The sequence below is a fragment of the Pararhizobium gei genome, from assembly GCF_029223885.1.
GTDB classification, from domain to species: domain Bacteria; phylum Pseudomonadota; class Alphaproteobacteria; order Rhizobiales; family Rhizobiaceae; genus Pararhizobium; species Pararhizobium gei.
Genome location: NZ_CP119409.1, coordinates 57,672 through 145,000 on the forward strand (window position 1 = coordinate 57,672; position 87,329 = coordinate 145,000).

General features: G+C 59.0%; 81 protein-coding genes (2 of these 81 cut by a window edge). 44 read left to right on the forward strand and 37 right to left on the reverse strand.

Annotation, left to right across the window (positions count from 1 at the left end):
- The 3 genes in view from leuS to holA are tightly spaced (at most 10 nt apart) and all read left to right on the forward strand, a layout consistent with a single transcriptional unit that may run on beyond the window.
- Positions 1 to 1,427, forward strand: partial view of a leucine--tRNA ligase gene (gene leuS / locus PY308_RS00265; RefSeq protein WP_275786703.1) — the 3' portion only. Its footprint begins 1,198 nt before the window's first position; 1,427 of the gene's 2,625 nt are visible here — the last part of the coding sequence; its start codon lies off the left edge, out of view; it ends in the stop codon at positions 1,425 to 1,427.
- Positions 1,414 to 1,932, forward strand: a complete 519-nt coding sequence (locus tag PY308_RS00270; protein WP_275786706.1) for an LPS assembly lipoprotein LptE — start codon at positions 1,414 to 1,416, stop codon at positions 1,930 to 1,932. Before leuS ends, PY308_RS00270 begins: the two co-directional genes overlap by 14 nt.
- A gap of 10 nt (positions 1,933 to 1,942) precedes the next feature.
- Positions 1,943 to 2,977 (forward strand): DNA polymerase III subunit delta, encoded by a 1,035-nt coding sequence (holA, locus tag PY308_RS00275; RefSeq protein WP_275786708.1) that lies wholly within the window; start codon positions 1,943 to 1,945, stop codon positions 2,975 to 2,977.
- Positions 2,978 to 2,996: 19 nt separating this feature from the next.
- Here the strand turns inward: holA and PY308_RS00280 are convergent, their stop codons facing one another.
- From PY308_RS00280 to hemE, 8 genes are all read right to left on the reverse strand, one after another.
- Positions 2,997 to 3,884: a ParB/RepB/Spo0J family partition protein gene (locus PY308_RS00280; protein WP_275786710.1), complete on the reverse strand. Its 888-nt coding sequence runs from the start codon at positions 3,882 to 3,884 to the stop codon at positions 2,997 to 2,999.
- Positions 3,885 to 3,923: 39 nt separating this feature from the next.
- Positions 3,924 to 4,727 carry a ParA family protein gene (locus PY308_RS00285; RefSeq protein ID WP_275786713.1) on the reverse strand — a complete coding sequence of 268 codons (804 nt, stop codon included), beginning with the start codon at positions 4,725 to 4,727 and terminating at the stop codon, positions 3,924 to 3,926.
- Positions 4,724 to 5,368 (reverse strand): 16S rRNA (guanine(527)-N(7))-methyltransferase RsmG, encoded by a 645-nt coding sequence (gene rsmG / locus PY308_RS00290; RefSeq protein WP_275786716.1) that lies wholly within the window; start codon positions 5,366 to 5,368, stop codon positions 4,724 to 4,726. Before rsmG ends, PY308_RS00285 begins: the two co-directional genes overlap by 4 nt.
- Positions 5,365 to 7,239 (reverse strand): tRNA uridine-5-carboxymethylaminomethyl(34) synthesis enzyme MnmG, encoded by a 1,875-nt coding sequence (mnmG, locus tag PY308_RS00295; RefSeq protein ID WP_275786719.1) that lies wholly within the window; start codon positions 7,237 to 7,239, stop codon positions 5,365 to 5,367. The genes rsmG and mnmG overlap by 4 nt, the downstream gene beginning before the upstream one ends.
- 71 nt (positions 7,240 to 7,310) lie before the next feature.
- Positions 7,311 to 8,642 (reverse strand): tRNA uridine-5-carboxymethylaminomethyl(34) synthesis GTPase MnmE, encoded by a 1,332-nt coding sequence (gene mnmE, locus PY308_RS00300; RefSeq protein ID WP_275786722.1) that lies wholly within the window; start codon positions 8,640 to 8,642, stop codon positions 7,311 to 7,313.
- A 127-nt stretch (positions 8,643 to 8,769) separates the two neighbouring features.
- Entirely contained in the window at positions 8,770 to 10,035 is a 1,266-nt protein-coding gene (gene rho, locus PY308_RS00305) for a transcription termination factor Rho (RefSeq protein ID WP_275786725.1), read from the reverse strand.
- A 186-nt stretch (positions 10,036 to 10,221) separates the two neighbouring features.
- Entirely contained in the window at positions 10,222 to 10,761 is a 540-nt protein-coding gene (gene hemJ / locus PY308_RS00310; RefSeq protein WP_275786727.1) for a protoporphyrinogen oxidase HemJ, read from the reverse strand.
- Positions 10,758 to 11,792, reverse strand: coding sequence for a uroporphyrinogen decarboxylase (gene hemE / locus PY308_RS00315; protein ID WP_275786729.1), 1,035 nt, complete (start codon positions 11,790 to 11,792; stop codon positions 10,758 to 10,760). Before hemE ends, hemJ begins: the two co-directional genes overlap by 4 nt.
- A 351-nt stretch (positions 11,793 to 12,143) precedes the next feature.
- Here hemE and PY308_RS00320 point away from each other — a divergent pair, with 351 nt between their 5' ends.
- From PY308_RS00320 to dnaQ, 5 genes are read left to right on the forward strand one after another with little or no spacing between them, the layout of a single operon-like run.
- Entirely contained in the window at positions 12,144 to 13,022 is an 879-nt protein-coding gene (locus tag PY308_RS00320) for a pyruvate, water dikinase regulatory protein (protein ID WP_434064181.1), read from the forward strand.
- A 32-nt stretch (positions 13,023 to 13,054) separates the two neighbouring features.
- Complete coding sequence (locus PY308_RS00325) at positions 13,055 to 13,654, forward strand: Maf-like protein (protein WP_275786735.1); 600 nt, start codon at positions 13,055 to 13,057, stop codon at positions 13,652 to 13,654.
- On the forward strand, positions 13,647 to 14,507 hold the full coding sequence (locus PY308_RS00330) for a shikimate dehydrogenase (protein ID WP_275786737.1): 861 nt from the start codon (positions 13,647 to 13,649) through the stop codon (positions 14,505 to 14,507). Before PY308_RS00325 ends, PY308_RS00330 begins: the two co-directional genes overlap by 8 nt.
- Entirely contained in the window at positions 14,504 to 15,097 is a 594-nt protein-coding gene (gene coaE, locus PY308_RS00335; protein ID WP_275786740.1) for a dephospho-CoA kinase, read from the forward strand. Before PY308_RS00330 ends, coaE begins: the two co-directional genes overlap by 4 nt.
- Positions 15,097 to 15,795 carry a DNA polymerase III subunit epsilon gene (dnaQ, locus tag PY308_RS00340; RefSeq protein WP_275786742.1) on the forward strand — a complete coding sequence of 233 codons (699 nt, stop codon included), beginning with the start codon at positions 15,097 to 15,099 and terminating at the stop codon, positions 15,793 to 15,795. The genes coaE and dnaQ overlap by 1 nt, the downstream gene beginning before the upstream one ends.
- 60 nt (positions 15,796 to 15,855) lie before the next feature.
- Here the strand turns inward: dnaQ and secB are convergent, their stop codons facing one another.
- Together secB and PY308_RS00350 are read right to left on the reverse strand one after the other, a co-directional pair.
- A complete protein-coding gene (gene secB / locus PY308_RS00345; protein WP_275786745.1) occupies positions 15,856 to 16,341 on the reverse strand; it encodes a protein-export chaperone SecB in 486 nt (161 codons plus the stop codon).
- Positions 16,342 to 16,417: 76 nt separating this feature from the next.
- Positions 16,418 to 16,930, reverse strand: coding sequence for an FxsA family protein (locus tag PY308_RS00350; RefSeq protein ID WP_275786747.1), 513 nt, complete (start codon positions 16,928 to 16,930; stop codon positions 16,418 to 16,420).
- A 134-nt stretch (positions 16,931 to 17,064) separates the two neighbouring features.
- Between PY308_RS00350 and PY308_RS00355 the strand changes: the two genes are divergently transcribed.
- The 5 genes from PY308_RS00355 (at position 17,065) to gyrB (ending at position 22,388) form a co-directional block, all read left to right on the forward strand.
- Entirely contained in the window at positions 17,065 to 17,763 is a 699-nt protein-coding gene (locus tag PY308_RS00355) for a Tim44/TimA family putative adaptor protein (RefSeq protein WP_275786750.1), read from the forward strand.
- Positions 17,764 to 17,776: 13 nt separating this feature from the next.
- Positions 17,777 to 18,889, forward strand: coding sequence for a murein transglycosylase A (gene mltA, locus PY308_RS00360; protein ID WP_275786751.1), 1,113 nt, complete (start codon positions 17,777 to 17,779; stop codon positions 18,887 to 18,889).
- Positions 18,876 to 19,433 (forward strand): Smr/MutS family protein, encoded by a 558-nt coding sequence (locus PY308_RS00365; RefSeq protein WP_275786754.1) that lies wholly within the window; start codon positions 18,876 to 18,878, stop codon positions 19,431 to 19,433. The genes mltA and PY308_RS00365 overlap by 14 nt, the downstream gene beginning before the upstream one ends.
- Entirely contained in the window at positions 19,430 to 19,804 is a 375-nt protein-coding gene (locus PY308_RS00370; RefSeq protein ID WP_275786756.1) for a helix-turn-helix domain-containing protein, read from the forward strand. The genes PY308_RS00365 and PY308_RS00370 overlap by 4 nt, the downstream gene beginning before the upstream one ends.
- Before the next feature lie 115 nt (positions 19,805 to 19,919).
- Positions 19,920 to 22,388, forward strand: a complete 2,469-nt coding sequence (gene gyrB, locus PY308_RS00375; protein ID WP_434064182.1) for a DNA topoisomerase (ATP-hydrolyzing) subunit B — start codon at positions 19,920 to 19,922, stop codon at positions 22,386 to 22,388.
- A gap of 76 nt (positions 22,389 to 22,464) precedes the next feature.
- Here the strand turns inward: gyrB and PY308_RS00380 are convergent, their stop codons facing one another.
- Positions 22,465 to 23,067: a nitroreductase family protein gene (locus PY308_RS00380; protein ID WP_275786761.1), complete on the reverse strand. Its 603-nt coding sequence runs from the start codon at positions 23,065 to 23,067 to the stop codon at positions 22,465 to 22,467.
- A 287-nt stretch (positions 23,068 to 23,354) separates the two neighbouring features.
- On the opposite strand from PY308_RS00380, the gene gabD reads away from it, so the two are divergent.
- Positions 23,355 to 24,809, forward strand: a complete 1,455-nt coding sequence (gene gabD, locus PY308_RS00385; RefSeq protein ID WP_275791238.1) for an NADP-dependent succinate-semialdehyde dehydrogenase — start codon at positions 23,355 to 23,357, stop codon at positions 24,807 to 24,809.
- Between the two features lie 84 nt (positions 24,810 to 24,893).
- Positions 24,894 to 25,697, forward strand: coding sequence for a 4-hydroxy-2-oxoheptanedioate aldolase (gene hpaI, locus PY308_RS00390; protein ID WP_275786763.1), 804 nt, complete (start codon positions 24,894 to 24,896; stop codon positions 25,695 to 25,697).
- A 24-nt stretch (positions 25,698 to 25,721) separates the two neighbouring features.
- On the opposite strand, the gene PY308_RS00395 is transcribed toward hpaI, so the two are convergent.
- Positions 25,722 to 26,600, reverse strand: a complete 879-nt coding sequence (locus PY308_RS00395; protein ID WP_275786766.1) for a GntR family transcriptional regulator — start codon at positions 26,598 to 26,600, stop codon at positions 25,722 to 25,724.
- A gap of 196 nt (positions 26,601 to 26,796) precedes the next feature.
- Between PY308_RS00395 and PY308_RS00400 the strand changes: the two genes are divergently transcribed.
- From PY308_RS00400 to PY308_RS00465, 14 genes are all read left to right on the forward strand, one after another.
- Positions 26,797 to 28,302, forward strand: coding sequence for a UxaA family hydrolase (locus PY308_RS00400; protein ID WP_275786768.1), 1,506 nt, complete (start codon positions 26,797 to 26,799; stop codon positions 28,300 to 28,302).
- A 28-nt stretch (positions 28,303 to 28,330) separates the two neighbouring features.
- Positions 28,331 to 29,350 carry an aldo/keto reductase gene (locus PY308_RS00405; RefSeq protein ID WP_275786771.1) on the forward strand — a complete coding sequence of 340 codons (1,020 nt, stop codon included), beginning with the start codon at positions 28,331 to 28,333 and terminating at the stop codon, positions 29,348 to 29,350.
- A gap of 254 nt (positions 29,351 to 29,604) precedes the next feature.
- On the forward strand, positions 29,605 to 30,594 hold the full coding sequence (locus tag PY308_RS00410; RefSeq protein WP_275786774.1) for an ABC transporter substrate-binding protein: 990 nt from the start codon (positions 29,605 to 29,607) through the stop codon (positions 30,592 to 30,594).
- Between the two features lie 113 nt (positions 30,595 to 30,707).
- Positions 30,708 to 32,264: a sugar ABC transporter ATP-binding protein gene (locus tag PY308_RS00415; protein WP_275786776.1), complete on the forward strand. Its 1,557-nt coding sequence runs from the start codon at positions 30,708 to 30,710 to the stop codon at positions 32,262 to 32,264.
- Between the two features lie 36 nt (positions 32,265 to 32,300).
- Positions 32,301 to 33,275: an ABC transporter permease gene (locus tag PY308_RS00420; protein ID WP_275786780.1), complete on the forward strand. Its 975-nt coding sequence runs from the start codon at positions 32,301 to 32,303 to the stop codon at positions 33,273 to 33,275.
- A gap of 78 nt (positions 33,276 to 33,353) precedes the next feature.
- Positions 33,354 to 34,385, forward strand: a complete 1,032-nt coding sequence (locus PY308_RS00425) for a zinc-binding alcohol dehydrogenase family protein (RefSeq protein WP_275786783.1) — start codon at positions 33,354 to 33,356, stop codon at positions 34,383 to 34,385.
- A 201-nt stretch (positions 34,386 to 34,586) separates the two neighbouring features.
- Positions 34,587 to 35,861, forward strand: coding sequence for a polyhydroxyalkanoate depolymerase (phaZ, locus tag PY308_RS00430; protein ID WP_275786785.1), 1,275 nt, complete (start codon positions 34,587 to 34,589; stop codon positions 35,859 to 35,861).
- A 148-nt stretch (positions 35,862 to 36,009) separates the two neighbouring features.
- Positions 36,010 to 36,432 carry a DUF2852 domain-containing protein gene (locus PY308_RS00435; RefSeq protein WP_275786787.1) on the forward strand — a complete coding sequence of 141 codons (423 nt, stop codon included), beginning with the start codon at positions 36,010 to 36,012 and terminating at the stop codon, positions 36,430 to 36,432.
- A 115-nt stretch (positions 36,433 to 36,547) separates the two neighbouring features.
- Positions 36,548 to 37,306, forward strand: coding sequence for a M48 family metallopeptidase (locus PY308_RS00440; protein ID WP_275786789.1), 759 nt, complete (start codon positions 36,548 to 36,550; stop codon positions 37,304 to 37,306).
- A gap of 102 nt (positions 37,307 to 37,408) precedes the next feature.
- Positions 37,409 to 38,095 (forward strand): phosphoribosylanthranilate isomerase, encoded by a 687-nt coding sequence (locus PY308_RS00445; RefSeq protein ID WP_275786792.1) that lies wholly within the window; start codon positions 37,409 to 37,411, stop codon positions 38,093 to 38,095.
- Positions 38,092 to 39,312: a tryptophan synthase subunit beta gene (gene trpB / locus PY308_RS00450; protein ID WP_275786795.1), complete on the forward strand. Its 1,221-nt coding sequence runs from the start codon at positions 38,092 to 38,094 to the stop codon at positions 39,310 to 39,312. The genes PY308_RS00445 and trpB overlap by 4 nt, the downstream gene beginning before the upstream one ends.
- 4 nt (positions 39,313 to 39,316) lie before the next feature.
- Positions 39,317 to 40,156, forward strand: coding sequence for a tryptophan synthase subunit alpha (gene trpA / locus PY308_RS00455; RefSeq protein WP_275786799.1), 840 nt, complete (start codon positions 39,317 to 39,319; stop codon positions 40,154 to 40,156).
- 94 nt (positions 40,157 to 40,250) lie between these two features.
- Positions 40,251 to 41,171, forward strand: coding sequence for an acetyl-CoA carboxylase, carboxyltransferase subunit beta (gene accD / locus PY308_RS00460; RefSeq protein WP_275786802.1), 921 nt, complete (start codon positions 40,251 to 40,253; stop codon positions 41,169 to 41,171).
- Between the two features lie 107 nt (positions 41,172 to 41,278).
- Positions 41,279 to 42,622: a bifunctional folylpolyglutamate synthase/dihydrofolate synthase gene (locus PY308_RS00465; protein ID WP_275786805.1), complete on the forward strand. Its 1,344-nt coding sequence runs from the start codon at positions 41,279 to 41,281 to the stop codon at positions 42,620 to 42,622.
- A 56-nt stretch (positions 42,623 to 42,678) separates the two neighbouring features.
- Here PY308_RS00465 and trxA read toward each other — a convergent pair whose 3' ends face one another.
- From trxA to PY308_RS00525, 12 genes are all read right to left on the reverse strand, one after another.
- A complete protein-coding gene (trxA, locus tag PY308_RS00470; protein ID WP_275786809.1) occupies positions 42,679 to 43,002 on the reverse strand; it encodes a thioredoxin in 324 nt (107 codons plus the stop codon).
- Positions 43,003 to 43,089: 87 nt separating this feature from the next.
- The gene (gene addA, locus PY308_RS00475) at positions 43,090 to 46,653 is read right to left on the reverse strand and encodes a double-strand break repair helicase AddA (protein WP_434064271.1); all 3,564 of its coding nucleotides are present in this window, start codon (positions 46,651 to 46,653) and stop codon (positions 43,090 to 43,092) included.
- On the reverse strand, positions 46,643 to 49,834 hold the full coding sequence (gene addB / locus PY308_RS00480) for a double-strand break repair protein AddB (RefSeq protein WP_275786811.1): 3,192 nt from the start codon (positions 49,832 to 49,834) through the stop codon (positions 46,643 to 46,645). The genes addA and addB overlap by 11 nt, the downstream gene beginning before the upstream one ends.
- A 2-nt stretch (positions 49,835 to 49,836) precedes the next feature.
- The gene (locus PY308_RS00485; protein WP_275786814.1) at positions 49,837 to 50,583 is read right to left on the reverse strand and encodes a nucleotidyltransferase family protein; all 747 of its coding nucleotides are present in this window, start codon (positions 50,581 to 50,583) and stop codon (positions 49,837 to 49,839) included.
- 69 nt (positions 50,584 to 50,652) lie between these two features.
- Positions 50,653 to 52,164, reverse strand: a complete 1,512-nt coding sequence (gene tsaE / locus PY308_RS00490; protein WP_275791240.1) for a tRNA (adenosine(37)-N6)-threonylcarbamoyltransferase complex ATPase subunit type 1 TsaE — start codon at positions 52,162 to 52,164, stop codon at positions 50,653 to 50,655.
- Positions 52,164 to 54,644, reverse strand: coding sequence for a sensor histidine kinase (locus PY308_RS00495; RefSeq protein WP_434064183.1), 2,481 nt, complete (start codon positions 54,642 to 54,644; stop codon positions 52,164 to 52,166). The genes tsaE and PY308_RS00495 overlap by 1 nt, the downstream gene beginning before the upstream one ends.
- Before the next feature lie 393 nt (positions 54,645 to 55,037).
- On the reverse strand, positions 55,038 to 56,438 hold the full coding sequence (gene ahcY, locus PY308_RS00500) for an adenosylhomocysteinase (protein ID WP_275786818.1): 1,401 nt from the start codon (positions 56,436 to 56,438) through the stop codon (positions 55,038 to 55,040).
- Between the two features lie 156 nt (positions 56,439 to 56,594).
- Positions 56,595 to 56,912, reverse strand: a complete 318-nt coding sequence (locus tag PY308_RS00505; RefSeq protein WP_275786822.1) for an HPr family phosphocarrier protein — start codon at positions 56,910 to 56,912, stop codon at positions 56,595 to 56,597.
- The gene (locus PY308_RS00510) at positions 56,881 to 57,282 is read right to left on the reverse strand and encodes a PTS sugar transporter subunit IIA (protein ID WP_275786824.1); all 402 of its coding nucleotides are present in this window, start codon (positions 57,280 to 57,282) and stop codon (positions 56,881 to 56,883) included. Before PY308_RS00510 ends, PY308_RS00505 begins: the two co-directional genes overlap by 32 nt.
- Before the next feature lie 143 nt (positions 57,283 to 57,425).
- The gene (locus PY308_RS00515; protein ID WP_275786827.1) at positions 57,426 to 57,893 is read right to left on the reverse strand and encodes an HPr kinase/phosphorylase; all 468 of its coding nucleotides are present in this window, start codon (positions 57,891 to 57,893) and stop codon (positions 57,426 to 57,428) included.
- Positions 57,890 to 59,644: a sensor histidine kinase gene (locus PY308_RS00520; protein ID WP_434064184.1), complete on the reverse strand. Its 1,755-nt coding sequence runs from the start codon at positions 59,642 to 59,644 to the stop codon at positions 57,890 to 57,892. Before PY308_RS00520 ends, PY308_RS00515 begins: the two co-directional genes overlap by 4 nt.
- Before the next feature lie 160 nt (positions 59,645 to 59,804).
- Positions 59,805 to 60,539: a response regulator transcription factor gene (locus PY308_RS00525; RefSeq protein ID WP_275786829.1), complete on the reverse strand. Its 735-nt coding sequence runs from the start codon at positions 60,537 to 60,539 to the stop codon at positions 59,805 to 59,807.
- Positions 60,540 to 60,860: 321 nt separating this feature from the next.
- On the opposite strand from PY308_RS00525, the gene PY308_RS00530 reads away from it, so the two are divergent.
- From PY308_RS00530 to PY308_RS00550, 5 genes are all read left to right on the forward strand, one after another.
- A complete protein-coding gene (locus PY308_RS00530; protein ID WP_275786831.1) occupies positions 60,861 to 62,471 on the forward strand; it encodes a phosphoenolpyruvate carboxykinase in 1,611 nt (536 codons plus the stop codon).
- A 123-nt stretch (positions 62,472 to 62,594) separates the two neighbouring features.
- Positions 62,595 to 63,029: an alternative ribosome rescue aminoacyl-tRNA hydrolase ArfB gene (gene arfB / locus PY308_RS00535; protein WP_275786834.1), complete on the forward strand. Its 435-nt coding sequence runs from the start codon at positions 62,595 to 62,597 to the stop codon at positions 63,027 to 63,029.
- A gap of 75 nt (positions 63,030 to 63,104) precedes the next feature.
- Positions 63,105 to 63,578, forward strand: a complete 474-nt coding sequence (gene lysM, locus PY308_RS00540; protein ID WP_275786838.1) for a peptidoglycan-binding protein LysM — start codon at positions 63,105 to 63,107, stop codon at positions 63,576 to 63,578.
- A complete protein-coding gene (locus tag PY308_RS00545) occupies positions 63,579 to 64,016 on the forward strand; it encodes a hypothetical protein (protein WP_275786840.1) in 438 nt (145 codons plus the stop codon).
- Positions 64,017 to 64,023: 7 nt separating this feature from the next.
- Positions 64,024 to 64,635: an alpha-ketoglutarate-dependent dioxygenase AlkB family protein gene (locus PY308_RS00550; protein WP_275786843.1), complete on the forward strand. Its 612-nt coding sequence runs from the start codon at positions 64,024 to 64,026 to the stop codon at positions 64,633 to 64,635.
- Between the two features lie 3 nt (positions 64,636 to 64,638).
- Here PY308_RS00550 and coaA read toward each other — a convergent pair whose 3' ends face one another.
- The 3 genes from coaA to hisF are packed head-to-tail and all read right to left on the reverse strand — an operon-like array spanning position 64,639 to position 66,750.
- Positions 64,639 to 65,634, reverse strand: coding sequence for a type I pantothenate kinase (gene coaA, locus PY308_RS00555; protein WP_275786845.1), 996 nt, complete (start codon positions 65,632 to 65,634; stop codon positions 64,639 to 64,641).
- 5 nt (positions 65,635 to 65,639) lie between these two features.
- Entirely contained in the window at positions 65,640 to 65,954 is a 315-nt protein-coding gene (locus PY308_RS00560; RefSeq protein WP_275786848.1) for a phosphoribosyl-ATP diphosphatase, read from the reverse strand.
- Positions 65,955 to 65,973: 19 nt separating this feature from the next.
- Positions 65,974 to 66,750, reverse strand: coding sequence for an imidazole glycerol phosphate synthase subunit HisF (gene hisF / locus PY308_RS00565; RefSeq protein ID WP_275786849.1), 777 nt, complete (start codon positions 66,748 to 66,750; stop codon positions 65,974 to 65,976).
- 53 nt (positions 66,751 to 66,803) lie between these two features.
- Between hisF and PY308_RS00570 the strand changes: the two genes are divergently transcribed.
- The gene (locus PY308_RS00570) at positions 66,804 to 67,565 is read left to right on the forward strand and encodes a DUF3800 domain-containing protein (protein WP_275786852.1); all 762 of its coding nucleotides are present in this window, start codon (positions 66,804 to 66,806) and stop codon (positions 67,563 to 67,565) included.
- Between the two features lie 124 nt (positions 67,566 to 67,689).
- On the opposite strand, the gene hisA is transcribed toward PY308_RS00570, so the two are convergent.
- Positions 67,690 to 68,418, reverse strand: a complete 729-nt coding sequence (gene hisA, locus PY308_RS00575) for a 1-(5-phosphoribosyl)-5-[(5-phosphoribosylamino)methylideneamino]imidazole-4-carboxamide isomerase (protein WP_275786854.1) — start codon at positions 68,416 to 68,418, stop codon at positions 67,690 to 67,692.
- Between the two features lie 280 nt (positions 68,419 to 68,698).
- Here hisA and PY308_RS00580 point away from each other — a divergent pair, with 280 nt between their 5' ends.
- Entirely contained in the window at positions 68,699 to 68,977 is a 279-nt protein-coding gene (locus tag PY308_RS00580) for a hypothetical protein (RefSeq protein ID WP_275786857.1), read from the forward strand.
- On the opposite strand, the gene hisH is transcribed toward PY308_RS00580, so the two are convergent.
- Genes hisH through hisB form a run of 3 tightly spaced genes read right to left on the reverse strand, consistent with a single transcriptional unit; the run spans position 68,974 to position 70,735 of the window.
- Positions 68,974 to 69,624 (reverse strand): imidazole glycerol phosphate synthase subunit HisH, encoded by a 651-nt coding sequence (gene hisH / locus PY308_RS00585; protein ID WP_275786860.1) that lies wholly within the window; start codon positions 69,622 to 69,624, stop codon positions 68,974 to 68,976. The two genes, PY308_RS00580 and hisH, sit on opposite strands and share 4 nt — an antisense overlap.
- On the reverse strand, positions 69,624 to 70,100 hold the full coding sequence (locus PY308_RS00590) for a DUF2628 domain-containing protein (RefSeq protein ID WP_275786862.1): 477 nt from the start codon (positions 70,098 to 70,100) through the stop codon (positions 69,624 to 69,626). The genes hisH and PY308_RS00590 overlap by 1 nt, the downstream gene beginning before the upstream one ends.
- Before the next feature lie 26 nt (positions 70,101 to 70,126).
- Positions 70,127 to 70,735, reverse strand: coding sequence for an imidazoleglycerol-phosphate dehydratase HisB (hisB, locus tag PY308_RS00595; protein WP_275786865.1), 609 nt, complete (start codon positions 70,733 to 70,735; stop codon positions 70,127 to 70,129).
- A gap of 223 nt (positions 70,736 to 70,958) precedes the next feature.
- On the opposite strand from hisB, the gene hslV reads away from it, so the two are divergent.
- From hslV to PY308_RS00620, 5 genes are all read left to right on the forward strand, one after another.
- On the forward strand, positions 70,959 to 71,483 hold the full coding sequence (gene hslV / locus PY308_RS00600) for an ATP-dependent protease subunit HslV (RefSeq protein WP_275786868.1): 525 nt from the start codon (positions 70,959 to 70,961) through the stop codon (positions 71,481 to 71,483).
- On the forward strand, positions 71,473 to 71,988 hold the full coding sequence (locus tag PY308_RS00605; RefSeq protein ID WP_275786871.1) for a GNAT family N-acetyltransferase: 516 nt from the start codon (positions 71,473 to 71,475) through the stop codon (positions 71,986 to 71,988). Before hslV ends, PY308_RS00605 begins: the two co-directional genes overlap by 11 nt.
- Positions 71,985 to 73,292 (forward strand): ATP-dependent protease ATPase subunit HslU, encoded by a 1,308-nt coding sequence (hslU, locus tag PY308_RS00610; protein ID WP_275786874.1) that lies wholly within the window; start codon positions 71,985 to 71,987, stop codon positions 73,290 to 73,292. Before PY308_RS00605 ends, hslU begins: the two co-directional genes overlap by 4 nt.
- A gap of 345 nt (positions 73,293 to 73,637) precedes the next feature.
- Entirely contained in the window at positions 73,638 to 74,546 is a 909-nt protein-coding gene (locus tag PY308_RS00615; protein WP_434064185.1) for a DUF1402 family protein, read from the forward strand.
- 95 nt (positions 74,547 to 74,641) lie between these two features.
- Positions 74,642 to 76,036, forward strand: coding sequence for a cytochrome P450 (locus PY308_RS00620; protein ID WP_275786877.1), 1,395 nt, complete (start codon positions 74,642 to 74,644; stop codon positions 76,034 to 76,036).
- Here PY308_RS00620 and PY308_RS00625 read toward each other — a convergent pair.
- Complete coding sequence (locus tag PY308_RS00625) at positions 75,999 to 76,616, reverse strand: hypothetical protein (protein ID WP_275786879.1); 618 nt, start codon at positions 76,614 to 76,616, stop codon at positions 75,999 to 76,001. The two genes, PY308_RS00620 and PY308_RS00625, sit on opposite strands and share 38 nt — an antisense overlap.
- A 131-nt stretch (positions 76,617 to 76,747) precedes the next feature.
- Here PY308_RS00625 and PY308_RS00630 point away from each other — a divergent pair, with 131 nt between their 5' ends.
- Both PY308_RS00630 and PY308_RS00635 read left to right on the forward strand, forming a co-directional pair.
- Entirely contained in the window at positions 76,748 to 78,754 is a 2,007-nt protein-coding gene (locus PY308_RS00630) for a hydantoinase/oxoprolinase family protein (protein ID WP_275786882.1), read from the forward strand.
- A 102-nt stretch (positions 78,755 to 78,856) separates the two neighbouring features.
- Positions 78,857 to 81,019, forward strand: a complete 2,163-nt coding sequence (locus PY308_RS00635; RefSeq protein ID WP_275786883.1) for a malate synthase G — start codon at positions 78,857 to 78,859, stop codon at positions 81,017 to 81,019.
- A gap of 168 nt (positions 81,020 to 81,187) precedes the next feature.
- On the opposite strand, the gene PY308_RS00640 is transcribed toward PY308_RS00635, so the two are convergent.
- The gene (locus PY308_RS00640; RefSeq protein ID WP_275786885.1) at positions 81,188 to 81,850 is read right to left on the reverse strand and encodes a L,D-transpeptidase; all 663 of its coding nucleotides are present in this window, start codon (positions 81,848 to 81,850) and stop codon (positions 81,188 to 81,190) included.
- Positions 81,851 to 82,031: 181 nt separating this feature from the next.
- Here PY308_RS00640 and PY308_RS00645 point away from each other — a divergent pair, with 181 nt between their 5' ends.
- A complete protein-coding gene (locus PY308_RS00645) occupies positions 82,032 to 82,565 on the forward strand; it encodes an MmcB family DNA repair protein (RefSeq protein WP_275786888.1) in 534 nt (177 codons plus the stop codon).
- A 4-nt stretch (positions 82,566 to 82,569) separates the two neighbouring features.
- Here the strand turns inward: PY308_RS00645 and PY308_RS00650 are convergent, their stop codons facing one another.
- From PY308_RS00650 to lhpI, 4 genes are all read right to left on the reverse strand, one after another.
- Complete coding sequence (locus tag PY308_RS00650; RefSeq protein ID WP_275786891.1) at positions 82,570 to 83,148, reverse strand: ActR/PrrA/RegA family redox response regulator transcription factor; 579 nt, start codon at positions 83,146 to 83,148, stop codon at positions 82,570 to 82,572.
- Positions 83,149 to 83,226: 78 nt separating this feature from the next.
- The gene (locus tag PY308_RS00655; RefSeq protein WP_275786893.1) at positions 83,227 to 84,522 is read right to left on the reverse strand and encodes an ActS/PrrB/RegB family redox-sensitive histidine kinase; all 1,296 of its coding nucleotides are present in this window, start codon (positions 84,520 to 84,522) and stop codon (positions 83,227 to 83,229) included.
- A 28-nt stretch (positions 84,523 to 84,550) separates the two neighbouring features.
- Positions 84,551 to 87,010, reverse strand: a complete 2,460-nt coding sequence (gene hrpB / locus PY308_RS00660) for an ATP-dependent helicase HrpB (protein WP_434064272.1) — start codon at positions 87,008 to 87,010, stop codon at positions 84,551 to 84,553.
- 196 nt (positions 87,011 to 87,206) lie between these two features.
- Positions 87,207 to 87,329: the end of a bifunctional Delta(1)-pyrroline-2-carboxylate/Delta(1)-piperideine-2-carboxylate reductase gene (lhpI, locus tag PY308_RS00665; protein ID WP_275786900.1), read on the reverse strand. The gene runs 822 nt beyond the window's last position; 123 of the gene's 945 nt are visible here — the last part of the coding sequence; its start codon lies beyond the right edge, outside the window; the stop codon is at positions 87,207 to 87,209.

The following is an 87,329-nucleotide window of genomic DNA, read 5'->3' on the forward strand; positions in this document are numbered from 1 at the left end:
GCGAGGCTTTCGAGAAGGTCGCATCGCTGCTGGAAGGCCGCGTACTGGGGGATGCCCCGCAAGCGGAGCGGAAGGTGAACTTTCGCCTGCGTGACTGGGGCATTTCCCGCCAGCGATATTGGGGTTGCCCGATCCCGGTCATCCACTGCGAGGACTGCGGTGTTCTGCCGGTGCCGAAGGCCGATCTGCCCGTGAAACTGCCTGACGACGTGACTTTCGACCGCCCAGGCAACCCGCTTGATCGCCACCCCAGCTGGCGGCACGTCGCCTGCCCTCGCTGTGGCAAGGATGCACGCCGCGAAACCGACACGATGGATACTTTCGTTGATTCTTCCTGGTATTTCGCGCGGTTCACGGCGCCCTGGGAGGACAACCCGACGGATCCGAAGGCAGTGAACAACTGGTTGCCGGTCGATCAATATATTGGCGGCATTGAGCATGCGATCCTGCATCTGCTTTATTCGCGGTTCTTTACCCGGGCAATGAAAGCGACAGGTCACGCTGATCTCGACGAGCCCTTCAAGGGTCTTTTCACCCAGGGCATGGTGGTTCATGAAACCTACAGCCGGGCTGATGGGCAGCAGCGCGACTGGGTTACGCCCGCTGAAGTCATGATTGTCGAGATCGACGGGAAGCGTCAGGCGAGCCTGATTGAAACAGGCGAGCCGATTATTATCGGCGCCATCGAGAAGATGTCGAAATCCAGAAAGAATGTCGTTGATCCCGACGATATCATCGCCTCCTACGGCGCGGACACAGCACGCTTTTTCGTGCTGTCGGACTCGCCGCCGGATCGGGATGTGATCTGGTCGGAAGCGGGTGTCGAGGGCGCCCATCGTTTCGTGCAACGTCTGTGGCGGCTGATCTCAGAAGCTTCGGCGACACTGAAGGAGGCGAACGCCAAGACCGGTGCGAAGGGTCCGGCGCTGGCCGTTTCGCAGGCCGCTCACAAGACATTGAAGGCCGTGCAGGCAGACTATGACAAGCTGGCTTTCAACAAGGCCGTGGCCCGGCTGTATGAGTTGGTGAACGCGCTGTCGGCTCCGCTTTCGCAGGTCGCCGACGGGACAGCCGACACGTCGCTTGTCGAGGCGGTAAAGGATGCGACCACAATTCTTGTCCATCTCGTGGCACCGATGATGCCGCATCTCGCCGAGGAGTGCTGGCGTGCCATCGGCGGGGCAGGGCTGGTGGCACAGGCGCCTTGGCCGATATATGACGAGGCCTTGGTGGCAGAAAACGAAGTCACTATGCCCGTTCAGATCAACGGCAAGAAGCGAAGCGATTTGACAATCGCCCGTGATGCGGATCAGATCACCATAGAAAATGCGGTACTTGACCTCGACGTGGTCAAGGCAGCATTGAATGGCATGCGTCCGAAGAAGATCGTCGTCGTACCTCAGAGGATTGTGAATGTTGTCGTCTGAAACACGCTATCGGTATGGCCGACTTTTGACGCTGGGTTCGGTTGTTTTTCTGGCCGCATGTCAGGTCAAGCCGCTCTATTCCGAAGGCCAGCAGGGTCGTCCGGCAGCAGCCCTGGCCTCCATCGGAATTTCTGAAGCCGACGACAGGGTAGAGCAACTTGTCCGTAACGCCCTGATTTTTGCAACCTCCGGCGGAGCCGGCGAGCCCGCAAACCCTCAGTACAATTTGGCGTTGAACGTCACCAGCGATGTTATTGGTGTTCTGTATGATCAGGAATCGGACACGGCCGGTGCCGGTCGCGTCGTCGTCATGGCCGATTACAATCTGACACGTGCCAAGACCGGGGAAACGGTCCGTTCGGGCCAGCGGTCGGCTGTTGCCCTTGTCGATTTCCCCGAGCAGGAATTCGCCAAGGTTCGTGCAACCCGGGATGCGGAGAAACGCGCGTCAAAGGAACTTGCCGAAGTCGTTCGCGCCGATCTCGCAGCGGCCCTCGGCCGCTGATGCTGCCGGCATGACCGAGATCAAGTCGCATGAGTTCGATGGTCTCCTTCAGCAGGGGCTGAGCGACAAGAAGCTGTTTCTCGTCTATGGGCCTGATCGCGGGCTCGTGTCGGAGCGGGCAGTTCAGATTGCAGGCCGGACAGGTGTTGCGCTCGATGACCCGTTTTCGCTGGTCAAGCTTGATGCTTCCGATTTGCAGCAAACGCCCAGCCGCCTGCTGGACGAGGTCAACACATTTGGTCTGTTTGGCGGGGAGAAGCTTGTCTGGATTCGAGCCGCGGGAACGGAACGGCCGCTCGTTGAAAGCTTCTCGGTTCTTTCGCAAAATCCACCCACAGGCAGCTTTGTCATCGTGGAAGCCGGCGACCTCAAAAAGGGCACTGGCGCACGAAAGATCGGCGAAACCGCACGTTCGGTCTTGTCAATTGCGTGTTATGCCGACGACGCACGGGCACTGAATGCGCTGATCGACAACGAACTTGGACAGGAAAATCTGCGCCTTTCTGCCGCAGCCAGGGAACGCCTGAATGAGGCTCTCGGCGGCGACCGCATCGCTTCCCGCAACGAGCTGCGCAAACTAGCGCTTTACTGCCGCGGTCTCGGGATAGTGGAGGAAGAGCATGTTATTGACATTATCGGGGATTCCAGCGCGATTTCTGTTGATGACGCCATCGATGCCGTCCTGAAGGGTGATGTCGATGGTCTCAACCGCTCAATCCGTAAGATTACAGCATCCAAGACAGCCGTTTTCCTCGTGCTGCAGGCCTGCTTGAAGCAGTTTCAACTGCTTGACATCATGCGTGCGGAAATGGACGAGAAACGGCAACAGCCAGCGCAGGTCATAGCGGCCATGGGGCGCCACCTCCATTTTCGCCGCAAGCCGCTTGTGGAAGCGGCCTTGAAATCCTGGACACTTCCCGCCATCCGACGCGAACTGACACGGCTTCAAGCGGCAATCTTTCAGAGTCGTATACGGCAGTCGCTTGAGGCCAGCATTGCCATGCAGACGTTGCTGGCGATAACACTCCAGTCGGTTCAACGCTAGACGTTTCGGATCCGAACCGTCAGCGGCGTTCCAAAAGGCGACATATTTCTTCCAGCTGATCAAGTGTCTTATAGGAAATCCGCAGTTGCCCACCGGTGGCCTTGTGATTGACCGTTACTTCCAGGCCAAGGCTGTCGGATAAGGTTCGCTCCAAAGCCATGGTGTCCGCATCCTTTTCATCCCTGCGGGACGTTCGCTTAAAATCAGGATCTGTCTGGGCCCGAATGTCATTCTGTGCCAAGCGCTCCGCGTCACGCACGGAAAGCCCCTTCGACACGATCGACCGCGCCAAAGCAACTGGATCGGACGTGGGTATCAATGCACGGGCATGGCCAGCGGAAAGTGTGCCCGAGGATAACATATCCCGCACGGGCTCCGGCAGCTTGAGCAGGCGCAAACTATTGGCAACATGGCTTCTGCTCTTGCCGATGATCTCGCCCAAATCATTCTGCGTATAGCCATGCTCTGCGATCAACTGATCATAGCCAAGCGCTTCCTCGAGCGGGTTTAAATCGGAGCGCTGGACATTCTCAACAATTGCAATTTCCAACGCCGTGCGATCATCCACATTGCGGACAATAACCGGAATATCCGTGAAACCCGCCAATTGCGCCGCACGCCATCTGCGTTCCCCAGCAATGATCTCATATCGGCCTTCTGTAATCGTCCGGACCACTACAGGTTGCACGATACCATGTTGACGAATCGAGCTCGCAAGATCCTGCAAATCCGCCTCGTCAAACGATCGGCGCGGGTTGCGTGGGTTTCTCGACACGAATTCAATGGGAATACGACGATCCGGGTTTATTGCAGATACGGGCTCGGAGGCCTGCACCGGCTGATCCATTTCACCGATCAACGCTGCCAGTCCGCGGCCCAAGCGCCGTCGTGAGCTATCGTCATTCATAGATCGTACTCGCACCTATCGTTTCTGTTCCGAATCGCTTCACGCTGCTTTTCGTTGGCGTTCCCGCTGGATTACCTCTGAAGCCAGTTGCAGATAAGCCTGGCTGCCGGCACATTTCAAATCATACAGAATCGCCGGCTTTCCGTAGGAGGGCGCTTCCGATACGCGAACATTTCTTGGGATAAGCGTATGGTACACCTTCTCACCCAAATGGGTGCGCACATCATTGACGACCTGCTGCGCAAGATTATTTCGCGAGTCGAACATCGTCAAAACTATCCCCTGAATATCGAGTGTCGGGTTCACAGACCGTCTTACCTGGTCAACGGTTTCCAGAAGCTGACTGAGACCCTCAAGCGCAAAAAACTCACACTGTAACGGTACCAAAACGGAATGCGCGGCGGCCATCGCATTCATTGTCAACAAATTGAATGACGGCGGGCAATCAACCAGCACATAATTATACATCAGGGCGTCGGGCGAGCTCAATGCCTTACGCAACCGGAAGACACGATCAGCGTGCTGTGAAATCTCCATTTCGACGCCGAGAAGATCCATTGTCGATGGGATAATTGACAGATTTGGGACCACAGTGTCTAAAACCACTTCGGCAATACTGTGGGATCCTACCATCAATTCATACGAGGATAGCTTACGATCGACACGCCGGATGCCCAATCCGGTGCTGGCATTTCCCTGAGGGTCCAGGTCCACGATGAGAACGCGCTCTCCAATAGCAGCCAGCGCGGTCGCGAGGTTAATAGCAGTGGTTGTCTTTCCGACACCGCCTTTTTGATTAGCGATCGTAATAATTCTGTTTCGCTCAGTTAAAAGGCTTCTCACAGTTCGCCACCACTCTTTCGTGAGAGATTCGCAATTTCCAGAACAACTGAGTCCGGCTCCACGATGCTTTGGTGTTTTATCAGATCGAATTTAAACCGGCCATCAGCTTTATCGACTTCTAACTGATAATCCCTGCCTTTGTGAAAAAAGGCGCGCGTCGGTGTTCCGTCCATCCAGGGCAGGCAATATTCCAATAATTGTGACAGATCGGCAAGCGCGCGAGCCGAGAGGGCGTCGCATTCTTTGAGAGTCAGGGGTGCGCTTTCTATGCGCATGGTGCGCACACTGCCTCGCGCGCCGGTCTCCTGTAGAGCTACGCGGAGAAAGGCAGCCTTCTTGCCATTGCTTTCAACCAGATCGACCCAGCCATCCTTTAACTCCGTCAATAGAATTGCCGTGATAATCCCAGGGAAGCCGCCGCCGCTACCCAAATCTATCCATCTTTTTGGCCCCGGAAAGCAGCTGAATATCTGTGCGCTATCCATAATATGACGCCGGTATAGATCACCGATTGTCGATGGCGCGACGAGATTTATTGTTTTGGACCATTTGATAAACAGGTGACCGAAATGTTCGAGCCGTTGCTGAGTTTCACGTGAAACACGCAGGCCGTTTATCGACTCAATCGGACTCGCATTCATTGCGCGACTCGCACATCAAACGGGAGTTCGATTTTTCGAATCGACGCCAGAATGAGGGCAATCGCTGACGGGGTCATCCCGTCGATGTTCATAGCTTGCGCCAGATTGTTGGGCCGCTTCTTTGAAAGCTTGCTCTTCAACTCGTTGGAAAGACCTGAAAGCGCGTTGAAGTCAAAATTCTCCGGGATTGTCCGGCTTTCTTCCCTTTTCACACCTATAATATCAGCCGCTTGCCTCTGCATATAGACAGCGTATTTTGCGTCTATTTCCAAGGCTTCAGCCAACTTTGGATCGACCGTGTGAAGCTCCGGCCACATCTTGGCCAGGGAGTCGACCGTATGTTCGGCATAGGAGAGTAGCTCGTATGCGCTTCGTCGTTGCCCATCCAGGTTCAATTTCAGACCAACGGCACGACCTTGAGTCGGCGTGATCGTCAGTGACCGTAGAAGCGCCTTGCCCGCTTCAAGTGCCTCGATCCAGCTATTGAACCGGTGGCCTCGGGCCGCGGACACGCAGCCGAGGGCAATGGCATCCGGGGTTAGTCGTACATCAGCATTATCGGCACGGAGGGACAACCGATATTCAGCCCGAGACGTGAACATCCGATAGGGCTCAGTGACGCCGCGACTCGTTAAATCGTCAATCATGACCCCAATATAAGAGTTTGTTCGGCTGAATATATAGGGCGTACTTCCGGCCGCCATGCGGGCAGCATTCAAACCCGCAGTCAGACCCTGAGCTGCCGCTTCCTCGTAACCCGTCGTGCCATTGATTTGGCCTGCCAAAAATAATCCGGGAATCTGTTTAACCTCAAGGGATGCGCTCAGTTCACGGGGGTCAACGTGGTCATACTCAATCGCATAGCCCGGCTGAATGATGGCTACGTCTTCAAGCCCCGGTATCGTACGCATAAAATCCTGCTGAACCTCGGCAGGCAACGACGTCGAGATTCCATTGGGATAGACCGTATCGTCATCCAGACCCTCTGGCTCCAGAAAGATCTGATGTCCGTCGCGCTCCCCGAATCTGACAATTTTATCCTCGATCGACGGGCAGTATCGTGGGCCCACACCCTCGATCTGGCCTGAATACATTGCTGATCGATGAATGTTATCCTTGATAATTCTATGGGTCGCCTCGGTTGTTCGCGTAACACCACATTCTATCTGAGCATTTGTAATGGCGTCGGTCATAAACGAAAATGGCACAGGCTGGTCATCAGCACCCTGTCGACCGACTGAGTTCCAGTTTATGGTTCTTCCGTCCAACCGAGCGGGTGTTCCTGTCTTCAACCGACCCAGCCGTAGCCCGTAGCGCGTGAGTGTTGCGGAAAGTCCGACCGAGGGCTGCTCGCCCATCCGCCCGGCGGGCAACTTCTGGCTCCCCATATGGATGAGCCCGCGGAGAAATGTCCCCGTCGTCAGGACCGCGGCGCCGCAATGGATCACTTGACCGTCAGCAAGGCTTATACCAGCGACCCTGCCGTTGCGGAGCGTCAAATCGAATGCATCGCCTTCTATGATCGTTAGATTGGAAATCGCGGCGATCTCACCTTGCATCGCTTGCCGATAAAGCTTTCGGTCTGCCTGGGTGCGAGGACCACGAACTGCTGGGCCCTTCTTGCGATTAAGCAATCGAAACTGGATTCCGGCCGCATCGGCGACACGTCCCATCAAACCGTCCATCGCATCGATTTCCCGGACGAGATGACCCTTACCCAAACCTCCAATAGCGGGATTGCATGACATGACGCCGATCGTCGCCCGCTTATGTGTGACCAAAGCGGTCTTGGCACCAAGCCGCGCTGAGATGCTCGCAGCCTCACAGCCCGCGTGCCCGCCCCCGATGATGACGACATCAAAATTCAACATAGAAATCTCTTTTCAAACGCTTCGAATCGTTTCACGTGAAACATAGTCGGTGACTCGCATGAAGTGTATCACTACTTACCGATACAGAATTCGGAGAAGATAACATCCAGCAAATCCTCAACATCCACACGTCCGGTAATGCGCCCTAACGATTGCGCAGCCAGTCGGAGATACTCGGCCCGAATATCAAGTCCGCTATCAGATTGCGCTAAACTCACGCGCAGTGAAGCGGCCGCATCCTCCAGCGCACTTACATGCCTGGACCTCGTCGGAAGTGCCAAGGCCGATGGCGAGGTGACGTCGGGGAGGTAAGTTGCAAGCGTGTCCAGAAGGGCTGGCAAGCCCTCGCCCGTTTTTGTCGAAACGGCCTGGACAGCGGCCTTATCCCACGAAAACTTGCGCATATCAATCTTTGTGACGACCCGAACGACCGTCTGCGTTTCCCTTATAGTCGGAAAGCGTTCTGGGTCGTCGGAAAGCAGCAAAACAATATCAGCTATATCTATGGTTGCATAAGCGCGCCGAATACCCTCCTTCTCCACGAGATCGGCCGCTTCGCGCAGACCGGCAGTATCAACAAAACGAACAGAGAATCCGGCTAATGAAATGTTGACGGATAGAACATCGCGGGTTGTACCAGGGACATCGGTAACGATTGCGACATCGCGCTTGGCGAGCCAGTTCAGGAGACTCGATTTCCCGACATTCGGCTCACCTGCAATCACCACGGTCAATCCATCCCGGATAATCTCAGCAATCCCGGCGCCCTCGATATGTGCGCAAATATCTTTGAGCAGGTCTTCCATGTCAGTCCAGATCGCATCAGCAAGGGATCCGGGAACATCGTCCTCGTCGGCGAAGTCAAGCTCCGCCTCAATCATGGCGCGAGCATGCGTCAGACGCTGTGACCAGCCCCTGTAGAGATCGGACAAATGCCCACTGGAGTGCTCCAGCGCCAAGCGGCGCTGCATCTCGGTTTCTGCAGCCACAAGATCCGCAAGGCCCTCGACTTCAACCAGGTCCAACTTGCCGTTCTGAAAGGCACGGCGCGAGAACTCTCCAGCCTGCGCATGCCTGAGCCCGGGAAAGCCGGACAAGGCGTTCAGGATCGAACTCACGACGGCGCGTCCGCCGTGAACCTGCAGTTCCGCACAATCCTCGCCGGTGAACGAGGCCGGACCCGGAAAAAACAGAACAAGCCCCTGGTCCAGAACGTTGCCATTGCGGTCACGAAGAACGCGAAGCGCCGCCTGGCGCGTTGGGGGAACAAAGCCGCTCAACTGCACCACAACATTGCGCGTCTCTGGACCGCTCAGTCGAATGACCGCTATACCGGAGGGCAGACCACCCGACGACAAGGCGTAGATCGTCTCTGCGAAATGTTCGGCCTCGTCATGGGTCATGTTAGAAATCCTGCCTCATCAATCAGCAGACAAAATCGCGAATCCGGCAAATATCTTGCTGGTGCGGACTTTAAAATACAAAAGCCCAGGCGAGAGCCGGGCTTTGTCCATTTGGAGCAATCAGCGGCTATGTGTTCATCGAATCGAAAAAATCGCCATTGGTTTTCGTCTGCTTCAGCTTGTCGATTAAAAATTCGATAGCGTCGGTCGTTCCCATCGGCGCAAGAATCCGGCGAAGAACAAAGATCTTCTGGAGATCCTGACGCGGCACCAGGAGATCTTCCTTGCGCGTACCGGATTTGAGAATATCCATCGAGGGGAAGATACGCTTGTCGGCCACCTTGCGGTCGAGCACAATTTCCGAGTTACCGGTACCCTTGAACTCCTCGAAAATGACCTCATCCATGCGGCTACCGGTATCGATCAGCGCAGTCGCGATGATCGTCAACGAACCGCCTTCTTCGATATTGCGGGCAGCGCCGAAGAAGCGCTTCGGCCGTTGCAGCGCATTGGCGTCCACACCACCTGTCAGGACCTTGCCCGATGAGGGAACGACGGTGTTATAGGCGCGACCCAGCCGCGTGATGGAATCGAGCAGAATCACAACATCGCGCCCGTGTTCGACCAGGCGCTTTGCTTTTTCGATGACCATTTCTGCGACCTGAACATGGCGCGTGGCCGGCTCATCGAAAGTGGAAGACACCACTTCACCCTTGACCGACCGTTGCATGTCGGTGACTTCCTCCGGACGTTCGTCAATCAGGAGCACGATCAAATAACATTCAGGATGATTGGCCGTAATCGAATGGGCAATATTCTGCAGGAGAACGGTTTTACCAGTGCGCGGGGGTGCTACGATCAAACCACGCTGGCCCTTGCCGAGCGGAGCAATCAGGTCGATGACGCGAGCCGACAGATCCTTGGAGGTCGGGACCTCCAGCTCCATCTTGAATCGCTCGTTCGGATAGAGCGGTGTCAGATTGTCAAAATGGACTTTATGGCGGATCTTTTCCGGGTCCTCGAAATTGATCGTATTGACCTTGAGCAGCGCAAAATAGCGCTCGCCTTCCTTTGGCCCGCGGATGGGACCTTCCACCGTGTCGCCCGTCTTCAGGGAAAATCGGCGGATCTGGGAAGGGGATATGTAAATATCGTCAGGTCCCGGCAGGTAATTGGCATTGGCAGATCGCAGGAAGCCGAAACCGTCCTGCAGCAACTCGACCACACCCTGACCGATGATCTCCACATCCTGGCTAGCAAGCATCTTCAGAATGGCGAACATCAGCTCCTGCTTGCGCATGACGCTGGCATTCTCGACCTCGACGGATTCGGCAAACGCCAAAAGATCGGTCGCGGATTTATTTTTAAGTTCTTGTAGCTTCATTTCAGCCATGAAGGGGAGACCACTTGAATTCGAAGGGAAACGGCGTGTCAGAGTAAGGGGAGCAGCGACCGAGAGCCGGCTCGTAACGTTACACATGCCACGAAAGAGGAGGTTGCGGGAAAATAGCGATTCAAGCAGTGCGCCGCAAGAGGCTTGCGGAAATTACTTGGTATCACTTCCGGCAACGCAATGCGATCAAAAAGGTTTCACCACGGCGAGAATGACGATCAGAATCATCAAAATTGTCGGCGCCTCGTTCATAAGGCGCCAGTAACGCGCACTGCGGTTGTTTTCATCGCGTGCAAATATCCGGACCGCCCGGGAAAAAAACATGTGAACGCCGGTCATCAGCACCACGAGCAAAAGCTTCGCATGCAGCCAGCCTCCTTGAAATCCGTAAACACTCCAGGCGAGGTAGAGACCGAGAACCCACGTGATCATCATTGCGGGATTCATGATAACCTTCAGCAAACGCTGTTCCATGATCTTGAACGTTTCCGACTGTTCGGAACCCGGCTTGGCGTCAGTATGGTAGATGAACAATCGCGGCATATAGAACAGCGCTGCCATCCAGGAAATGACTGCGATGATATGCAAGGCCTTGATCCAGAGGTAAAGATTGTCCGGCTGCCAGGTAAACAGCGTTGCGATCAGGGCCACGAAAAGGACGATTGCCGTCACGGCACGGGCACGCGCCCTTTTTCCCGGCAGGGCGTCCGTCTGGCGCTCCGTCATGTCGCTTGACCGCGTACACGTGCGACGAGCCGGGATACGTTTTCTGGATCCGCCTGCGGCGTAATGCCGTGGCCCAGATTGAAGATCAGCGGTCCATTTGTCAGAGCTTGCAAAACAGCGTCTATGCCGTCCTCCAGAGCCTTGCTGCCGGCAACCACGCGCATCGGATCGAGATTGCCCTGGATCGGTCCGTCTTTTTGCAGTTCGGCGGCAAAGGAAAGCGGCACAGACCAGTCGAGGCCGATGGCATCCGCACCTGTGCCCTGCCGGTACGATTTCAGCAAAACCCCGGCACCCTTGGCAAACGCGATAATCCTGGCCTGAGGTCGTCTTGCGCGCACACTTTCGATCATTCGGCGTACCGGCTCTACGGCGTAGCGCTGGAACTCCGTTTCGCCCAGCACGCCCGCCCAGGAATCGAATATCTGCACGGCGTCCGCGCCTGCGTCGATCTGCGCAACAAGATAATCCGCCGAGATCTCGGCAAGCGTCGCCAGCAACCGCTCGAATTCCTTCGGATGTTTGTAAGCGAACAACCGGGCCGGCGCCTGGTCGGGTGTTCCATGACCGGCGATCATATAGGTCGCCACCGTCCATGGGGCTCCACAGAAGCCAAGCAACGCGGTTTCGGCGGGCAGCTCGATCCTTAGCCGTTGCACTGTTTCAAAAACAGGTTTCAGGTGATCAAGGACATCAAGCGTATCAAGTCCTGCAATATCTTCTGCAGCGATCGGGTCCATTCGCGGCCCATGACCTTCTTCGAAACGGACATTTCGCTTCAACGCATCCGGAATGACGAGAATATCGGAAAAAAGAATGGCTGCGTCAAAACCGTAGCGGCGGATCGGCTGCAGTGTGACCTCGACAGCGAAATCCGGCGTGTAACAGAGATCCAGAAAGCTCCCGGCCGCTGCCCGCACCTTCCTGTATTCCGGCAGGTAGCGTCCCGCCTGACGCATCAACCAGACAGGTGGTGGCGAGACCGTCTCCCCCCTCAGAACCTTCAATATCTTGCGGCTGTTTTCCGTCACAGGCCAAGGTCTCCAACTTAAAAGAAATCTTATATTTAAAGCTTCTATTTCTTAGAGTCGGTGACTATCAAGGATTAAAAGCTGTTCACATCTTTTCCACATTTGTTCTCTTTTCAAAACCGGTTGTGAATTGGTTTGGCCCAATGTGCGGTGCAAACGCCTCCATGACGCTTAAAGTTCAGTTTATCAAATGCTTGCGCCGATTTTCGAAATGGCGATAACTGTGGATAGACGGTGGATAAACGGCACATTGCGTCAGAAGCGTGAGTCTTCTTCACAGGAACCGCGAAACGATCCTCTTTTGGAGGCGATTGTGCATAACGTCACGGTTTTCCCCTTGCCTTCACAGAGATGCCGCCCTTACCTGTCGTTGTCCCGCTTTATCAACAGGTCGCGGAGAATAACGTGGACGGACAGAAAAACTTCTTTCATCTGCATTTGATCTCTGACTCAACAGGCGAAACCCTTATTGCGGCGGGCAGGGCTGCTGCTGCGCAATTTCGCACTTCGCAGGCGCTGGAGCATGTTTATCCGCTCATCCGCAACCGCAGGCAGCTCATGCAAGTGTTGGAAGCGGTCGATGCCGCGCCCGGTATCGTCCTCTATACAATCGTCGATCGCGAGCTTGCCGATAGTATCGACGCGACTTGCAAGATCATGGGGGTCCCCTGTGTGTCGGTGCTTGATCCCATCATCGATCTTTTTCAATCCTATCTCGGAACCACGTCGCGGCGTCGTTCCGGTGCCCAGCATGTGATGAACGCGGAATATTTTGCGCGGATCGATGCCTTGAATTTCACGATGGACCATGATGACGGCCAGCTTCCGGCGGATTTCAACGATGCGGACGTCGTCCTGATCGGCATAAGTCGAACCTCCAAAACACCGACAAGCATTTATCTTGCCAATCGCGGCATCAAGACGGCCAATATCCCCATCGTGCCTGGCGTGCCGTTGCCAGAGCGTTTGATGGAAGCCACACGGCCACTGGTCGTGGGGCTCATCGCCACCGTGGATCGCATTGCCCAGGTGCGGCAAAATCGGGTGCTTGCAACCGCATCTCACACTTTTCGGGCCGAAGATTATGTCGACAGGGCGTCGATTACCGAGGAGCTCAAATATGCCCGCTCGCTTTGCGCCCGCAACAATTGGCCTTTGATCGATGTGACGCGCCGTTCCATCGAGGAAACGGCGGCAGCCATCGTTGCCCTCAAGCCAAGGCTGAGGTAAGGCGGACAAGATCAATTCGAGACAGCAGATTCATGTCGACCATGCTCATTCTGGCTTCCGCCAGCCCGTTTCGCCGGATGCTTCTGACCAACGCCGGCATCATATTTCACGCTCAAACTGCGACAATTGACGAACGGTCTATCGAAGCGGGAATGGCGGATCAGGCTCTGACGCCAGCGGGCGTCGCGCTGTATCTTGCGGAGGCCAAGGCAAGACGCGTCGGCAAAGAGAATCCGGAGGCGATCGTCATCGGCTCGGACCAGACAATGTCGCTGGGCGCGCGCGTCTATCACAAGCCGGCGGATATGGCCGAAGCGCGAGAGCATCTTCTGTCGCTGTCAGGTCAAACGCATCAGCTGAACAGCGCTGTGGTCTTGACGAGAGGCGATGACGTTCTTTGGCAGCATGTTGACTCTGTCCGTATGACAGTGCGACCGCTCACACCCGGCTTCATTGACCGGCACCTCCGAAGAGTGGGTGAAAACGCCTTGTCAAGTGTTGGGGCCTATCAGTTGGAAGGAGAAGGCATTCAGCTTTTCGAGGCTGTGGATGGAGATTATTTCACCATCCTCGGCCTGCCAATGTTGCCGCTTCTCGCGCAACTCAGACATCTCAAGGTGATTGATGCATGATTCACGTGAAACATTTGTTAACCATGCTTTCGTTGCCGGCTATCCGATCAAGCATTCGCGCTCGCCGCTTATCCATGGCTATTGGCTGAAACAGCTTGGTCTTGAAGGCAGTTATCGAAGCTGCGAAATCGCACCCGCGGATTTCACCGATTTTATCGACACGCTGAGGAGCGGTTCGTCCGGGTTCGTCGGCGGCAATGTCACCATTCCCCATAAGGAACAGGCCTTTCAATTGGCGGACTCGCCAGACGAGCTGAGCCGCGAGCTTGGCGCGTCCAACACAGTCTGGTTGGAGGAAGGACACCTGCATGCAACAAATACAGATGGCCATGGTTTCACGGCCAATCTTGATGACCGGGCCGCAGGATGGGATCGCTGTGAAACGGCAGTCGTCCTCGGGGCGGGCGGCGCATCCAGGGCGGTGATCCAGGCGGTGCGGGACAGGGGCGTCAAAACCATTCACGTCATCAACCGGACCGAGGCCCGGGCTCAAGAGCTTGCCGACCGGTTCGGCCCGGCCGTTCACGCGCAGCCGTTCGAGGCTTTGAGAGAGGTCATGAGGGATGCGGGCATCTTCATCAATACGACGTCGCTCGGCATGGATGGATCGGCAGTGCCGGATATTGATTTCACGATCCTGCGCGCCGGTGGCATCGTAACGGATATCGTCTACGTACCCCTTCGGACGCCGATCCTGCAGCAAGCAGAATCGCAGGGCCTTGTTACAGTTGATGGACTGGGGATGCTTCTTCATCAGGCAGCGCCCGGGTTTGAAAAATGGTTCGGGCAGCGCCCTGCAGTGGACGAAACATTGAGGCAGATCATCATCGACGATATGGCGAATCACGCATGATCGTCCTTGGCCTGACAGGCTCGATCGGCATGGGAAAATCGACGGTCGCGGCCATGTTCGCAGATCACGGCGTGCCGGTGAATGACGCCGATGCTATTGTGCATACGCTCTACCAGGGCACCGCGGCCGCGCTGATTGAGGCTCATTTTCCGGGCAGTACAGCAAACGGTGTGGTCGATCGAAAGGCCCTGTCCAAGACGCTTGCGGAACATCCGTCTGCGTTCAAGATACTGGAGGGGATCGTACATCCCCTGGTGAGGGAAGCGGAACAGCGATTTCTGGCAGATCATCGCGCATTGAACACGCCGCTGGTCTTGCTCGATATCCCCCTTCTGTTCGAGGCGGGCGGAGCAGATCGGGTGGACGCAGTGGTTGTCGTCACCTGCGACGAGGCAATTCAGAAAGAACGGGTTCTGAAAAGACCGGGGATGACGGAGGAGAAACTGGCTTTGATCCTCTCCCGCCAGATGCCGGATGCGGACAAGCGGGCAAAAGCCGATTACATCATCGATACGAGCGGTGATCTTGATTCGAGCCGCAGACAGGTCGCTGATGTCATCAGGCAGGTCGCAAGCCAAAAGGGGTCATGATGCGGGAAATCATTTTCGACACGGAGACGACAGGCCTCGACAATCGGGAAGACCGGATCATCGAAATCGGCGGCATCGAACTCGATAATCATTTCCCGACCGGCCGGACGTTCCATGTTTACATCAATCCCGGTTCGCGGAAGGTCCACCCGGATGCACTGGCGGTGCATGGGATCACCGACGAGTTCCTGAAGGACAAACCCGGCTTCGCAGAGATTGCCGGCGATCTCATCGACTTCTTCGGTGGCGCCCGTTGGGTTGCGCACAATGCCACCTTCGACATGGGCTTCATCAATGCGGAGTTCACCCGGATCGGTATGCCGGCGATTGGAAACGACCTGGTCATCGATACGCTTTCCATGGCCCGCCGGAAGCATCCGATGGGCCCAAACTCGCTGGATGCCCTGTGCCGGCGTTACGGGATAGACAATTCGCATCGCACCAGGCACGGCGCTCTGCTCGATTCCGAACTTCTGGCCGAAGTCTATATCGAGATGATCGGCGGACGTCAGGCGGCGCTTGGTTTGTCCTCAAGCGACGGCCGCAGCGGGCAGGCAACGGAGGTGGAGGATATCGTCATCCTCACCGCTCTCAGGCCGCGCCCCCTTGCCCCGCGCCTGACGGATACAGAAGCCAATGCCCATGCGGCACTCATTGCGCAAATGGGCGAGAAAGCCATCTGGGCCAAATACGATTAGCCCGAATAAAAATGCCCGGCTATGAGCCGGGCATATCAAATCAGGAATGGCAAAACTCAATCAGTTCGCGGGGGTCGAAACCTGCGCGCGAACCTTTTCTTCGGCCATGCGCTGCGTGAACATCTGGGCAAAGTCGATCGGGTCAATCATCAGCGGTGGGAAACCGCCATTGCGCGTTGCGTCGGCAACGATCTGACGGGCAAAGGGGAACAGCAGGCGCGGGCATTCGATGAAAAGCAGCGGCAGCATGTGCTCCTGCGGGAAGCCGGCAACGCGGAAAACGCCGCCATAGGCGAGTTCGACGTTGAACACCATCTTGTCGCCTTCCTTCGCTTCCGCGTTCAAGGTCAGGACAACATCGAATTCGCTATCCGACAGCGGATTGGCATTGACGTTGACATTGATATTGATCGAGGGCGCCTTGTCACGGGCCTGAAGCGAGCGCGGTGCGCCCGGATTTTCGAAGGAAAGATCCTTGATATACTGCGCCAGAATATTGAGGGACGGGCTCTCGGGTGCGGCGCCGTTGGTGGGGGTATCGGTCATGAGGCCTTTTCCTTGGGACATGAATGGTGTGAGGCCATCTAGCACTTCGGACCTTTCCGTACAACCCGGACCGCCGTCAGCTCAGCCGGTCGCGCTCGTTAGGATCGGCGCGGCCGCTGCCGCTCGTGCGGGAAAATTCCTCGCCATCGAGATCGATGACCTGCGGACCGCTCCGGTCCGGGGAAGGGCGTCCGGCACCGCGGGAAAATCCACCTGCGGAACCCCTTGTCACGATCGAAACACGGCTCTTGATCAGCGACCACCCAATGTCGCGTATGGCAGGGACGAAGAGGAGCAGGCCGATAATATCGCTGATGAAGCCGGGAATGATCAGCAGGAAAGCCGCAACGACGATCATGACGCCGTGAACAAGCTGGCGGCCGGGATCGTCCCCGGACTGTGCGGCCGCTTGAATTTTCTTAAGGACGCCGAGGCCCTGAATGCGCAGAAGAACCGCACCGGCGACGCCGCTTGCCAGCACCAGCAGCAGCGTCATGCCGACGCCGACCTCGCGGCCAACGAAGATAAAGGTGGCGATCTCCGCAAGCGGCATGAGCAGAAAAATCAGCGGAATGATCAGGGAACGCATGGGCCTCGCTCGATATGAGGCCGCCTGGAAGAGGGCAGCCAATTGCAAAGATGTGATATAGTCATTTGAATGATCGCATCATGCAGACTATATGGGGAGATCGCACGACATATTAACAGCGGTTCTGGGTGGAAATGGGCTCTTTTGACTTCGTCACTTTATTTTTCCTGGTCGCCGCGGTGATCATCTTCTTCCAGTTGCGCAGCGTTCTGGGCAAGAGGACGGGCAACGAACGTCCGCCGGTCGATCCCTATTCGTCACGCGATACCGCCGAAGGCCCGGAAACGTCGGGCAAGGTCGTGCAACTGCCGCGTCGTGATGGTCCTGGCGAAGAAAATTCGCGCTATGCCGCCGTCGATAGTCTCGCCAAGGCTGGCACCCCACTTAATGATGCGCTGCGCCGGATGAGCGATGCCGACAATAGCTTCGATCCGAAGGAATTCGTCAACGGTGCCAAGATGGCTTACGAAATGATCGTCATGGCGTTTGCCGAGGGTGACCGAAAAACCCTCAAGGGGCTTCTGTCCCGCGACGTCTATGACGGCTTTGATGCTGCCATCTCCGAGCGCGAGAGCCGGGGAGAAGTGGTCAAATCCACTTTTGTCGGCATCGAGAAGGCCGAGATGGTCCATGCGGAAATCAAGGACAGCGAAGCCAGCATCACTCTGCGCATCATCAGTCAGCTGATTTCGGCGACCTACGACAAGGCCGGCGCCATCATCGATGGCGACGCCGAAGCGGTTTCCGAGGTCAACGATCTCTGGACTTTCTCCCGCGATACCCGATCGCGCGATCCGAACTGGAAACTTATCGCAACCGAATCCGAAAACTGATCGGGTCCGGGCGATGGAGTTCAAGCTGCAGCGGGTCGATTTCTCCAACCTTCCCGGTTGGAAGGACGACAACCCGCTGTCCCTGCTTCCAGCCCTTGAGCGATGCCGCCAGCATGTCGTAACGGTCAAGCCGCACAGGACCGGGTCTCTTGGAATTTCCTCGGCCGATCTGATGCCAGCCTATGGAGCGGCCTTGCAGGTCACGCCTGATGCAAAGGGCACACGCATCTTTTTCGAAGAGAATTTCGTTCCTTTCAGAATTGAGCGTCTGGACGGCAAGCCTGGTTTTGTAACGGCCTTCTACGAACCCGATGTTCCGGTAAGCGCAACGGCCGATGATATGTTTCGCTTCCCCTTCTACCGCCGGCCGAGTGATCTGGTGGAGGTGAACGACGACAACCGTCCCAATAGCATGGACCCGTATTTTGCATTTGGCCGCCTGAAGCAGAGCGGGATTGAGGAATATCCGGACCGCAGGGCAATCGAACAGGGATATCTTGCCGGACAGGCACTGGAAATCGCCTATGCGAAATCAAAAGCCGATGTGTTCTTTGCCCATGTGCAAGGCGCCGCCAGGCTTGTTTTTCCAGATGGAGCCGTCAAGCGAATCACCTATGCTGCCAAAAGCGGCCACACTTTTTCGGCGATCGGCAAGTTGCTGATCGAAAGAGGCAAGATCGACGCAGCGACGGTGTCGATGCAAACGATCCGGCAATGGCTGGACGATCATCCCGATGAGGCAGACGAGGTTTTCTGGCACAATCGCTCCTTCATCTTCTTTCGGGAAGCCGAGGTGGGTGATCTTAGGCTCGGCCCGGTGGCTGCAGCGAAAGTGGCGCTGGAGCCGGGCCGGTCGCTTGCCGTCGACAGGCTCATCCATACCTTCGGCACGCCATTCTTCGTTTCGAGCAGCAGTTTGACCTCTATCGACGGTGGCCGTCCGTTCCAGCGTCTGATGCTGGCGCTCGACACCGGCTCGGCAATTGTCGGCCCCAACCGCGGCGATATTTTTACAGGCTCGGGGGATGAGGCTGGACGTCTGGCCGGCGCCGTTCGCAACGAGGCAGAGTTTTTCATTTTCATTCCCAGGGCTGCGGCGGCAAGATATGGCCATGGCCAGGGATAAGAAGCTCACCAGCGAAGACCGCATTCTGTGGGGCAAGGTTGCCCGAACGACTAAGCCTATGCCGGGACGAATGGATGAGCTCGCGCAGTTCGAGGAGCCGCCTCCGGAGCAACCGAAACAGGCTGTACCTGTCATTTCAGGCAAATCACTGACCGAATCCTTCGGCCTCGCACAGACAGAGCCGGTCAAGAAGCCGCGGATTCATCACCCTCTGGAAAAACCCGTCAAGCGCAAGCTTGCCCGCGGCCATCTGCCGATCGAGGCGCGGATCGATCTGCACGGCATGATCCAGAGCCAGGCGCATGGGTTCCTGCTGCATTTCCTGATGCGCGCCCATGATCGCGGGCTCAGGCATGTGCTTGTCATCACCGGCAAAGGGACGTCACTTGGCAGCGATGGCGCCCTGAAGCGAGCGGTGCCGATGTGGTTCGCCCTGCCGGAATTTCGGATGCTGATCTCGTCCTATGAGCCGGCTGCCCGCAATCACGGCGGCGAGGGCGCGCTCTATGTGCGCCTGTCCCGGGCTCCGGGTCTGGCGCCGTGACGCCGTTTGGGGAGGCCATGCACAGGCTGCGGTTGGCCAAGGGCGTAACACAAAAACAGATGGCCGCCGCAATCGGCGTATCGCCCGCTTATCTCTCAGCGCTTGAGCACGGCAAACGCAGTGCCCCGAGCTTCGAGTTCCTGCAAAGAGTCGCCGGATATTTCAATGTCATCTGGGACGATGCCGACGAGCTTTTTGGGCTGGCGGCGCTGTCTGCTCCGAGAGTCGTACTCGATACGTCGGGTCTTTCGTCCAGCCATACCGCCTTCGCCAACCGGCTTGCCGGCCGGATCCGCGGTCTTTCCGGGGAAACCATCCGTCTTCTGGAAGATGTTTTGGAAAAAGCCAGGTTTCCTGATAAGGAACTGTGATGATCCCTGAATTCTGCCGCCTCTGGCGGTGCAGGATTTGGAACTCTGGACAAAAACCCTATATTCGGGGAGCGCCATCGGGGACTGATTCGCACGGAATCGGGTCTCCGCAGACATGGCATCGAAACCTGGAAAGACCTATAGCCGAATGACCGATTTGCCTGAAACCGAAGCCGGCGCAAGTGCCGAATATGGTGCCGATTCCATCAAGGTTCTGAAAGGCCTCGATGCGGTTCGCAAGCGGCCCGGCATGTATATCGGCGACACGGACGACGGCTCCGGTTTGCACCACATGGTTTACGAGGTCGTGGACAATGCCATCGATGAGGCGCTGGCTGGCCATGCCGATCTTGTCACTGTAACGATGAATGCCGACGGCTCTGTAACCGTTACCGACAACGGCCGCGGCATTCCAACGGATATTCATACCGGCGAAGGCATATCGGCCGCCGAAGTGATTATGACCCAGCTGCATGCCGGCGGAAAGTTCGACCAGAATTCCTACAAGGTTTCCGGTGGTCTGCATGGCGTTGGGGTTTCGGTCGTCAATGCTCTTTCGGTCAAGCTGCAGCTCAAGATCAAGCGACAGGGCAAGGTTCATGAGATCAACTTCACCCATGGTGTGGCCGACGCGCCGTTGAAGGTCATCGGCGACAGCAATGGTGAAACCGGTACCGAAGTCACCTTTCTGCCGAGCACCGATACCTTTACGATGATCGAGTTCGATTACGGAACGCTGGAGCATCGCCTGCGCGAGCTCGCCTTTCTGAATTCCGGCGTTCGCATCGTTCTGACCGACAAGCGTCATTCCGACATCCGCCAGGATGAGATGATGTATGATGGCGGCCTGGAAGCCTTCGTGGCCTATCTCGACCGCGCGAAGAAGCCACTGGTCGCAAGGCCGGTCGCCATTCGCGGCGAAAAGGACGGCATCACCGTCGAAGTCGCGATGTGGTGGAACGACAGCTATCATGAGAACGTCCTCTGCTTCACCAACAACATTCCCCAGCGCGACGGCGGCACGCATATGGCCGGGTTCCGTGGTGGCCTGACGCGCCAGATTATTTCTTATGGCGATAGCTCCGGAATCATGAAGAAGGAAAAAGTCACTCTCACCGGCGAAGATTGCCGCGAGGGTTTGACGGCTGTTCTTTCCGTCAAGGTTCCCGATCCGAAATTCTCGTCGCAGACCAAGGACAAGCTGGTCTCCTCCGAGGTGCGCCCGGTCGTCGAAAGCCTGGTCAACGAGGCGCTGAGCACCTGGCTCGAGGAGCATCCGGGCGACGCCAAGATCCTCGTCGGCAAGGTGATCGAAGCGGCCGCGGCGCGTGAAGCCGCCAAGAAGGCCCGTGAGCTGACGCGCCGCAAGGGCGCTCTCGACATTTCCTCGCTGCCTGGCAAGCTGGCGGATTGTTCGGAACGCGATCCGACGAAGTCGGAACTCTTTCTGGTGGAAGGTGATTCGGCGGGCGGATCGGCCAAGCAAGGGCGCTCGCGGGAAAATCAGGCGATTCTTCCCCTGCGCGGCAAGATTCTCAATGTCGAGCGCGCCCGTTTCGACAAGATGCTGTCGAGCCAGGAAATCGGTACGCTAATCACGGCGCTCGGCACCTCGATCGGCAAGGACGAGTTCAATCTCGGCAAGCTGCGTTACCACAAGATCATTATCATGACGGATGCCGACGTCGATGGCGCACATATTCGCACCCTTCTTTTGACCTTCTTCTTCCGTCAGATGCCGGAACTGATCGAGCGCGGCCATCTCTATATCGCGCAGCCGCCGCTCTATAAGGTGACGCGCGGGAAGTCGGCCCAGTATCTGAAGGACGAAAAAGCCTTCGAGGAATATCTGATTTCAATGGGGCTGGAAGAGGCGCGTCTCGAGCTTGGCTCAGGGGAAGTGCGGGCCGGGCAAGATTTGCGCGAAATCATTCTGGATGCGCTGCGTCTGCGGTCGCTGATTGACAGTCTGCATTCCCGGTATAGCCGCTCCGTGGTCGAGCAGGCGGCGATCGCTGGCGCTCTTAACCCGGAACTCAACAACAATCAGGCGCAGTCGGAAGCGACTGCCAACGAGGTTGCCAAGCGTCTCGACCTGATTGCAGAAGAAACGGAGCGTGGTTGGACAGCTGTCGTTGCAAACGACGGCGGTCTTCGGTTCGAGCGCATGGTCCGTGGCGTCAAGGAAGTGGCCTCGGTGGACATGGCCCTGATCGGCTCATCGGACGCGCGCCATCTTGACCAGATGGCGCCGCGCCTGAACGAAATCTATGCGCAGCCTCCGGTTCTGCATCGCAAAGAGGGCTCGCTCGAAATCAGCGGTCCACGTGCTTTGCTCGATGCGATTTTCGCAAGCGGCCGCAAGGGATTGTCAATGCAACGCTACAAGGGTCTTGGCGAAATGAATGCCGAGCAGCTTTGGGAGACGACGCTCGATCCGAACGTCAGGTCGTTGCTGCAGGTCAGGGTCAACGATGCCACGGATGCCGACGGTCTGTTTTCGCGCCTGATGGGCGACGAGGTCGAGCCGCGGCGCGATTTCATTCAGGAAAATGCCCTGAACGTCGCCAATCTCGATATCTAAGTTCGCCGCCGGGTATCAAGTGTAGAATGCTTTAAGACCACGCCTTCAAGACTGAAGGCGTGGTTTTTGTTATTGCTTATCCGGCTACAAAGGTGCCGTTGAAGGCGACTTCCGACAAAGGACGGCGCGGGCTGGGCGTTTCGCGCGCCTGCAGGTAATCCGGCAGTTGCGCCTTGTCGCCAAGTCGGCCAATTGCGGCGGCGGCTTCGACACGATAGCCTTTAGGGATTCCAAGGATGTCGATGGCCTTGTCGAAATGAATGCCCGTCATGCCGTGGGCCTGGAAGCCGAGCAAATTGGCTTGATGCGCAAAGGAACCCCATGCCGCACCGGTGTCGAAGCTGTGGCTGTAGGAAAGTGTTGCTTCAGTTGCGCCGGGCGCGGTGAAATGGGTCTTGGAAACGATTATCACCAAAGCGGAGGCCGACTTTGCCCAGCCTTGGTTGAAGTCGTTCAGGATCGGAAAAATCCTGTCCCACTGCTCTGTGCCGCGCAGGGCGTAAACGAAGCGCCAGGGCTGTGAGTTATAGGCCGATGGTGCCCAGCGGCCCGCTTCAAGAATCGTCAGAAGTTGTTCTTCCGAAATGGTTTCACCGGTAAAGGCGCGCGGGGACCAGCGATTGAGGAAGCTTGGCTCGATCGGGTAGTCTGCCTGCCGGTGATTGCTGGTGACGGTCATCTGAGGATTCCTGTCCTGGGAGAAGGGTGATGAATGCGCAGACGGTAATCATGTCGCCACCGTCTGGTGGATCGTCTGGCCGCTGTTGGACAGACTGCCTGATATAGAGCGACCGGAAGCCCGTGAACTAGACAGCATTTTGTGAAAGGACCGTTTCCTGATCGCGATGGTTCGGAGCCGTTGACAGGCTCGACGCGACAGAAACACGGGCCTGGATCATTGCCGGGCCCTAAAAAAGTTGTATAAGTTCTGTAGATTTTTCCAGACGAAGGACAAGCACTGTGACCGTGACTCTGAAAGACCCCTCGCTGTTCCGTCAAGCCGCTCTCATCGGCGGTAACTGGATCGATGCCGACCCGGCGAATGCCATCGAGGTGAACAATCCGGCGACTGGCGAGATTATCGGCCTGGTGCCGAAGCTGGGCGCTGCGGACACCAAAGCTGCGATCGAAGCGGCGCGGATTGCCCAGAAGGGCTGGGCCGCGCGCACCGCCAAGGATCGCTGCGCGGTCCTGCGCAAATGGTACGACCTGATGATCGAAAACAAGGATGATCTCGGCCGGATCCTGACGCTGGAGCAGGGCAAGCCCTTGGCCGAGGCGACCGGCGAGATCGTCTATGGCGCAAGCTTTATCGAATGGTTCGCCGAGGAAGGCCGCCGCATCTATGGCGATCTCATTCCCGGCCACCAGCCCGACAAGCGAATCATGGTGATGAAACAGCCGATCGGCGTCGTCGCGGCGATAACCCCGTGGAACTTTCCCAATGCCATGATCACCCGCAAGGCTGGTCCGGCCTTTGCGGCAGGCTGTGCGATGGTTCTGAAGCCCGCTTCGCAGACGCCCTTTTCGGCGATTGCGATCGCGGTTCTGGCGGAAAGGGCTGGTCTGCCGAAAGGCCTGTTCAGCGTCATCACCGGTTCGGCCGCGGCCATCGGTGCGGAAATGACCGCAAACCCGACCGTGCGCAAGCTCACCTTCACCGGCTCGACCGAAATCGGCATGGAACTCTACAAGCAGAGCGCGCCGACCATCAAGAAGCTGGGTCTTGAGCTTGGTGGCAACGCGCCGTTCATCGTCTTCGACGATGCCGATCTCGACGCCGCCGTCGAAGGTGCGCTGATCGCCAAGTATCGCAACAACGGCCAGACCTGCGTCTGTGCCAACCGCATCTACGTGCAGGACGGCGTCTATGACGCCTTCGCCGAAAAGCTGGCAACCGCCGTCGGCAAGCTGAAAACCGGCAATGGCTTCGACGAAGGCGTGATCCTTGGTCCGCTGATCGACAAGGCGGCGCTTGCCAAGGTCGAGGAGCACATCGCCGATGCCGTTGGCAAGGGCGCGCGCGTCCTGCAGGGTGGCAAGAAGCATGCGCTGGGCGGCACCTTCTTCGAGGCGACGATCCTCGGCGATGTCACCAGGGACATGGCCGTTGCCAGGGAAGAAACCTTCGGCCCGCTCGCGCCGCTGTTCCGCTTCAAGGATGAAGCAGACGTTATACAGCAGGCAAACGATACGGAATTCGGCCTCGCCTCCTATTTCTATGCCAAGGACCTGGCCCGCGTCTTCCGGGTCGCCGAGGCGCTGGAATACGGCATGGTCGGCGTCAATACCGGCTTGATCTCGACAGCCGAAGCGCCATTCGGCGGCGTCAAGCTGTCGGGCCTTGGCCGCGAGGGCTCGAAATACGGCATCGAGGAGTTCACCGAAATCAAATATGTGTGCCTCGGCGGCATTGCCTGAGACAATCTGTTTTGCAAATGAGCCGGCCGGGGACGATCTGGCCGGCTTTCTTAGCCGGGATAGACCGGCGCAAGGAGACAAGTGATGCCAGCCCCGCGCAACCTCTTCAAAGCTGCCCTTCGCGAAAACCGTTTTCAGCTCGGTCTCTGGGTTGCCCTTGCTAGTCCTTATGCTGCTGAAGTGCTGTGCGACAGCGGCTATGACTGGCTGCTGATTGATGGCGAGCATGGGCCGAACGATATTCCGCTCCTCTCGGAGCAGGTCCAGGCGGTCAGCCGCTCCAACAGCCATCCGATCGTGCGGCTTCCTGTTGGCGAAACCTGGATGATCAAGCAGATCCTCGATGCCGGCGCTCAAACCTTGCTCATCCCGATGGTCGAAAGCGTCGAGCAGGCAAAGGCGCTGGTGCAGGCCGTGCGCTATCCGCCCCATGGCATCCGCGGCGTGGGTGCTGCTTTGGGTCGCGCGTCGCGCTTCAGCCGGATTGGCGACTATCTCGAGACCGCCAATGAGCAGATATGCCTGCTGGTCCAGATCGAGAGCCGGGCAGGCCTGAAAGCTCTGGATGGGATCGCTGCACTGGACGGTATCGACGGGGTTTTCATCGGTCCGTCCGATCTCGCAGCCGATATGGGTCATCTGGGAAATCCGGCCCATCCGGACGTAACGGCAGCGGTGCAAGATGCGTTCGCCCGTATCGAAGGAGCCGGCAAAGCCAAGGGCATCATGACCTTGGACCCGGTCCAGGCGCGCCTCTACCGCGACATGGGCGCGACTTTCATGGCGATCGGTACCGATGTGACCCTGCTGGTCAGTGCAGCGTCCCGACTGAGGGAGCATTTTCTTGCGGGAAAGGAAGGCGGCGTCGCGCCGGTCGCAGGTTACTGACAATCTGTTCGGGCAAGAATCCGGCTATTGAATGGATTGCAGCAGGGTCTCCCGCGCCGATTGGAGGTGCTGACGGCAGGCAGCCTCGATCAAAGCCGGATTGCGCGTTTTCAAGGCTGCGATATAGACAAGATGTTCTTCCATCGCGCGCGCGTTGCGCTGGCGCGCATTCGTCTTGTTCCATTGATAGTGGTAGTGAAAAACAATGGCGATGATGTCATAAAAATCCACGATGAAGCGGTTGCTTGAGGATTTGTGGACGAGCAGATGGAAACGCTCGTCCAGTTCGGAAAACTCACGATACCGGTTGTCTATATCCGCAAGAATGTCGTGGTGCAGCGTCTCGATGCGCGCCAGTTCAAGCCAGGCGGGATGATCGGGATTGAGCGCGGCAAAGCCCGTTGCCGAACGCAGTTCGAACATTTCACGGACTTCGGTGAGTTCAAGCGCGAATTCCCGTGTGAACCCCTTGAGAACCCAATGGCTGTTTGGCCGTTTCTCGATCAGGCCGAAGCGGCTGAAGCGAATGAGAAATTCTCGCACGCTGGTGGTGCCGGTGCCGATGTCGCGGGCGAGCTCCAGTTCGTTGATCTGCATACCGGGTTCGGCGCCGCCGGCAAGAATCCGGCGCATGAAACTGCGTTCGATTATCTCCGACAAAGAATCCGTTTCCGCGCTTGGGTAATAATCGTCCTGGTTCGGCTGGCGCAGAACAACCTTTGCACGCTTGTCCCATGCGATCAGCCCGACCTCCTCCATGCGCGAGAGAATAGCGCGCACCGTCGTGCGGCTGACGCCAAGCGCCGTGCCGAGTTCCGGCTCGGACGGCAAGCCGGATGTTTCCGCCAGCAGCCGGAGGCTGCGATTGAAGGCGTCCTTGAAAACGGTGTTTTGTTTCGCCATGAATCTGGGTCTATCAGTTTCTGTACGCACGGACATGCGAGACGTTTATGAGCTTTAGCCGGTTCGGTTGCGGCTGTCTTCCGTCGCACCCTACGAAGATTGCCATAATACCCATTGACGGAAAACTGTCTATTGTGGATAAAAGACAGAAGAAAACGAGCGGTTTCAAAAGAAATCGTCATGGGAGGTATCAGGTATGAGCGCACCGTCCTTTATCATCCTGTCGCCGGAAGACAATGTCGCCGTGGCATCGCTTGCGATCGAGCCGGGCAGCCCGCTGGCAAACGGGGTAAGCGCGGTTTCGAAGATCGATCCGGGTCACAAGGTCGCGCTTCGGCCCGTTCGTTCCGGCGAACCGGTCGTCAAATATGGACAGGCGATCGGCCGCGCAACGGTGGATATAGCGCCCGGCCAGCATGTCCATGCGCATAATCTGGCCTTTGACCAGGACCGGCTGTCGATTGGCGCCCCGGTTCCACCGGAGACGGCGAGCGAAGCCGATAAAACCCGCACCTTCATGGGGTATCGCCGACCGGACGGCCGGGCCGCCACGCGCAACTTCATCGGCATCATAGCGAGCGTCAACTGTTCCACCACCGTCTGTCGCGCCATAGCCGAGGAGGCGAACAAAACGATCCTGCCGCGCTATGACGGCATCGACGGCTTCGTGCCTATCGTGCACGATCAGGGCTGCGGCATGAGTTCCACCGGCGATGGCATGAAGAACCTGCACAGAACGCTTGCCGGCTACACACGTCACGTCAACTTCGGTGGCGTGTTGATGGTCGGTCTCGGTTGCGAGGTCAATCAGTTGACACTGTATGGCCAGAGTGGCACCGGGACTGAGAAGCGCCATTTCAATATCCAGGATGCCGGCGGCTCCCGCCGGGCCGTCGCCCGCGCGCTTGCGGTTCTGGAGGAGATTGCCCAGGAGGTCGGGACGGCACGCCGGGTGCCGGTCCCAGTCAGCGAGATCATCGTCGGCTTGCAATGCGGCGGTTCCGACGGCCTTTCGGGGATAACCGCAAATCCGGCGCTGGGCCTTGCGGTCGATATTCTCGCCGGTGCCGGCGGCACTGCCATCCTCTCGGAAACATCGGAGATTTATGGCGCGGAACACCTGTTGCGCAGCCGCGCCGTTGACGATGCGGTGGCGCTGAAGCTGGACGGGCTGATTTCCTGGTGGGAAAATTATGTCGGGCTGCACGGCGCGTCGCTCGACAACAATCCTTCACCGGGCAACAAACGTGGCGGTCTGACGACCATTCTCGAGAAATCCCTCGGTGCCGTCGCCAAGGGCGGGCGGTCACCGCTCACCGCAGTCTATCACTATGCCGAGCGGGTGACCGCGCATGGCCTGGTTTTCATGGATACGCCCGGCTATGATCCGGTGTCGGCCACCGGACAGGTCGCGGGCGGCGCGAATGTGATTGCTTTCACCACCGGTCGCGGCAGCTGTTTCGGCTCGCGCCCCTGTCCTTCAATCAAGTTGACCAGCAACACGGCGCTCTATCGGGCCATGGAGGAGGACATGGATATCGATTGCGGAACCATCGCCTCGGGGGAGGCGACGATTGCCGGCAAGGGGCGGGAAATTTTCGACCTGATCATCGACACGGCGTCCGGAAAGAAAACGAAGAGCGAACTGTTTGGTTATGGCGACAATGAGTTTGTGCCCTGGCACCTCGGCGCCACGCTTTGAGGATGCTTCAGGCCCACGAGGATCGGATATGAAGACCAGAAAGATCGGCAAGACCGATTTGGCCGTTACGGAATACAGCTTCGGTACCGCGCCGCTCGGCGGAATGTATCGGTCCTGCCCGCGGGATGTTGCAATGGAGACGCTCGATGCGGCCTGGAATGCCGGTTTGCGCTTTATCGACACGGCCCCCTGGTATGGTTTCGGTCTTGCCGAACGGCGGGTCGGGGATTTTCTGCGCGACAAGGAGAAGGGCAGCTACGTGCTTTCCACCAAGGTCGGCCGGCTTCAACGGCCCGTGCCGGACGACCGGGTGCCGAGCTATGGTTTCGTCGATCCTCTGCCGTTCGACACGGACTATGACTATTCCTATGACGGCATCATGCGTTCGGTCGATTTCAGCTATGCCCGGCTCGGCCTCAACCGCATCGATATTCTCTTCGTTCATGATATCGGCGTCTACACCCATGGCGCCGAGCGCAATGCCGTCTACATGCGGCAACTGCTGGATGGCGGGCTCAAAGCCCTCGACGCATTGAAGTCCAGCGGCGCCATCGCCGCTTATGGCCTGGGCGTCAACGAAGTGCCGGTCTGTCTCGATGTGATGCGACAGGCCGATCTCGATTGTATCCTGCTTGCCGGGCGCTACACATTGCTCGACCGGACGGCGACTGACGAGCTTCTTCCACTCTGCGAAAAAAGCGGGACATCGCTGGTTGTCGGCGGGGTTTTCAATTCCGGCATCCTGGCAACTGGCCCGGTCGAGGGTGCTCATTTCGATTATATGCCTGCAACACCAGACATTCTGAACAGGGTAGCCGCGATGGAAAGGATTGCAGCCTCTGCCGGACTGCCTCTTGCTGCGCCGGCTATCCAGTTCCCGTTACAGAGCCCGGTGGTCGCATCGGTGCTTCTCGGGACTGCCAAACCCGCAAGTCTAATGCGCAATATGGACTTGATCCAGCCTCGCGTCGCTCCCGCCGATTTTCTGGAATACGAAGCCTATACACTTGTCGCGCCGGAACTCGGATGGGACGCAGTTCGCGTTTAGGCTGCCGAAGCCCGAAGTCCGATAATTGGATCATTATTCCGGAAAATGGAAAATTGATTTTCGACCGGACTGTTGTAATTTCCGCTTGAGGATGGAGGGCTGGAGGGTCCGTTAGATGTCACTTGCATTATCCCAATTGCCGGATTAAGCATATAACTGCTAATGTTTTTTATCGATAAAGATCATGTCATTTGCGTCTTATGGCCTGGTCGGAGGAAAACTTCATCAAGGCGCTGTTGGAGGAGAACAACACAATGACCATTCTGAAAAACATGCTTTCGCGCCGCACCTTCACCAGCTTGGCTGGTGCTGCTGTTCTTGCGACCATGATGCCTGTCACAGGCTTTGCGCAGGACGTCACCATCCCGATCATCGTCAAGGACACGACATCCTTCTATTGGCAGATCGTGCTTGCCGGCGCCCGCGCGGCAGGCAAGGATCTTGGCGTCAATGTACCGGAACTGGGCGCGCAAGCGGAAACCGATGTGAACGGCCAGATCAGCATCCTGGAAAATGCCGTTGCCGGCAGCCCCGCCGCCATCGTCATTTCGCCCACGGAATTCAAGGCGCTGGGTAAACCCGTCGATGAAGCTGCGAAATCCGTGCCTGTCATCGGCATCGACTCCGGCGCCGATTCCAAAGCCTTCAGCTCGTTCCTGACGACGGACAATGTCCAGGGTGGACGGATCGCCGCCGACGGGCTGGCTGCGGCCGTCAAGGAGGCGACCGGCAAGGAAGAGGGCGAAATCGCCATCATTACCAACACCCCGGGCGCCGGCTCTCTCGAGCAGCGCAAGGAAGGCTTCCTCGACCAGATCAAGACAAAATATCCGGGCTTCAAGGTCGTTGCCGACAAATATGCCGATGGTCAGGCATCCACCGGCCTCAACATGATGACGGACCTGATCACCGCCAACCCGAATCTTGTCGGTGTCTTCGCCTCGAATCTCATCATGGCGCAGGGTGTCGGCCAGGCCATTGCCGAGAACAAGCTCAGTGACAAAATCAAGGTCATCGGCTTCGACAGCGACGAAAAGACAGTCGGCTTCCTCAAGGAAGGCGTGCTTGCCGGCCTCGTGGTGCAGGATCCCTATCGGATGGGTTATGATGGCATCAAGACAGCGCTTGCCGTTTCGAAGAAGGAAAAAGTCGAAGCCAATGTCGATACCGGCGCCAATCTGGTGACCAAGTCGAATATGGCCGATCCCAAGATCGATGCTCTTCTGAATCCGAAGATCAACTGATTGGACTGGCGGCGGGCGTCCGTAAAAGTCCCGCCGCCTGTCTTCGCACTGCTTTCAAGCCCCGCGCGCGCCGGAACGCGGTGACGAGGGGCTGGCTTGAGGAGGAGGCCGCCATGACAGGACTTCACGATGTCAGCCATCGCCATGACGGCGAAATTGCCGCAGTGGCCGCGCGCCATCCCGTTGCCAAAGGTGAGCCGATCCTCGAACTGCGCGGACTGCAGAAACGATACGGCGCGGTCGAAGCTCTGAAGCCAGCCAGCATCTCTTTCCTTTCCGGCGAGATTCACGCCATCGTCGGTGAAAATGGCGCCGGTAAATCCACCCTCATCAAGCTTCTGACCGGCGTTATCAGGCGCACATCCGGCGATGTGCTCTGGTGTGGAGAGACGGTTCAGCTCGCCAGCCCCAACGAGGCCATCCAGCGCGGCATCAATGCTGTTCACCAGGAGGTCGTGCTCTGCCCGCATCTGAGTGTCGCCGCCAATATGTTTCTCGGCGACGAGATCAACAGGAACGGCCTGATGCGCAAACGAACCATGACCGCTGCGGCGCAGGCGGTGCTGGACGACCTCGGCTTCAGCCTTCCCGCCGCGGCGACCCTGTCGAGCCTGACGATTGGGCAGCAGCAGCTCGTGGCGACGGCACGCGCGGCGATGCGGGGAACGCAATTTCTCATTTTTGACGAGCCGACCGCCTATCTGACGCGTCAGGAATCGGCACAGCTGTTCCGGCTCATTCGCCGGCTACAGGGTGAAGGTGTCACCATCGTCTACATCAGCCACCGGATGGAAGAGGTCTTCGAGCTGGCCGATCGCGTTTCAGTCCTGCGGGACGGCACCCATGTCGGGACGCGCAACATCGGCGAGACCAACGATGCCGAGCTGATCTCGATGATGATCAACCGTTCCATCGAACAGATCTACCACAAGGAAAAACTGCCGATCGGCGCAACGATCGTCGAGACGAAAGGGCTGAGCGGACCCGGCTTCGAGAATATTTCCCTGTCCGTGCGCGCCGGCGAGATCGTCGGGCTCTACGGCTTGATCGGCGCCGGACGGAGCGAATTTGCGCTTGGTCTCTACGGCAGGCAGCCCGTGAAAGCGGGAGAAATTTTCTGGCAGGGCCAGAAGGTCGATATTCGCAGCGAGCGGCATGCCATGGACCTCGGGATAGCGCTGGCGCCGGAAAGTCGCCGTGATCAGGGGCTTTGTCTGAATTTGCCGATCGGTCTCAACATCAACCTGCCCATCTTTGATCGCCTCAGCAACGGGCTGACGATCAATCGCCGCCGCGAGATCGAGAATGCCGACCGGCAGATCGGCGATCTGAAAATCAAGACGCCGAGCCGGAGAGTATTGGCATCCGCCATGTCCGGCGGCAACCAGCAGAAGATCGTCATCGGCAAATGGCTGAGCCATGGTGCGAAACTGTTCATTTTCGACGAACCGACCGTTGGCGTCGATGTTGGCACCAAGGCCGAGATCTATCGCTTGTTTGCCCGGTTGCTTGAACAGGGAGCAGGCATCATTCTGATCTCGTCCTATCTGCCTGAAGTTTACGAGCTTGCCGACCGGCTGCACGTGTTCCGTCAAGGCAAGCTTGTCGCCAGCCATGATTATCGGGGCGGATCGCACGAGGACGTGCTGACCGAGGCCATCGGCGTCTGAAGCAGAAAAGACCAGACAAGAATCGGGGAGAAGATCATGAGCGTCGAAACCGCAACGGAAACCGCACCAGTGCCGAAAAAAGGCATGAATATCCTGTTCGGGCTGACCCTGCTCGGGCTTCTCCTGTTTCTCTGGCTGCTGCTCGGCGTATCGACGAACAGTTTCTGGACACCGAACAATATCAGCAACCTTTTGCGTCAGGGCGCGATGACGGCGATCCTTGCCGTTGGTCAGACCTTCGTCATCATAACTGCCGGCATTGATCTCTCCGTCGGTGCCGTTGTCGGCTTTGCCAGCGTTGCGGTTGCCTGGTTGCTGGCAGCCGGCGTCCCGCTCTGGCTTGCGATCATCATCACGCTGTTGATTGGCGTACTGATCGGCGCGTTTCACGCCTTCGGCATCGTGCGGATGGGGCTTCCAGCCTTCATCATCACGCTGGCGACCCTTACATCGCTGCGCGGTATCGGCCTTCTCATCACCAATGGCTCGACGATCTCCATCACCAACGAGGCCTTCACCGATTTTTCGCGGGCCGATTTCCTCGGTATACCCAGTCTGTTCTGGATGGTCCTGGTCGTCGCGATCCCGGCCTATATCTTTCTTCATCTGAGCCGCTGGGGCCGTTATCTTTTCGCTGTCGGCTCCAACAGCGAAGCTGCCCGGCTGTCCGGCGTCAACGTCAACCGCACGATCTACCTGGCTTACATTCTCTCTTCCACGTGCGCCGCCTTTGTCGGCCTGCTGTTGGCTTCGCGCATCGGCATCGGCAACGCCACGCAAGCCGAAGGCTGGGAGCTTCAGGCGATCGCCTCGTCGGTCATCGGTGGAACCAGCCTGTTCGGCGCGGTGGGCTCGGTGCATGGCCCCTTGCTGGGTGCCTTCATCCTTGCGACGATCAACAACGGCGCCAACCTGCTCAATGTGAATTCCTTCTGGCAGCGGATCATCACCGGGGCGCTGATCATCATCATCGTGTATTTCGACCAGCTTCGCCGACGTGGTTCGCGATAGGCTCGCGTCGAATTCGCAAGGGCTCTCGCGGGTGCCGAGGCGTATGGAATTGCAGGATTAACGAAAAGGAAAGACGCCATGAAAGCGGCAATTTGCCCGGCGCCCGGGCATCTCGAGATCATCGACACGCCGGCCGCGCCGGCGCCGCCGAGCGGCTGGGCCAGACTGGCGGTCAGCCACGTCGGCATCTGCGGGACCGATTATCATATTTTCGAGGGCAAACATCCTTATCTGCAATATCCCCGCGTAATGGGTCACGAAATATCGGCCACAGTCCTCGAGATTGGCGACGGCGTGTCGCTCACGCCCGGCACTCGGGTCATCGTCAACCCCTATCTGTCCTGCGGGACATGCATTGCCTGCGTTAAGGGCAAACCGAATTGCTGCACCGCCATCCAGGTTCTGGGTGTTCACACAGATGGTGCGTTGTGCGAAGAAATCCTGGTGCCTGAAACCAATCTTTATCCGGCCGGCGACCTCTCGCCGGAGGCGGCGGCAACCGTCGAGTTCCTGGCGATCGGCGCCCATGCTGTCCGGCGCTCACAGGCAGCGGCCGGGTCGCGGGCGCTGGTGATCGGCGCCGGGCCGATCGGACTTGGCACTGCCTTGTTCTCGCACATAGCCGGCCATGTCGTGACGCTTCTCGATGCCAGCGCCGAACGGCTTGAGATGGCAGCGTCGCGCTTCGGCTTTTCAAGCGGCATCCTGGCTGGCGATGGCGCGCTGGAGGCTGTGCATGCGGCAACCGGAGGCGATGATTTTGATGTCGTGTTCGACGCAACAGGGCATGGTGGCTCCATGGAAAAGTCCTTCTCCTTCGTGGCCCATGGCGGCTGCCTGGTCTTTGTCAGCGTCGTGAAGGATGATATCCGGTTTTCCGACCCCGAGTTCCATAAGCGCGAGATGACGCTTGTCGGCAGTCGCAACGCGACCCGGCAGGATTTCGAGCACGTCGCCGCATCCATTCGCGCTGGACAGGTGCCGGTAGACAAGCTCATCACGCACCGAACCACATTGGATGGCGTCATCGGCGATCTTCCGCGCTGGGCGCATGAAAAAGCCGGCCTTATCAAGGCCGTCGTGAAGGTTGGTGCCGACACCGGTCGATGAATGTGCCACAGGCGGTTTCCTGCAGGCGGCTCAATGACTGCCGGTTGTCCGAAATGCACTGCAGGAACAAGCGCGTGTTTCGTTGCGTTGCACAAGAATAGTGATAGTGTCCATGTCGAATGCTAATATGAATCCGGGAAGACCGGGCAGTATCCCTGGCACGGACTGTTGTTATTCGCGGCAATGAGGAGAACGCTTCCGATGTTCTACCAGCTTTACGAACTCAATCATGCAATGATGGCCCCATGGCGCGCGGCGGCGGATGCGATGCGGCTTGCCTATGCCAACCCGCTCAATCCGGTTTCCCATACCTATCTGGGTCGCGCTGCGGCAGCTGGGCTGGAAGTGTTCGAGCGCACGACGCGCCGATACGGCAAGCCCGAGTTCGGGCTTGCCGAGACGCTCATCGATGATATCGCCGTATCCGTGCGGGAGCGCATCATCTGGCGCCAGCCGTTTTGCAACCTGCTCCATTTCGAACGGTCCCTGCCGAAGACGCGTGCCGCCGATCCGAAAGTGTTGATCGTGGCGCCGATGTCGGGCCATTACGCGACCTTGCTGCGCGGAACCGTAGAGGCTCTTCTGCCCCATTCGGATGTCTACATCACCGACTGGATAGACGCGCGCATGGTGCCGCTCACCGAGGGTCAGTTCGATCTCGACGATTATATCGACTACGTCATTGAAATGCTGCATGTTCTGGGGCCGGATACGCATGTCGTCGCGGTCTGCCAGCCGGCAGTTCCCGTGCTGGCCGCAGTGGCGCTGATGGAAGCGAACGATGATCCGCTGTCGCCCTCGTCGATGACGCTCATGGGCGGGCCTATCGATACGCGCATCAATCCAACGGCGGTCAATCAGCTTGCGAAAGACAAGCCGATCACCTGGTTCCGCGACAATGTGGTCATGCCCGTTCCCTTTCCGCAGCCTGGCTTCATGCGCCCCGTCTATCCGGGATTCCTGCAGCTTTCGGGCTTCATGTCGATGAATCTCGACCGGCACGTCACGGCGACGAAGGATTTCTTCGACCATCTGGTTCGCAACGACGGCGACGCAGCCGAAAAACACCGGGATTTCTATGACGAGTATATGGCCGTCATGGATCTGACGGCGGAATTTTATCTGCAGACCGTCGATGTGGTGTTCATGCGCCATGCCTTGCCGAAGGGCGAGATGATGCATCGTGACCAGCGGGTCGATACGACGGCAATCCGGAAGGTGGCGCTTCTTACCGTCGAAGGTGAAAACGACGATATTTCCGGCGTCGGCCAGACCAATGCCGCACAGACGATCTGCACCAATATCCCGGACGATATGCGTTTGCATTACATGCAACCGGATGTCGGCCATTACGGTGTTTTCAACGGTTCCCGCTTCCGCCGTGAAATCGCTCCGCGTATCGTTGCCTTCCAGCGGCAGCATGCCCGGAGTGCCAAACCGGTGCGTCGGATCATCAAGGGCGGAAAGACTGCCTGAAGACTTGTTGAGAATGTTGATTTCATAGTTGTAAATCAGTTGTTTACTCATAATCGGCACGGTTCGTCTTGCAGGCGGGCCGGCCTATTCCCATTTCGTTATCAGCGGGCCCGATGGAGAGGCCCACTTTTAGCGAGGACTTCTGACCATGAATCAAACTGCATTGATCCGTCCGGACTGGACGCCCGCGACCATTGCTTTGATGGTGCTCGGTTTCGTGGTTTTCTGGCCGCTTGGTCTTGCCATGCTCGCCTACATCCTGTTCGGTGAGCGCCTGAAAACGTTCAAGAAGGATGCAAATGCAACCGTCGATAACGTTTTCTCATCCTTCAAATGGGGCGGACGCAGTTTCCGTGGCGCGCAATACGGCACCGGCAATGTTGCTTTCGACGATTGGCGCGATGCGGAACTCTCCCGTCTCGAAGAGGAACGCCGCAGGCTTGATGAGATGCGCACGCAATTCGACGACTATGTCCGCGACCTTCGCCGGGCGAAGGATCAGGAAGATTTCGACCGCTTCATGCGCGATCGCGATACAGGCGGCTCCGTCCCCGGTTTTCCTGGTCGCTGAGAAGCAGCCTGAAATATGAACCGGCATTCTTACAGGATGCCGGTTTTTCTTTGGCACCAAGCCTTCTATGCTGCGCAAGCATGTTCAATGAAGACGAATCGGCTATCACGGACGTATGTTCTCCCTGCTTCAAAAGCCGCGCAAGCCGCGTTCCCCACCACCGCCCGTGCAACGGACGCTCGACGTTGCCGGAAAAAAAATGCCGTTGACCATTCGTCAGAGCGTGCGGGCCACGCGGCTGACGCTGCGCATAGAACCAGGCGGCCGGGCTTTGAAGATGACGATACCGGCGGGTCTCTCGGAGCGGGAGGTCAACGCTTTTCTGGATCGTCACCAGGGCTGGCTGATGACGAAGCTTGCCCGTTTCTCCGGAGAAACCGTGCTGGAAGAGGGCGGTATGATCCTTCTGCGCGGCGTGGCGCACCGCATAGAGCGGACGGGCAAATTGCGCGGTCTGACGGAGGCCGTGATGATCGATGGCGAATCCGTGTTGCGGGTCAGTGGTGCGCCCGAGCATCTGCACCGGCGCATCGCCGATTTCCTGAAGAAGGAAGCGCGTCGCGACATCGAGCACTTCGTCACGATCTATGCCCGGATGGTGGGGCGGAGAGTCAAGTCTTTGAGCTTCAAGGACACCCGTAGCCGCTGGGGCTCCTGCGCGGCCGATGGTGCCTTGAGCTTTTCCTGGCGAATCGTCATGGCGCCGCCGAATGTGATCGATTATCTCGCTGCCCACGAAGTCGCGCATCTGCGCGAAATGAACCATGGTCCCGATTTCTGGAGCCTATGCGAGGAACTCTGCCCGGCGATGAACGATGCCAAGCGCTGGCTCAAGCGCAACGGTACCATGCTGCATGCCATCGATTTCGATTGATCGCACAGCAATGGGACGCGAACGGTTCAATGCAGTCTCTCGAGCTTTGCCAACGCTGTTTTTGGCTCGACTCGCGCAGCATTTCATGTCAGTGCGCTGTACATGAAAACGGAAGTGAAAATTTGCGGGCTCAAGACTGCCGAGGCTGTGGATCGCGCTGTTGCTCTGGGTGCAAGTCATACGGGGTTTATCTTTTTTCCCAAAAGCCCGCGCAATATCGAGCCAGACGATGCCGGCCGGCTGGCCGAGCGTATTCGCGGCAAGGCAAAGATTGTTGCCGTGACGGTTGATGCCGACAATGATCTTTTGGACGAGATCGTATCGGCTCTTTCTCCCGACATGCTCCAGCTTCACGGCAGTGAAAGTCCCGAGCGGGTCTTGACGCTTAAGGCCGTCTACGGATTGCCGGTGATCAAGGCGATCTCTGTCCGTGACGCCGATGACCTGAGGCGCATCGAACCCTATATCGGCATTGCGGACCGGTTCCTGCTCGACGCCAAACCACCCAAGGGGTCCGATCTTCCCGGTGGTAACGGCGTGTCGTTCGACTGGCGGCTGCTGGATGTGCTTGACGGCACTGTGGATTACATGCTTTCCGGTGGTTTGAATGCGGATAATATCGGCGAAGCGCTTGCCCTGACGGGTGCAAGGGCCGTGGATACCTCTTCGGGCGTCGAAAGCGCTCCGGGTGTGAAAGATTTGAATCGCATGCAGAAATTTTTCGATGCCGTGCTGCGTGCAGAAGCGGCCATCGCCAAGAGTGACGCAGTGGCAGGGAGAGCGACGTGAACGAGACACCGAAACTGAATTCGTTCAAGGCAGGTCCCGACGAGGAAGGTCGCTTCGGCATTTTCGGTGGCCGCTTCGTCGCCGAAACGCTGATGCCGTTGATCCTCGATCTGCAGGATCAGTGGAACAGGGCAAAGACCGATGCCGAGTTCCAGGCTGAACTCCAGCACCTGAATACCCACTACACCGGACGCCCGAGCCCGCTTTATTTTGCTGAACGGCTGACTGCGGAGCTTGGTGGTGCCAAGGTCTATTTCAAACGTGACGAGTTGAACCACACCGGTTCGCACAAGATCAACAATTGCCTCGGCCAGATCCTTCTCGCCAAGCGCATGGGCAAGACGCGGATCATTGCTGAAACAGGGGCCGGGCAGCATGGCGTCGCCTCTGCAACCGTTGCAGCGCGTTTCGGCCTGCCATGCATCGTTTACATGGGCGCAACCGATGTCGAGCGTCAGGCACCGAACGTATTCCGCATGAAGCTGCTGGGTGCCGAGGTGAAACCGGTTACGGCGGGGCATGGCACGCTGAAGGATGCGATGAACGAGGCCCTGCGCGACTGGGTCACCAATGTCGATGATACCTATTACATGATCGGCACGGCCGCCGGCCCGCATCCCTACCCGGAAATGGTGCGGGATTTCCAGTCGGTGATCGGAAAGGAAGTCCGTGAGCAGATGATGGCCGCCGAGGGCCGCTTGCCGGACATGCTGGTTGCGGCCGTTGGCGGCGGGTCCAATGCAATCGGTCTGTTCCATCCGTTTCTCGATGATGAAGGTGTCAAGATCGTTGGGGTCGAAGCTGGCGGCAAGGGCCTGGAAGGCGAGGAGCATTGCGCATCCCTGACCGCCGGCTCCCCCGGGGTTCTGCATGGCAACCGGACCTATCTGCTCCAGGACAGTGACGGCCAGATCAAGGAAGGCCACTCGATCTCCGCCGGCCTCGATTATCCCGGCATCGGCCCTGAACATTCCTGGCTGAAGGATGCTGGCCGCGTCGAATATGTGCCGATCATGGATCACGAGGCGCTCGAAGCCTTTCAGGTGCTGACGCGACTTGAGGGCATCATTCCCGCTCTGGAGCCGAGCCACGCGCTGGCCGAAGTGATCAAGCGGGCGCCGAAGATGGACAAGGACCAGATCATCGTGATGAATCTCTGCGGCCGCGGCGACAAGGACATTTTCACTGTCGGCAAGCTTCTTGGAATGGGATTGTAACACGATGACCGCACGCATGGACAAACGCTTTGCCGATCTGGCTGCCGAAGGCCGCCCGGCGCTTGTCACCTATTTCATGGCCGGTGATCCCGACTTTGAAACGTCGCTTGCCATCATGAAGGCACTGCCCTCGGCCGGATCGGACATTATCGAGCTGGGCATGCCTTTTTCCGATCCGATGGCTGACGGTCCGGCGATTCAACTTGCCGGGCAGCGTGCCCTGAAAGGCGGTCAAACCCTGATAAAGACGCTGGAGATGGCGCGCCGTTTCCGTGCTGACGACCAGGATACGCCGATCGTCATGATGGGCTACTACAATCCGATCTATATCTACGGCGTCGAGCGTTTTCTCGACGACGCGCTGCAGGCCGGTATCGATGGCCTGATCGTCGTCGATCTGCCGCCCGAAATGGATGACGAATTGTGCATTCCGGCTCTGAAGAAGGATATAAACTTCATTCGGCTTGCAACGCCGACGACAGATGACAAGCGTCTGCCGAAGGTTCTCCAGAACACGTCTGGCTTCGTCTATTACGTCTCGATGAACGGCATTACCGGCTCTGCACTTCCTGACCCGTCTCTGATCGGCGGCGCGGTCAAACGGATCAAGAACCACACAAACCTGCCGGTCTGCGTCGGCTTCGGCGTGAAGACGGCCGAGCACGCACGGGCAATCGGCGCATCGGCCGATGGTGTCGTCGTTGGGACGGCCATCATCAACCAGGTCGCGTCCAGTCTGACGGAAGATGGAAAATCCACGGGTGCGACGGTGCCGGGCGTCGAGGCTCTCGTGCGCGGCCTGTCCGCTGGCGTCCGCGCTGCACGGCTTGCCGCGGCCGAATAAATGCCCAGATTGCCGGTCATGGTGCAGAAAACGGATAGAACCGACATATCCGGCTTTGGCATGGCGCCGGTATAGAAGATTCAGGAGTTTCGATTTGAACTGGATTACCAACTACGTTCGCCCGAAGATCAATTCGATGCTTGGCCGTCGCGAAGTTCCGGAAAATCTCTGGATCAAATGCCCGGAAACCGGCGAGATGGTGTTCCACCGCGATCTCGAGGAGAATAAATGGGTCATCCCGGCCTCCGGCTTCCACATGAAGATGCCGGCCAAAGCGCGTCTGAAGGATCTTTTCGATGACGGTGTTTATGAAGCACTGCCGCAGCCGAAAGTAGCGCAGGATCCACTGAAGTTCCGTGATTCCAAGAAATATGCCGACCGCCTGCGCGACAGCCGCGTCAAGACCGAGCTTGAAGACACGATCGTGGCCGGTTTGGGACGCATGAAGGGCATCAAGCTTGTCGGCGTCGTCCACGAATTCAGTTTCATGGGCGGGTCTCTCGGCATGGCTGCGGGCGAAGCGATTATCAAGGCCTTCGAAAAGGCGATTGCGGAGAAATGCCCGCTGGTCATTTTTCCGGCATCGGGCGGCGCTCGCATGCAGGAAGGTATCCTGTCTCTGATGCAGCTGCCGCGCACCACGGTTGCCGTGCAAATGCTGAAAGAGGCTGGGCTGCCCTATATCGTCGTTCTCACCAATCCGACGACCGGTGGTGTGACGGCGTCCTATGCCATGCTGGGCGATCTTCATCTGGCTGAGCCGGGGGCGGAAATCTGCTTTGCCGGCAAACGCGTCATCGAGCAGACGATTCGCGAAAAACTCCCCGAGGGTTTCCAGACGTCGGAATATCTCATGGAACACGGCATGGTGGATATGGTGGTCAAGCGTCACGATATCCCGTCGACGCTTGCGCGTGTATTGAAGATCCTGATGAAGAAACCTGTGGAGAGCGCCAAGTTAAACGGTGCGGGACCCGTCGCTGTTGTACCGATCGCGACCGCTGCCAGCGCGTGAGGTCGGCGCGTGTCCCTTTGACAGGCTTGCATGAACTCTAAACATCTCGTTTCGACTCGCTCGTTTGATGGCAAGCGAGCACGAACTGCAAGCATGCAGGAGCAATGATGACCGCCGTAAACGTCAGCGAGGCGGGGCAGGAGATCGAAAAGCTTCTTGCCTTGCATCCCAAGGGTTTCGACCTGTCGCTTGACAGGATAACCCGCCTTCTCGCCAGTCTTGGCAATCCGCAGGAGCGGCTGCCGCCCGTCATCCATGTCGCCGGGACGAACGGCAAGGGGTCAGTCACGGCCTTTTCGCGCGCTATTCTGGAAGCCGGGGGCCTGGCGGTGCATGTCCATACCTCCCCGCATCTCGTCAACTGGCATGAACGCTATCGTCTGGGAAAGAAGGGCGGGCGCGGAGAACTGGTGAGCGACCCCGTTCTCGCTGACGCGGTGCGTCGCGTCGCTTCAGCCAATGATGGCCAGAAGATCACGGTTTTCGAGATCCTGACGGCGGTCACCTTTCTGTTGTTTGCCGAGCATCCGGCCGATGTCGCGATTATCGAAGTCGGCCTTGGCGGGCGCTTCGATGCGACAAATGTGATCCGCACGCCTGCCGTCTCCGTCGTCATGCCGATTTCGCTCGATCATCAGTCCTATCTGGGGGACCGCGTCGAGCTGATCGCGGCTGAGAAAGCTGGCATCATGAAGCGCGGACGACCTGTTGTGATCGGGCATCAGGAAGAGCAGGCGGCCCGCGATGTGCTGGTGGCGACGGCGGAGCGGCTTGGCTGCCCTGTTTCCGTGTATGGTCAGGATTTCATGGCGCATGAAGAGTTCGGCCGGCTCGTCTACCAGGACGAATTCGGCCTGTTCGATCTGCCCTTGCCGCGGCTTCCCGGCCGCCATCAATATGCCAACGCCGCCGCCGCCATTCGCGCCGTCAAGGCTGCGGGCTTCGATCCAGCGGAGACCGCCGTCGAGACCGGGTTGGCGACGGTCGAGTGGCCCGGCCGCCTGCAGCGCCTGACGGAGGGCAGGCTTGCTGCTCTCGCGACGCGCCGCGCCGAAATCTGGGTCGATGGCGGGCATAATCCCGGCGCCGGTCAAGTGATTGCCGAGACCATGGCCAACCTTGAGGACCGTGACCCGCGTCCCCTCATCCTGATTATCGGCATGATCAATACCAAGGATCCCGTCGGCTATTTCAACGCCTTCAAGGGTTTGGCCGAACGGGTCTTTACCGTGCCGATCCGCGGCTCGGACGCAGGGATCGATGCCGTTGCCCTTGCAGACGATGCTGGCGAAGCCGGCTTCGAGGCGACACCGGTGGAAACCGTCACTGAAGCTTTCGGGATGATCAGCGAAATCTTCGCCGGCGAACCGGTGCCGCCGCGCATCCTGATCGGCGGCTCGCTCTATCTCGTCGGCGATGTGCTTGCCGACAACGGTACCCCACCCAGATAGAGACAATAAAAAAAAGCCCGGTTTGCCGGGCTTTTTCAAGGGTAGTATCAGGAGATTTAGGCTGCCGCGTTGGCAATCCAGGATGACAGCGCAGTCTTCGGAGCGGCGCCAACCTTGATGTCGGCCACTTCTCCGGCTTTGAACATTGCGAGAGTCGGAATGGAACGGACGCCATACTGGGCGGCAATTTCCGGGTTCTCGTCAATATTGACCTTGGCGACCTTTACCTTGCCGGCAAGTTCAATAGAAATTTCTTCAAGGCTCGGCGCGATCATTTTGCAGGGGCCGCACCATTCGGCCCAGAAGTCCACGATGACCGGCTCGGCGGAATTCAGCACTTCGTCCTGAAAGTTGGTTTTATCGACTTTAACGGTAGCCATGAGGCTGCTCCTTGTTTCGAATCGCGTTCTTCGAACGGTTATCCATCATGTGATGGTTGAGCATGCATTTTTCAATGCTCCCCTATCTCACTTTGTCGCGAGTTCCACAAGGCTTGCGTCCAGCAGTTCCGGCGGCACCGTGATAACGGCCGGACCCTCGGTATAGATCAGGATGCAATCGAAGCCGTGATCGGGATAAAGCGGCTTCAGCAGTTCCCGGTAAATTGCAAGCTGCGCCCGATAGACGAGGGGCACTGCCTGCGGCGAGGATGGCACGTCCCTTGTGGTCTTGAAGTCTGCCAGGGTCACCGTATCCTTGGATACTGCAAGCCGGTCGATCCTGCCTGATACCGCGAAGTTCCGCTGGCCGAGCTTCAAAGTTCCCATCACCGAAACTTCGGCGCGGCCCACCTGCGAAAACAGTGTTCTTAGGCTGTCTTCTTCAATGACCTGCAACACCACCGCAATCAGCGCCTGTCTCTGGTCCGACGACCAACGCGGGACGGAACGAAGAACATATCGTTCTGCCGCGGCACGCCGTTCCTCGGCGGGGAATGAGGGCAGAACCTGCAGCAGTCTGTGGAGAAGCGCACCCCGCAAAAGCGATCTGTTTGCAGCCGGCTTGTCCGAGAACAAGGCTGATCCGACGACGATATCGCCATCGCCCTCATCAATGACGACGCCGGCGCCGGAGGGACTAAGCGGCCGGGGAAGGCGCCTTTGCGGCGGCAGCGGAAGTTTTAGTGCCGCGGGCAGGGGTGTCCGGTTTTCTGTCGGCGCCCCGGTATTTTCGGCAAGGCCGAGCGGGCGGGCGACTGCGTCGACTTGCCACAAATAGCCCGTCCATTCCTGATTGCCGGCCGTGAACCGACGCGCCGTGCCGCGGCCGCGTGGATCGGCGGAAAGGCTGGCTGTCACCATTGCATGCCAGCTGTCCGGGTTCGGGCGCTTGCCCTGGTAGCCGCAGACGATCAACCTGTCGGCGGCTCGGGTCATGCCGACATAAAGAAGCCGGCGGTATTCTTCTTCCGCTGAATCCTTCAGCCGTTGGGTGTCGGCATCGATAAGACTGTTGGACGCAGCACCTGGCGGCCGCCATAAGGGCAGCGGCACCGTGCCGGCATGCTCGCCGGGGCGGATCAGGCGCAGGCCCGCAATATGTTGCACGTGAAACGCTTTGCCGCCCCCGTCGATGAGAAACACCACCGGCGCCTCCAGCCCTTTGGCGGCGTGCACCGTCATGATCCGGATTTCGTTTCGGTCCTTGTCCTGCTCGCGCTTGACGGTCGGGGCTTCCATTTCCAGGCCCGAAATGAACGCCTGCAGCCCCGGCAGGCCGTTTTTTTCATGGTCCAGCGCAAAGCTCAGAAATTCATCGAGAATATCGCTGACTTCCGTGCCCAGACGCCCGAGAAACGCCGCCCGCCCGCCATCATGGCCGAGAATCTGTGCGTAGAGATCGTAAACGGGCAGGTTCCGCGACAGCTTCTGGTAACGCTTCAGCACAGCCACTGCTTCGTGATAGCCGCCTTTTTCCTCAGCGCCTGCATTGCACAGACGCTGCCAGACAGTTTCTCCAAGCGGCCGGCCGACGGCAAGATCGCGCACATTGTCTTCGTTCAGATTGAACAAGGGAGATTTGAGAACCGCGGCCAGCGAAAGATCGTCCTGCGGCATAAGCAGGAAGCGGCCAAGTGCAAGCAGATCCTGCACGGCGATATGGTTTGTCAGCACCAGACGGTCGGCGCCGGCAACCGGAATGTTCCGGCTGGTCTTGAGGGCGCGGGTCAGCGCATTGACGAAGGCATCGCGTTTTCGCACGAGCACGATCACGTCGCCGGGCTGCATGGGTCTTGCCAGCCCCTTCTCGATGATGGTTTCTTTGCCGATCCACTCGAACAGCACGGCCGCAATGCGCTGCGCCAGAATGTTGGCCGGCGCATCCTCGGGTGTCGCATCAAAGGCAGCCGTCCAGTCCTCTTCATGCAGCGTAGCGGCCGGTGCGATTGCGTCCCAGACTTCGACGCGTCCGGGATGGCCGATGCGGTTTGAGGCATGCACGACGGCATCCCGCCGGGCGCTCAGGCCCCGGGCATGGGCGGGATTTTCAAAGACGCGATCGACCGCCGTCAGGACATCTTCCGTCGAGCGGAAAGAGAGCTGGAGCCGGATGGGGCTGAAGGCCCGGCCACCGGCACGCACACGTTGTTCGGTTTCGATGCTTTCCTCCGAAAACCGTTCCGGCTGTGCGCCCTGGAAGGAGTAGATCGATTGCTTCTCATCCCCGACCGCAAACAGGGTCCGGTTGCCGCCGCGGGCCGTTTCGCCGGAAAAGAAATCCTCCGCCAGCGATTTGATGATGCTCCACTGGATCGGGCTCGTATCCTGCGCTTCATCGACCAGAATATGATCGATCCCCTGGTCGAGCTTGTAATGAACCCATCGGCTCACATCGCCGCGTAAAAGCAGTGCTGCCGTGCGGTTGATCAGATCATCGAAATCGAGCTGGCTCCGGCTTTTCTTGATATCCTCGTAGTCGCCGTTGAGCCGGTCCGCCAGAACGAGCGCTGCCTTCGTGGCCTCGAACATCGAGACAAGGTTCAGCCGCTCCGTGGCGGCAACAATATGATCACGCGCCGCATAGACGAGGGGCTCGAGATCGGGCGCCCTGTCGCGGATCGCTTTGGACATAAATGCCGAATCCGCCCTCAGCTTGCCGCCTTGGGTGTAGAACAGATCCCGCAAAAGCGTATAGCGTTGCAGCGGATCCGCGACGATCGTCACAGCGCGAAGCCCCTGCGCGAAGTCCGAAACCTTGGCGCCACCGGCCGACAGCGCAATGCCGATATAACGTTCGAGCGCGTCCCCGTTCAGGCCGGCCAGCGGCCAGAAGCCCGCTGTCGCCGTCTCGACAGTTTCATGGGTGCCGAGAGAGAGGGCTTGGCGGAGGCCCGCATCTATGCCGCCTCGTTGCCGCGCGTCATCAAGGAAATCCTGAATAGCGGCCCGGTTGGCGACGATGGCGGCAAGCAGCCGTTCAAGGCCGGTATCGTCGGCAAGATCAAGCACGGTTGCGAAGGCTTCGGTCAGAACCCGGTCGTTCTCGCTTGCCGTTGCAGTCAGAAGCGCGCGGCGGGCATCGGCCAGAAGCGTTGCTGAAGCCCGGTCGTCAAGCACTGAAAAATGCCCGGCGACATTGGCCTCCAGCGGAAACTGATGCAGAAGCGCTTCGCAGAATGCGTGGATGGTCTGAATTTTCAGCCCGCCCGGAGTTTCCAAAGCGCGGGCAAACAGGCGGCGGGCCTCCTGACGCTTGAGAAGGTCCGGGCGCTCGCCCTCGACAGCGGCAATTCTGTCGTCCAGCGTCTCGTCGTCCAGCGTGACCCATTCGGCCAGCCGTTCGAAGACGCGGTTGGACATTTCCGACGCCGCCGCCTTGGTATAGGTCAGGCAGAGAATTGCCGATGGCCGGCAGCCGGAGAGCAGCAGCCTGATAACGCGCTGCGTCAGCACATGGGTTTTTCCCGACCCGGCATTGGCGGAGACCCAGGCGGAGCGGGTGGGATCCGACGCCAGAGCCTGCTTGGCTGACGTCCAGTCGAGCCACGCCTTTGGTGAGGGATCCGAAGGGCCGAAATCCTCATCCATCACTGTCACCCTCATCGCCTTCCGCGGTCGCCCATTCCGCCACACGGGCAAGGTGGTCGTATTCGCCACCGTAATCGCGCTCCTTCTGGACGATCACCCGGGATGTGAAGCCAAGCTTGCCGCTCATCAAGGCGGCCAGGAGCCCGACAAGCTCCTTCAGGGACTCGTCGGCCAGCTGCTCGGCCGATTTTGTCTCGGTATTCGCCCGGGCCTTGGCAAGCTCGTTGTTGACCTCCTCGGGGGCGAAGCGCTCGCCGGGCTTCAGCCTGATATAAAGGAGGGACTGCGGAGGGCGCGCGCCGATCGCCTGAAACGCGCCGGCCTTCAGCGCTGCCGCTTCCAGCGCCAGTTGCGGATCGAGAAGGGTGCGCGCTTCTTTCACCGAGGGGCTCAATCCCGTCTTGTAATCGATGATAACGGCGCTGCCATCGCCCAGGAGATCGATACGATCGGCAATACCGGTCAGTTTGATATCGGCAACACCGGTCTCCATCGCGGCATAAAGCTCGGTATAGGATTTGCGGATGTCGCCGTGACGGGCTTTTTCCCATTCGATAAAAGCCTTTCCGACTGCCGCAAAGCGTGGCCGCCAGACAATATCGATATGGGGCGGGAGCGCCTGTTCATCAAACGCCTCGGCAATGAGCCGGCTCATTTCTTCCTGCGCTACCGCAGATGCGGGATCGAGTTTGGCGCGAATGAAGCGCTCGACGATCTTGTGGTAGAGCGTGCCCCGCTCGGCCGCCCCGGGATCGCGGTTGAACGGATCGATCGGCAAAAGACGCAGGACACGTTTGGCGTAAACGGCATAGGGATCGCGCCGCAGTCTTGCGACCTCGCTGAAGGAGTAGCTGCGGGGCTGCTGTTCGGGCACAGGGCGTGGTTCCGGCCGCGGCGCAAGCGGCTGGGACACGCCTTCGTCGAGCATGGCGGCCCATTGCAGATAGGTCTTGCCCCGCCCACCAAGGAGCGCTGAGAAGCGTGGCCCGCCAACGGCAAGCAGCCGCTGCAGCCAGCGGGAAGCGACCGTTGGGGCGGCGCCCTTGCGCATCGCCCGTGTCAGGATCAGCTTGCGTGCGCCGCAGGCCATTTGGAAATCATGCGCCAGTTGTCCGACCCGCCGCTCCGGCGGCTCGAGACCGATCGCGCTCTTCATGGTTCGCGACAGAAAAGGGTCATTGGCCGACTGGCCCGGCCAGACACCCTCGTTCATGCCCCCGAGAACGACAAGATCGACGCTCTGAAGGCGTGACTCAAGCGCACCGAAGATAAAGACGCGAGGATGGCGCAGGGCACGTGGCTTGATCGCCTCGCTGGCTGTGAGCGCCTCGACGATATCGCTCCATTGCGGACCGTCGGCAGTCATCTGGCCATCCGTGTCGATTACGGAGCGCAGTAGGTTCGCCAGTGCTTCCCCGCCTTCCCCGGACCAGAGACCCCCAAGGCTCCCGCGCTCGTCCACCGCAACGGCTTCAAGCGCTTGACCGGTCTTTTCGGCCCATTCCGAAAGCGTGAAGGCCGCCGTCAAGCCACGTCCGCTTTTGTGATGGCGCACGAGCGTGCCTGCCAACGGTTCGACAGCCGCGTCTATCCGCTTGGCAAGATCACGCGTCCGCCCGAGCATTTCTTCATCGATGCGGCTGCGCCATTCCGGCAGCCGGCGCTCACTCCCATGGCGGTCGAATGTCTCATCAAGGAGGGTTTCCAGCTCGGAAATATCCGCGCTGCCCGTGCCGCCTCGCAACGCTAGAAGCTCGAGCATGGCGGCGGCTTGCACCATTTCGTCCACTGCCAATCCGAACCGCGCCAGCGGATGCTTCAGCAGGCCGGCGATCGGGACGGCATCGCCGGGTCTGAAAGCCGCTTCCAGAAGAAGGCGCAAAAGCGTTCCCGGACCTGTCGCCGAAAGCGGCGTGCCGGCAGAATCGTCGGCTTCTATGCCGAAACGCAGAAGCTCCGCCGCTACGCGCCGGGCCAGTTCGCGATCCGGCGTAATCAGGGCGGCCTGGCTGTCCTCGTCGTCGTGCAAAGCCAGACGAAGCGCGATCGCAATGGCCGTTGCTTCCTCGCGCTCGCTGGGTGTCTCGATTATCGCCACATCGGCAAAGGCCTGCTCCAGTCGGTTGCGGTCGACCATATCCCGGATCGTCGTCCAGCTGCTGGTTGCCTGAACCGGCAGGAGGGCCTGCGACAGTATCAAGGCCCGATAGTCGAGATTGTCCTGTCCGGTGCCGAGCGACCGCACCTCGCGACGTTCGATCCCCATGCGTTTCAGGAGCTTGAACAGTCCATATTGCGGATGGCTGCGACCGGTCGTATCCGGGCGCCCGGAAATGCCCTGCGCCTCGGGGGCGATCATCATCCATTCGATGTCGCTCATTGTCTGGTCGAGACCGGGCAGAACGATGGCCCCGTTCGGGCGTTTTTGCACCGCGGAGATCAGTCTTGCTGTCGCCGGAATTGAACCGGTGGACCCTGCGATAATGATCGGACCGGTAACTTTGCCGTCTTCTATGCGCCTGGCTTCCGCCTCGAGAATCGCATTTCGGTGCCGGGCCGGCGACGACTGTCTCAATTCTTCAAGCCTTGCGGGCCAGTAGACGCGGGCAATCTTGAGAAACTCAAGCGTGAGCTGCCACCAGAGTGCATGCTCGTTCGCATCAAGTGCGTCGAGCATGTCCCAGTCCAGCTCTTCTGTTTCCATCGCATCGATGATCTCGGACAGGTTGCGGGCCAGCCAGATCGCGTCTGCAGGGCTTGCCGGGGCAATCAGCGGGCTTTGAGAATGGACATCCAGCACCGCTTTGGGCAACTGGTTGCGCCAGGCAAGGATGAGGCGGCCGAGTTCGATCAGCCGGGCGGTGTTCGGCAGCGGCGGCGCGAGATCCAGGATGGCGGGAATTTCCGCGTCGAAGAAGCCGCTATCGTCATCCGTCTCGCCCAGAGCCCTGATCATCGGCAGAATGGCCGAACTGCCGCCCAGGCAATCGACGAGTTCCGAGCGCAGCACGCGCGCCGACCGGCGTGTCGGAACAAAGATGGTTATCCCGGCGAGCGCCAGAGGATCGCTTTCCGCGTAGCGAAAACCCGGGATCAGCATGCCCGAGCACAATTGCTCAACCAGCGTCTTCAGAAATGGAAGCCCGGGGGGAATCGTGAAAACATTGGCGGGGACGGCAGACATGTTCATTTTCTGACGCCGAAACGCGTGATTGCCGCTTCAGCCTCACCGATTGCGTCCGGCGTGCCAACCGTCAACCAGTGGCCCTCAAGCAGAATGCCGAAAAGCCTTTTCTCGACGATCGCCCTGTCGAAATAGATATTGAGATTGAAGGCGTCGTCCGGGGCACTGGCAAGAAGCCGGCTATGCATGGCAATGGCTCCGGCATAGACCACAGGGTTCACCATGCCCTCTTGATAGCGTGTCAGCCGACCATCGGCACCCAGAGCAAAATCGAGCTTTCCGTTATGTCCGGTCGTATCGGCATTGCGGACGCAAAGCAGGGCCATGTCCATGCGGTCGGGATCGAAGAAAGATGCCAGTCTTTCGAGGTTGGAAGTTTCGGCCGGATACTCTCCCACCCAGAAGAGATCGGCATTCATGACAAGGACCGGTCCCGCTTCAAGCAGCTTCAGTCCCTTGGCCAATCCTCCGCCCGAATTCATCAGAGCGGACCGCTCGTCGGAGAAAACGATCGCCGGGTGGCTGCGCTGTTTCAGATGCGCTTCCATCTGGTCGGCGAAATGGTGCACATTGACACAGGCGGTCTCGACACCGACGGCAGACAGGAGATCGAGAACATAGTCGATCATCGGCTTGCCGGCGATGCGCACCAACGGCTTGGGCATGGTATCGGTGATTGGCCGCAGACGGGTGCCGAGCCCCGCTGCAAGGATCATGGCATTCTTGATGGGCGGGGGCTTGGTCGGCATGATCGGCGCGCAATCCACAGGTCGGTATCGGATGATTCGCGTCCAACCTGTGGCAGCCGGCTTTGTGCGTCAAGTTTGATGCGAAGAACCGTCCAGAATTCCCGCCATTCTGCACCAGTCGCGCAGGGGCTCCAATGCCTCGTGTTGAAGCGCCGTCTGCAGATAAGCGAAAGTTCGCGGCATGTGCCGCATATAGAACGGCTTGCCGTCCCGCTGCATGAGCCTGACCCAGATGCCGGCAAGCTTGCAATTGCGTTGGGCTGACATCAGGTGCCAGTCACGCCGGAAGAGAGCTTCGTCAAACGAACCGAGGCGATGACGCTCCGAACAATAGAGCGACAGCATGCGCTCGCGGAGCGCCGGTTCGATCGTGACGCGGGCGTCCTGCGTGATTGAGGCCACGTCATAGGCCGTGGGGCCGATCATCGCGTCCTGGAAATCGATGATGCCGATGCGGTCAAAACCCTTACGCTCGCCCCGCCATATGATGTTGGGAGAGTGGAAATCCCGCAGCAGCAGCTTCTTTTCCGCGCTTGCAAGCAGATTGATCAATCCATCCCAGACAGCGAGATAACTGGCGCGCTCGGCATCGCTTGCCGTCTCGCCACGTTTCCAGGGCAGGTACCAGTCGATCAAAAGGCTTGTCTCGATTTTCATCGCGGTTCGGTCGAAATCGGGAATGTGATGGCGGAGAGTGGCGGATAGCTGGACAGTCTGCGTCACGGGTAGCGCGTGCAAATGCGAGAGAACACGGACACTCTCGAGATAGCGCTCCGCGATGGGATCGCCGCCATCGTCCAGAATTCCCGTGCTACCGAGATCCTCGATCAGCAGGATGCCCGATTCGAGGTCGCTCTTATAAACTTCCGGCGCGCAAAAGCCTTTTGCGCGAATGTCATTGGCGACCGCCACGAACGGTACGACATCTTCGGCAATATGGGCCAGCTGCTGGTAATATTTGCCGTCCTGCAGGATGGGGCCGGGCGTGTGACGGGCGGAATCCATCAGGATGCGCATCGGCTGTCCGGCGGTGATGATCCGCTCGTAGGCACGCGCCGAGGCATCGCCGCTCAAATGGCGGCGCTTTGCCTGTCCCCAACCGGCATTTACCAGAAACGTCCTTATGGCAAGGCTCCGCTGGATACGGGCCAGCGCGGCCGCATCACCGCTGAACGTTATCGTGCGGCCGTCTCCGCTATGCACGAAAGAAGCATCGATTTTCACCTTCGGCAAAGCTGCCTGTGCATTTTCTGGCCACTCGACCAGACAGATACCAGCGGCGAGCGCCTCGTCGAAGCCCAGTTCCTCCAGTTCCGAAACATCCGCGAGCCGATAGAGATCGAAATGCGCAATGGGGATGCGCAGGTCGTAGCTCTGCACCAGGGTGAATGTCGGGCTTGGCACCTCGAGCGTGTCGTCATCGGCCATGGCGCGTAGCAAAGCGCGGGCCAGTGTCGATTTTCCTGCCCCGAGATCGCCAGACAGGGCCAGGCAGTCGCCGGGCTTCAGGGCAAGCGCCAGATCCTCGCCGAGCTGAAGCGTTGCCGCTTCGTCCTTCAGGAAAAGTTCGATGGATTGCATCATTCCGCCGCTTGAAATTGTGGCAGGTTACCGGACGGAATGCGGCAGGTTACCTCAGTCCCTTCGCCCTCGCGGCTGCGGATCGACACCGTGCCGCGATGCAGGCCGACGAAGCTTTCGACGATCGACAGCCCCAGACCGGCGCCGCCGTGCTGTCCATGGCTCTCGAAGCGGTTGAACACGGTATCGAGAATGTCCTGTGGAATGCCGGGGCCGGTATCGGTGATGCTGAAAAGGAAATCGCTGCCATCGCGCCGGCATTTTAGGCGTATGATGCTGTCATCAGGCGCAAAATTCGCGGCATTCGTCAGGAGCTTGATTAGAATCTGTTTCAATCGCTGATGATCGGCAACAAAAAGACCGAGACTGTCAGGCGCGTCGATGCGCAGGATAACGGCGCTTTCCTGCAAACGGTCGGCCATCTGGAGGGAGATTTCGTCCAGGAAATCGGTGAGATTGATTTCCGAGAGATCCAGCTCGACGATTCCGGCATCGACAGTGGCGAGATCGAGAATATCGTTGACGATGGTCAACAGAAGAGAGGAGGACGTGGATATGTGATCGACATATTCCGCCTGCCGCTCGGTCAGCGTGCCAAAAGCCGGAGTTTTCAGAAGATCGGCGAAGCCGATGATGTTGGTCAAGGGTGACCGTAGTTCGTAGGAAACATGCTGCACGAAATCGTTCTTTAAATGGTCTGCCATTTGCAGCGCTTCGTTTTTTTCGGTCAGCGCACGCTCTACCTTAGCGCTGTCGGTAATGTTGACGAAGGTCAGCATGGTCTGCGCATTCGGCAGCGGGATAACGGCGAAGTCAAGGATGAGCCCGGTGCGCAGTTCCAGAACGCCCTGGCTGGATGGTCTCTCGTCGTCGAAGCTGGTGATCAGTTGAGCGAAACGCTTCCACCCGTCCGGGTGGTCGTACGACGCGGAACACGCCTGCTCGATGGTGCGGATGTGGGTTCCGGGTTTGACTTCGGCTTCGCTTACGCCCCAGAGCGCGCGAAAGGCGGGATTGGACAGTTTGACACGTCCGTCCGGACCGAACACGGCGACACCTTCCGAAAGATGGTCGATGGTTTCCCCCTGGACCTGAACCAGCGTGTTGTAGCGCGTTTCGAGATCGACCTTTTCCGTCAGGTTCTCGAAGACCCAGGTAGCGCCGCCCTGCGGCCGCGCGGTGGCAAACACACGCAGCGTCTGGCCGTTCGGGAGATGCCAGAGATCGGACTGCGTATCGAGCGCCTGGTAAACCGCGAGCGCATTCTCCTTCCACTGTTTCCAGTTGAGCTGCTCCGGCAGGGTGCCTGCAGCGCGCAGACGGTCGAGGATTTCGCCATTGGTCGGTTTGCGTTCGAGAAAACCCATATCCAGCTGCCATAGCCGCTGAAAGGCCTGGTTGTAGAATTGCAGACGCTGGTTACCGTCGAAAGTCGCAACCGGCGTGGCGAGCTGATCCAAGGTCTCGGCATGACTTTTCAGCGTCCGGTTGAGTTCCTCGCGCACGGTCTCGACGTCCGAGACATTGATCGCCATGCCTGCCGATCCGCCAGCGCTCTTCGCATCCACCACCTCGTAAAAGGCCCGATTGCCGCGCACTACGGCGGACAGCTTTTCGCGATAGGGCGAATCATAGGTGCTCAGCGCGCGGATCTTTTCGCGGTTCACCGTTGCCAGAAGCTCGCGGCTTTCCCGGATGGCGGTTGCCGGATCAGCCGCCTCGACGGCTTCGGCATAGGCCTGGTTGACCCAGATCAACGACCCGTCCGCTCCGCGCTGCCACACAGGAAGGTCCGTCGCGTCGAGCAGGGTGTGCAATCCGGAGATCGAGCTGCGCAGACGATCCCGTTCCAGCTTCATTTCGGCGAGCTCTGCGCGAAGATTGTTGAGTGCCACAAAACGGACGAAGGCTCGGCCGCCAGAAACGCGTCCTTGCGTTTCGATAATCTCGCCGCGGATCGTCTCGACCACGAGATCGAAGCTCTGGGCGGCCGAACGCAGATGCTCGACGGCCTTCTCCAGTTCGGAAGCGGATTGTGCTTTCAGCCATCGTCCGAAAGCCAGAAAATTCCGGTCGTCCTGCGGCGCACCTGTTTCAGCCGGCAATTGGCCAAGAAATTCCGGCTTGGTTGCAAGCCCCTCCCAGACGACGATGCGGCGGTTCTTGTCGGCAATCAGCGCCTGGAAGCGCGAGATGCGATGATTGGCATCGGACAGCGCCGCGTTCAACTCGCGATTGTCGGTCTCGATATTGCCGCGCTGGCGGATCAGCCAGATGGCCGAAATCATGGCGGCCGAAATGACGCCGATCAGAACGGAAAATGTGACGATCTCGGCGGATTGGAAGACACCTGTCGCCATGAGGCCGCCCGGTGCGGCAAAAGCCGGAGGCGTGCAGGCGATGATCGCCGAGCTGCTGAGAAACCATCGCATCAGAGATGGAATCCGGTCGGCAACCCGCTTTAAAGGACCTGTTTCCATGGCTTGCTTGCTTTCCCGTTAACCGCATGGCGCATCCGCCCGGAAAACCGAATCGGAGCGCGCCTGTGCGTATTCAACACCGTGAACCGTGCCCAGACCTTTCGGCAGGAACGGTCCGGCTTCAAAATCCGGTCGCAAATCGCCACGCTATGCCAAATCGAAATCCTGCACTGGGCAGGCCTCGTTCAATTCCGATTGCAGCCCGGTGTCTGCCTGCCGCGTAAACGACAGACGTCCCATTCGTGACGCGTCTGTTCCGCATCTTCGCCTCGAATCGGTGTGCCAAAAACATACGCTTTTGATGATTCAGCGGGAAGGCCGCGGTAAAAAAAGAGGCCGTGATCTCTGTTCAAGATCACGACCTCTATATGTTGTGGATTATCCGGGTAAGAATTAGTAGCGGTAGTGCTCGGCTTTGAACGGCCCCTGCGGCGTCACGCCGATATAGTTAGCTTGTTCTTCCGACAGTTCCGTCAACCGGGCGCCAAGTTTGGCGAGATGCAGGCGCGCAACCTTCTCATCGAGATGCTTCGGCAGGATGTGGACGCCGTTCTGGTACTGCGCACCCTTGGTGAACAGCTCGATCTGCGCCAGAACCTGATTGGAGAACGATGCGGACATCACGAAGGACGGGTGGCCGGTGGCATTGCCAAGATTAAGAAGACGGCCTTCGGACAAAAGGATCATCCGGTTGCCCTTTGGGAACTCGATCAGGTCAACCTGCGGCTTGATGTTGGTCCATTTCAGATTGCGCAGCGAGGCGACCTGAATTTCGTTATCGAAATGGCCGATATTGCCGACGATCGCCATGTCCTTCATTTCGCGCATGTGATCCATGCGGATGACGTCCTTGTTGCCGGTCGTTGTGATAAAGATGTCGGCGGAAGAGACGACGTCTTCGAGTTGAACGACTTCAAAGCCGTCCATGGCGGCCTGAAGCGCGCAGATCGGATCGACTTCGGTCACCTTGACGCGGGCGCCGGCGCCGGCGAGCGAGGCAGCCGAACCCTTGCCGACATCGCCATAACCGCAGACGACGGCAACCTTGCCGGCCATCATCACATCGGTGCCGCGGCGGATGCCATCGACGAGCGATTCCTTGCAGCCATATTTGTTGTCGAACTTCGACTTGGTAACTGAATCGTTGACGTTGATCGCCGGGAAGGGCAGCAACCCCTTGGCATGCAACTGATAGAGACGGTTGACACCCGTCGTGGTTTCCTCAGTCACGCCCTTGATGGCGTCGCGCTGCTTCGTAAACCAGCCCGGTGAGGCGGCAAGACGCTTCTTGATCTGGGCGACGAGGATTTCTTCCTCTTCCGATTCCGGCTTCGACAGCACGTCCTCGCCGGCTTCGGCGCGGGCGCCGAGCAGGATGTACATGGTCGCGTCGCCACCATCATCGAGGATCATGTTGGATACGCCGCCATCGGCCCATTGGAAGATCTTGTCGGTGTAGGTCCAGTATTCTTCCAGGCTTTCGCCCTTGACTGCAAAGACCGGAACGCCGGTCGCAGCGATTGCCGCTGCAGCGTGGTCCTGTGTCGAGAAGATGTTGCAGGATGCCCAGCGGACCTCCGCGCCAAGCGCAACCAGGGTCTCGATCAGGACGGCCGTCTGGATGGTCATATGCAGCGAGCCGGTGATACGCGCTCCCTTGAGAGGCTTCTGGGCGCCGAACTCCTCGCGGCAGGCAATCAGGCCCGGCATTTCAGTTTCTGCGATGATGATTTCCTTACGGCCGAAATCGGCAAGGCCGATGTCCGCTACCAGGTAGTCGTTGGTCGTATCCATGAAGCTCTCCGGGATAAGGCCAGCTGCGGAAGAGGTCCGTGCGGGCGCATGAAATTCTGCGTCCAGCACAAATGCCGGACGTTTGTTCTTCACCTATCAGGTTTCATGAAAAGGATCAACAGGACATAAAGAAGTCTTTATATCTTTATGTCTTCCCTATGCTTCCTCGCCGAACTTGTCGGAGACGAGGGTGTCCAGCGCATCGAGCGCTTCCTGTGCCTGCGGTCCGCTTGCCTCCACGAGAATGGACGAACCGGTGCTGGCGGCCAGCATCATCAGTCCCATGATGGATGTTCCGCCGACGCTCATGCCGTCTTTCGTCACCCTGATGTCGGCTTCATACGCTTCGACGGTCTGGACGAACTTCGCGGAAGCGCGGGCATGCAGGCCACGCTTGTTGACGATGGGCAATTCGCGGGAGAGCGCCGCAGACGCTGCGTCATTATTTCCCACTGAGGACACGACTTGCGACATTGATGTATTTCCTGCCTGCTTCAGATGCTTCGACGAGAGCCTTGTCCATGTCGCTTTCGCTCCGCACGCCGGCCAGTTTGATCAGCATGGGAAGGTTGACCCCTGCGATGACTTCGACCGTTCCGCTCTGCATGACCGAGATTGCCAGATTGGAGGGAGTGCCCCCGAACATGTCGGTGAGTATGATGACGCCCTTGCCGTCATCGGCTGCCATGACAGCTTGCAGTATGTCCTGGCGGCGCTGGTCCATATCGTCCTCTGGACCGATGCAGACAGTCTCGATCAACTTTTGCGGACCGACAACATGCTCCAGAGCATGACGAAACTCCTCAGCCAGCTTGCCATGTGTGACAAGCACAAGTCCGATCATGGTGTCTTTGCTCCAACTGCATCTGCAAATTCTCGATGGTCGGATATCGCAACGCAACAATTCCGTCCACCTCGGGGCGGCCATCTTGGCAAGGAAAAGCCGAAGTGCAAGTTAAAAATCCCCGAATCCTTCCGTAAATGGCATCATCGCTCTTGAAATTCTCTGCGTTGAGACAGGATTACCCGCAAAATTTCGAATGCATTGCTTCCATCTCCGTAGGGTAGCCGTAACAGAGGCAAGCAGGCTCCGGCGGCCAGCGTCCATGTTTCGCCGTCCGGCGGGAGACGTGGTTCGAAAGGCGCCTTGACGGGAAGAACAGCGAAATCCAGTCGGGCTGCCGGGATGCTGTTTATCGTGACAATGCCCGCGCCGCGAATTTCTGCAAGGCCGGCAATCGAGGCCGGCCGACGTGCAATAATCAGGCCGTCATAGATTGAAATCAGCACTTGATCGTCGGCGATAAGTGAAGCATAGATCATGTTGGCTCGCGCCGCCGTCAGGCAGGACAGCGCCAGAGTGGTCTTGCCGGCACCGGATGGTCCAACGAACAAGAAGCCCTGCGTTCCCAGCACGATCGCCGTGGCGTGAAGATTCGGCGCTTGTCCGGTCACGCGTTGCTCTCGACCGGGAGCGACAATGTGAACCGTGCGCCCGTAATCCTGCCCGAAGCATCCGTCATGTTCTCAGCCTTCAGCGAACCTCCATGGGCTTCGGCGATCTGGCGTGAAATCGACAGGCCGAGACCGGAGTTCTGACCGAAATCCTCGCCGTCCGGCCGGTCTGTATAAAAGCGTTCGAAAATGCGGTCGATATCTTCCGCCTGAACGCCGGGGCCATTGTCCTCGACATAAATGAGGCAGCGGCTGCGGGTTCGCGTCAGGCGCAAAACGATGCGCCCACCTTCGCCGGGTACGAACGAGCGGGCGTTTTCGATCAGGTTGGTGATGATCTGGCCGATGCGCAACTCGTAGCCGGCAACATCGAATCGCGCTTTGGGATTGTCCTTGCGCTCGACGACGAAGCTTAGCTGAACGACTTTTTTGCCGCTGCGGATCTGCCGGGAAATATCCACGAGGTCACCCAGCAGCTTTTCCAGATCGACGGCCTTCGCATCGCTGCGGGCAAGCTCCGCATCGAGCCGCGACGCATCGGAAATATCACTGATCAGCCGGTCGAGGCGGCGCACGTCATGCTGAATGACGTCCATCAGCCGCTTCTTGGACTCGTCCGTGCGGGCGAGCGGCAGCGTTTCGACGGCGCTGCGCAGGGACGTCAGCGGGTTTTTCAGTTCGTGGCTGACATCGGCCGCGAAATTTTCAATCGCGGCGATCCGGTCGTAGAGGGCCGCGGTCATTTCACGCAGAGCAACGGAAAGATTGCCGATTTCGTCCTGGCGGGAGGAGAAGTCGGGAATTTCTTCGCGCTCCTTCGCGCCGCCACGGCGGACACGGATGGCGGCCGCCGACAGGCGGCGCAAGGGATTGGCGATCGTGCTCGACAGAAGTAGGGACAGGATGACGTTGACCATGGCCGCGACGCCGAAGACGCGAATGATGGCAAGCCTTTCGGCATGGACGATCTTGTCGATATCGCCGGCCTGCGTCGATAAAAGCAGGACGCCGAGTACGGCGCGGAACCGCTGGACAGGCACGGCGACCGAAACGATCAGTTCACCCTTTTCCGTCACACGCACGACAGCGCCGCGCACACCGGTCAAGGCATTCATCACCTCCGGATAGATCGAGCCGTTGCCGCCAGGCGGCTCCTTGTACAGCGGCAGGTTTCCCGGTTGCAGGATGCGGTTGAACCAGGAATTCAGCCTCTCGGATATCGTCACGGATTCCGGCTCGATGGGGGGCAGGTCGAACCTCAGGACCTGGCCACCTGTATAAAGGTGTCGCGAATCCAGAAGAAGATCCGCATCCGCGTCGAACAGCCGGGCGCGGGTGCGGGTCGGTGAAATCAGCCGCCGCAGAACAGGTGCGACGCGCTCCTGATTGATCGGGAATTCGAGATCCTCGTCGCTCGGCAGCGGCGTGATGCTCTGGCCCGCCTGCAGTTCCAAAAGCTTTTCCGGATCGATGGTGATGGAATTGGTATCGACGGAGGCGGAGGCTGCAATCGCACCCGCAATGATTTCGCCCTGGGTCAGCAGGCTTTCGACGCGGGCATCGATAAGGCCTTCGCGAAACTGATTGAGATACATGATGCCGCCGACGAGCACGACGAGGGCGACGAGGTTGAAAAACAGAATACGCCGGGTCAGGCTGGAAAAGACGGCATTGCCGAACAGGCGTCGGATCAGCGTGAACGGATGTGCCCACGTCTTTCCCGGCACATCCCTGCCATCGCCTTCTTCCATATCAATGTTTCGCAAGACGTCGACCAAGCCTTCAACTTCCGCTTCCGCGGCCCCTGCTCAAGGAACAGCCCGGATGCGCCCTTTGGCACGAGGCTTTTAGCACAGCTTGCGCTTGCAGGCCATGCATGGGCATCCCTCTACCAAGCCGGGCTCCCATGCATCAGGCGCTTTCGCGGAACCGGTAGCCGACGCCATAAAGCGTTTCGATCATGTCGAAATCATTGTCGACCATTTTGAACTTTTTGCGCAATCGTTTGATATGGCTGTCGATTGTCCGGTCATCGACATAGACCTGCTCGTCATAGGCGGCGTCCATCAGGGAATCGCGGCTCTTCACCACGCCGGGGCGCTGCGCCAGGGAATGAAGAATGAGAAACTCGGTCACAGTCAGCGTCACCGCCTCGTTCTTCCAGGTACATGTATGGCGCTCCTGGTCCATCGCCAGTTGGCCGCGCTCCAGCGATCGCGCCTGCACATCGCTTGCAGCCTTCGGCCCGCCAGCATTATTGCCGGCCGCGGCGGCGGCTTCCCGGTTGGCGGACCGGCGCAGGATGGCCTTAACCCGCTCGACCAGCAGACGCTGCGAGAATGGCTTCGTGATGAAGTCGTCGGCGCCCATCTTCAAGCCGAACAACTCGTCGATCTCCTCGTCCTTGGAGGTGAGGAAAATGACCGGAATGTCCGATTTCTGACGCAGGCGGCGCAGAAGCTCCATGCCGTCCATGCGTGGCATCTTGATGTCGAAGATCGCCAGTTGCGGGGGACGGCCGAGAAGGCCGTCCAGCGCCGAGGCGCCATCGGTGTAGGTTTCAACCTTGTAGCCTTCTGCCTCTAATGCAATCGACACCGAGGTGAGGATGTTTCGGTCGTCGTCGACAAGTGCAATCGTCTGCATCGTAAAAGCTCCACCATTTCCATCTCGCCGTAGCAAGCCCGGACCCGGGCATGACGACGGACATCATCTGCTTTTTGAGTATAAAGGTGGAACAAATTGTGGCGAAGCAAAAACGGTTGGTTGCGATCTATGCCCAGAGCAATCTTCGAAGGTTTGTTTAATGTCCGATTCAACCGATTAAAAAAGCTATATTTTTCTTTAAATCGATTAATATACTGATATCATTGATAATTTTTGGACAGCAACCTTGTCTTTTAGGAGCTACCAATCTAAGGTCCCCTCAATAACATTCACTCGGCAATCACGGAGGAAAGCTGAACCATGCAGGAACTCGGCATTCGCAACCCATCCCTTGGGCTGGAATCAATCGGCTTCACCAACCTAGACATGGTTCGGTACAACTTTGGCACCCCTGAACTTTACGAAGAAATTCTGAGCCGCGGCGAAGCGCAGCTGACGGCAGATGGTGCGATTCGCGCATTGACGGGCCAGCACACCGGCCGCTCGCCCAAGGATAAATATGTCGTTCGCGATGCCACGACGGCGGACAAGATCTGGTGGGACAACAACAATCCGATGTCGCCGGAACATTTCGAGATTCTGTTTCAGGACATGCTCGATCATGCCAAGGGCAAGTCGCTCTATGTTCAGGATCTGATCGGCGGCGCAGACCATGAAAATGCCCTGCCGACCCGTGTCGTTACTGCATTTGCCTGGCACTCTCTCTTTATCCGCAATCTTCTGATCCGCCCGGAGAAAGCGTCGCTTGCGTCGTTTGTGCCGGAGCTTGTGATTATCGACCTTCCCGACTTCAAGGGCGATCCCGCGCGTCACGGTTGCCGCGGCGAAACCGTGATTGCCTGCAACTTTGCAAAGGGCATTATCCTGATCGGCGGCACGTCCTATGCCGGCGAAATGAAGAAGTCCGTCTTTACCATGCTCAACTATCTGCTGCCGGCCCGCCGCGTCATGCCGATGCATTGCTCGGCCAATGTTGGCCCGGACGGTGACGCTGCCGTGTTCTTCGGACTTTCCGGAACGGGCAAGACGACCCTTTCGGCCGATCCGAAGCGTATCTTGATCGGCGATGACGAGCATGGCTGGGGCAAGGATGGCGTCTTCAATTTCGAAGGCGGTTGCTACGCCAAGACGATCCGGCTTTCGGCCGAGGCCGAGCCGGAAATTTTCGCCACCACGCGGCGCTTCGGCACGGTGCTGGAAAATGTCGTGCTTGACGACAACCGGGTGCCGGATTTCAACGATGGTTCGCTCACGGAAAATACCCGCTGCGCCTATCCGCTGGATTTCATCTCGAATGCCAGCAAGACAGGGACCGCCGGACATCCAAAGACGATCATCATGCTGACGGCGGACGCTTTTGGCGTCATGCCGCCGATTGCCCGCCTGACGCCCGATCAGGCCATGTACCACTTCCTGTCCGGATACACTGCCAAGGTTGCCGGAACGGAAAAGGGCGTCACCGAGCCTGAGGCCACGTTTTCGACATGCTTCGGCGCGCCGTTCATGCCGCGCCATCCTTCGGAATACGGCAATTTGCTGAAGGCGCTGATTGCCGAACACGGTGTCGATTGCTGGTTGGTCAATACGGGCTGGACCGGGGGTGCCTATGGGGTCGGAAGCCGCATGCCGATCAAGGCGACGCGCGCGCTTCTCACCGCAGCACTTGAAGGTTCCCTGGCATCCGCCGAGTTCCGCACCGATGCCAATTTCGGCTTCGCGGTTCCCGTATCGGTGCCGGATGTCGACAGCACCATTCTCGACCCGCGCTCGACCTGGAGCAACGGAGAAGCCTATGACGTGCAGGCGCGCAAACTGGTGGACATGTTCGTCGCCAATTTCGCCAAGTTCGAGAGCCATGTCGATGGAAGCGTCCGGGACGCGGCGCCGGGCGTAAAGCTCGCGGCGGAGTAAGCGGAAAAGATTGCAGGCTATGATTCACGTGAAACCCGGCTTCTGCCGGGTTTTTCGCGTTTTGTCGTCAATGGCGTTTCCAACACGGCTATCCTGTGAGATATGAAGCGGGAGGGAAGACCGATGGCCAGCGATCCGCTTTATATCAATGCCAGAATCACCATCGCCGGTTGGGAACTGACCGAGCAATTCGTGCTGGCCGGCGGGCCGGGCGGGCAGAACGTCAATAAGGTTTCGACGGCGGTACAGCTGTTCTACGGTATCCTGACATCGCCCGCCCTGCCGGAACGTGTTCGGGAAAATGCGATCAAGCTGGCCGGACGCCGGGTATCCAAGGATGGCGTTCTGCTGATCGAAGCCAGCCGCTTCCGCAGCCAGGAGCGCAACCGCGAAGATGCCCGTGACAGGTTGAGGGAACTGATCCTGAAAGCTGCCGAGCCGCCACCGCCACCGCGCCGCAAGACCAAGCCGACAAAAGGATCGATCGAGCGCCGGCTGAAGGCAAAGACCGGCCGTAGCGAAGTCAAAAAGCTGCGTGGCCGGCCGCAGGGCGATTGAATTGCGCTTAGCCGACCTTGCTTTCATCTGCTGCTGCCCTCTGTTAGTCTCGACCACAGCAAAGGGAGAAACGCCATGGGACTGTTCGATTTCATCAAGAATGCCGGGAAGAAACTGGGCATCGGCGACGACGATGCGCCGGATGTCGAGGCCGTGAAAAAGGAACTCGATTCCCATAAAATCGGGACCGACAAGGTCGATGTTGCCGTGGAAGGCGACAAGGTGGTTTTGAAGGGCGTGGTGGAAGATCAGTCCGCCTTCGAAAAGGCAGTGATAGCCGTCGGCAACACGCTTGGCATTTCCAAGGTCGAGGCCTCTGAGCTCAAGGTCGGTAATGCCGCCACGGCGACGTCGGCTCCGGCCAAGGATCCCGTGTTGTACACGGTCAAGAAGGGCGACAATCTCTGGAAGATCGCCGAGACCCAGTATGGTGCCGGAAAAGGTGCAAAAAACACTGTTATTTTCGAAGCCAACAAGCCGATGCTGACGCATCCCGACAAGATCTATCCGGGTCAGGTTCTGCGCATTCCCGAGCTGGATAAGGCATAAATGAGGAAATACATTCTTACGTTGTGGATCCTGCTCTCGGCTCTGTTGATCGGGAGCGGGTCTCCATCCGCGCAGTCTCTTCGAGAACCGGCAAAGGGTTCACCGGAGCGGGCAGCCGTGCTCGAAGCACTACGCCCGGCGGTCGAGGCGGAAATGCGCGGCCCGGTCGAGTTCGTCGTCACGACGATTCGCGTCTCGCCAAACTGGGCTTTTGTTCAAGTCGATCCTCAACGGCCCGGCGGTGATCCGATCGATCCGGAAGAAACCGGTTTTGCCGGCGAAACGGATATGATGGACGGGTTGACGGTCTATGCGCTGTTGACGTTCCAGTCGGGTCGCTGGAACCTGATCGATCATCTGGTCGGCCCGACGGATGTCGGATATGCTGACTGGCAGCAGCGCTACGGTGTGCCGCCGGCTGTCATCGGCATGGAATAACGCCGTCATGCAGGTTCTCCCAAAGGGCATCCGGCATATCCCGGGCTTCCTTGATCGGGAGAAGCAGCAAAACCTGGTCGAGACTGTCCGCGCAATCGTGACTGCGTCACCGCTCTATGTACCCGCAATGCCGCGCACCGGCAAGCCGATGTCGGTGCGCATGACCAATTGTGGCTCTCTCGGCTGGGTAACGGACAAGGAGCAGGGTTACCGCTATCAGGCGCTTCATCCTGTGACGGGCCAGCCGTGGCCCGCGATACCGGACGTTCTTCTGGATATCTGGCAAACTGTCTCCGGAACAGGCAAGGAGCCTGAAGCCTGCCTCGTCAACTTCTATACCGATGATGCGCGCATGGGCTTGCATCAGGACCGCGACGAAAAGGATCTGGAAAGCCCCGTGGTATCGATCTCGCTCGGCGACACCTGCCTGTTTCGTGTCGGTGGGCGCGAGCGCAGCGACAGCACCCTGTCATTCAAGCTGGCAAGCGGCGATGTCGTGGTCTTGGGCGGAGAGGGGCGTCTCGCTTTTCACGGGGTCGACAAGATCTACCCCAATACGTCGACGCTCTTGAAGAATGGCGGCCGGATCAACCTTACACTCCGTCGCGTCACCCAATGATCGTCACAGTTTTCGCAAGGCGACCGTTTCGGTGAGATGGTTCTGGCCCTTTTGCAGAATGAGGTCGGCGCGGGGACGCGTCGGCAGAATATTCTGGCGCAGGTTCTTCAGGTTGATGTTGTGCCAGAGCCCTTCGGCTATCGAAAAGGCTTCCTCCTCGCTCACGTCCGCATAGCGCGTGAAGAAGGAATCGGGATTGCGAAAGGCCGTCTGTCTCAGCCGCATGAAGCGGTTGACATACCAGGTATGGATCAGGCTTTCCTCGGCGTCGATGTAAATGGAAAAATCGAAAAAATCCGAAACCATTGGTACGATCTTGCCGTCGGCGGGCAGATTGCGCGACTGAAGCACATTGATGCCTTCGAAGATCAGAATATCCGGCCGGTCGACGATCTGGAATTGGTCTGGCAGCACATCATAGGTCAGGTGCGAATAGGTCGGCGCCTTGACGTTCGGCTGGCCGGCCTTGATGGCGGACAGGAAGCGCAGCAGCGCGCCGATGTCGTAGCTCTCGGGAAAGCCCTTGCGGTCCATCATGTTTTCGCGAAGCAGGGAAACATTCGGGTAGAGAAAGCCGTCCGTGGTGACAAGATCGACCTTGGGGCTCGATGGCCAGCGCGACAGAAGCTCGGCGAGAATGCGTGCGGTCGTGGACTTGCCCACGGCAACCGAACCGGCAATGCCGATGACAAACGGGGTCTTCGCCTCGCCGGACATGCTGAGGAAGCGCTGCCGCTGAGCGAACAACATCTGTGACGATTCAACATGGGCGGACAGGAGCCGTGACAGCGAAAGATAGATGCGCCGGACTTCGCTGAGATCGATCGGGTCGTTGAGCGAGCGCAACCGCCGAACCTCGTCGGCCGTCAATGTCAGGGGTGTATCCGCCCGGAACCGCGACCATTCCTCCGCAGAGAAAAAACGATAGGGTGACGTGTCGATGTTGCGAAAATGATCCGGAATATCGGCCGGGCCTGCGTCTTTTGCCGCGATGCTCATGAAATCTACCGGCTCGCCTTTTCCTGAATGCCCGATTGGCGCGTTCGCCTCTCAAGCTCGCTCATCACATCCTGCAACGGAATATCCGCAATTTTCAATACGACCATCAGATGATAGAGCAGGTCGGCACTCTCGGAAACGAGATTGTCCCGGTCACCGGACACCGCGGCGATAACGGCCTCAACCGCCTCTTCGCCCAGCTTCTTGGAGGCCTTGGCCTGTCCCTGCGCCATAAGCTTTGCCGTCCAGGATTCCTCCGGCGATGCCTGCGCCCGTGTCGCCACGATTCTTTCGAGATCGGAAAGGCTGAAATCGCTCATCAGGTTCAGATCCTCAGGCTCAATCGAGGCGCATGGCGATGCCATGCTCTGCCATATAGCGCTTGGCCTGGCCGATGCTATAGGTGCCGAAATGGAAGATCGAGGCGGCAAGCACCGCCGTCGCATGCCCGTCGCGAATGCCTTCGACCATATGATCGAGAGTGCCGACGCCGCCGGACGCAATGACCGGTACGGAGACACGATCGGCAATGGTGCGGGTGAGGCCGATGTCGTAGCCGGTTTTCCGGCCGTCACGGTCCATTGAGGTCAGCAACAGCTCGCCCGCGCCAAGCTGCACCATTTTCTCGGCAAAAACCACGGCATCGATGCCCGTCGCCTGCCGTCCGCCATGGGTAAAGATTTCCCAGCGGTCGTCTTCACCCGGTTGCGAGACTTTCTTGGAATCGATCGAAACGACGATGCACTGATTGCCGAACTTGTCGGCCGCCTCGGCGACGAAATCGGGATTGCTGACTGCGGCCGAATTGATCGACACCTTGTCGGCTCCGGCCAGCAGCAGCTTGCGAATGTCGGCTACGGTTCTCACGCCGCCACCAACCGTCAGAGGCATGAAGCAATGCTCGGCCGTGCGGGTCACCACGTCGAAGATCGTATCGCGATTGTCGGATGACGCGGTGATATCGAGGAAACACAGCTCGTCCGCACCGGCGGCATCATACGCCTTCGCCGATTCGACGGGATCGCCGGCGTCGATCAGATCGACGAAGCTAACCCCCTTGACGACACGGCCGTCCTTGACGTCGAGACAGGGGATAACGCGGGCTTTGAGGGTCATTTTGTCTCTGCAAAACTTGCTGAAAGTATCTAGACGGCTTCATACTGATCTGCATGGAAAATGGCGAGTATATTTTTTATGCTGATGAAAGCGGCGACCATTCCCTCGTGTCCATCGACGAGGCCTATCCGGTTTTCGTGCTTTCGGTCTGCGGCTTCAAGATATTGGAATACACCCAAAAGACGGTACCCAGTTTTCAGAAATTCAAATTTCGATACTTTGGTCACGACATGGCGGTGCTGCATGAAAGGGAAATCCGTAAGCAAATTGGCGACTTTACTTTTCTCACCAATATCGAGGTCAGAGAAAATTTTCTTCGTGATCTTACGAAGATAGTTGATGCCGCTCGGTTCGACATCTTTTCCTGCATCATCGACAAGCGAAAATTCCGTGCCGATTTCTTCCCGGACAATCCTTACCGAATTGCTTTGTCTATCTGTTTGATGGCAGTTCACAGACACCTCAAAAACATCGGAAAACACGAACAGACTTACTACTTCGTTTTCGAAAAGCGTGGAGAGAAGGAAGATAAGGAACTTGAGTTGGAGTTTCGCCGGATCGTTGCGGGCGAAAACCAGATCCGAGTGCGCCTTGATAGTTTCAAACTTCGGTTTGCCGACAAGAAATCAAACTCGACAGGCATGCAGCTTGCGGACCTTACGGCAAGGCCTTTGGGTTTAAGTTATTTGCATCCTCAGCAATCAAATCGGGCGATGAGCATTATCCAATCCAAACTTTGCAAAGTCCGCATTCCCGTCAATACCGAGCGAGGAATTTATGCGCCATCTGGCATAAAAGCGAAAAGCCCCGGATAAACCGAGGCCAGACGCCGACCGGGAACCCCCAATCCATTTGCACCCATATAACACAATTTCGAATGATTGTCAACAATAAACCATTTTAAATCAATAGCTTAAGAACCTGCCTAAGTGACTCAAACTATTGAGCTTTAAGCAATTGCAGCGCCTCCACAGGATCGATGCGTCCGTCATAGAGCGCCCGGCCTGAAATCGCGCCTTCGAGTTTCGCAGCATCCGGCCGGACCATGCGCCTGATGTCGTCCATCGAGGCCAGGCCGCCCGAGGCGATGACGGGGATCGAAACCGCGTCCGCCAGTTCCAGCGTCGCCTCCCAGTTGATGCCGGTGAGGATGCCGTCGCGGTCGATGTCGGTATAGATGATGGCCGAAACGCCGGCGCCCTCGAATTTTTTCGCAAGCTCTATGATGCCGAGTTCGGAGGCTTCCGCCCAGCCCTCGACGGCCACTTTGCCGCCCCTGGCGTCGATGCCGACGGCCACCTTGCCGGGAAATTTCTTGCAGGCTTCGATCACCAGCGCCGGGTCGCGCACGGCGATGGTGCCGAGGATGACGCGGGCTAGGCCGCGCGACAGCCAGCTCTCGATATGCTCTAGCGTGCGGATGCCGCCGCCGAGCTGCACCGGATTGTTCGTCGCCTTCAGGATCGCATCGACCGCCGCCCCGTTGACGGTTTCGCCGGCGAAGGCCCCGTTGAGATCGACGACATGCAGCCATTCGAACCCTTGGTTTTCAAAAGCTCTGGCCTGGTCGGCGGGGTCGGGGTTGTAGACAGTGGCCTGTTCCATATCGCCGAGCTTGAGGCGAACGCACTGGCCGTCTTTCAGGTCGATGGCGGGGAAAAGGATCATGCAGATTACTCGCTTAGCTTTGCCATGCACAAACAGAGAACAGATTCTCATGTGATAACAAATTGTGGTTCTGGACTCTTTATTAGTTAAACCTTAGGAGTCGGAATCGCTAACACAAAAAGCCGGGATTGGAGCCCGGCTTTTTGGCCCTGAAACAATGAGATGTCAGGGGCGATAGGATACTTCCCACAGTCGGCAAAAAGCATACGTGTTTATTACCGTCAAATGAAATCCTTTGATGGCTGGCATCTCTCCAATTTAACCTGGAGAACATCATAAAATGTCGTACTTTACCGATGAACAGGCCCGTGAGATTTGGAAGGCAAGATGGAGGGGCGAAACGGTACAGTCTCTTGTAGGAAAATACGGAGAAAACCAATTTCGCCTCTATGAAGTTTGGGAAGAAAAGAAGAACGAAGGAACAAGACTTATCGCATACGAAGAGTTTAAGCGAGAAAACCCAGAAATCGCGGCATTGACTAACCCGATCGCACATATTCCACGAAGGAAAGTCATTTCTTTTCCGAAAGACAATGGCCAACTTGGTCTATTCGCCTAAGGCTTCCAGCGCAAAAAATTGGAGATCAGAGTCAGGCCGAGCGTCTGGCTCTTTTCCGGGTGGAACTGAGCGCCTGCCTTGTTGCCGCTGGCAACGAAAGCGGTGACGGCACCGCCATAGGATGTCGTGGCGATCAGATCGTCCGGATGCTCGGTGGCCAGATGATAGGAATGGACGAAATAGGCGTGCAGCCCGTCCGCGCCGGTCCTGATGCCGTCGAAAAGTGCATGCGGCTTTCTGAGGTCCAGTGTGTTCCAGCCGATCTGCGGAATTTTCAAGGCCGGATCGGCGGGTGCCATCTCGACCACGTCGCCCCTGATCCAGCCAAGCCCGCGGGTCACGGATTTTTCCAGTCCGCGCGAGGACATCAGCTGCATGCCGACGCAGATGCCAAGAAACGGCCGCCCGGATGTTTCAACGGCTTCTGTCAGCGCCTCCTGCATGCCATCGATGGCGTCCAGCCCCTGACGGCAGTCGGCATAGGCGCCGACGCCGGGGAGCACGATTCGGTCGGCGCTGGCGACACGCTCCGGTCTGTCGGTCAGGTCGATCTTTGCATCGATGCCTGCCTCACGGGAAGCCCGTTCGAAAGCCTTGGTTGCCGAGCGTAGATTGCCGGACCCGTAGTCGATGATCGCAACGCGCATCAGCGTTCTCCGTAAAGTTCAAAGACGCCGAATCCGGCGCCGCGAGGCCCCGCTCCCGCCACGAGGCCAGGCAGAGGCTGCGCAGCTCCGCCGCCGGGCAAGCTGCCGTCACGGGCCACCCCGACGTCATACATCATTTCCGCAGTGGCAAGGTCATGGGCGGGGATGATGTCGCGAAGCGTCCAGCCGCGCGCCTGCAGCCGGCTGGCGATGAAGCTTGGGCCTTCGAGGGCAACCAGAAGACGCAGGGCAAGTTCGGTCAGCAGCCCCGCCAGCATGAAATCGGCTTCTGCGGTGAAAATGGCCACGACCGTCTGCAGCGCCGCCACGACGATGCCGGCGATCCACTGGCGTTTGAAAAGCAGCCAGACCGCCGGCAGGAGGAAGGCAACCCAGGAAAAACTGTCGGCGATGAAACGGGCTTCGACCGCGTCTGAGCGTGCGCCGGGTGGGGTAAGAACGAGGTAGGAGGCCATCAAAGCCGACTTTCAGCAGGCGCCGGTCAGACCAGCATACCCTTGGTGGAGGGAACGCGGCCAGCCTGGCGCGGATCGATCTCTGTCGCTGTGCGCAACACGCGGGCAACGGCCTTGAAGCAGGTCTCAGCGATATGGTGATTGTTGGCGCCGTAGATAGTCTGCACATGCAGCGTGATACCGCCGTGTTGCGCCAGCGCCTGGAAAAATTCGCGGACCAGTTCCGTATCGAAGGTGCCGATCTTCGGCGACGAAAATTCCACATTCCAGACCAAAAAAGGCCGGCCGGAAAGATCAACGGCGGCCCGTGTCATGGTTTCATCCATCGCGAGATCGAGCGAGGCATAGCGGGTGATGCCGCGCCGGTCGCCAAGCGCCTTCGACAACGCCTGGCCGATGGCAATGCCGGTGTCTTCCACGGTATGATGATCATCCACATGACGGTCGCCTTCGGCAACGATATCCATATCGATCAGCGAGTGGCGGGACAGCTGTTCCAGCATATGGTCGAAGAAGCCGACGCCGGTTGAAATGCGCGATGTTCCCGCGCCGTCAATATTGACGGAAACCGACACCGAGGTTTCGTTGGTCTTGCGCGAAACGCTGCCCGTGCGGCTTGGCTGCTGGTCGGCCATCAGGTTCTCCCGAATGTAACTGAGCCGCTCCATATCAGGCGATGGCTTAAATATCCAGAAGTGCCGCCGCGAATCTCTAAAGTGCGCAAATCCACCCGAATTGCGCAGGAAGGAGAGCGTCGTTCGCGCTATTTGCAATCGGCAAAACCGCTCTTACATAGGCTTCAACGGGGCCGGTGTGCGGCCCTTCGAAACGGCCCGGAACCCGGGCAGGCAGGTTTTCATGACAACGATTATTACCGTCCGGAAGGGCGGACAGGTGGTGATGGCCGGAGACGGCCAGGTCAGTCTCGGGCAGACGGTGATGAAGGGCAATGCCCGCAAGGTGCGCCGTCTTGGCAAGGGCGAGGTGATAGCCGGGTTCGCCGGTGCCACCGCGGACGCCTTCACCCTGCTTGAGCGGCTGGAAGCCAAGCTCGAGCAATATCCCGACCAGCTGATGCGCGCCGCCGTCGAGCTTGCCAAGGACTGGCGGACCAACAAATATCTGCGCAATCTCGAAGCCATGATGCTGGTGGCCGACAAGACGATCACACTTGCCATCACCGGCAATGGTGATGTGCTGGAGCCGGAACATGGCACGATCGCCATCGGGTCCGGTGGCAACTATGCCTTCGCCGCAGCGCGCGCCCTGATGGATACGGACAAGACGGCGGAGGAGATCGCCCGCCGCGCCATGGAGATCGCCGGCGACATCTGTGTCTACACCAACAACACGATCGTGGTGGAAACGTTGGATGCGGCCTGAGGTCCGCTATCGTTTTCGCGATCTGCGGCGGGACGATTTTCCGCTTCTCGGCCGGTGGCTGAAGAAACCGCATATTGCCAGATGGTGGGGCGAGCCGGCGAAAGAGCTGGCCGACATCCAACAGGCTATGGAGAGCACCGAAACAAGGCCGCTGATGGTCGAGATCGACGGAACGCCGATCGCCTATCTACAATGGTATGATCCGTATCTGGAGGAAGGCCACCCCTACCGGGACCAGCCTCCAGGCACGCTCGGGATCGATATTTCGATCGGTGATCCCGATCTAACCGGCAAGGGTCATGGCAGTGCGATAATCCGCCAGTTCTGTACCGAACGTTTCGCTGAGGGAGCCATGCGGATCGTAATCGATCCGGATCCTGAAAATACGCAGGCCATTCGCGCCTATCAGAAAGCGGGCTTTCGCTTTCTGGAAACACGTCATTCCATTTACGGGCCGGCCCATTTCATGACGCTGGACAAACCTGAAGAGACAAGCAAATCATGACAACATTCTCTCCCCGCGAAATCGTGTCGGAACTCGACCGTTTCATCATCGGCCAGCATGATGCCAAGCGCGCCGTCGCCATCGCACTGCGCAACCGCTGGCGCCGCCAGCAGCTCTCGGACGAGCTGCGCGACGAGGTCATGCCGAAGAACATTCTGATGATCGGCCCGACCGGCGTCGGCAAGACGGAAATTTCCCGCCGCCTCGCCAAGCTGGCCGGTGCGCCCTTCATCAAGGTGGAAGCCACCAAATTCACGGAGGTCGGCTATGTCGGCCGCGATGTCGAGCAGATCGTCCGCGACCTCGTCGAGGTCGGCATCGGCCTGGTGCGCGAAAAGAAGCGCGCTGAAGTGAAGGCCAAGGCGCATTTGAACGCTGAAGAACGCGTGCTGGACGCCCTGGTCGGGGCGACCGCGTCTCCTGCTACACGCGACAGTTTCCGCAAGAAACTCAGGGCCAATGAACTGGACGACAAGGAGATCGACATCGAGGTCGCCGATACCGCCACGCCCGGCGGCGGCTTCGAGATTCCCGGCATGCCCGGCGCCAATATCGGCGTCCTCAACCTGTCGGAAATGTTCGGCAAGGCCATGGGTCCCCGCACCAAGAAGGTCCGCACCACCGTCAAGGCCTCCTACAAGGTCTTGGTCGACGACGAATCCGACAAGCTGCTGGACAATGAACAGATCCAGCGTGAGGCCGTGCGGTCGGCGGAAAATGACGGCATCGTCTTCCTCGACGAGATCGACAAGATCGCGGCCCGCGATGGCGGCATGGGTGCCGGCGTATCCCGCGAGGGCGTGCAGCGCGATCTGCTCCCGCTTGTTGAAGGCACAACGGTTGCAACCAAATACGGACCTGTGAAGACGGATCATATCCTCTTCATCGCATCCGGCGCCTTTCACGTCGCCAAGCCGTCCGACCTGCTTCCCGAACTTCAGGGGCGCTTGCCGATCCGGGTGGAGCTAAAGGCGCTGACCAAGGAAGATTTCCGCCGCATCCTGACCGAGACAGAGGTCGGCCTGATCCGCCAGTATAAGGCACTTCTGGAAACTGAAGGCGTCAACCTCGATTTCACCGAGGATGCCCTTGATGCGCTTGCGGAAGTGGCTGTGAAACTGAATTCGAGCCTCGAAAATATCGGCGCCCGCCGCCTGCAGACCGTGATGGAACGCGTGCTGGATGAAATCTCCTATGCGGCACCGGACAAGAATGGCGAACAGCTGACGATCGATGCGGCCTATGTGAAACAGCATGTCGGCGATCTCGCCGCCAATACGGATCTGTCGCGTTACATTCTGTAGCGCCTGCGTAAAGCCTGACGATATCGCGTTGCCGTCAATCTGCCGGCCGCATCATATCCCGCCATCCTCGGGCTCGACGCGAGGATGGCGGAGCTTGAATCGGCGCATCAGCAGGAAAGCGCCAAGCGCAGTTAGCCGTAACCAAGGCACAACAATGACAGGCATCGTTAAACCGATGTCGTGCTTGTCTGCATCCCCTCCACGCGCTAAGCCTTTGTCCGGTGCCGGCATGATTCCGACATGATTTTGCCGCATGCGTCCCGACGCCTCTCAGAGACCTTGCAGCTTCACAGGAAAATGTCCGTGCGCGCCATTGTTCATATGCTCATTATTGCAGGACTTTTGATGTCCACTGGCCTGGCTTACGCCGGCGGGCTCCGCGTCGTTCCTGAAGGCAACCGGTTTCAGGAGCAGCCGGACGTTCCCGGCGCCTCCCTGCGACGCACCAAGGCGGGCAAGACCTCCTTCGATGCGAAATACGAAAAGGTCCGCAATCTGCTGGCCAGCGACGGCAAGCTGATCGGCAAGATCAAATCCACGGCGCGGGCCTATGGCATCGATCCGATCCACATGGTGGGCGCGATCGTCGGCGAGCATACCTATAATGTCGATGCTTATGACAGGCTGCAGTCCTACTACGTGAAGGCAGCCGCCTATGCCGGGGACAATTTTCGCTTCGGCTACGAGGATGAAACAGTGGCCGAGTTCGTTGCGCGGCCGGAGTTCTCCAAATGCGCGGCAAAGAAAAGCTCCTATGCGCTTTGGAGTTGCCGTGAGGGTGTCTGGAACAGCAAGTTCCGCGGCAAGGCGGTCGGCGGCACATCCTTTCCCAACAATCGGTTCAGCGCGGTTTTCTTCCAGCCCTTTTTTGCGGGACAAACCTTTGGCCTTGGCCAGATCAACCCGCTGACCGCCCTGATGCTGACCGATATGGTGTCGCGCGTGTCCGGCTATGACCGGCTGGACGACAAGGATGCGGCCGGCGTCTACAAGGCGATCATGGACCCCGACCAATCGCTCGCCTATATGGCGGCCTCCATCCGTCAATCGATCGATGCCTACAAGTCGATTGCCGGTGTCGATATTTCCGGCAATCCCGGCATCACCGCGACGCTGTATAATATTGGCAATCCGGACCAACGGGCGGCCGCTTTTGCCGCGAAAAGCAGCGACGGCTCCGCTCAGTGGCCGGAGGAAAATTACTACGGCTGGCTGGTCAACGCCAAGCTGGCTGAGCTGAAGGCGCTTCTTTAGCCAATCCCGCAGAAAAAAAGCCTGGGCTTCCTTGAAACCGCCATTGCATCCGGCAAGTTTAGAGCAGCGGCGGCATGTGCCGCAGGAGCCGTTGCATGGATATGAGACCTGAGCCTTTCGAGCCGCCGGCGCCCGTACCGCGCTCCCTGCCGCCATCGCGGCTGGAAATCATCCGGACAGTGCTGCGCAACCCCTTGGAACTCTGGGGCGAGCCCTCCTATACCTTGCCCTGGATCGATACCAAGTTTTTCAACCAGCGCACGCTGATCATCAACGATCCCGATTTCATCCGCCATGTACTCGTTGACAACGCGTCCAACTACGAGATGTCGGAGGTTCGCAGGCTCATCCTGCGGCCGATCCTGCGCGATGGATTGCTGACCGCCGAAGGCGAGGTGTGGAAGCGGTCGCGAAAGGCCATGGCCCCGGTTTTCACGCCGCGGCATGCCAAGGGCTTCGCCAAGCAAATGCTGGCAAAGACCGAAGATTATGCTGGACGCTACGACAAAGCTGCATCTGCCGGTGCCGTCGTCAATATTGCCAACGACATGACCGAACTGACCTTCGAAATCCTGTCCGAGACGCTGTTCTCGGGGCAGATTGCCGTCGAGACGGAGGGATTCGCCGAGAGTGTCGAGCGGTTGATGCATCGCATGGGACGTGTCGATCCCATGGATCTGCTTCTCGCCCCATCCTGGGTGCCGCGCCTGACGCGGATCGGTGGCGCCAGGGTCATGGCCGAATTCCGCGGCGTGGTCGAAAAGACGATGGATGAGAGGCGGCAGCGATTGCAGCAGGAGCCTGAGACCGTTCCCGCGGATTTCCTGACCCTGCTTCTCCAGCTCGAAGGCCCGAACGGACTTTCGACCGATGAGATATCCGACAACATCCTGACCTTTATCGGTGCTGGCCACGAAACGACGGCACGGGCCTTGGGCTGGACGCTCTATTGCGTTGCAAATTCTCCCGCGGTTCGCGTGGCGATGGAAGCCGAGATCGACGCGGTCGTGGCGAGCGGCGCCGAACCGGTGGACTGGCTCGATCTCATGCCCCATGTGCGCGCCGCCTTCGAGGAGGCGATGCGCCTCTATCCCCCTGCGCCATCGATCAACCGGGCGGCAATCGAGGCTGATTCCTGGACATCGTCCAGTGGGCAGCGGGTGGACATTCCCAAAGGCATTTCGATTTTGATCATGCCCTGGACGCTGCACAGGCACGCCCTCTACTGGGACAGACCCCGCGCGTTCATGCCGGAACGTTTTCTTCCCGAAAACCGCCAGACGCTACACCGTTTCCAATATCTGCCGTTCGGCGCCGGGCCGCGCATCTGCATTGGCGCGACCTTTGCACTTCAGGAAGCGGTCATCGCGCTTGGCGTGCTGATGAAACGCTTTCGCTTCGACATGACGCCGGAAACGAAGCCCTGGCCCGTGCAGCGCCTGACGACCCAGCCTAGGGGCGGGCTGCCGCTGAAGGTGTCGGCTCGCTGAAACTCTTGCCCGGCGTTTCCGATTGCACCGAACGGATCGGCGAGTCGGCCGGAACCGGCTCCTGCATCTGCTTTTTCGGCTTCTTGATGGTCTTGATCGCAGCGCAGGTTGCGTCGCCGACGCCTTCGCAGGGCTTGTAGACGACGATCTCGCTGCCCGCACCATCGTCCCAGACGGCCTGGATCGTCAAAGTCTTGGCCGTATTGGCCGGCAGGGAGATGTAGATATACTCGTTTGTATTGTCTTCCGGCAGATTGAACGGGATTTGCGGATTGCATTTCCCCAGCGGAAACCGCTTGTCCAGCGCATCCGAATTGACCGAGTAGCGGATTTCCGACAGTCGGCAATGCATGGTCTGAAGCGTCGTGAAATAGATCAACTGCTTGTCATCGTAATTGCGGAACTGGATCCATCCGCTGGTCTTGTTGACGTCCAGCATCGCCTTGTAGATCGAGACATCGGGAAGAACCGGCTTATATTCTTCCTCTTCGGATTCTTCTTGCGCAAAAGCAGCGCCGGACGGAGCCGGGCCCATGGCCAATACGAGCGATAAAAAGAGCATATGGGAAAAAGGCTTCATCGAAATCTCCTGGTCGCAATAATCGAAAGCCGGTGCCCGCCGAGCAATGGTCTTTCGCAGGCAGATGTCATATCACCTCGTCACCATGCTTTGAAGCCGGGTTTCGGCTGGCCTGAACGGGATATATTCGCGTGAACGACCATCTTCTTCTGGGTATAGATACAGGCGGAACCTACACCGACGCGGTTCTCTTCAGCGAGGCGTCAGGCGTTGTCGCCAAGGCAAAGGCGCTGACGACGCGGCATGATCTGGCCGTTGGAATTTCCGGTGCGGTCGAGGCGGTTCTGGAACAGGCGCGGGCGCCGTTGTCCGCCATCAGCCTCGTTTCCCTGTCGACGACCCTTGCCACGAATGCTTTGGTCGAGGGCCAGGGGGGTCGCGCCGGGCTTGTCATGATCGGTTTCGGGCCGGAGGATCTCAAGCGTGACGGCCTGCGGGAGGCTCTCGGTTCCGATCCGGTCATCTTTCTGCCGGGTGGCCACGACGTGCATGGCAGCGAAACAATCCTCGACATGAGGGCTCTGGACGAGGCTTTGCCTCACCTTGCACGGGAGGTGTCGTCTTTTGCGGTTGCCGGTTATTTTGCCGTCCGTAATCCGGCTCATGAACAGCGGGTGCGGGATCGCATTCGTGCCATGTCACATCTCCCCGTGACATGCAGCCATGAACTGTCTTCCAGGCTGGGAGGCCCCCGGCGCGCCCTGACGACGCTGCTCAATGCGCGTCTGGTCTCGATGATAGACCGGTTGATCGGCGCCTGCGAAGGATTTCTCGAGAGACGCGGCATTCATGTCCCGGTTATGGTGGTTCGCGGCGACGGGGCCTTGATATCCGCGGCGGAAGCGCGGCTGCGGCCGATCGAGACTATTCTGTCCGGCCCGGCCGCAAGCCTTGTCGGCGCCCGTCATCTGACAGGTCTCGACAATGCCGTGGTCTCCGATATCGGCGGCACCACGACGGACGTGGCGGTGCTCGACCAGGGCCAGCCCCGTCTCGACGGGGAGGGCGCTGTCGTTGGCGGCTTCCGGACCATGGTGGAAGCTGTTGCAATGCGCACCTTCGGCCTTGGTGGCGATTCGGAGGTTCGGATCAACGATCGTGGTCTCAAGGCCGCGATCGAGCTCGGGCCGCGTCGCCTTCAGCCGCTCAGTCTCGCGGCAACGCAGCATGGTGAGGCGATCACTGCCGTTCTGGAACGTCAGCTGCGGTCGGCGCATGTCGGTCGTCACGATGGTCGCTTCGCTGTTCGCACCGGCCTGCCGGATAACCTGGCCAGCGGGCTCCAGGCGCAGGAACAGGCTTTGTACGACCGTATCGGCGCGGTGCCGATGCCGCTGGACGGCCTCTTGACCAGCACGCCGCAGAAGGCAACGCTTGACCGGCTGGTGGCCCGCGGGCTCGTGCATATCTGCGGCTTCACGCCGTCGGATGCCATGCACGTGCTTTCCCGCCAGAACCAGTGGAATGCCGCAGCTGCGAGGTTGGGTGCCGAACTTGCAGCGCGCATCAAGGATGGCTCCGGCAAACCACTGGCAGCGTCCGCTGAAGGTCTTTCGGATCTTGTCGTTGCCCGGCTGACGCGGCAGTCCGCGGAACTCATCCTGTCCGCCTGCCTAGCGGAGGATGGCGCCGCAATCGATCCGGCCGTCTCTCTGGCGGTCGATCGTGCGCTGAAACGACAGGATGGCATCGTCAGTTTCTCGTTGGCGCTCGACCGGCCACTGGTGGGTCTCGGGGCGTCCGCACCCGTCTATTACCCGGCTATCGCGGCGATGCTAGGGGCCCAGTCCTGCATTCCATCCGATGCCGGCGTCGCCAATGCGGTTGGCGCGGTCGTCGGACAGATCCGCGCATCGGTCACTGTTTTCGTGACCATGCCGGAGGAAGGCATCTACATCGTCAATGGGGCAGGGATAAACCGTCGCTTTCTCAAGCAGAAACAGGCTTTCGATGCCGCACGGGAGGGTGCCCGATCGGCTGCCTTCGCTGCGGCGCAGGCCAATGGCGCCAGCGAACCCGTGGTGACGGTTCGCGAGGAGATCGACGCACCGGAGATCGAAGGAAGCCGCAAGCTCGTGGAGGCACGTTTCATCGCCGTCGCCACCGGCCGGCCGCGCATGGCTCGCGGCCATTTATAACAGAACGAATAAAATCCTTCGCATTTTTGCCCGATTGACAGGATGGCAAAGCGTGAGAAACTGCGGCACCAAATGTTGAATAGAGATTTCAAGGATTTACCGATGGGCCGAATAGAGAAAAGCGGGTTGAACATCGATACGGGCCTACATGACTTCCTCGTGATCGAGGCGCTTCCGGGAACAGGCCTCGATGCGGATCGCTTTTTCCAGGATTTCTCGGATATCGTTCACGATCTCGCACCGAAAAACCGGTCTCTTCTTGCCAAGCGCGACTCACTCCAGGAGGCACTGGACACATGGTATCGCCGAAACGGTGCTCCCGTGGACATGGAAGTCTATGAGAAATTCCTCGCGGAGATCGGCTACCTCCTGCCGGAAGGGCCGGATTTTTCCGTGTCCACAAGCAATGTCGATCCGGAAATGTCTGAGATCGCCGGCCCGCAGCTCGTCGTGCCGGTCATGAATGCGCGTTACGCGCTGAATGCAGCCAATGCGCGCTGGGGCTCGCTCTACGATGCGCTTTATGGCACCGATGCAATTTCCGAGGCGGACGGTGCTGAAAAGGGTAAAGGCTATAATGCGGTCCGTGGTCTTAAGGTCATAGCCTGGGCGCGAAGCTTCCTCGACGGGAGTGTCCCGCTTGACGCCGGAAGCTGGGCGGATGTCACGGGCATTTCCGTCGTGCAGGGCAGCCTTGCGCTTTCGACAGCAGCCGGGGCGACCGTTCTTGCCGAAGCTGCACAATTCGCCGGCTATCGAGGCGAGGCCGGGGCGCCGACGCATATTCTCCTGAAGAAGCACAATCTGCATGTTCAGATCGTTCTCGACGCATCGACCGCGATCGGCAGTTCCGACCCGGCGCATATCTCGGACGTGATTCTGGAATCGGCGATCACTGCGATCATGGACTGCGAGGATTCCGTCGCCGCTGTCGATGCCGATGACAAGGTGGTGGTCTATCGCAACTGGCTCGGACTGATGAAGGGCGACCTTCAGGAAGAGGTCGTCAAGAACGGCCGGACCTTTACGCGCAGGCTCAATGACGACCTGATTTTTTCTGCGCCCGCCGGCGGCAGCCTTTCACTCAAGGGCCGCGCTTTGATGCTGGTGCGCAATGTCGGGCACCTTATGACCAATCCGGCGATCCTCGACCGGGACGGTAACGAGGTTCCCGAAGGCATCATGGATGCTGTGATCACCGGGCTTATCGCTCTGCACGACATCGGGGCGAGCGGCCGGCGGATGAACTCGCGCGAAGGGTCCGTCTATATCGTCAAGCCGAAGATGCACGGGCCGGAAGAGGTCGCTTTCGCAAGCGAAATTTTCGGGCGGGCCGAACAGGCATTGGGACTGGCGGCAAATACCCTGAAAATGGGCATCATGGATGAGGAGCGCCGTACCACCGTCAATCTCAAGGAGTGCATCCGGGCCGCCCGCGAGCGCGTCGTCTTCATCAACACCGGCTTCCTTGATCGCACCGGCGACGAGATGCACACCTCGATGGAAGCCGGCCCGATGATTCGCAAGGGTGACATGAAGCAAGCGCCCTGGATCGCGGCTTACGAAAACTGGAACGTCGATATCGGGCTGGAATGCGGTCTCGCCGGCCACGCGCAGATCGGCAAGGGAATGTGGGCCATGCCGGATCTGATGGCAGCGATGCTCGCACAGAAGATCGCCCATCCGAAGGCCGGGGCCAATACAGCCTGGGTTCCTTCGCCAACGGCCGCCACCTTGCATGCTACGCATTATCATACCGTCGATGTGGCCGCTGTTCAGCAGGAGCTGAAAAGCCGCTCACGTGCCAAACTCACGGATATTCTTTCCGTCCCGGTGGCGACCCGTCCCAACTGGACGCCGGAGGAAATCCAGCGTGAGCTCGACAACAATGCCCAGGGCATTCTCGGCTATGTCGTCCGCTGGATCGATCAGGGCGTCGGTTGCTCCAAGGTTCCCGATATCAACAATGTCGGCCTGATGGAGGACCGTGCCACCCTGCGCATCTCCGCCCAGCACATGGCCAACTGGCTGCATCATGGCGTGGCGACCGAAGGGCAGATTATCGAAACGATGAAGCGTATGGCAGCCGTGGTCGATGGCCAGAATGCCGGCGATCCGGTCTATCGGCCGATGGCCGCCGATTTCGAGGGGTCCGTTGCTTTTCAGGCCGCACTCGAGCTGGTCTTGAAAGGCCGCGAACAGCCGAGCGGCTATACGGAGCCGGTCCTGCACCGGCGTCGACTTGAACTGAAGGCGGCATCCTAACCGCCCGTTGCCGCACAGGTTGATATGTCCGGCGATCGCGCCATACATCCGACGGGTGACCGGTCACATTATAACGCTCGCATGGCGTGAGATCTGCGAGCGGCTGGCGGCGCTCCATAAAAAATCCCCGGACAAGGCCGGGGATGATGCGGATCGATTGGCCTGCGCTTACTGCTGGACGATGACGTGGGTGTTTGTGCCTGGGCGAACGCGGGCGTAAAGGTCGATGATGTCCTGATTGATCATCCGGATGCAGCCGGAAGAGGCGGCCGTGCCAATCGAAGCCCATTCGGGCGAGCCGTGGATACGGAACAATGTATCCTTGCCCTCGTCATTGAACAGGTACATGGCGCGCGCGCCAAGAGGATTGCGCAGGCCGGGCCCCATGCCCTTCTCGACATACTGGGCGACATCAGGCTTACGCTCGGCCATTTCCTTCGGCGGATGCCAGGTCGGCCATTCCTGCTTCCAGGCCACATAGGCGCGGCCTTCCCACGCAAAGCCCGCTTTGCCGACGCCGATGCCGTAGCGAACGGCCTTGCCGCCAGGCATCACGAAATAGAGAAAGCGGTTCGGCGTATTGACGATAATCGTGCCGGGCTTTTCCTTGGTGCTGTAATCGACGATCTGGCGGTGGAAGCGCTCGTTGACCTTGGCGATGGGAATGGCCGGGAGGGCGTAGCCGTGATCTTCGACCGGGCCGTAGCCATTGGAGAAAATCTGATTTGTCGCGACTTTTTCGCCGAGGGGAGAGATCGGTGCGGTGGAGCAACTGGCCAAAGCAAGGGTGGCCGCGAGGCTGCACAGCAGAACTGCATTGCGGAAGCGCATGGGTTTCTCTTAAAATGAAGTTAAGAATATCTGGGTCTTCTCGACCATCAGCGATTATGGTTTATTTTCGATTAACATCGCGAAAGCAAGGGAATGCGGTGCAGCATTTTTTTCGGATGCTTCAAAAAGCCCATCAAGTGTTTTTTTGCAACAAACGCGGCTCTGTGCCAGTGTTTAATGCATGGCGATTCTCTCTATCCACAACGATAGTCCTTTGGTCGACGGACGGCAGTCGCAGCGCGCTCTGATGGTGCGGCGGGGCGTGCAGCGATATCTGCATGAAATGCGCCATGCCGTGCTGCCCGAACTGACGCTTTCGAGCGGAAGGCGGGCCGATCTCGTTTCGCTTTCGCCCAAGGGCGACATATGGATCATCGAAATCAAGACCTCGATCGAGGATTTCCGGGTCGATCGCAAATGGCCCGATTACCGGCTGCATTCGGACAGACTGTTCTTTGCCACCCACGGCGGAGTGCCGCTCGATATATTCCCGGAAGAATGCGGGCTTCTCCTGTCGGACGGCTACGATGCCGGATTGATTCGCGAGGCCCCGGAACATCGCCTGTCGGCATCGACGCGCAAATCGGTCTCCTTGAATTTTGCGCGGGTGGCGGCGCAGCGCCTGATGCTCGCCGAATGGAGCACGGACCGAACAGGCGGCACCAGGCAGGACATGCGCGAGATCGTTTCGGGCTCGCTGGACGAGAGCGCGTGAGGCGCTATTTGGGCGCGCGTTTGGCAAGGATGCGCTGCAAGGTGCGCCTGTGCATGTTCAGCCGCCGCGCCGTCTCCGAGACATTGCGCTCGCACATTTCGTAGACGCGTTGGATATGCTCCCAGCGCACCCGGTCCGCCGACATCGGATTTTCCGGCGGTTCGGCCCGTTCCCCGGTCTTTTGCACCAGTGCCGCAAAAATGTCGTCGGCATCGGCTGGCTTGGCGAGATAGTCGACCGCGCCCAGCTTCACGGCATTGACGGCCGTAGCAATATTGCCATAGCCGGTCAGCATGATGATGCGGGTGTCGCCGCGCTGCGCCCGGATTGCCTCGATGACGTCGAGGCCGCTGCCGTCGCCCAGCCTGAGATCGACGACCGCATATTTCGGCGGACGGGTCTTTGCCTTGGCAATACCTTCGGCGACCGACTCGGCGATGTCCACGGCAAAGCCGCGGGTCTCCATGGCCCGGGCAAGCCGCCGCAGGAAAGGCGCGTCGTCATCCACGATCAGGAGAGACGCGTCCGCGCCCATCAGCGCAGTGCTCTCGCTGGCCGAATCACTGTCGATCTTGTCCGTCATGTCACGCTCCTCGAGGCAAGGCCGGTTGTCCTTCGTCTCTCCGCAAGTGGCTTATTCCCGGATGAAAAGGCCGTAAAGTCATTTCGCCAATTTGGTGTCCATCAGCAGGCGCGGCCACTCGACACTGACCCTGGCGCCGGGCTTGGCGGTGCTGTTTTCGAAAGTAAGCCTGGCGCCGGAACGTTCAAGCAGGGTTTTGGCAATGAACAGGCCAAGCCCCAGTCCTCCGGCACTGTCGTCCTTCTGACGCTTGGTGACGTAAGGCTCGCCGATCCGGCTCAATATGTCCGGCGCGTAGCCATCGCCGTCATCCTCGATGGTGACGGAAACGACATCCGGCGTATGGGAAACGGTGACCGTCACCTCTGTCTTGGCATAGTCCACCGCATTCTCAAGCAGATTGCCGAGGCCGTAAAGAATACCTGCATTGCGATTTCCGACAGGCTCGTGGGCGCGATCACCGTTTTCGACAAGGCTGATCTCAATCCCGAACTCCCTGTGTGGCGCCATGACCTCCTCGATCAAGGACGACAGCGGCATATGCCGCATATGCGGCTCGTTCTCCGACGACAATGTCGTCAGTCGTCTCAAGATGTCGCGGCAACGCTCGCTTTGACTGCGCAGCAACTGAACATCCTCGCCGAAACGCGGATCGTTGCCGAGTTCGCGCTCCATTTCCTTGGCGACCACGCTGATCGTGGCGAGCGGCGTCCCCAACTCATGGGCGGCGGCGGCGGCGAGCCCGTCGAGTTGCGATAGATGCTTTTCCCGTTGAAGAACCAGCTCCGTCGCGCTGAGCGCCTCGGACAGTTCGCTCGCTTCAAGCGAGACGCGATACGTGTAGAAGGCGGCAAAAGTCGTCGTTGATATGATCGCGAACCAGAAGCCTGCCGTCAGCACTGTCGGGATCAAAAGCTCCACCCCGGAGTACCAGGGCAGCGGAAAGGGGGTGAAAGCAAGCGCCGTAATCCCGAAAATCGCCAGGATTGCAAGCCCGATACTGTGCAGTTTCGGCTGCGACGCCGACGAGATGATGACGGGCACGCAGACCAGCGGAGCAAAGGGATTGGCAAGACCGCCCGTAATGAAAAGAAGTGCGGTCAACTGCGCGAGGTCGATGCCGAGCAGGGCAAAGGCGGCCGGCGGCTGCAGCCGGTGCGTCGGCGGATAACGGATCGTCAGATAAGCGTTCACCCATGCAAGCAGAGCAATCAGCGCGCAGCAGGCGATCAGCGGTAGGGGAAAACGCAGCCAGAACGCCGTGACGATGACGGTGATCGACTGCCCTCCCACAGCAAGCCACCGCAGGCGCACGATGGTTTGCAGCCGCAGCACCCGGCTGGTTGTACCGTCCTCGACCGCGTCCGTCGCCATGTCGTCTCCTGTTTTCCAGAGGTGAGCTTCATGTACCACGCGGCTTGGCCCGCGTCGTCGGCTGCGCGCTTGCCGGATCCTCCGGCCAAGGGTGCTTCGGATAGCGTCCGCGCATATCGGCGCGCACGTCCCGCCAGGATCCCGCCCAGAAACCCGGCAGGTCCCGCGTTGTCTGCATCGGCTTGTGACCCGGCGACATCAGTTCCAGCAGCAGCGGCAGACGCCCGGCTCCAATCGCGGGATGGGCTTTCAGCCCGTAGAGCTCCTGAACACGGATCGAAAGCACCGGCTCTTCTCCGTCGTAGCGGATGGGGTGCCGCTGCCCCGTCGGTGCTTGGAAATGTGTGGGCGCAAGTCGGGAGAGGTCGCGGGCTGTTTCAAGCGGGACAAGCGACAGCAACCCTTCCGACAGGCTGGCGGGAGGAATGTCGTCAATACCGCGGGTATCCCCCTGGAACGGAACAAACCACTCGTCCAGCCGCGCCAGAAGGGACTCATCGGACATATCGGGCCAGGGGTCGCCAAGCATGCGATGGAGAAAGCCGATCCTGTCGCGCAGTTGCGTCGCGTCCTTGGAAAACGGAAGGGCTGCAAGGCCCAGTTGCCGCACGCCGTCTGCAAGCGCCCGGGCCGCAGCCTCGCCCTTGGGGCGGGGAAGCGGGATCTCTTCGAAAATAATGGCACCCAGTCGCGTAACCCGCCGGGCCCGGACCTGCCGGCTTGCCCGGTCGAAAACACTTTGGTCCTCCCGCAGAATCGCGTGTGGCAGATGCGCCTCGACATCGGCGCGTGAAATCTCGGCCGCGGCAAGAATGCGCTGCGCCCCAGCCCGCCCTGTCAGGTCGGCGATGACAAGCATGGTGGCTCCAGCGAGGCGCTCCGTGTCGGGCAGCTCGGCGCCGCGTCCATTGGCCATGATGAACCGGCCGCGTCCGCCGCGCTGAAGGGCGATCCTGTCGGGAAAGGCATGCATCAAAAGGACACCCGGCTGGACGGGTGCGCCCGGCGCGCCTGCGCCGCCGATCTCTCTTGCCATGCGCCGCGCAAGGCCGCGCGATGCTTCAGCCCTGTCGCCGCGCTCCGATTTGAAGCGTCGCAGCCGCTCCTCGAGGTCGAGACTGGTGCCGCCCAGCCCCTGCTCGGTCAAAAGCACGGCCAGCAGGCAGGCTTCTTGTCCTTGCCCCTCGTCAGCGGCTGAAACCGCCATTGCGGCAAGCCGCGGCGGCAGGGCGAGATTTCGGATGCGTTTGCCCCGCGCCGTCAAGGCACCGTTGCCATCGATAGCCTCTAGCTGTCGAAGCAGGGCCTTTGCCTCCTGCCAGGCCGTGGCGGGCGGCAGGTCGAGAAAGGCAAGGGTCGATGGATCACCGACACCCCAATGCGCGAGATCGAGAACCAGGCCCGACAAGTCGCTCGTCAGAATCTGCGGCGGCGTGAAAGCCGGCAGAGCCGCCGTCTGGCCCTGATGCCAGAGCCGGATGGCAATACCGGGCTCGGTGCGCCCGGCGCGTCCGGCCCGCTGGTCGGCGGAGGCGCGCGAGACCCGCACCGTCTCCAGCCGCGTTATCCCCGTGGAAGCTTCGAAAGCCGGCAGCCGCTGCAGTCCGCTGTCAATGACGATCCGCACGCCGTCGATAGTGATTGATGTCTCGGCGATCGATGTGGCAAGCACGATCTTGCGCATACCTGCCGCCGCCGGCCGGATGGCTGCATCCTGCTCCGCTTGGCTAAGATTGCCGTAGAGCGGGGTCACGGCCGTGCCCGCGTCAAGACGGCCCTCCAGCCGCTCGGCTGTCCGCGTGATTTCGGCCCGGCCGGGAAGAAAGGCGAGAATCGAGCCCGCTTCCTGCCGGTGGGCTTCGAGGATGGCACGCGTGACAGAATCTTCGATACGCTCTCCGGCCGGCCGCTCCTGATATCTGAGCTCGACGGGAAAGCTGCGTCCTTTGCTTTCAACGACCGGCGCATCGCCAAGCAACGCTGCAACCCGTTCGACGTCCAGCGTTGCCGACATCACGACCAGCCTCAGATCCTCCCTGAGCGCCCGCTGGACGTCGAGCGTGAGCGCCAGGCCGAAATCGGCATCGAGCGACCGCTCGTGGAATTCGTCGAAAAGAACGGCGGCGACACCCGGCAGTTCCGGATCATCCAGCAGCATCCGGGCGAAAACGCCTTCGGTAATCACTTCGATCCGGGTCTTCTGCGAAATCCGGCTATCAAGCCGCATGCGATAGCCGACCGTCTCGCCAACCGTCTCGCCGATGAGGCTGGCCATGCGCCCGGCCGCCGCCCGAGCGGCAAGCCGCCGGGGCTCCAGCAGAAGGATGCGTCGGTCGCCGCGCCAGGGCTGATCCAGCAGGAAGAGCGGCACGAGCGTCGTCTTGCCGGCCCCCGGCGGCGCCGACAGGACCAGGGACGGCTTGCTCTCAAGCGCCTCACCCAGTTCGGGCAGGATCGCCTTGACCGGGAGATCGGGCAATATGTCCATCATGCGCATGGTGAACCAGCCCCGCCTGCCATTGGGCGAACCCTCGATCCTGCCCGGACGCGGGCAGGGGACTGGCGGGTATGATGACAGGCGATGCAGTTCAATGTTTTGTCCTTCATGGTGCAGCCAGTGTCCATCCCGTCCCATTTGCGCATAGCAAGAGCATGGCGAATACTGCAATGGGGACTGTATATCGTTAGACCGGGCGGGACCGCTCGAAGGCAAGTATGGCGCCGGCCAGGTCCTCAAGCGCTGCGCCAACTGATTTGAACAGGGTGATTTCGTCGGCCAGCCTGCGCCCGGGATGCGCTCCGCTGGC

Excerpts from the sequence above, each read along its gene's own strand:
- PY308_RS00270 (WP_275786706.1), top strand. The coding sequence starts at position 1,414 with ATGTTGTCGTCTGAAACACGCTATCGGTATGGCCGACTTTTGACGCTG.
- holA (WP_275786708.1), top strand. The coding sequence starts at position 1,943 with ATGACCGAGATCAAGTCGCATGAGTTCGATGGTCTCCTTCAGCAGGGG.
- PY308_RS00280 (WP_275786710.1), bottom strand. The coding sequence starts at position 3,884 with ATGAATGACGATAGCTCACGACGGCGCTTGGGCCGCGGACTGGCAGCG.
- rsmG (WP_275786716.1), bottom strand. The coding sequence starts at position 5,368 with ATGAATGCGAGTCCGATTGAGTCGATAAACGGCCTGCGTGTTTCACGT.
- mnmG (WP_275786719.1), bottom strand. The coding sequence starts at position 7,239 with ATGTTGAATTTTGATGTCGTCATCATCGGGGGCGGGCACGCGGGCTGT.
- mnmE (WP_275786722.1), bottom strand. The coding sequence starts at position 8,642 with ATGACCCATGACGAGGCCGAACATTTCGCAGAGACGATCTACGCCTTG.
- rho (WP_275786725.1), bottom strand. The coding sequence starts at position 10,035 with ATGGCTGAAATGAAGCTACAAGAACTTAAAAATAAATCCGCGACCGAT.
- hemJ (WP_275786727.1), bottom strand. The coding sequence starts at position 10,761 with ATGACGGAGCGCCAGACGGACGCCCTGCCGGGAAAAAGGGCGCGTGCC.
- PY308_RS00320 (WP_434064181.1), top strand. The coding sequence starts at position 12,144 with ATGCCGCCCTTACCTGTCGTTGTCCCGCTTTATCAACAGGTCGCGGAG.
- PY308_RS00325 (WP_275786735.1), top strand. The coding sequence starts at position 13,055 with ATGTCGACCATGCTCATTCTGGCTTCCGCCAGCCCGTTTCGCCGGATG.
- PY308_RS00330 (WP_275786737.1), top strand. The coding sequence starts at position 13,647 with ATGCATGATTCACGTGAAACATTTGTTAACCATGCTTTCGTTGCCGGC.
- coaE (WP_275786740.1), top strand. The coding sequence starts at position 14,504 with ATGATCGTCCTTGGCCTGACAGGCTCGATCGGCATGGGAAAATCGACG.
- dnaQ (WP_275786742.1), top strand. The coding sequence starts at position 15,097 with ATGCGGGAAATCATTTTCGACACGGAGACGACAGGCCTCGACAATCGG.
- secB (WP_275786745.1), bottom strand. The coding sequence starts at position 16,341 with ATGACCGATACCCCCACCAACGGCGCCGCACCCGAGAGCCCGTCCCTC.
- PY308_RS00350 (WP_275786747.1), bottom strand. The coding sequence starts at position 16,930 with ATGCGTTCCCTGATCATTCCGCTGATTTTTCTGCTCATGCCGCTTGCG.
- PY308_RS00355 (WP_275786750.1), top strand. The coding sequence starts at position 17,065 with ATGGGCTCTTTTGACTTCGTCACTTTATTTTTCCTGGTCGCCGCGGTG.
- mltA (WP_275786751.1), top strand. The coding sequence starts at position 17,777 with ATGGAGTTCAAGCTGCAGCGGGTCGATTTCTCCAACCTTCCCGGTTGG.
- PY308_RS00365 (WP_275786754.1), top strand. The coding sequence starts at position 18,876 with ATGGCCAGGGATAAGAAGCTCACCAGCGAAGACCGCATTCTGTGGGGC.
- gyrB (WP_434064182.1), top strand. The coding sequence starts at position 19,920 with ATGGCATCGAAACCTGGAAAGACCTATAGCCGAATGACCGATTTGCCT.
- PY308_RS00380 (WP_275786761.1), bottom strand. The coding sequence starts at position 23,067 with ATGACCGTCACCAGCAATCACCGGCAGGCAGACTACCCGATCGAGCCA.
- hpaI (WP_275786763.1), top strand. The coding sequence starts at position 24,894 with ATGCCAGCCCCGCGCAACCTCTTCAAAGCTGCCCTTCGCGAAAACCGT.
- PY308_RS00395 (WP_275786766.1), bottom strand. The coding sequence starts at position 26,600 with ATGGCGAAACAAAACACCGTTTTCAAGGACGCCTTCAATCGCAGCCTC.
- PY308_RS00400 (WP_275786768.1), top strand. The coding sequence starts at position 26,797 with ATGAGCGCACCGTCCTTTATCATCCTGTCGCCGGAAGACAATGTCGCC.
- PY308_RS00405 (WP_275786771.1), top strand. The coding sequence starts at position 28,331 with ATGAAGACCAGAAAGATCGGCAAGACCGATTTGGCCGTTACGGAATAC.
- PY308_RS00410 (WP_275786774.1), top strand. The coding sequence starts at position 29,605 with ATGACCATTCTGAAAAACATGCTTTCGCGCCGCACCTTCACCAGCTTG.
- PY308_RS00415 (WP_275786776.1), top strand. The coding sequence starts at position 30,708 with ATGACAGGACTTCACGATGTCAGCCATCGCCATGACGGCGAAATTGCC.
- PY308_RS00420 (WP_275786780.1), top strand. The coding sequence starts at position 32,301 with ATGAGCGTCGAAACCGCAACGGAAACCGCACCAGTGCCGAAAAAAGGC.
- PY308_RS00425 (WP_275786783.1), top strand. The coding sequence starts at position 33,354 with ATGAAAGCGGCAATTTGCCCGGCGCCCGGGCATCTCGAGATCATCGAC.
- phaZ (WP_275786785.1), top strand. The coding sequence starts at position 34,587 with ATGTTCTACCAGCTTTACGAACTCAATCATGCAATGATGGCCCCATGG.
- PY308_RS00435 (WP_275786787.1), top strand. The coding sequence starts at position 36,010 with ATGAATCAAACTGCATTGATCCGTCCGGACTGGACGCCCGCGACCATT.
- PY308_RS00440 (WP_275786789.1), top strand. The coding sequence starts at position 36,548 with ATGTTCTCCCTGCTTCAAAAGCCGCGCAAGCCGCGTTCCCCACCACCG.
- PY308_RS00445 (WP_275786792.1), top strand. The coding sequence starts at position 37,409 with ATGAAAACGGAAGTGAAAATTTGCGGGCTCAAGACTGCCGAGGCTGTG.
- trpA (WP_275786799.1), top strand. The coding sequence starts at position 39,317 with ATGACCGCACGCATGGACAAACGCTTTGCCGATCTGGCTGCCGAAGGC.
- PY308_RS00465 (WP_275786805.1), top strand. The coding sequence starts at position 41,279 with ATGACCGCCGTAAACGTCAGCGAGGCGGGGCAGGAGATCGAAAAGCTT.
- trxA (WP_275786809.1), bottom strand. The coding sequence starts at position 43,002 with ATGGCTACCGTTAAAGTCGATAAAACCAACTTTCAGGACGAAGTGCTG.
- addB (WP_275786811.1), bottom strand. The coding sequence starts at position 49,834 with ATGTCTGCCGTCCCCGCCAATGTTTTCACGATTCCCCCCGGGCTTCCA.
- PY308_RS00485 (WP_275786814.1), bottom strand. The coding sequence starts at position 50,583 with ATGCCGACCAAGCCCCCGCCCATCAAGAATGCCATGATCCTTGCAGCG.
- tsaE (WP_275791240.1), bottom strand. The coding sequence starts at position 52,164 with ATGCAATCCATCGAACTTTTCCTGAAGGACGAAGCGGCAACGCTTCAG.
- PY308_RS00495 (WP_434064183.1), bottom strand. The coding sequence starts at position 54,644 with ATGGAAACAGGTCCTTTAAAGCGGGTTGCCGACCGGATTCCATCTCTG.
- ahcY (WP_275786818.1), bottom strand. The coding sequence starts at position 56,438 with ATGGATACGACCAACGACTACCTGGTAGCGGACATCGGCCTTGCCGAT.
- PY308_RS00505 (WP_275786822.1), bottom strand. The coding sequence starts at position 56,912 with ATGTCGCAAGTCGTGTCCTCAGTGGGAAATAATGACGCAGCGTCTGCG.
- PY308_RS00510 (WP_275786824.1), bottom strand. The coding sequence starts at position 57,282 with ATGATCGGACTTGTGCTTGTCACACATGGCAAGCTGGCTGAGGAGTTT.
- PY308_RS00520 (WP_434064184.1), bottom strand. The coding sequence starts at position 59,644 with ATGGAAGAAGGCGATGGCAGGGATGTGCCGGGAAAGACGTGGGCACAT.
- PY308_RS00525 (WP_275786829.1), bottom strand. The coding sequence starts at position 60,539 with ATGCAGACGATTGCACTTGTCGACGACGACCGAAACATCCTCACCTCG.
- PY308_RS00530 (WP_275786831.1), top strand. The coding sequence starts at position 60,861 with ATGCAGGAACTCGGCATTCGCAACCCATCCCTTGGGCTGGAATCAATC.
- arfB (WP_275786834.1), top strand. The coding sequence starts at position 62,595 with ATGGCCAGCGATCCGCTTTATATCAATGCCAGAATCACCATCGCCGGT.
- lysM (WP_275786838.1), top strand. The coding sequence starts at position 63,105 with ATGGGACTGTTCGATTTCATCAAGAATGCCGGGAAGAAACTGGGCATC.
- PY308_RS00545 (WP_275786840.1), top strand. The coding sequence starts at position 63,579 with ATGAGGAAATACATTCTTACGTTGTGGATCCTGCTCTCGGCTCTGTTG.
- PY308_RS00550 (WP_275786843.1), top strand. The coding sequence starts at position 64,024 with ATGCAGGTTCTCCCAAAGGGCATCCGGCATATCCCGGGCTTCCTTGAT.
- coaA (WP_275786845.1), bottom strand. The coding sequence starts at position 65,634 with ATGAGCATCGCGGCAAAAGACGCAGGCCCGGCCGATATTCCGGATCAT.
- PY308_RS00560 (WP_275786848.1), bottom strand. The coding sequence starts at position 65,954 with ATGAGCGATTTCAGCCTTTCCGATCTCGAAAGAATCGTGGCGACACGG.
- hisF (WP_275786849.1), bottom strand. The coding sequence starts at position 66,750 with ATGACCCTCAAAGCCCGCGTTATCCCCTGTCTCGACGTCAAGGACGGC.
- PY308_RS00570 (WP_275786852.1), top strand. The coding sequence starts at position 66,804 with ATGGAAAATGGCGAGTATATTTTTTATGCTGATGAAAGCGGCGACCAT.
- hisA (WP_275786854.1), bottom strand. The coding sequence starts at position 68,418 with ATGATCCTTTTCCCCGCCATCGACCTGAAAGACGGCCAGTGCGTTCGC.
- PY308_RS00580 (WP_275786857.1), top strand. The coding sequence starts at position 68,699 with ATGTCGTACTTTACCGATGAACAGGCCCGTGAGATTTGGAAGGCAAGA.
- hisH (WP_275786860.1), bottom strand. The coding sequence starts at position 69,624 with ATGCGCGTTGCGATCATCGACTACGGGTCCGGCAATCTACGCTCGGCA.
- PY308_RS00590 (WP_275786862.1), bottom strand. The coding sequence starts at position 70,100 with ATGGCCTCCTACCTCGTTCTTACCCCACCCGGCGCACGCTCAGACGCG.
- hisB (WP_275786865.1), bottom strand. The coding sequence starts at position 70,735 with ATGGCCGACCAGCAGCCAAGCCGCACGGGCAGCGTTTCGCGCAAGACC.
- hslV (WP_275786868.1), top strand. The coding sequence starts at position 70,959 with ATGACAACGATTATTACCGTCCGGAAGGGCGGACAGGTGGTGATGGCC.
- PY308_RS00605 (WP_275786871.1), top strand. The coding sequence starts at position 71,473 with ATGCGGCCTGAGGTCCGCTATCGTTTTCGCGATCTGCGGCGGGACGAT.
- hslU (WP_275786874.1), top strand. The coding sequence starts at position 71,985 with ATGACAACATTCTCTCCCCGCGAAATCGTGTCGGAACTCGACCGTTTC.
- PY308_RS00615 (WP_434064185.1), top strand. The coding sequence starts at position 73,638 with ATGTCCACTGGCCTGGCTTACGCCGGCGGGCTCCGCGTCGTTCCTGAA.
- PY308_RS00620 (WP_275786877.1), top strand. The coding sequence starts at position 74,642 with ATGGATATGAGACCTGAGCCTTTCGAGCCGCCGGCGCCCGTACCGCGC.
- PY308_RS00625 (WP_275786879.1), bottom strand. The coding sequence starts at position 76,616 with ATGAAGCCTTTTTCCCATATGCTCTTTTTATCGCTCGTATTGGCCATG.
- PY308_RS00635 (WP_275786883.1), top strand. The coding sequence starts at position 78,857 with ATGGGCCGAATAGAGAAAAGCGGGTTGAACATCGATACGGGCCTACAT.
- PY308_RS00640 (WP_275786885.1), bottom strand. The coding sequence starts at position 81,850 with ATGCGCTTCCGCAATGCAGTTCTGCTGTGCAGCCTCGCGGCCACCCTT.
- PY308_RS00645 (WP_275786888.1), top strand. The coding sequence starts at position 82,032 with ATGGCGATTCTCTCTATCCACAACGATAGTCCTTTGGTCGACGGACGG.
- PY308_RS00650 (WP_275786891.1), bottom strand. The coding sequence starts at position 83,148 with ATGACGGACAAGATCGACAGTGATTCGGCCAGCGAGAGCACTGCGCTG.
- PY308_RS00655 (WP_275786893.1), bottom strand. The coding sequence starts at position 84,522 with ATGGCGACGGACGCGGTCGAGGACGGTACAACCAGCCGGGTGCTGCGG.
- hrpB (WP_434064272.1), bottom strand. The coding sequence starts at position 87,010 with ATGGACATATTGCCCGATCTCCCGGTCAAGGCGATCCTGCCCGAACTG.